The sequence below is a fragment of the Pseudomonas sp. FP1740 genome, assembly GCF_030687165.1.
GTDB lineage: Bacteria > Pseudomonadota > Gammaproteobacteria > Pseudomonadales > Pseudomonadaceae > Aquipseudomonas.
This window is the reverse complement of record NZ_CP117461.1, coordinates 1,293,014-1,407,903: the sequence shown is the minus strand read 5'-3', so window position 1 is coordinate 1,407,903 and position 114,890 is coordinate 1,293,014. Positions and strand designations below refer to the sequence as shown.

At 60.2% G+C, this 114,890-nt stretch carries 102 protein-coding genes, 2 tRNA genes and 1 pseudogene (2 of these 105 running past the window's edge); 61 read left to right on the top strand and 44 right to left on the bottom strand.

The features are described 5' to 3' along the window. Positions 1–333, bottom strand: the 5' portion of a protein-coding gene (locus PSH69_RS06085; protein ID WP_305412791.1) for a PLP-dependent cysteine synthase family protein. It extends 765 nt beyond the left edge of the window; 333 of the gene's 1,098 nt are visible here — the first part of the coding sequence; its start codon is at positions 331–333; its stop codon lies beyond the left edge, outside the window. Between the two features lie 247 nt (positions 334–580). Here PSH69_RS06085 and nhaA point away from each other — a divergent pair, with 247 nt between their 5' ends. The 3 genes from nhaA (at position 581) to PSH69_RS06070 (ending at position 3,323) form a co-directional block, all read left to right on the top strand. Continuing rightward, positions 581–1,768, top strand: coding sequence for a Na+/H+ antiporter NhaA (gene nhaA / locus PSH69_RS06080; RefSeq protein ID WP_305411384.1), 1,188 nt, complete (start codon positions 581–583; stop codon positions 1,766–1,768). 121 nt (positions 1,769–1,889) lie between these two features. Beyond that, positions 1,890–3,062, top strand: coding sequence for an S-type pyocin domain-containing protein (locus PSH69_RS06075; RefSeq protein ID WP_305411383.1), 1,173 nt, complete (start codon positions 1,890–1,892; stop codon positions 3,060–3,062). Between the two features lie 15 nt (positions 3,063–3,077). Then, positions 3,078–3,323 carry a pyocin S6 family toxin immunity protein gene (locus PSH69_RS06070; RefSeq protein WP_305411382.1) on the top strand — a complete coding sequence of 82 codons (246 nt, stop codon included), beginning with the start codon at positions 3,078–3,080 and terminating at the stop codon, positions 3,321–3,323. Positions 3,324–3,413: 90 nt separating this feature from the next. Here the strand turns inward: PSH69_RS06070 and PSH69_RS06065 are convergent, their stop codons facing one another. Beyond that, a complete protein-coding gene (locus tag PSH69_RS06065) occupies positions 3,414–3,878 on the bottom strand; it encodes a glycine zipper 2TM domain-containing protein (protein WP_018926911.1) in 465 nt (154 codons plus the stop codon). 166 nt (positions 3,879–4,044) lie between these two features. Here PSH69_RS06065 and PSH69_RS06060 point away from each other — a divergent pair, with 166 nt between their 5' ends. Beyond that, positions 4,045–4,281 carry a hypothetical protein gene (locus PSH69_RS06060; protein WP_019647883.1) on the top strand — a complete coding sequence of 79 codons (237 nt, stop codon included), beginning with the start codon at positions 4,045–4,047 and terminating at the stop codon, positions 4,279–4,281. A 5-nt stretch (positions 4,282–4,286) separates the two neighbouring features. Here PSH69_RS06060 and pdxH read toward each other — a convergent pair whose 3' ends face one another. The 5 genes from pdxH to dinG form a co-directional block, all read right to left on the bottom strand. Next, positions 4,287–4,934 (bottom strand): pyridoxamine 5'-phosphate oxidase, encoded by a 648-nt coding sequence (gene pdxH / locus PSH69_RS06055; protein WP_305411381.1) that lies wholly within the window; start codon positions 4,932–4,934, stop codon positions 4,287–4,289. A gap of 24 nt (positions 4,935–4,958) precedes the next feature. After that, positions 4,959–5,942 carry an OmpA family protein gene (locus PSH69_RS06050; protein WP_305411380.1) on the bottom strand — a complete coding sequence of 328 codons (984 nt, stop codon included), beginning with the start codon at positions 5,940–5,942 and terminating at the stop codon, positions 4,959–4,961. Between the two features lie 113 nt (positions 5,943–6,055). Then, positions 6,056–7,201, bottom strand: coding sequence for a serine hydrolase domain-containing protein (locus tag PSH69_RS06045; protein ID WP_305411379.1), 1,146 nt, complete (start codon positions 7,199–7,201; stop codon positions 6,056–6,058). A gap of 264 nt (positions 7,202–7,465) precedes the next feature. Beyond that, positions 7,466–9,970: a beta-galactosidase gene (locus PSH69_RS06040; protein WP_305411377.1), complete on the bottom strand. Its 2,505-nt coding sequence runs from the start codon at positions 9,968–9,970 to the stop codon at positions 7,466–7,468. A 96-nt stretch (positions 9,971–10,066) separates the two neighbouring features. Further along, positions 10,067–12,211 (bottom strand): ATP-dependent DNA helicase DinG, encoded by a 2,145-nt coding sequence (gene dinG / locus PSH69_RS06035; RefSeq protein ID WP_305411376.1) that lies wholly within the window; start codon positions 12,209–12,211, stop codon positions 10,067–10,069. Between the two features lie 99 nt (positions 12,212–12,310). On the opposite strand from dinG, the gene PSH69_RS06030 reads away from it, so the two are divergent. Further along, positions 12,311–12,769 (top strand): CopD family protein, encoded by a 459-nt coding sequence (locus tag PSH69_RS06030; protein WP_305411375.1) that lies wholly within the window; start codon positions 12,311–12,313, stop codon positions 12,767–12,769. 43 nt (positions 12,770–12,812) lie between these two features. Here PSH69_RS06030 and PSH69_RS06025 read toward each other — a convergent pair whose 3' ends face one another. The 4 genes from PSH69_RS06025 to PSH69_RS06010 all read right to left on the bottom strand — a co-directional run bounded on the left by PSH69_RS06025 (position 12,813) and on the right by PSH69_RS06010 (position 15,510). Continuing rightward, positions 12,813–13,571: a collagen-like protein gene (locus tag PSH69_RS06025; RefSeq protein ID WP_305411374.1), complete on the bottom strand. Its 759-nt coding sequence runs from the start codon at positions 13,569–13,571 to the stop codon at positions 12,813–12,815. Then, positions 13,564–13,842, bottom strand: coding sequence for a DUF1145 domain-containing protein (locus PSH69_RS06020; RefSeq protein WP_305411373.1), 279 nt, complete (start codon positions 13,840–13,842; stop codon positions 13,564–13,566). Before PSH69_RS06020 ends, PSH69_RS06025 begins: the two co-directional genes overlap by 8 nt. Before the next feature lie 162 nt (positions 13,843–14,004). After that, complete coding sequence (locus tag PSH69_RS06015; RefSeq protein WP_305411372.1) at positions 14,005–14,724, bottom strand: OmpA family protein; 720 nt, start codon at positions 14,722–14,724, stop codon at positions 14,005–14,007. 90 nt (positions 14,725–14,814) lie between these two features. Beyond that, positions 14,815–15,510, bottom strand: coding sequence for an OmpA family protein (locus tag PSH69_RS06010; RefSeq protein WP_305411371.1), 696 nt, complete (start codon positions 15,508–15,510; stop codon positions 14,815–14,817). A gap of 180 nt (positions 15,511–15,690) precedes the next feature. Between PSH69_RS06010 and PSH69_RS06005 the strand changes: the two genes are divergently transcribed. The 4 genes from PSH69_RS06005 to PSH69_RS05990 all read left to right on the top strand — a co-directional run bounded on the left by PSH69_RS06005 (position 15,691) and on the right by PSH69_RS05990 (position 17,437). Then, on the top strand, positions 15,691–16,188 hold the full coding sequence (locus PSH69_RS06005; protein WP_018926922.1) for a DUF6231 family protein: 498 nt from the start codon (positions 15,691–15,693) through the stop codon (positions 16,186–16,188). A 4-nt stretch (positions 16,189–16,192) separates the two neighbouring features. After that, a complete protein-coding gene (locus tag PSH69_RS06000; RefSeq protein ID WP_305411370.1) occupies positions 16,193–16,669 on the top strand; it encodes a YchJ family protein in 477 nt (158 codons plus the stop codon). 64 nt (positions 16,670–16,733) lie between these two features. Beyond that, the gene (locus PSH69_RS05995; protein WP_305411369.1) at positions 16,734–17,222 is read left to right on the top strand and encodes an LEA type 2 family protein; all 489 of its coding nucleotides are present in this window, start codon (positions 16,734–16,736) and stop codon (positions 17,220–17,222) included. A gap of 5 nt (positions 17,223–17,227) precedes the next feature. Continuing rightward, entirely contained in the window at positions 17,228–17,437 is a 210-nt protein-coding gene (locus PSH69_RS05990; protein WP_007906737.1) for an SEC-C metal-binding domain-containing protein, read from the top strand. 148 nt (positions 17,438–17,585) lie between these two features. Here PSH69_RS05990 and PSH69_RS05985 read toward each other — a convergent pair whose 3' ends face one another. After that, on the bottom strand, positions 17,586–18,137 hold the full coding sequence (locus PSH69_RS05985; RefSeq protein ID WP_305411368.1) for a cysteine hydrolase family protein: 552 nt from the start codon (positions 18,135–18,137) through the stop codon (positions 17,586–17,588). A gap of 201 nt (positions 18,138–18,338) precedes the next feature. On the opposite strand from PSH69_RS05985, the gene PSH69_RS05980 reads away from it, so the two are divergent. From PSH69_RS05980 to PSH69_RS05945, 8 genes are all read left to right on the top strand, one after another. Continuing rightward, a complete protein-coding gene (locus PSH69_RS05980) occupies positions 18,339–20,789 on the top strand; it encodes a penicillin acylase family protein (protein ID WP_305411367.1) in 2,451 nt (816 codons plus the stop codon). A gap of 165 nt (positions 20,790–20,954) precedes the next feature. Beyond that, complete coding sequence (locus PSH69_RS05975) at positions 20,955–21,986, top strand: ligase-associated DNA damage response exonuclease (RefSeq protein WP_305411366.1); 1,032 nt, start codon at positions 20,955–20,957, stop codon at positions 21,984–21,986. Continuing rightward, positions 21,983–23,671 (top strand): ATP-dependent DNA ligase, encoded by a 1,689-nt coding sequence (locus tag PSH69_RS05970; RefSeq protein ID WP_305411365.1) that lies wholly within the window; start codon positions 21,983–21,985, stop codon positions 23,669–23,671. The genes PSH69_RS05975 and PSH69_RS05970 overlap by 4 nt, the downstream gene beginning before the upstream one ends. A gap of 396 nt (positions 23,672–24,067) precedes the next feature. Next, a complete protein-coding gene (locus PSH69_RS05965; protein ID WP_305411364.1) occupies positions 24,068–24,850 on the top strand; it encodes a transporter substrate-binding domain-containing protein in 783 nt (260 codons plus the stop codon). A gap of 56 nt (positions 24,851–24,906) precedes the next feature. Then, positions 24,907–25,635 carry an ABC transporter permease gene (locus PSH69_RS05960; protein ID WP_018926931.1) on the top strand — a complete coding sequence of 243 codons (729 nt, stop codon included), beginning with the start codon at positions 24,907–24,909 and terminating at the stop codon, positions 25,633–25,635. Beyond that, a complete protein-coding gene (locus PSH69_RS05955) occupies positions 25,632–26,342 on the top strand; it encodes an ABC transporter permease (protein ID WP_204125325.1) in 711 nt (236 codons plus the stop codon). The genes PSH69_RS05960 and PSH69_RS05955 overlap by 4 nt, the downstream gene beginning before the upstream one ends. A gap of 12 nt (positions 26,343–26,354) precedes the next feature. After that, positions 26,355–27,473 carry a succinylglutamate desuccinylase/aspartoacylase family protein gene (locus tag PSH69_RS05950; RefSeq protein WP_305411361.1) on the top strand — a complete coding sequence of 373 codons (1,119 nt, stop codon included), beginning with the start codon at positions 26,355–26,357 and terminating at the stop codon, positions 27,471–27,473. Between the two features lie 13 nt (positions 27,474–27,486). Further along, a complete protein-coding gene (locus PSH69_RS05945) occupies positions 27,487–28,251 on the top strand; it encodes an ABC transporter ATP-binding protein (protein ID WP_007940591.1) in 765 nt (254 codons plus the stop codon). A gap of 52 nt (positions 28,252–28,303) precedes the next feature. On the opposite strand, the gene PSH69_RS05940 is transcribed toward PSH69_RS05945, so the two are convergent. Together PSH69_RS05940 and dcd are read right to left on the bottom strand one after the other, a co-directional pair. Continuing rightward, positions 28,304–28,513: a hypothetical protein gene (locus tag PSH69_RS05940; RefSeq protein WP_019580966.1), complete on the bottom strand. Its 210-nt coding sequence runs from the start codon at positions 28,511–28,513 to the stop codon at positions 28,304–28,306. 107 nt (positions 28,514–28,620) lie between these two features. Beyond that, a complete protein-coding gene (gene dcd, locus PSH69_RS05935; protein ID WP_007940589.1) occupies positions 28,621–29,187 on the bottom strand; it encodes a dCTP deaminase in 567 nt (188 codons plus the stop codon). 354 nt (positions 29,188–29,541) lie between these two features. On the opposite strand from dcd, the gene PSH69_RS05930 reads away from it, so the two are divergent. Then, positions 29,542–29,751, top strand: coding sequence for a cold-shock protein (locus PSH69_RS05930; protein ID WP_002554837.1), 210 nt, complete (start codon positions 29,542–29,544; stop codon positions 29,749–29,751). A 150-nt stretch (positions 29,752–29,901) separates the two neighbouring features. On the opposite strand, the gene PSH69_RS05925 is transcribed toward PSH69_RS05930, so the two are convergent. After that, positions 29,902–30,909, bottom strand: a complete 1,008-nt coding sequence (locus PSH69_RS05925; RefSeq protein ID WP_305411360.1) for a DUF481 domain-containing protein — start codon at positions 30,907–30,909, stop codon at positions 29,902–29,904. Between the two features lie 139 nt (positions 30,910–31,048). Here PSH69_RS05925 and PSH69_RS05920 point away from each other — a divergent pair, with 139 nt between their 5' ends. The 4 genes from PSH69_RS05920 (at position 31,049) to PSH69_RS05905 (ending at position 35,859) form a co-directional block, all read left to right on the top strand. After that, positions 31,049–31,429, top strand: coding sequence for an MGMT family protein (locus PSH69_RS05920; protein WP_305411358.1), 381 nt, complete (start codon positions 31,049–31,051; stop codon positions 31,427–31,429). A gap of 44 nt (positions 31,430–31,473) precedes the next feature. Beyond that, the gene (locus PSH69_RS05915; RefSeq protein WP_096479615.1) at positions 31,474–33,042 is read left to right on the top strand and encodes an AmpG family muropeptide MFS transporter; all 1,569 of its coding nucleotides are present in this window, start codon (positions 31,474–31,476) and stop codon (positions 33,040–33,042) included. Between the two features lie 130 nt (positions 33,043–33,172). Further along, on the top strand, positions 33,173–34,888 hold the full coding sequence (locus tag PSH69_RS05910; protein WP_305411357.1) for a proline--tRNA ligase: 1,716 nt from the start codon (positions 33,173–33,175) through the stop codon (positions 34,886–34,888). Positions 34,889–34,905: 17 nt separating this feature from the next. Beyond that, entirely contained in the window at positions 34,906–35,859 is a 954-nt protein-coding gene (locus PSH69_RS05905; RefSeq protein ID WP_305411356.1) for a hypothetical protein, read from the top strand. Between the two features lie 97 nt (positions 35,860–35,956). Here PSH69_RS05905 and dinB read toward each other — a convergent pair whose 3' ends face one another. Next, positions 35,957–37,018 carry a DNA polymerase IV gene (gene dinB / locus PSH69_RS05900; protein WP_305411355.1) on the bottom strand — a complete coding sequence of 354 codons (1,062 nt, stop codon included), beginning with the start codon at positions 37,016–37,018 and terminating at the stop codon, positions 35,957–35,959. Between the two features lie 301 nt (positions 37,019–37,319). On the opposite strand from dinB, the gene PSH69_RS05895 reads away from it, so the two are divergent. From PSH69_RS05895 to PSH69_RS05880, 4 genes are all read left to right on the top strand, one after another. Then, positions 37,320–37,396, top strand: a tRNA-Met gene (locus PSH69_RS05895). A 221-nt stretch (positions 37,397–37,617) separates the two neighbouring features. After that, positions 37,618–37,694 (top strand) — tRNA-Met (locus PSH69_RS05890). A 278-nt stretch (positions 37,695–37,972) separates the two neighbouring features. Further along, positions 37,973–40,615, top strand: coding sequence for a bifunctional lysylphosphatidylglycerol flippase/synthetase MprF (mprF, locus tag PSH69_RS05885; protein WP_305411354.1), 2,643 nt, complete (start codon positions 37,973–37,975; stop codon positions 40,613–40,615). Beyond that, a complete protein-coding gene (locus tag PSH69_RS05880; protein WP_305411353.1) occupies positions 40,615–41,910 on the top strand; it encodes a virulence factor family protein in 1,296 nt (431 codons plus the stop codon). The genes mprF and PSH69_RS05880 overlap by 1 nt, the downstream gene beginning before the upstream one ends. 437 nt (positions 41,911–42,347) lie before the next feature. On the opposite strand, the pseudogene PSH69_RS30215 reads toward PSH69_RS05880, so the two are convergent. From PSH69_RS30215 to PSH69_RS05865, 3 genes and pseudogenes are all read right to left on the bottom strand, one after another. Beyond that, positions 42,348–42,488, bottom strand: a pseudogene (locus PSH69_RS30215) (enoyl-CoA hydratase); the annotation flags it as partial. A gap of 132 nt (positions 42,489–42,620) precedes the next feature. Next, positions 42,621–43,556 carry an iron-sulfur-binding ferredoxin reductase gene (locus PSH69_RS05870; RefSeq protein ID WP_305411351.1) on the bottom strand — a complete coding sequence of 312 codons (936 nt, stop codon included), beginning with the start codon at positions 43,554–43,556 and terminating at the stop codon, positions 42,621–42,623. Further along, positions 43,549–44,655 carry a GGDEF domain-containing protein gene (locus PSH69_RS05865; protein ID WP_305411349.1) on the bottom strand — a complete coding sequence of 369 codons (1,107 nt, stop codon included), beginning with the start codon at positions 44,653–44,655 and terminating at the stop codon, positions 43,549–43,551. The genes PSH69_RS05870 and PSH69_RS05865 overlap by 8 nt, the downstream gene beginning before the upstream one ends. A 490-nt stretch (positions 44,656–45,145) precedes the next feature. Between PSH69_RS05865 and PSH69_RS05860 the strand changes: the two genes are divergently transcribed. The 3 genes from PSH69_RS05860 to PSH69_RS05850 all read left to right on the top strand — a co-directional run bounded on the left by PSH69_RS05860 (position 45,146) and on the right by PSH69_RS05850 (position 54,174). Further along, entirely contained in the window at positions 45,146–46,669 is a 1,524-nt protein-coding gene (locus PSH69_RS05860) for a fumarate hydratase (RefSeq protein ID WP_305411348.1), read from the top strand. Between the two features lie 234 nt (positions 46,670–46,903). After that, positions 46,904–51,412, top strand: a complete 4,509-nt coding sequence (locus PSH69_RS05855; RefSeq protein ID WP_305411347.1) for a SpvB/TcaC N-terminal domain-containing protein — start codon at positions 46,904–46,906, stop codon at positions 51,410–51,412. Then, the gene (locus tag PSH69_RS05850; RefSeq protein ID WP_370695229.1) at positions 51,409–54,174 is read left to right on the top strand and encodes an RHS repeat domain-containing protein; all 2,766 of its coding nucleotides are present in this window, start codon (positions 51,409–51,411) and stop codon (positions 54,172–54,174) included. The genes PSH69_RS05855 and PSH69_RS05850 overlap by 4 nt, the downstream gene beginning before the upstream one ends. Positions 54,175–54,317: 143 nt before the next feature. Here PSH69_RS05850 and PSH69_RS05845 read toward each other — a convergent pair whose 3' ends face one another. Continuing rightward, positions 54,318–54,521 carry a hypothetical protein gene (locus tag PSH69_RS05845; RefSeq protein ID WP_305411344.1) on the bottom strand — a complete coding sequence of 68 codons (204 nt, stop codon included), beginning with the start codon at positions 54,519–54,521 and terminating at the stop codon, positions 54,318–54,320. Between the two features lie 113 nt (positions 54,522–54,634). Between PSH69_RS05845 and PSH69_RS05840 the strand changes: the two genes are divergently transcribed. The 3 genes from PSH69_RS05840 to PSH69_RS05830 all read left to right on the top strand — a co-directional run bounded on the left by PSH69_RS05840 (position 54,635) and on the right by PSH69_RS05830 (position 59,333). Then, positions 54,635–56,395, top strand: coding sequence for an ATP-binding protein (locus PSH69_RS05840; protein WP_305411343.1), 1,761 nt, complete (start codon positions 54,635–54,637; stop codon positions 56,393–56,395). Next, positions 56,395–57,729, top strand: coding sequence for a sigma-54 dependent transcriptional regulator (locus PSH69_RS05835; RefSeq protein WP_305411342.1), 1,335 nt, complete (start codon positions 56,395–56,397; stop codon positions 57,727–57,729). The genes PSH69_RS05840 and PSH69_RS05835 overlap by 1 nt, the downstream gene beginning before the upstream one ends. 284 nt (positions 57,730–58,013) lie before the next feature. Next, a complete protein-coding gene (locus tag PSH69_RS05830) occupies positions 58,014–59,333 on the top strand; it encodes an MFS transporter (protein WP_018926549.1) in 1,320 nt (439 codons plus the stop codon). A gap of 66 nt (positions 59,334–59,399) precedes the next feature. On the opposite strand, the gene PSH69_RS05825 is transcribed toward PSH69_RS05830, so the two are convergent. Continuing rightward, complete coding sequence (locus PSH69_RS05825) at positions 59,400–60,155, bottom strand: hypothetical protein (protein ID WP_305411341.1); 756 nt, start codon at positions 60,153–60,155, stop codon at positions 59,400–59,402. A gap of 206 nt (positions 60,156–60,361) precedes the next feature. Between PSH69_RS05825 and PSH69_RS05820 the strand changes: the two genes are divergently transcribed. Next, the gene (locus PSH69_RS05820) at positions 60,362–60,553 is read left to right on the top strand and encodes a hypothetical protein (RefSeq protein ID WP_096480976.1); all 192 of its coding nucleotides are present in this window, start codon (positions 60,362–60,364) and stop codon (positions 60,551–60,553) included. A gap of 166 nt (positions 60,554–60,719) precedes the next feature. Next, positions 60,720–61,349, top strand: a complete 630-nt coding sequence (locus tag PSH69_RS05815) for a flavin reductase family protein (protein ID WP_018926552.1) — start codon at positions 60,720–60,722, stop codon at positions 61,347–61,349. Here PSH69_RS05815 and PSH69_RS05810 read toward each other — a convergent pair whose 3' ends face one another. Together PSH69_RS05810 and PSH69_RS05805 are read right to left on the bottom strand one after the other, a co-directional pair. After that, the gene (locus PSH69_RS05810; protein WP_019581518.1) at positions 61,350–61,580 is read right to left on the bottom strand and encodes a hypothetical protein; all 231 of its coding nucleotides are present in this window, start codon (positions 61,578–61,580) and stop codon (positions 61,350–61,352) included. Positions 61,581–61,621: 41 nt separating this feature from the next. Beyond that, positions 61,622–61,975 carry a putative quinol monooxygenase gene (locus PSH69_RS05805; protein ID WP_230174931.1) on the bottom strand — a complete coding sequence of 118 codons (354 nt, stop codon included), beginning with the start codon at positions 61,973–61,975 and terminating at the stop codon, positions 61,622–61,624. Positions 61,976–62,311: 336 nt separating this feature from the next. Here PSH69_RS05805 and PSH69_RS05800 point away from each other — a divergent pair, with 336 nt between their 5' ends. Continuing rightward, a complete protein-coding gene (locus PSH69_RS05800; RefSeq protein WP_305411340.1) occupies positions 62,312–63,241 on the top strand; it encodes an AraC family transcriptional regulator in 930 nt (309 codons plus the stop codon). A 63-nt stretch (positions 63,242–63,304) separates the two neighbouring features. Here PSH69_RS05800 and PSH69_RS05795 read toward each other — a convergent pair whose 3' ends face one another. The 6 genes from PSH69_RS05795 to PSH69_RS05770 all read right to left on the bottom strand — a co-directional run bounded on the left by PSH69_RS05795 (position 63,305) and on the right by PSH69_RS05770 (position 70,816). After that, on the bottom strand, positions 63,305–64,360 hold the full coding sequence (locus PSH69_RS05795; protein ID WP_305411339.1) for an ABC transporter ATP-binding protein: 1,056 nt from the start codon (positions 64,358–64,360) through the stop codon (positions 63,305–63,307). 18 nt (positions 64,361–64,378) lie between these two features. Next, entirely contained in the window at positions 64,379–65,227 is an 849-nt protein-coding gene (locus tag PSH69_RS05790; protein ID WP_019581521.1) for an ABC transporter permease, read from the bottom strand. Further along, positions 65,224–66,132, bottom strand: coding sequence for an ABC transporter permease (locus PSH69_RS05785; protein WP_019581522.1), 909 nt, complete (start codon positions 66,130–66,132; stop codon positions 65,224–65,226). The genes PSH69_RS05790 and PSH69_RS05785 overlap by 4 nt, the downstream gene beginning before the upstream one ends. Positions 66,133–66,399: 267 nt before the next feature. Then, positions 66,400–67,503, bottom strand: coding sequence for an extracellular solute-binding protein (locus PSH69_RS05780; RefSeq protein WP_018926559.1), 1,104 nt, complete (start codon positions 67,501–67,503; stop codon positions 66,400–66,402). A gap of 218 nt (positions 67,504–67,721) precedes the next feature. Next, positions 67,722–69,170 carry an aldehyde dehydrogenase family protein gene (locus tag PSH69_RS05775; RefSeq protein ID WP_305411337.1) on the bottom strand — a complete coding sequence of 483 codons (1,449 nt, stop codon included), beginning with the start codon at positions 69,168–69,170 and terminating at the stop codon, positions 67,722–67,724. Between the two features lie 8 nt (positions 69,171–69,178). Continuing rightward, on the bottom strand, positions 69,179–70,816 hold the full coding sequence (locus PSH69_RS05770; RefSeq protein ID WP_305411336.1) for a 5-guanidino-2-oxopentanoate decarboxylase: 1,638 nt from the start codon (positions 70,814–70,816) through the stop codon (positions 69,179–69,181). A gap of 159 nt (positions 70,817–70,975) precedes the next feature. Here PSH69_RS05770 and PSH69_RS05765 point away from each other — a divergent pair, with 159 nt between their 5' ends. Further along, entirely contained in the window at positions 70,976–71,857 is an 882-nt protein-coding gene (locus PSH69_RS05765; RefSeq protein WP_305411335.1) for a LysR substrate-binding domain-containing protein, read from the top strand. 56 nt (positions 71,858–71,913) lie between these two features. Here the strand turns inward: PSH69_RS05765 and PSH69_RS05760 are convergent, their stop codons facing one another. Both PSH69_RS05760 and PSH69_RS05755 read right to left on the bottom strand, forming a co-directional pair. Further along, the gene (locus PSH69_RS05760; RefSeq protein ID WP_086944480.1) at positions 71,914–72,528 is read right to left on the bottom strand and encodes an NAD(P)-dependent oxidoreductase; all 615 of its coding nucleotides are present in this window, start codon (positions 72,526–72,528) and stop codon (positions 71,914–71,916) included. Between the two features lie 161 nt (positions 72,529–72,689). After that, entirely contained in the window at positions 72,690–73,577 is an 888-nt protein-coding gene (locus tag PSH69_RS05755; RefSeq protein ID WP_305411334.1) for an MBL fold metallo-hydrolase, read from the bottom strand. 114 nt (positions 73,578–73,691) lie between these two features. Here PSH69_RS05755 and PSH69_RS05750 point away from each other — a divergent pair, with 114 nt between their 5' ends. Further along, on the top strand, positions 73,692–74,597 hold the full coding sequence (locus PSH69_RS05750) for a LysR family transcriptional regulator (RefSeq protein ID WP_305411333.1): 906 nt from the start codon (positions 73,692–73,694) through the stop codon (positions 74,595–74,597). Between the two features lie 94 nt (positions 74,598–74,691). Next, on the top strand, positions 74,692–74,868 hold the full coding sequence (locus tag PSH69_RS05745) for a hypothetical protein (protein ID WP_167331182.1): 177 nt from the start codon (positions 74,692–74,694) through the stop codon (positions 74,866–74,868). A 22-nt stretch (positions 74,869–74,890) separates the two neighbouring features. Here the strand turns inward: PSH69_RS05745 and PSH69_RS05740 are convergent, their stop codons facing one another. Further along, positions 74,891–75,802: a helix-turn-helix domain-containing protein gene (locus PSH69_RS05740; RefSeq protein WP_018926567.1), complete on the bottom strand. Its 912-nt coding sequence runs from the start codon at positions 75,800–75,802 to the stop codon at positions 74,891–74,893. A 179-nt stretch (positions 75,803–75,981) separates the two neighbouring features. On the opposite strand from PSH69_RS05740, the gene pobA reads away from it, so the two are divergent. Both pobA and PSH69_RS05730 read left to right on the top strand, forming a co-directional pair. Next, positions 75,982–77,175 (top strand): 4-hydroxybenzoate 3-monooxygenase, encoded by a 1,194-nt coding sequence (gene pobA, locus PSH69_RS05735; protein WP_305411331.1) that lies wholly within the window; start codon positions 75,982–75,984, stop codon positions 77,173–77,175. A gap of 82 nt (positions 77,176–77,257) precedes the next feature. Beyond that, entirely contained in the window at positions 77,258–78,775 is a 1,518-nt protein-coding gene (locus PSH69_RS05730) for an MDR family MFS transporter (protein WP_018926569.1), read from the top strand. A gap of 259 nt (positions 78,776–79,034) precedes the next feature. Here the strand turns inward: PSH69_RS05730 and PSH69_RS05725 are convergent, their stop codons facing one another. The 3 genes from PSH69_RS05725 to PSH69_RS05715 all read right to left on the bottom strand — a co-directional run bounded on the left by PSH69_RS05725 (position 79,035) and on the right by PSH69_RS05715 (position 81,975). Then, positions 79,035–79,904: a hypothetical protein gene (locus PSH69_RS05725; RefSeq protein WP_018926570.1), complete on the bottom strand. Its 870-nt coding sequence runs from the start codon at positions 79,902–79,904 to the stop codon at positions 79,035–79,037. Positions 79,905–80,020: 116 nt separating this feature from the next. Continuing rightward, positions 80,021–81,013 (bottom strand): NAD(P)-dependent oxidoreductase, encoded by a 993-nt coding sequence (locus tag PSH69_RS05720; RefSeq protein WP_305411329.1) that lies wholly within the window; start codon positions 81,011–81,013, stop codon positions 80,021–80,023. Positions 81,014–81,081: 68 nt separating this feature from the next. Next, positions 81,082–81,975, bottom strand: coding sequence for a LysR family transcriptional regulator ArgP (locus tag PSH69_RS05715; protein WP_018926572.1), 894 nt, complete (start codon positions 81,973–81,975; stop codon positions 81,082–81,084). 96 nt (positions 81,976–82,071) lie between these two features. Between PSH69_RS05715 and PSH69_RS05710 the strand changes: the two genes are divergently transcribed. The 10 genes from PSH69_RS05710 (at position 82,072) to PSH69_RS05665 (ending at position 95,948) form a co-directional block, all read left to right on the top strand. Next, the gene (locus PSH69_RS05710; protein WP_305411328.1) at positions 82,072–82,473 is read left to right on the top strand and encodes an ACT domain-containing protein; all 402 of its coding nucleotides are present in this window, start codon (positions 82,072–82,074) and stop codon (positions 82,471–82,473) included. Positions 82,474–82,478: 5 nt separating this feature from the next. Beyond that, a complete protein-coding gene (locus PSH69_RS05705) occupies positions 82,479–83,081 on the top strand; it encodes a LysE/ArgO family amino acid transporter (RefSeq protein ID WP_305411327.1) in 603 nt (200 codons plus the stop codon). 176 nt (positions 83,082–83,257) lie between these two features. Further along, complete coding sequence (locus PSH69_RS05700; RefSeq protein WP_007938876.1) at positions 83,258–83,854, top strand: superoxide dismutase; 597 nt, start codon at positions 83,258–83,260, stop codon at positions 83,852–83,854. A gap of 341 nt (positions 83,855–84,195) precedes the next feature. After that, positions 84,196–86,247: a bifunctional diguanylate cyclase/phosphodiesterase gene (locus PSH69_RS05695; protein ID WP_018926575.1), complete on the top strand. Its 2,052-nt coding sequence runs from the start codon at positions 84,196–84,198 to the stop codon at positions 86,245–86,247. Between the two features lie 205 nt (positions 86,248–86,452). Next, positions 86,453–87,787, top strand: coding sequence for an imelysin family protein (locus PSH69_RS05690; protein ID WP_305411326.1), 1,335 nt, complete (start codon positions 86,453–86,455; stop codon positions 87,785–87,787). Between the two features lie 251 nt (positions 87,788–88,038). Continuing rightward, entirely contained in the window at positions 88,039–89,466 is a 1,428-nt protein-coding gene (locus tag PSH69_RS05685) for a di-heme oxidoredictase family protein (RefSeq protein ID WP_305411325.1), read from the top strand. 27 nt (positions 89,467–89,493) lie between these two features. Next, the gene (locus PSH69_RS05680; protein ID WP_018926578.1) at positions 89,494–90,558 is read left to right on the top strand and encodes an imelysin family protein; all 1,065 of its coding nucleotides are present in this window, start codon (positions 89,494–89,496) and stop codon (positions 90,556–90,558) included. A 14-nt stretch (positions 90,559–90,572) separates the two neighbouring features. Next, positions 90,573–91,670, top strand: a complete 1,098-nt coding sequence (locus PSH69_RS05675; RefSeq protein ID WP_018926579.1) for a DUF1513 domain-containing protein — start codon at positions 90,573–90,575, stop codon at positions 91,668–91,670. 89 nt (positions 91,671–91,759) lie between these two features. Next, complete coding sequence (locus PSH69_RS05670; RefSeq protein ID WP_305411324.1) at positions 91,760–92,908, top strand: efflux RND transporter periplasmic adaptor subunit; 1,149 nt, start codon at positions 91,760–91,762, stop codon at positions 92,906–92,908. A 13-nt stretch (positions 92,909–92,921) separates the two neighbouring features. Next, positions 92,922–95,948 carry a multidrug efflux RND transporter permease subunit gene (locus PSH69_RS05665; RefSeq protein WP_305411323.1) on the top strand — a complete coding sequence of 1,009 codons (3,027 nt, stop codon included), beginning with the start codon at positions 92,922–92,924 and terminating at the stop codon, positions 95,946–95,948. A 57-nt stretch (positions 95,949–96,005) separates the two neighbouring features. Here the strand turns inward: PSH69_RS05665 and PSH69_RS05660 are convergent, their stop codons facing one another. The 4 genes from PSH69_RS05660 to colR all read right to left on the bottom strand — a co-directional run bounded on the left by PSH69_RS05660 (position 96,006) and on the right by colR (position 99,138). Beyond that, a complete protein-coding gene (locus tag PSH69_RS05660) occupies positions 96,006–96,233 on the bottom strand; it encodes a hypothetical protein (protein WP_026331876.1) in 228 nt (75 codons plus the stop codon). 141 nt (positions 96,234–96,374) lie between these two features. Continuing rightward, entirely contained in the window at positions 96,375–97,043 is a 669-nt protein-coding gene (locus tag PSH69_RS05650; RefSeq protein ID WP_019581540.1) for a class I SAM-dependent methyltransferase, read from the bottom strand. Positions 97,044–97,190: 147 nt separating this feature from the next. After that, positions 97,191–98,465 carry a HAMP domain-containing sensor histidine kinase gene (locus PSH69_RS05645; RefSeq protein WP_305411322.1) on the bottom strand — a complete coding sequence of 425 codons (1,275 nt, stop codon included), beginning with the start codon at positions 98,463–98,465 and terminating at the stop codon, positions 97,191–97,193. Continuing rightward, the gene (gene colR / locus PSH69_RS05640) at positions 98,455–99,138 is read right to left on the bottom strand and encodes a two-component system response regulator ColR (RefSeq protein WP_305411321.1); all 684 of its coding nucleotides are present in this window, start codon (positions 99,136–99,138) and stop codon (positions 98,455–98,457) included. The genes PSH69_RS05645 and colR overlap by 11 nt, the downstream gene beginning before the upstream one ends. Positions 99,139–99,339: 201 nt before the next feature. On the opposite strand from colR, the gene PSH69_RS05635 reads away from it, so the two are divergent. Both PSH69_RS05635 and PSH69_RS05630 read left to right on the top strand, forming a co-directional pair. Further along, positions 99,340–101,289, top strand: a complete 1,950-nt coding sequence (locus PSH69_RS05635; RefSeq protein ID WP_305411320.1) for an LTA synthase family protein — start codon at positions 99,340–99,342, stop codon at positions 101,287–101,289. Positions 101,290–101,342: 53 nt separating this feature from the next. Next, a complete protein-coding gene (locus PSH69_RS05630) occupies positions 101,343–102,086 on the top strand; it encodes a phosphatase PAP2 family protein (RefSeq protein ID WP_305411319.1) in 744 nt (247 codons plus the stop codon). 175 nt (positions 102,087–102,261) lie between these two features. Here the strand turns inward: PSH69_RS05630 and groL are convergent, their stop codons facing one another. The 4 genes from groL to PSH69_RS05610 all read right to left on the bottom strand — a co-directional run bounded on the left by groL (position 102,262) and on the right by PSH69_RS05610 (position 105,771). Then, the gene (gene groL / locus PSH69_RS05625) at positions 102,262–103,908 is read right to left on the bottom strand and encodes a chaperonin GroEL (RefSeq protein WP_305411318.1); all 1,647 of its coding nucleotides are present in this window, start codon (positions 103,906–103,908) and stop codon (positions 102,262–102,264) included. Between the two features lie 49 nt (positions 103,909–103,957). Next, positions 103,958–104,251 (bottom strand): co-chaperone GroES, encoded by a 294-nt coding sequence (locus PSH69_RS05620; protein ID WP_018926588.1) that lies wholly within the window; start codon positions 104,249–104,251, stop codon positions 103,958–103,960. Between the two features lie 245 nt (positions 104,252–104,496). After that, positions 104,497–104,973, bottom strand: a complete 477-nt coding sequence (locus PSH69_RS05615) for an FxsA family protein (protein ID WP_305411317.1) — start codon at positions 104,971–104,973, stop codon at positions 104,497–104,499. 66 nt (positions 104,974–105,039) lie between these two features. Next, complete coding sequence (locus PSH69_RS05610; protein WP_305411315.1) at positions 105,040–105,771, bottom strand: HugZ family protein; 732 nt, start codon at positions 105,769–105,771, stop codon at positions 105,040–105,042. 165 nt (positions 105,772–105,936) lie between these two features. On the opposite strand from PSH69_RS05610, the gene PSH69_RS05605 reads away from it, so the two are divergent. Beyond that, on the top strand, positions 105,937–106,695 hold the full coding sequence (locus PSH69_RS05605; protein WP_018926591.1) for an SDR family oxidoreductase: 759 nt from the start codon (positions 105,937–105,939) through the stop codon (positions 106,693–106,695). A 64-nt stretch (positions 106,696–106,759) separates the two neighbouring features. Here the strand turns inward: PSH69_RS05605 and apbC are convergent, their stop codons facing one another. Continuing rightward, on the bottom strand, positions 106,760–107,854 hold the full coding sequence (apbC, locus tag PSH69_RS05600; protein ID WP_019581546.1) for an iron-sulfur cluster carrier protein ApbC: 1,095 nt from the start codon (positions 107,852–107,854) through the stop codon (positions 106,760–106,762). A 198-nt stretch (positions 107,855–108,052) separates the two neighbouring features. On the opposite strand from apbC, the gene metG reads away from it, so the two are divergent. The 8 genes from metG to PSH69_RS05560 form a co-directional block, all read left to right on the top strand. After that, on the top strand, positions 108,053–110,107 hold the full coding sequence (gene metG, locus PSH69_RS05595; RefSeq protein WP_305411313.1) for a methionine--tRNA ligase: 2,055 nt from the start codon (positions 108,053–108,055) through the stop codon (positions 110,105–110,107). Positions 110,108–110,265: 158 nt separating this feature from the next. After that, a complete protein-coding gene (locus tag PSH69_RS05590) occupies positions 110,266–110,835 on the top strand; it encodes an Rnf-Nqr domain containing protein (protein ID WP_305411312.1) in 570 nt (189 codons plus the stop codon). Beyond that, on the top strand, positions 110,832–111,836 hold the full coding sequence (rsxB, locus tag PSH69_RS05585) for an electron transport complex subunit RsxB (RefSeq protein ID WP_305411311.1): 1,005 nt from the start codon (positions 110,832–110,834) through the stop codon (positions 111,834–111,836). Before PSH69_RS05590 ends, rsxB begins: the two co-directional genes overlap by 4 nt. Next, positions 111,823–112,815 (top strand): RnfABCDGE type electron transport complex subunit D, encoded by a 993-nt coding sequence (locus PSH69_RS05580; RefSeq protein WP_305411310.1) that lies wholly within the window; start codon positions 111,823–111,825, stop codon positions 112,813–112,815. Before rsxB ends, PSH69_RS05580 begins: the two co-directional genes overlap by 14 nt. After that, positions 112,812–113,423 (top strand): RnfABCDGE type electron transport complex subunit G, encoded by a 612-nt coding sequence (locus tag PSH69_RS05575; RefSeq protein WP_305411309.1) that lies wholly within the window; start codon positions 112,812–112,814, stop codon positions 113,421–113,423. Before PSH69_RS05580 ends, PSH69_RS05575 begins: the two co-directional genes overlap by 4 nt. Continuing rightward, entirely contained in the window at positions 113,416–114,030 is a 615-nt protein-coding gene (locus tag PSH69_RS05570; RefSeq protein WP_305411308.1) for an Rnf-Nqr domain containing protein, read from the top strand. Before PSH69_RS05575 ends, PSH69_RS05570 begins: the two co-directional genes overlap by 8 nt. Continuing rightward, the gene (nth, locus tag PSH69_RS05565; protein WP_018926600.1) at positions 114,027–114,665 is read left to right on the top strand and encodes an endonuclease III; all 639 of its coding nucleotides are present in this window, start codon (positions 114,027–114,029) and stop codon (positions 114,663–114,665) included. The genes PSH69_RS05570 and nth overlap by 4 nt, the downstream gene beginning before the upstream one ends. Positions 114,666–114,772: 107 nt before the next feature. Continuing rightward, positions 114,773–114,890: the 5' portion of a PA3496 family putative envelope integrity protein gene (locus tag PSH69_RS05560; protein WP_305411307.1), read on the top strand. The gene runs 62 nt beyond the window's last position; 118 of the gene's 180 nt are visible here — the first part of the coding sequence; the start codon lies at positions 114,773–114,775; its stop codon lies beyond the right edge, outside the window.

Genomic DNA, 114,890 nt, shown 5'->3' with positions numbered 1-114,890 from the left:
CTTGGACGTGCTCGCGGGCATCACCGCAATGAACGGCAAACCCAGCAACCGGGCGAAGTACGCCTCGGAAATCGCCGTCGAACCGCTGGACGCTTCAATCACCGGCGCACCGGGTTTGAGCCAGCCGTTACACAGTGCATAGAGGAACAATGAGCGGGCCAACCGATGTTTCAGGCTGCCGGTGGGATGGCTCGACTCATCCTTGAAGTACAACTCGATGCCCGGCAACCCCGGCAGCGGCAAGGGGATCAGGTGGGTGTCGGCGCTGCGCTGGAAGTCGGCTTCGATGATCCGGATAGCTTCGCGGGCCCACTGTCGGTTGTCGCTCATGATGGTTTTCTCGTTGAATCAGGCAAGAGTCGGCCTTGTCGCAAGGCTCAGTCCACAAGCTTAGGAAAAAACCTACATCACGCACAGATACAGCTGGGGTTCAATACGTCCGGCAACTGCTAGGCTCAGGCCTTTGCTGACCGGACACGTTGTAACGGTATATAACAAAAAAGAATATAACTTTTGTTTTAACAACCAACGGTACGGGTTAGGGTGTGCCACCTTTTGAATTCATCGATGGAGAGCGACCTTGCCTCTGCGTAGCACGTTCACGCGTTTCTTTCAGTTGGAAGCTGCCAGCGGTCTGCTATTGATCGCCGCAGCTGTCCTGGCCCTGATCATCAACAACTCATCGCTGTCGTGGCTCTATAACGGCCTGCTGGACACCCCTGTGGTGGCTCAGATCGGCGCGCTGAAAATCGCCAAGCCATTGCTGCTGTGGATCAACGACGGCCTGATGGCCCTGTTCTTCCTGTTGATCGGCCTGGAAGTGAAGCGCGAAGTCCTCGACGGCCAACTGTCGAAACCGTCGCAGATCGTCCTGCCCGGCGCGGCCGCAATTGGCGGCATGGTGGTGCCGGCGCTGATCTACTGGTTCCTCAACCGCGATAACCCGTCCGCCCTGAGCGGGTGGGCCATCCCGACGGCTACCGACATTGCCTTCGCCCTTGGCGTGCTGGCCCTGCTGGGTAAACGCGTGCCAGTGTCGCTGAAACTGTTCCTGATGACCCTGGCGATCATCGACGACCTGGGCGCGATCATCATCATCGCGATCTTCTATTCCGGCGCACTGTCGACCCTGTCCCTGGCATTGGCCGCGGCCTGCATCGCAGCCTTGATCGGGATGAACCGACTGGGTGTGGTGAAACTCGGGCCGTACATGATCATCGGGCTGATCCTCTGGGTGTGTGTACTCAAGAGCGGCGTGCACGCCACACTGGCCGGTGTGACCCTGGCCTTCTGCATTCCACTGCGCACGAAAAACGCCGAGCCTTCGCCGCTGCTGACCCTGGAACATGCCCTGCATCCGTGGGTGGCCTACGGCATCCTGCCGCTGTTCGCCTTCGCCAACGCTGGCTTGTCCCTGAGCGGCGTGACCGTCGAAAGCTTCACCCACCATGTGCCGATGGGCATTGCCGTCGGCCTGCTGCTGGGCAAGACGGTCGGTGTTTTCGGCCTGACCTGGCTGGCGGTAAAAATCGGCATCGCCGCCCTGCCCCAAGGCGCCAACTGGGGCCAGATTTTGGGGGTGGCGATCCTTTGCGGCATCGGCTTCACCATGAGCCTGTTCGTCGGTTCCCTGGCCTTCGTGCCGGGCGCCAGTGAATATGCCGGGATGGACCGCATGGGGATTCTGACCGGCTCGATCCTGGCGGCATTGATCGGTTATGCGGTGACGGCGGCGGCAAGTCGCAAGAGCGCTGCACTGCAATCCTGAGTGATAGAGAACACTCTTAGCGACATTGAGGACTCGTCCTACAGCCATGATTAGCCACGTTCGATAACGTCGCGCAGCCCCCTCTTTGAGGGTTGCCGATGGACGCGCGAAAGGACAATCAGTGGCTGGCAACAAGGACATCCCACGGGTGCAAAACCCACCGTCGGGCGACGGGCATCACGTCACCCACCGATTCATGACGGCCACCGAATTGGCCGAGCGTGATGCCAGACAAGACGCCTACGACGCCATGCTCGCGAGGCAGCAAGCCTTCGAAGACAGCCTTCAAGTCGCAGCGAAAAAGGACAACGTTGCCCGCGCGGGATGCGTATTCGCCAAGTCCTGCAAGCTGCCGGACGCCATCATCGATTACTCCAATCCCTCAGGGATGGTGCCCACCGACAGCCTGAAGGATTACGGCGAACTGATCCTGCTCGGTGCCCGCGAGGCTGATGAAACCGGTGTCGTGCCGCTGAAGAAAATCAGTGGCACCGCCATCCCTGCGGGTTTCGGCAGCTTCGCCCTGGGTGGCTCAGCGTTCGCCGCATTACCCGCCGTCGCCGTCAGCACCGCTGCGGCCACCTTGGCCGGGCTGGTGGCCCTGGTCATACCGTCAAGCCTTGGCGACAGCTCTCTCTACACCGAAGAACAACTGCGATCCCTCAAACAGGCCCGTACTCGTGTGCGTCTGCGGGTCGAGCAACAGGCTGATGGCAGTCTCAAGGGATACGGTTTCTATACCGGTAAAAACCGTGACTGGGAGATGGTCGATGTCGTGCAATTCACTTTGCGCGGCAGTCAGCAAGTGGCTGATCTCGGGGACGGCGTTGAGCTGATCTGGACGCCGGCCGAGGACGGCTCAAGCACCCTCGGCATCCCCGCTTTGGAAGCTGCGCCACAAGCGCCGCACGTCTGGGTTTACCCGCCGACTAAGGCGGCTGACAGCATCATTGTGAATCCGGTTTATCCACCTGAGTACAAGGATTTCATTCTTGTGTTTCCGGCGGACTCGGGGTTAAAGCCGTTATACGTAGTGGTGGCAAGGCCTATCAGTGGTGACCGCAGTTATCATCCTCCACCAAAGGTTCTGCCGGCATTCCCCGATGCTATTCGTGTTCAGACTAAGGGAAATCGAAAACGCTGGGAAAGCAAGAAGCGCATTTATGAGTGGGATTATCAGCATGGCGCCGTCGAAGTGTACAACTGGGCAGGGGATCACTTAGGAGAGTTTGATGCAAAAACGGGCGAACAGACTGGCAAAGCAAAACCTGAGAGACGGACATCAACAAAATAACGATGAGGACCAAGAATGATATTTATTGAAATCTCCGGTTTCTTCGACGAGCCGAACCCGGACGATTCATTGCAATATGAAAAGGATGTACCGCAGGCCTTAGAGGGAGCGGTGCTTAATGTCATGGGCTGGTCAACCTTGTGGGATATACCCATGGGCGAGCACAAATTATCCCCCACTCAAGCCAACACGATTATGGAACTGGTTGGTGACTCTTTCAGAGACGACTTGGTGTACTACATGGGACTTTGCCAAGACTAACGATATTGAATCTGGCATAACCGAAAACAGCAGACACAAAAAACCCCGACCAGTCACCTGATCGGGGTTTCTTTCATCCTACATCCCCGCTTAGTGCGAAACGCGGCTGGTCCCACCCACAGTGGAAATCCGCACACGCTCACCCACACGGAACACTTCGTTTGGCTGAACTTCCTGCACGTAAGCGCGCATGCTGCCATCATCTTCGCGTACGGTGATTTCGACGCCTTGAGTGCGGGTCAGGCCTTCCTCGGCAGCCGAGCCCACCAGACCACCCGCTACAGCGCCGATGACCGCTGCAACGATGCTGCCGCGACCGCCGCCGACGGCGCTACCGCCGACACCACCCACGACTGCGCCCGCAGCGCTGCCGATCGGGGTCTTGGTGCCTTCGATTTTCACCGGACGCAGGGATTCGATGGTGCCCATGCGAATCGTCTGCACGCGACGCGCTTCGTCACGGGAGTAGGAGTCACCGGTCAGGCTCGATTGGCAACCGGAGAGCAACATCGCCATCGTGGAAAAGGAAGCAACCAGCAAAACAGACTTACGCATAGCATCAAACTCCATAGGACAGGTATCCATTAAAACCCGCAGCTTGACGCCTGTCACGGCATCGCCCGGATAAAATTGGTTTCATTCAGGCCTGGTACAGGCACTTCTCGAACTCACCACAGTAGCGTCAAATTACAAAATCTGCGCCGCTGACCCAAGGATTATCATGGATTACTTCATCATTGTCGTCACGACCGTCGCCGGTTTGTATTTCCACTGGTGGCTGTACGTGCGAATCAGACGCTGGGTGGACCGCGATCTGGCGTTGTCACTGGCGGGTAAAGATCAAGAGAAAAGAGCCTTCATGCTCCAGCAACTGGCGAACGCTCAAGCGCAGAAGATCAAGCGCCGGGACCTGCCGCAGTGGCTTGAGGCCGCTGCGGCAGGGTATTCCGATCGATAGACCGTTTACGGGGCCAGGCGTTCGCGAACCCAATCGGCGCCCTGCAAGCGGTAGTTGAGGCGATCGTGCAGACGGCTCGGACGGCCCTGCCAGAATTCGATGCGCTCGGGTAGCAAGCGATAACCGCCCCAGTGCTCGGGGCAGTGCGGCTGGGTATCGCTGAAACGTTGCTCGGTGTCTTTGAGCAGCGTTTCCAGTTCGCCGCGATCGGCGATCACCCGGCTCTGGGGCGATGCCCAGGCACCGAGACGACTGCCCAGGGGGCGAACCTGATAGTAGGCGTCGGACTCTTCAGGCGTAACCTTCACCACCCGACCCTCGATGCGCACCTGGCGCTCCAGGGCCGGCCAGAAGAACGTCATGGCTGCAAATGGATTGGCTGCCAATTGCTGGCCTTTATCGCTTTCGTAGTTGGTGAAGAAGGTGAAGCCCTGCTCGTCCAGGCCCTTGAGCAGCAGAATGCGGCAATGTGGCCGCCCGTCCTGATCGACGGTGGCCAACGTCATGGCATTCGCCTCCACCGGCGCCTGCTCGGTTTTCACCGCATCGGCAAACCACTGATGGAACAGCGCGAACGGCTCGGCCGGGGCTTGCGCCTCGGTCAGGCCATCTCGGGTGTAGTCGCGACGCATATCTGCCAAGGGCCGGGTCATGGCGCATTCCTTTTGGTTAACGAATCACTGCTTTGTGGCATCGGTGGCGGTGGCGCTCTTCGAATCGGCAGCAGCTTTGGCCGGCGCGGTCTTTTTCGCGGGTGCCTTTTTGGCTGGAGCCTTGGTGGCCGCTTTCTTGGCCGGTGCCTTTTTCTTCGCCGGGGCAGCCGCTTTTTTCGCAGCAGGTGCCGGGGTCACAGGAGTGGCCGCTGGCTTGACGTCTTGCGCGACGACCTTGGTCAGCGGCGCCGGCGCCGGCATGTTGTACTTGCTCAACAACGCGACCATGGTGTTTGCCGGCGTCACCAGCAACTCGACACGACGGTTCAAGGCACGACCTTCAGCACTGTCGTTGGCGGCACGCGGTGCCTCACCACCCATGCCGCGCAGCATCAGGCGATCACGCTGCAGACCGCTGAGACGGAAGATCGCCGCCACTGCCTGGGCGCGCTCCTGGCTCAGTTTCACGTTGGCCGGTGCGGAACCCGACGTATCGCTGTGGCCGAGTACCAGCACGGCAGTCTTTGGGTCGGCTTCGAGGATTTTCGCGACATGGGTGAATGGGCCGAGGGTCACCGGCAGCAGCATGGCCGGGCGGTCAGGGTTGAACGAGCCGTCTACCGGCGCCGTGACGACCAGCACGTTTTCACGGCGTTCGAGTTGCAGGTTGCTGCCCTTGATCGCTTCGCGCAGGCGCGGTTCGTAGTCGTCGAGCCAGGCCTGGGTGACTTTCGGGTCAGGCATCGGCACGACTTTGGCGGTGCTCTGCTCCTTGCCGCCGAACGGCCACCACCATTTGCCACCGGCATCGGCTTCAGCTTTGGTGACGGGTGCCGTGGCAGCAGGTTTCAGGGGCGCCGGGGCCGGGGCGGGTTCTTTAGTCGCGACCTTGTCGGAAGAACCGAATGGCCACCAACTGCTGCCACCTGCGGCATCATTTTGTGGGGTTTGTGCACAACCGGTGATAGCGAAGCACAGGGCCAGGGCGAGAGTTTTATTGGACGACATTGGGTATCCACAAAATGAGGTAATGAAAAGTCAGCCGGGGTGCCCCCGGCTAAACAGACGCTTTGAAACCACAAAGGCTTTCGGGTTCCAGCCCTGGCCCCCTTAAGCGTGATTTACAGACAAGTGGCCAGTACTCGCACAAGCTTTTGGGCTCGTGGATCCATCAAGACGTACGGCCCAAGGGTATTTGTCACAAAACCGAAGGCCACATCATGTTCCGGATCAGCAAAACCGATGGAGCCGCCAGCACCCGGGTGACCGAACGCCCGTGGGCCGAGGCCGTAGGTGGCGTTGGGTACGTCCGGTTGATCGAGCATGCAACCCAGACCGAAGCGGGTCCGGGTCAATAAAGTCTTGTCTTCGCCAACGCTGTGTTCGCGGGTCAGCTCGTCGAGCATTTCGCTTTCCAGCAGGCTGCCATCGAGCAGTCCAGCGTAGAAACCGGCCAGGCTGCGGGCATTGCCGTGGCCATTGGCCGCCGGCTGCTGCATGCGCCGCCATTCCGGTTTGTTGGTGCTGGTCATGATCGACGGCGGGTTGGTGAAGGCCCGAGTGGTCATGGCCGTCGGTTCACGCATGGTCACTTGCAGCAAGCGCTGGGCCGCAGCATCGCCGAGGTTGCCCTTGCTACGGGCGATGTGCGCCACGCGATGGAACTCTGAATCGGCCAGGCCGACGTGAAAATCCAGCCCCAAGGGCTTGGCAACCCGCGCCACAATGGACTCGCCCGGCCCACGACCGTCGGCGCGACGCAGCAATTCGCCGACCAGCCAGCCATAGGTGATTGCCGCATAACCGTGACCTTGGCCCGGCGTCCACCAGGGTGCTTCGGCGGCCAAAGCATTGACCATGGTCTGCCAGTCGTAAAGTGCCTCAGGGGGCAGCAACTCGCGCAAGGCCGGCAGACCCGCCTGATGGCAGAGCAAGTGGCGCAGCGTCACGGATTCTTTACCGGCGGCGGCAAATTCGGGCCAGTAGCGGGCGATCGGGGCATCGAGTTGCAGCTTGCCTTCAGCCACCAATTGCAGCGCCGTCACGGCGGTGAAAGTTTTGGTGCAGGAGAACAGGTTGGCGATGGTGTCGCTGTGCCAGGCCTCATGGCCGTCCTTGTCGGCGGTACCGGCCCAAAGGTCGAGGACGGTTTCACCACCGATCCGGATGCACAACGCCGCGCCACGTTCCTGAGGATCGTCGAACAGCGCTGCAAACGCCTCACGCACCGCTTCGAACTTAAGCTCGTAATGACCCTGAATCTGCACCCGCAACTCTCCCGGATAAACGCTCTACAAAGTGGTCCGCATTGTTCCAGCCCTTGAGGGATTTGGGAACAGGATCGGGTCGGATGGTCGCCCGGTTATGGAAATGCCACAGACATCAACGATGCAATCCCCGTGGCGAGGGGGCTTGCCCCCGTTCGACTGCGAAGCGGTCGCAAAAACCTGTATTCGCGGTGCATCTGTAAGCATGGGGGCCGCTTCGCGGCCCAACGGGGGCAAGCCCCCTCGCCACAGGTCTATCAGGAATCAATGGCCATTGCCCGAATGCCCACCCGCATGGCCAGCGCCCTTGCCCGGGCCTTTGCCTGCCTCGCCTTTCCTGCCGCCCTCGACATCATGACTGGCTTTATCCGCTTCAGCGCGGGCCTTCTCAGCCTCTTTGCCGAGTTGATCGATAATCTGCCCGTTGCTTTTACGCACACTGTCGACAAAGCCCTGGAACGGCAAATCGGTAATGCCCACCAGACCGAAGTGCCCATTCTCGCCATCCAGCAGACGACCGGTCACCGGTTGATCGAGGTACTGGAACCAGTGCACTCCGACAATCGACGGCTCACTCATCGCCTGTTTGAGGAAGTGGGCGTAAGCCGTGCCGCGGTCTTCTTCCTTCGCCAGTTGTGTCACGCCGCCCCAGAACGGGCCGCGATCTGCCGAGCCGAAGTTGAATTCGGTGATCAGCACCGGTTTGTCCAGACTGCGCAGTTTGGCGAAGTCGTAACCGTCCTGGGGTTGCAGGGTGTACATGTTGAAGCTCAACACGTCGCAGTATTGTGCACAGGACTCGACTGCCTCCGGGGAACTGACGGCAAAGCGACCACCCAGCAACAACTGGTTCGGCGCGTGCCATTTGAGCGAATCGGAAACGGTCTTGAAGTAGGTGTCGGCGAAGACCTTCTGGAAGTATTTGAAGTCGGCTTCGATTTCCGGGTGTTCGGCGCTCGGCTCCGGTGGCACGAAGCCTGGGTCTTCCATCAATTCCCAGGCCGGCAGATCAATGCCCCAGGCTTTCGACAACCCCGCCTGGTTGCGGTACTTGTCGCGCAGTTGCTTGAGGAAGGCGCGTTTGGCCGGCACGTCGGTGGTCATTTTCAAGGTGCCGTAGGCCAGCGCATAGCGGGCCTTCGGGTCATCGCCGGGACCGGCCCAGGCCAGCTCGTTGTCGGCGAAGTAACCGATCAGCCACGGATCGTCGCGATGGTCGCGGGCGGCGATGGCCACGGCGCGTTCGGTAGCCATGGCGAAACGCGGATCGAACGGATCGGGCATGCCGCCCCACCAATCGGTGCCGGTGCTGATGCTGGCGTAATCGCCGACGATCGACAGCGGCAAGGTGTACGGCACACGGTCAGCGTTGCCCAACACCGGTGCGCTCCAATTGCCGATCGTGTTGAAACCCCAAGCCTGCAGACGGTCGAGGGTGTGACTGGCCCAGCGTTGTTCGTCGACAGTTACTTTGCAGGGTTCGGCAGCCGCCTTTTCGACCGACGCTTCAACAGCCCCGGTCTTGGCCGCTTCGGCAACACCGGCTCCGGACTCGGTAGGCGCAGGAGCGGCTGACTGTTCGGCGGCCTTGTCAGCCGTCGCCTCCACCGCATCGGCCTTGGCCGCTTCGGCGACACCAGCCTTGGTTTCGCTGCCCGGTGCGCAAGGGTCGCCATACAGACGCTGCAGGTTGGCGCCATAGAAATCGTACCAACGACCGGCGTTGTAGGCTCGGCCCTGGTCGACACCGTTGCCGCCACGGTTGTCGCCTTCGCCATAGTGGCTGGCCAGGGGTTCGTCGGGTTTGGGCAGGGACTCGAACATCCACTCGCGCCCGGCAACGTAGGTCTGATTGATGCTCGGGGTCACGGTGTTGACGCCGAGGGAATAGAACGGATGGCCTTCCGGGGTCACCAGATACCAGCGACCGTCACGCTTTTCGGTGCGGAAAAAGCCGCTGGCCTTGAACACCGGACCTTTGTTCAAGCCGCCGAACTTGTCCAAAGGCGCCTTCTCGCGCTCCGCCAGCCAGGTTTTCAGCTGTTGCTGTTCTTTGGCGGCGGCGGATTTCAGTTGCTCGTCGCTGCTGATCTTCTCCGGCCATTTGGCCCGGGTCGATTGACCGTAAGCGTCCACCAGACCGCCATAAGCAGCTTTGGTGGCAGCCTCGCCGTCCTGCACGCCGAAGCGCTCGAGCAGGATGCTTTGGGCGACTTTCGGCTGATCCATCGACAAGGTCACCGACACCACCTGGCTGCGATCCAGCTCACCGGTGCTGCTGGCCAGCAATACACGCTGCCCCTCGACGTTGATCGGCATCGGCGGGCCGGCTTTCATGCCTTGGCTCAGCGGCGAACCAGGCTGCAGTGGTACCAACAAGGTTTGCGCCGGGCCGGCCGGCAGGTCGACACGGCTGACCAGAGTCTTGCCGTCGTTGCTCTGGATTTTCACGTACAGGGTCACGGCCCAGTTCATCGCGCTCTGGATTCGCAGGCTCATGACGCCAGACTGCGACCAGTCCCAGGCACCGGTCTGCGGCGTCAGGCGCAAGGTCGGCTGGGCAGCCGGGTTGAAGGTCACGCGACGCAACACTTCGCCTTCGGCCGTTTGCTCCGCGTTGGATTGCGGCAGGCTGGCGTCCTGGGTCGCCACCTGAACCACGTCGGCGGGACGCACAAAGTTGAACAGCGTCTGCTGGCCGGCGGGGGCCGCCAGCAAAGGGGCTGCGAACATCAAGGCAAAAACGGCGGGCAACGAACGGCGAATCATAAGAACGTGGTTCTCCCTAACGACCATCAATGGGCCAGTGGAAAGGCAGTGGCAGTGAGGTAGACAACGCGGTGGGCAAATTTGCCCACCGGCGCATCAGGAAATTTCACGACGAAATGGCGGCAACGCATTGAGAATAGCTTTGCCGTAGCGCTGCGTGACCAAACGACGGTCAAGCAAGGTGATGGTGCCGCGGTCTTCTTCGGTTCGCAGCAGGCGACCGCAGGCCTGGACCAGTTTCAGCGAGGCGTCCGGCACGGAGATTTCCATGAAAGGATTGCCGCCGCGAGCCTCGATCCACTCAGCCAGCGCGGCTTCGACCGGATCGTCGGGCACCGAGAACGGGATCTTGGCGATCACCACGTGCTCGCAGTAGGCACCGGGCAAATCCACGCCTTCGGCAAAACTCGCCAGGCCGAACAGCACGCTGGAATCCCCGCCATCGACCCGCGCCTTGTGCTTGTTCAGGGTTTCCTGCTTCGACAGGTTGCCTTGGATGAACACTTGCTTGCGCCAGTCGCGATCCAGCCCGTCGAACACGTCCTGCATCTGTTTGCGCGAGGAGAACAGCACCAGAGTGCCACGGGAGCCCTCGACCAGTTCCGGCAAGTCGCGAATGATCGCCGCCGTATGAGCTGGTGCATCGCGCGGGTCGGCTTTCAGGTCCGGCACCCGCAATACGCCGGCGTCAGCATGATGGAACGGGCTCGGGACCACGGCGGTCACGGCGGTTTTCGGCAGGCCGGCGCGCATGCGGAAACGGTCGAAGGTGCCTAGAGCGGTCAGGGTCGCCGAGGTCACCAGCGCCCCGTAAGCCACGTTCCACAGGTTGCGCCGCAGCATGTCCGCCGCGAGGATCGGGCTGGCATTGACCTCGATGTCGAACAGCGAACCGCTTTCGGCCAGCGTCAGCCAACGGGCCATGGGCGGGTTGTCTTCCGGGTCTTCGACGGTGAAGGCGGTCCACAACTCCCAGTTGCCCGAAGAACGCGACAGCAGGCTACCGAACAGCGGATACCACTCTTCGGCCTGGTTGCTGGCGATGCCGATGTTGACCTCGCCGTCCATGCCTTCCTTGAGCAGTTCGGTGAGCCGGGTGAACAGGTCGGTCAGCCGGGCAAAGCCCTTTTTCAGCTCGATGCCCATTTCACGCATGTGTTCGGGAATCACCCCGCCGACGAAACGGTGACGCGGCCGCTCGCGGCCTTCGACGTCTTCGCCGGGTTTGAAGTCGGCGACCTGCTCACAGGCACTGAACATGAACTGCTGTTGGGTCTTGATCTCCCGCGCCAGCTCCGGCACCTGCTCGATCAACTTGCCCAGATCGCCCGGCAACGGGTGCTGGGCCAGCAATTTGGTGAGGTTCTTGGCGGTGGTTTCCAGCCAGTCGGCGGTGGAGCGCAGGCGTGTGTAATGGGCGAAGTGGCCGATGGCCTTGTCCGGCAGGTGATGGCCTTCGTCGAACACGTAGATCGTGTCGCGCGGGTCCGGCAGAACCGCGCCGCCGCCCAAGGCCAGGTCGGCCAGGACCATGTCGTGGTTGGTGACGATCACGTCGACCTTGCCCATGCCTTCGCGGGCCTTGTAGAAGGCGCACTGGCCGAAGTTGGGGCAATGGCGGTTGGTGCACTGGCTGTGATCGGTGGTCAGGCGCGCCCAGTCGGCGTCTTCGAGCGCGGTGGACCAACTGTCGCGATCACCGTCCCACTTATTGCCGGCAAGTTTCTCGATCATGCTGGTGAACAGCTTCTGACTGGCCTCATCGACCTCGATCTTGAAGCCTTCTTCTTCGAACAGCTGCGCGGTAGCGGTTTGCGCGTGACCTTCCTGGAGCAACATGTCGAGCTTGGACAGGCACATGTAGCGCCCCCGGCCCTTGGCCAGGGCGAAGCTGAAATTCAGCCCGCTGTTGCGCATCAGGTCGGGCAAATCCTTGTAGACGATCTGCTCTTGCAGGGCCACGGTGGCCGTGGCGATCACCAGACGCTTGCCTGCGGCCTTGGCGGCGGGGATCGCCGCCAGGCTGTAGGCCACGGTTTTGCCGGTACCGGTGCCGGCTTCCACCGCGACAATCGCGGGGTCGCCACTGCGCCGGCCTTCGTCGTCGGTGTCGATGTCACCGAGGACCTTGGCGATTTCGGCGATCATCAGGCGCTGGCCGTAACGCGGCTTGAGGCTCTTGGCTTCAAGAAAACGCGAGTAGGCGCCCTGGATCGTGGTTTTGAGTTCAGTGCTGATCATTGATTGTCGGGCGCAAAAAACGCTGGATAAATTTTCAGTGGTTCGGATCGGCCGCTATCATACCCCGCTAATTAATCCCGCGCAGAACGGAGTACCCCAATGACACCTTTTGGCATCGTTTATACCCTGCATGTCCTGGCCGCCCTGGTCTGGGTCGGCGGCATGTTTTTCGCCTGGATGGTCCTGCGTCCTGCGGCGTTGAAGGCGTTGGAAGGCCCTGCCCGATTGAAGCTGTGGGTGGAAGTGTTTCAAGGTTTTTTCCGCTGGGTCTGGGTCGCGGTGGTGCTTTTGCCGATCAGCGGCGTGGGCATGATTCATTTGCAGTTCACCGGGTTTGAAGCGGCACCGCGGTATGTGCAGGTGATGATGGGACTGTATGTGGTGATGACCGCGTTGTTTATCCGGATTCAGGCGCTGCTGCTGCCGGAACTGCGCACGGCGGTAGCGGCTCAGGATTGGCCGACGGGCGCGGCGACGCTGGGCAAGATTCGCCGGTTGGTGGGGATTAACCTGATGGTCGGGTTGGTGCTGGTGGCGATTGCTGCGGCTCGGCCGTGATCGTTCCCACGCAGAGCGTGGGAACAATCGTTCCAGAAACTGCTTACAACCGCTGAATGCTCACCGAACCTGCCGCCCCGGCAGGCCCAGGCTGGCCATCGGCACCGGGGCGACCGCTCTTGCCGCCATCGGCTTTATAGATAATGCAGCCCTTGGCCTTGCCGCCCGCTCCCGGTTTGCCACCCGGGCCGGCCGCGCCACCGACACCGCCCGCCACCTCGACCTTGATCTGCTGCGCCGGATAGTCACGCGGCACTTCCAGCCGAACCAGCGCCCCCGGCGCACCGGGTTGGCCGTCGCTGCCGTCACTGCCATCGGAGCCGCGACCGGCCTGGCCCCAGGTGCAACCCGGTGCTTGGCCGTTGGCCCCGTCAAGACCGACAAAACCCGGGGCGCCCGCGCCACCGCGAGCGTCTACCGACAATTGCGGCGCCTTCAGCGCTTTGATCTGCACATTCAGATTGCGCCCTGAGCGGGCAGCCTTGAGATACGTCCCGGGAGCGCCCCGTGCGGTGATCTGGCTGCCTTCGGCCAACTCGGCACGGTTGACCTTCAATTCCAGAGCCTGTTCGCTCGGCACAATGGCGATCCGCGCGTCGCGTCCCAGGTGCAGCTCACCGACCGTTACTTCAGTCACATTCGAGGGGATCAGCAAAGTGCCGTAATCGGCGACTTCCAGCCGTTCCAGTTGCAAGGAACTGGCCGTATTGGGCAAGCGCATCAGCGAATTGGTTTCGACACTCACCACTTGGGCGCAGGCCAATGGGCTGATGAGTGCGGCGAGCAGACAGAATTTACGCATGGGAAGCCTTCGCAGTGGCCGGGGCCGGAATGGTTTGCAGGTGGAAAACGCCGAAAAAAATAATCTTCAGGCGATCACGCCAGGGGTGGGCTCGACCTTTGAGGCTGCGATTGCAGAACACCAGCTCCAGAAGATGAGTCAGTGCCAACAGACTGCCGGCCAGGTTGACCAACAGATGCAGTGGATGAACAAACGGAATGAGCAGATTGACCAGCGCCACCAACCAGAACAGCAGGGTCAACAACTTCCCCAGCCCCCAAAACACCTTCATACGCTCCCCCGCCGAGAATTTTTATTTGCACGCACAGTAACGGCTTACACGCGGGATAAGCCAGAGGGCAGCAGAAAATTCTTCCGAAAGGCAGCGAATGGCCGCCGGATCAACCTTGACGGTCATCCGACGGCTCTATCACGGGCCTCTTGATCACGGAGCCTAGCGATTGATGTGCAACTCCACGCGACGGTTCTGCGCCCGCCCTTCTTCCGTGTCGTTGTCGGCCACCGGCTGGCTTTCACCCTTGCCTTCACTGGTGAGTTTGTTCGGCGCCAGGCCACGACTCAACAGGTAGGCCGCCACGCTGCTGGCACGCCGTTCCGACAATTTCTGGTTATAGGCGTCCGAACCCTGGCTGTCGGTATGGCCGACGACTTTGACGCTCACCACATCGGCGCTCTGCAATTTGGGCATCAGCGAATCCAGCTCACTGCGCGCGGCGGGCGTCAGCTCGGACTTGTTGTACGCGAACAACACGCTACTGCTCAGGGTGATGATTTCGGATTTCGCGGCTTCGGGTTCAGCCGGTTTCACACTGGCCGGGTACTGCGGCAGCGGGCAACCGCGATGATCGACAGGTGTATTGGCGGGCGTATCGGGGCAGCGATCCCGTCGATCGAAAACACCGTCACCGTCCTCGTCGCCATCCTGGGCGTAACAGACCAAGCCACCGGTCAAGATACCGAGCGCCGCTCCACCTGCCGCCCAACCGCCACTTTCGATCGCGCCCAAACCGCCGCCAACCAGTCCGCCAATGACACTGCAGATCGGCCAGGTTCGTTGATTCAAGGGGGCGGTGCCATCGCTGTGAGTCGCGCAGCCGGTCAGAAGACTGCCAAGCAGTAGAACCGGCAAGACGGTCCTTGTGAGAACGCTCATTGTGAATGCTCCTGTGTCACCGGCCCATACCGGTCACACAGGAGTAAAGACCCGCATCCGCGACTGCACAAGCCGCGGAATACAAGGGGGTTAGCGGTCGATTTTGATTTCCGTACGCCGGTTCAGCGCACGGCCGTCAGCGGTTTTGTTATCGGCCACCGGCTGGCTTTCACCGGCACCGGTCACAGACACGAAACTGCTGCGTGGCACGCCTTGGGAAATCAGGTATTCCACCACCGAATGGGCGCGTCTGTCCGACAGTTTCTGGTTGTATTTATCGCTGCCGACGCTGTCGGTATGCCCGGTGACGGTCAGCCTGGCGCTGGCGGGTTCCTGTTTCAGACGCGTGGCAACGGTATTGAGTACCTCTTTATCGGAAGGAGTGAGCGTGGCTGAGTCGAACTTGAAGTGAACATCACGGATAACGATGACCTCTTCCTTGACCACCGCCTTCTCTTCGACCACCGGCGCAGGCGCGGGTGGAGGGCAGCCGTCGGCATCGACTCGCACGCCTCTCGGTGTGTGCGGGCACTTGTCGCGGCTATCCGGCACGCCATCGCCGTCTTCGTCGCCATCGCCATGCACCCAGCAATAAGCCGCTGCCGTGCCGCCGACCAGCAGCGCGCCATACCCCGCCCATGAAGAGCTCTCTGTCGCACCGAGCCCTGCACCGACGACACCACCGACCGCCGCACAGGTCGGCCAGTCGGTTTTCTGCAAACCTGCGCAACCAGTCAACACACTGGTTAGCAGAACCAAAGGTAATGCTGTCCGAACTATGCTCATCTAGTTTTCTCCTGAGGGATCGGCTAATAACCGATTTCAAGGAGTAAAGACCGGACTTTTAATCTCCGCCAGCAATAGGCCATTGCTGTTTTGCCTTATGTTCACGGAAGATCGGCGCTTTTTTGCTTAAACACGCTCGACAAGACACGTTAATCTTGGCGTTCTGATTGAGGATCTTCGATGACTGCAAGTATTTCTTCGCGCACGCCCCAGCAGGCGTTGGCCGCTTTGCTTGATCGTTACGCCCCGACGCGTCTGTTGCTGATTGGCGCCAGTGAGTTCCCCGCGCTCGAGGCATTCAAACTCGCGCACCCGGACAGCATCGTGGCTTTTGCCGCACCCGGAGCATTGCCGGCCGAACTGGCGGCGCAGCGGTTTGATCTGGCGCTGGTGGTCGATTGCCTCGAACACTTGCCCAAGCGCGACGGCCTGAATCTGCTCGGCGGGATACGCAACCTCAATGCCAGTCGCATTGCGGTGCTTGCCGACTTGCCCGCCAGCGGTTGGCAGGAGACGGATTTTTTCTCCCTGGCCTTGCAAGCCAGCGAACGCTTCCAGCGCGACGATCAAGTGTTGACGTTGTTTACCTACGATCTGCTTGACTACAAACAGGTGCCCGACTGGCTCAACTCACGCTTCTGGGCCAATCCGGAAAACTTCGGGAAATACTGGTGGTAACGCAATGAGTACATCCATTTGCCCTTGCGGCAGCGGCACGCTGCTCGATGCCTGCTGCGGTCATTACCATGCCGGCCATCCGGCCCCTAGCGCCGAAGTCCTGATGCGTTCGCGCTACAGCGCCTATGTGCTGGGGCTGGTCGACTATCTGGTGGCCACCACCCTGCCCGCGCAGCAGGCCGGCCTGGATCGCCAGTCGATCAGCGACTGGAGCGCCCAAAGCACCTGGCTGGGCCTGGAAGTGGAAAGCGCCGAGGTCTTCGGCGGCCAGCCCGAGCACGCCTTCGTCACCTTCACCGCTCGCTGGCACGACGGCAGCGGCGAACACAGCCACCGCGAACGTTCGTCATTCGTGCAGAACGCCGGCCGTTGGTACTTCATCGACCCTACGGTGCCACTCAAGGCCGGGCGCAACGATGCGTGCCCGTGCGCCAGCGGGCAGAAGTTCAAGAAGTGTTGCGCGAGTTATTTCGGCGCTTGAGGGAGTCCTGTAGCAGCTGCCGAACGCAGGCTTCGCCAGCTGTTACAAAGGGAGAAACACGACCATGATCACCGGACGACACGCGCTCTATCTGTTCACTTTGCTGCTTCTGTTTTCAGGACTCGGCGGCTGCGCCTCGTGGTTCAGCAACGACCTGCCGGATCCACAAGTGCATCTGGTCAAGGTCGAGGTGGTCCGGGCCAAGTTGCTGGAGCAGAAATTCCTGCTGCATTTTCGTGTCGACAACCCCAACGACGAAGACCTGACAGTGCGTGCCCTGGAATATCGCATTCACCTGGGGGACATCCTGCTAACCGAAGGCGAGCACGAACATTGGTTCACCGTCGGCCCCAGGCACAGCGCCTACTTCAAGGTGCCGATCCGCACCAACCTGTGGCCCAGGGTTCGGGACGTGGTGAAACTGCTGAAAAAACCCGAGCAACCGATTCCCTATCGTCTGGAAGGAACGCTTGAAACCGGTTTATTCATCGCACACTACGTGCACCTGGCGCGCAATGGCGTGATAATCGCCGCCGATTTAATTCCGGAGTGACCCCGATGACCCAGCAACCCCACGTCCATGGCCCTGACTGCAACCACGATCATGACCATCACGACCACCATGATCACGACCATGGCCACGTTCACGGCCCGAACTGCGGCCACGCCCACCAGGAACCGGTGCGCAACGCTCTGAAAGACGTCGGCCGCAACGACCCTTGCCCCTGCGGCAACGGCAAGAAATTCAAGAAGTGCCACGGGGCTTGAGGCTTCGGGCGGATAATTTCTTCGCCTGTTGAATCGCCTTCACGAGCAAGCCCGCTCCCACATTTGAACTGCGTCAGCCACAAATTGTGCGTATAAAGCAGATCCAATGTGGAGCGGGCTTGCTCGCGAAGACGGACTGACAGTCACCTCATTTCAAGATCTGTACAGTGCTGACGACCGTCGCATATTCCCCATGCAGATTCCCCAGCGACATCGCATGCACTTCTTCAGCTGAATGGGCATTACCGAAAAAGTCCGCCTTGTCGAAGGTAAAGCACGCATCCTCCACAACCCACGCCTCAAACCCCAGGTTGCCAGCCGTTCGCGCCGTGGACTCCACCGAATTGTTGGTCGCCACGCCAACGATGATCAACTGATCGATCCCCGCCCCGCGCAAACTCGCTTCCAGCCCGGTCGAACAAAATGCATCCGGCACCTGCTTCTGAACCACTTGCTCGCCGCTCAAGGGTTGAAAGCGCTCCTGAAACTCCACTCCCGATTGCTGTGGCCAGAACACCGAATCCACAGAGCGGGACAGGTGCTGCACATGAATCACCGGTCGCCCGGTGCGACGCCAATGCCCCAATAACTCCAGGATGCGTTCTTCGGCCTGAGGGTTGTTTCGACGGCCCAACTTGGGATGCAGGATGCCTTTTTGTTGATCGATGATGATCAGCGCCGCGTTTGTCTTAAGCTCCATGCCGACTTTCCCCATGCGAGGTCATTGAATTTGCCGCACTTCAGCATCGCCTCTTGCTACTGGCAAGCCATCAAACGCAAACAGGACGACCTGATGCCGGCGATCACCGAAAAGAAATAACCCAGCCGCCGCTTGCGCGGCCACCTCCTGCTCACTAACGTAGCGCCTTTGTCGCGTCACTACCCCCGCAGGAGCTTTGCCATGGCCTCGCCAGCCCTTACACATTTTCTTCCCCGGTTCGGCGTTGCCGCAGCAGTGGCCGGTGTTTTGAGCCTGACCGGTTGTCAGACCTGGAACGCCCAGGACACCCTCCCGCCCACCTCCGGCGTGCAAGCGCTGAAGGGCCTGGCCCAGAACGTTTCGGTTCGCCGCAATGCCATGGGCATGCCGCTGATCGAGAGCAACAGCTTCCACGATGCGCTGTTCACCCTCGGCTACGTGCACGCCAGCGACCGCATCAGCCAAATGGTCACTCTGCGCCTGCTGGCCCAGGGCCGTCTGGCGGAGATGTCCGGCGCGGACCTGCTCGATGCCGACCGCTACATGCGTGCGGTCAACCTGAAGAAAAGCGCGGATGAGCTGTATAAGGCCTCGTCGCCACGTCTCAAGCGTTTCTTCGAAGTCTATGCCCGCGGGGTCAACGCCTACCTGTTCCGCTACCGCGACAAACTGCCTGCGGACATCGCGGCCACCGGCTACAAGCCTGAATACTGGAAACCGGAAGATTCGGCGCTGATTTTCTGCCTGCTGAACTTCAGCCAATCGGCGAACCTGCCGGAAGAGATTTCCTCGCTGCTGCTGGCCCAGACCGTCAGCACCGACAAGCTGGCGTGGCTGACACCTTCCGCCCCCGACGAAAAACTGCCAATGGCTGAAGCCGAAAAACTTCAGGGCATCAAACTCACCGGGCAAATCCCGGGGCTGAGCGAAATCAGCAAAGCCACTGGTCAACTGTCGGATCTGAATATGCTGGGCGCTACCTCCTCAAACAACTGGGCGATCGCCCCGCAACGCAGCCGCAGCGGTAAGAGCCTGCTGGCCAGCGACAGTCATGGACCGCTGGGCGTCCCGTCGTTGTTCAGTTACGTGCAGATTCGCGCACCGAAATACCAGGCCTCCGGCGTAACCATTGCCGGGTTACCGATGGTGCTCGCTGGTTTCAACGGCAAAGTGGCGTGGAGCATGACCACGGTCATGGGCGACAACCAGGACGTGTTCCTGGAAAAAATCAAACGCCAGGGCAATGGCCTTTCCTACGAAGTGGGCGGCAAATGGCAGCCGGCGATCGTGCGCAACGAAACCTATTTCGTCAAAGGCCAGCGACCGATTCGCGAAGCAGTGTACGAAACCCGCCATGGGCCACTGCTCAACAGCGCTCAGGGCACGGCACTGGCGAATGGTTTCGGCCTGGCCCTGCAGGCGCCGGACTTCACCGATGACAAAACCCTGGACGCCTTTTTCGACCTGTCCCGGGCGCAGAGTACCGAGAGAGCGTCGGACGCTAGCCGTGAAATCCGCGCCATCGCCCTGAATCTGGTGTTTGCCGATGCCAGCAATATCGGCTGGCAAGTCACCGGTCGCTACCCGAACCGTCGCGAAGGCGAAGGCTTGCTGCCGTCGCCGGGCTGGGAAGGTCGCTACGACTGGGACGGTTACGCCGACCCGATGCTCCATCCGTATGATCAGGACCCGGCGCAGGGCTGGCTCGGCACCGCCAACCAGCGGGTCATTCCCCATGGCTACGGCATGCAGCTGTCCAATTCCTGGGCGGCGCCGGAGCGCGGCGAACGCATGGCCGAACTGGCGGGCGTGGGCAAACACGACACCCGCAGCCTGATCGCCATGCAATACGACCAGACCACCACCTTCGCCGCCAAGCTGAAGAAGATGTTTGAAGCGCCGGGCATGGCCCAGCCACTCAAGCAGGCCATCGAAGCGTTGCCGGTGGCCGATCGCGGCAAGGCTCGCGAGGCGTATACCCGCTTGATGGCCTTCGACGGCAAACTCAGCCCGACCTCCGCCGACGCGGCGATTTACGAGCTGTTCCTGCAGGAAAGCACCAAACAGATTTTCCTCGATGAACTGGGCCCGGAAAGCAGCCCGGCGTGGAAAGCCTTTATCGCCAACGGCAAATTATCCTACGCGGCCCAGGCCGATCACCTGCTTGGGCGTGAGGACAGTCCGTTCTGGGATGACGTGCGCACCGCGCAGAAAGAAGACAAACCGGCGATCCTGGCCCGTAGCCTGGCGGCTGCGATCAGCGCGGGTGACAGCCAGTTGGGCGGCGATCACAAAGCCTGGCAGTGGGGCAAACTGCATCGCTACGAGTGGAAAAACGCCAACGGTCAGACCGTGCGTGGTCCGCTGGCGGCCGGCGGCGATCACACCACGCTCAACACCGCCTCGTTCGCCTGGGGTCAGGACTTCAACACCACGCAGGCCCCGGCCATGCGCTTTATTGTCGACTTCGGCCAGGCCGAACCGCTGATGGGCCAGAACGCTACCGGCCAATCCGGCAACCCGGCCAGCCCGCACTATCTCGACAGTGTCGATCCATGGCTCAAGGGTCAATACATGAGCCTGCCGATGCAGCCGCAGAACTTTGACAAGGTGTATGGCAAGACGCGATTGACGCTGACGCCTGGCAAGTAACATCAAAGGATCGCAGCCTGCGACAGCGCCTACAGGGGGTTCGCGCCCATCTGTAAACGCTGCCGCAGGCTGCGATCTTTTGTTATTAATCTCTGTGAAAATAAATAGAACTTCCCGTCTCGCGCGAACCTCCTAGCTAACAGGCCTCTCCATTCTGGTAACAATATGGACCTTGTTATCGCACGCCCTGAAGGTTTGTACTGCCCGCCCGGGGATTTCTATATCGACCCGTGGCACCCCGTCGAGCGTTCAGTCATCACCCACGCTCATAGCGACCATGCTCGCCGTGGCAACCAACACTATCTGGCGGCGGCACCCGGTGCGGGCATTCTGCGCGCGCAGCTGGGCCAGGACATCAACCTGCAAACGCTGCCCTATGGCGAGCAATTGCTGCACCATGGCGTAAAACTGAGTTTTCACCCCGCAGGCCACATGCTCGGCTCAGCCCAGGTGCGGTTGGAATGTGGCGGTGATGTCTGGGTCGCCTCCGGTGATTACAAAACAGAGCCCGACGGCACCTGTGCACCGTTCGAACCAGTGCGCTGTCACACCTTCATCACAGAATCGACGTTCGGCCTGCCGATTTACCGTTGGCAACTCCAGGCGCAGATCCTTGCCGATATCAATCAGTGGTGGCAGGCCAACGCCGCAGTCGATGAAACCAGCGTGCTGCTCTGTCATGCTTTCGGCAAGGCTCAGCGGATTCTTCATGGCCTCGATGCCAGCCTGGGCCCCATCCTGGTGCATGGCGCGGTTGAACCGATCAATCAGTTTTATCGTCAGAGCGGCATTCATTTACCGCCAACGATTTATGCCAGCGAAGTAAAAAAGCAGGACCCGATGATGCGCAAAGCTCTGGTCCTCGCGCCGCCTGCAACGGGTACCAGCAATTGGGTACGGCGCTTCGGCGACTACAGCGATGCCCTCGCCAGCGGTTGGATGCGTTTGCGCGGCACGCAGCGGCGGCATGGCGTAGATCGTGGTTTCGTGTTGTCCGATCACGCCGATTGGCCCGGCCTGCTCTGGGCCATCGAACAGTCCGGGGCCGAGCGGGTGAAGGTCACCCATGGATCGATCGGAGTGCTGGTACGGCATCTGCGCGAACAGGGCCTCGATGCCATGGGACTGCGCACCGAATACGGCGACGACGAGAACAACGCAGCCTTCGAACCCGAGAGCGCCGAGGTGCAGGCATGAAAGCCTTCGCCGAGCTGTATGCCGAACTCGATGCCACCACCTCAAGCAACGCCAAACTGGCGGCGATGCAGCATTACTTCGCCCAGGCCACGCCCGAAGATGCCGCCTGGGCGGTGTATTTGCTGGCCGGCGGGCGGCTTCGGCAATGGGTGCCGGTACGGGTGCTGCGCGACATGGCAATCGCGTGTTCCGGGCTCTCGCCCTGGTTGTTCGAGGAAAGCTACCAGGCGGTGGGTGATCTGGCGGAAACCATTTCGCTGGTTCTGCCCGAAACGCCTCACACGTCTACCGACAGACTGACGGTGTGGATTGAGGACAAACTGTTGCCACTGCGCAGCGCGCCCCCGCGGGTTCTCGCTGAACGCCTGCCCGCGCTGTGGGCGCAACTGGATCGCCGGGGCCTGATGCTGTGCATCAAACTGATCACCGGCAGTTTCCGTGTCGGTATCTCCAAATCGCTGGTCACCCGCGCCGTGGCAACTATGGCCGGGCTCGACAGCAAACGCGTGGCCCAGCGGCTGGTGGGTTACACCGACCCGTCGCACCGCCCGAACGCTGCCAGTTACCTGAAGCTGATTGCCCCCGAAGCACCCGATGAACACGCCCAACGGGGTGGCCAACCCTACCCCTTCTTCCTTGCCCATGCGTTGTCGCAACCGGTTGAGCAGTTCGAAGCCCTGCTCGGCCCGGCCAGCCAATGGCAAGTGGAGTGGAAATGGGACGGCATCCGCGCCCAAGTGGTCAAGCGCGATGGGCGCTTGTGGGTCTGGTCGCGAGGCGAAGAACTGGTGACCGAACGTTTCCCCGAACTGGGCAGCCTGGTTCACGACTTGCCCGACGGCACGGTGATCGACGGTGAAATCGTCGCCTGGATAACCGCGCCCTCGGGCTCTGGCAACGCTTGCGAGCGGCAATCGCCTGCATCGCTGGCGGTGCAGCCTTTCGCCCTGCTGCAAAAACGCAGCAGCCGTAACACGCTGGACAAGAAAATCCTCAATGAGGTGCCCGTGGTCATTCAGGCCTTTGACCTGCTCGAATGGCAGGGCCAGGATTTGCGCAACCAGACTCAGGCCATGCGCCGCACTCAGTTGGAACACCTCGTCACCACCTGCGCAAACCCGGTGTTACTTGCCTCGCCCATATTGATCGGCGAAGACTGGTTCGACCTCGCCCGCCAACGGGAAGCCTCCCGCAAACTGAAGGTCGAAGGGATGATGCTCAAGGCCCGCGATGCGCAGTATGGCGTCGGGCGGAACAAAGACACGGGCGTGTGGTGGAAATGGAAAGTCGACCCGTTCAGTGTCGATGCAGTGCTTATCCATGCGCAGCAGGGTCATGGCCGCCAGGCCAGTCTCTACACTGATTACACTTTCGCCGTGTGGGACGGCCCACCCCATGCCCGCGAGCGGACACTGGTGCCTTTCGCCAAGGCCTATTCCGGGTTGACCAACGAAGAAATCCGCCAGATCGACAGCATCATACGCAAGGCCACGGTGGAAAAATCCGGATCTGTGATCCGTGTGAAACCAAGCCTGGTGTTTGAGCTGGGATTCGAGAGCATTGCCCCGTCGAAACGGCACCCGAGCGGGATCGCAGTGCGGTTTCCGCGGATATTGCGCTGGCGGCAGGACAAGTCGGTGGAAGAAGCTGACAGCGTGGCGACGTTGCAGGATTTACTGGCTTGACCCGACTCTTGTGGCCCTGCCTTTGTAGCAGCTGGCGAAGCCTGCGTTCGTCTGCGCAGCAGTCGTGAATCCAGCTGATGCGGTCCGCCTGACGCACCGCCAGTTCTGATTTTGCGACCGCTGCCCAGCCGAACGCAGCCTCGCAGGCTCGACAGCTGCGACACAAATTACATCAAGACTTAATGGGTATGAGCTTCCCTGCGCACCATCCAGGCGCAAGAATCTGGCGATGCCCGTTTTCGTGCACAAATCGCGCTTTGCCATTTCCTGAATCATCTTTTAAAACGCTTGTTCGGGACTCTGGTTCGGAAATTGCTACTTTTAATAGGTCTTACGCTTTTCAGTAACAGTACTTCTGCGCCACAAGCGCTCATATTGGTTCTTAGGGATTGAATAATGAAAAAAGCATTGCTGACCCTTTCTGCACTGGCGTTGTGCATGGCTGCCGGCTCCGCGCTGGCAAAGGAATACAAAGAATTGCGTTTTGGTGTTGACCCTTCCTACGCGCCGTTCGAGTCCAAGGCAGCCGACGGCAGCCTGGTGGGCTTCGACATCGACCTGGGCAATGCAATCTGCGCCGAGCTGAAGGTCAAGTGCAAATGGGTCGAAAGCGATTTCGACGGCATGATTCCAGGCCTCAAGGCCAATAAATTCGATGGTGTGATCTCTTCGATGACCGTCACGCCGGCCCGCGAAAAAGTCATCGACTTCTCCAGTGAGCTGTTCTCCGGCCCTACCGCCTACGTGTTCAAGAAGGGCTCCGGCCTCACCACTGACGTCGCCACGCTGAAGGGTAAAACCGTCGGTTACGAGCAAGGCACCATTCAGGAAGCCTATGCCAAAGCCGTGCTGGACAAGGCCGGCGTGAAAACCCAGGCCTACGCCAACCAGGATCAGGTGTATTCCGACCTGACTTCCGGTCGTCTCGACGCCGCGATCCAGGACATGCTGCAAGCCGAACTAGGCTTCCTGAAGTCGCCAAAAGGTGCCGATTACGAAGTCAGCAAGCCTGTCGACAGCGAATTGCTGCCGGCCAAAACTGCGATTGGTATCTCAAAAGGTAACAAAGAACTGAAAGCGCTTCTGGATAAAGGTATCAAAGCGTTACATGACGATGGCACCTACGCCACCATTCAGAAGAAACACTTTGGCGATCTGAATCTGTACAGCGGCAAGTAATGCCCGGCGCCCATCTCGCGATGGGCGCTTTTTTCACCCGATCAGGTTGCTGATTTATGTTTGAAAACCTATTACAAAACCTGGGGCTCTCAGCCTTCAGCCTTCAGGGCTTCGGTCCGTTGCTGTTGGAAGGCACTTGGATGACCATCAAATTATCGGTGTTGTCGCTGTTGGTGGCCGTGTTGCTCGGCCTGCTGGGCGCCAGTGCCAAGCTGTCAAAAGTCAAACTGCTGCGCGTGCCGGCGCAGATCTACACCACGCTGATTCGCGGGGTACCGGACCTGGTACTGATGCTGCTGATCTTCTACAGCCTGCAAACCTGGCTGACCTCGTTAACCGATCTCATGGAATGGGAATACATCGAGATCAACCCGTTCAGCGCCGGGGTCATCACCCTGGGCTTCATTTATGGCGCGTACTTCACCGAAACGTTCCGCGGGGCGATCCTCGCCGTGCCACGGGGCCAGGTCGAAGCCGCCACCGCCTACGGCCTCAAACGTGGCCAGCGTTTCCGTTTCGTGGTGTTCCCGCAAATGATGCGCTTCGCCCTGCCGGGCATTGGCAACAACTGGATGGTGATGCTCAAGGCCACCGCGCTGGTCTCGATCATCGGCCTCGCCGACCTGGTCAAGGCTGCGCAGGACGCCGGTAAAAGCACCTATCAACTGTTCTATTTCCTGGTGCTGGCAGCATTGATCTATTTGCTGATCACCAGTGCCTCCAACGTTGTCCTGCGCTGGCTCGAACGCCGCTACGCCGCCGGTGCCCGGGAGGCCGTACGATGATCGAACTTTTGCAGGAATACTGGAAACCCTTCCTTTATACCGACGGCTACAACATCACCGGCCTGGCCATGACCATGTGGCTGCTCAGTGCGTCGATCTTCATCGGCTTTCTGGTGTCGATCCCGCTGTCCATTGCTCGGGTTTCCCCCAAGCTCTACCTGCGCTGGCCGGTGCAGTTCTACACCTATCTGTTTCGCGGTACGCCGCTCTATATTCAGCTGCTGATCTGTTACACCGGCATCTACAGCCTGGCGGCCGTGCGCGCGCAGCCTGTCCTCGATGCGTTCTTTCGGGATGCGATGAACTGCACGATCCTGGCCTTTGCCCTGAACACCTGCGCCTACACCACGGAAATCTTCGCCGGGGCGATTCGCAGCATGGCTCACGGCGAAGTCGAGGCGGCCAAGGCCTACGGTCTGTCAGGCTGGAAGCTCTATGCCTACATCATCATGCCGTCGGCGCTGCGTCGCTCGTTGCCTTACTACAGCAACGAAGTGATCCTGATGCTGCACTCGACCACCGTGGCGTTCACCGCGACCATCCCGGATGTCCTGAAAGTCGCTCGCGACGCCAACTCCGCGACCTTCCTGACCTTCCAGTCGTTCGGCATCGCCGCGCTGATCTACCTGACCGTTACCTTTGCGCTGGTCGGCCTGTTCCGCCTCGCCGAACGCCGATGGCTGGCCTTCCTCGGGCCGACTCACTAGGACAATTCGTACATGCGCCACCAGATTCATGACCTGCTGGCCCCACTGCCGGGGACCGTGCGACAGATCCACAGCTTTCACTTCGGCCCCCAGGCGGCCAAAGGCAAGATCTACATCCAGTCCTCCCTGCATGCCGATGAACTGCCCGGCATGCTGGTGGCCTGGCACCTCAAACAGCGTCTGGCGGAGCTGGAAGCCGCCGGCCGGCTGCGCAGCGAAATCGTGCTGGTACCCGTGGCCAACCCGGTTGGCCTGGAACAAGTGTTGATGGACGTTCCATTGGGCCGCTACGAGCTGGAAAGCGGGCAAAACTTCAATCGCTGGTTCGTCGACTTGAGTGAAGAAGTCGGCAACGAGATCGAAGGCCTGCTGGGCGACGATCCACAACGCAACCTCGAACTGATCCGCAGCAGCCTGCGCGACGTATTGGCGCGCCATACCGCCAGCACGCAACTGCAATCCCAACGCCTGACCCTGCAACGACTGGCTTGCGATGCGGACATGGTGCTGGACCTGCATTGCGATTTCGAAGCCGTCGCGCACCTCTACACCACGCCCGAGGCCTGGCCTCAGGTCGAGCCGCTGGCGCGTTACATCGGTGCCGAAGCCAGCCTGTTGGCCACCGACTCTGGCGGCCAGTCATTCGATGAATGCTTCACCCTGCTCTGGTGGCAGTTGAAAGAACGCTTCGGCGAGCATTTCGATATTCCGCTGGGCAGCTTTTCGGTCACCGTCGAATTGCGCGGTCAGGGCGACGTTAATCACCCGTTGGCCAGCCTCGATTGCCAAGCGCTGATCGATTATCTGATTCACTTCGGCGCGATTGCCGGTGAGCCGGCGCCCTTACCGGAACTGCCCTACCCGGCCACGCCGCTGGCCGGCGTCGAACCGGTCGCGACACCCGTGGGCGGACTGCTGGTGTTTACAGTCCTGCCCGGGGAATACCTGGAGGCCGGGCAACTGATCGCCGAAGTCATCGACCCGATCAATGATCGCGTCACCCCTGTTCATTGCACCGTCGCCGGGCTGATGTACGCCCGTTCGCTGCGGCGCATGGCCACTGCCGGCATGGTAATCGCCCACGTCGCGGGCACCGAAGCCTATCGCAGCGGCTATCTACTTTCGCCTTGAGGATGCATGCCCCATGTACAAACTGACCATCGAAGGCCTGCATAAAAGCTATGGCGATCATCAGGTGCTCAAAGGCGTTTCGCTCAAGGCCAAAACCGGCGACGTTATCAGCCTGATCGGCGCCAGCGGCTCGGGCAAAAGCACCTTTTTGCGCTGCATCAACTTTCTAGAGCAACCCAACGACGGCACCATGAGCATGGACGGCCAGAACATCCGCATGGCCAAGGACCGTCACGGCATCCATGTGGCCGACCCCGATGAGCTGCAACGGATCCGCACCCGCCTGGCCATGGTGTTCCAGCACTTCAACCTGTGGAGCCACATGACGGTGCTGGAAAACATCACCATGGCTCCGCGGCGGGTGCTCGGTTGCAGCAAGGCAGAAGCCGAGGACCGTGCCCGACGTTACCTCGACAAGGTTGGCCTGGCGCCCCGTGTGGCGGATCAGTACCCGGCGTTCCTGTCGGGCGGTCAGCAACAACGGGTAGCCATTGCCCGTGCGCTGGCCATGGAACCTGAAGTCATGCTGTTCGACGAACCAACCTCAGCACTCGACCCGGAACTGGTGGGCGAAGTGCTCAAGGTAATTCAGGGCCTGGCCGAGGAAGGCCGGACCATGATCATGGTCACCCATGAAATGAGCTTCGCCCGCAAAGTGTCCAGCCAGGTGCTGTTCCTGCATCAGGGGCTGGTGGAAGAAGAAGGCGCGCCGGAAGACGTGCTGGGCAATCCGAAGAGTGAGCGGTTGAAACAGTTCTTGAGCGGCAACCTCAAGTAAAACGCCACCTTCCCGTGGGAGCGAGCGATGCTCGCTCCCACAAAAGCGGGTATCAGACCACAGGCGCGGGAGGTGGCTCATCCGGCAGGGTGGGCTCTCCGGGTTCTGTCGGATCTTCATTGGGGGTGTCGGGATCAGGCTGATGGGGGATGCCCCCTGCCATGCTGACTGGCGGATGCGCCAACAAGGACCAGGCCAGCACACCAACCTGATTGGGCTCGAGCCTTGCCAGTTCGGCACTTATTCGCGGATCGATCTTCATGAAGCACTCCTGAGCGATGGCCCGATCCGCCTTGCGCGAATCGGAGCAGTACACCCCATAGAGTGTACGCCCGCCCAGGAATTCCAACGGTTTGTCAGACGGTTGACTCAGGTACGCGGCAGGGTCACGCCACGCTGGCCCTGATACTTGCCACCACGGTCCTTGTAGGACACTTCACATTCCTCGTCGGACTCGAGGAACAGCATCTGCGCCACGCCTTCGTTGGCGTAGATCTTCGCCGGCAGGTTGGTGGTGTTCGAGAACTCCAGGGTCACATGGCCTTCCCACTCGGGCTCGAGCGGGGTCACGTTGACGATGATGCCGCAGCGGGCGTAGGTGCTCTTGCCCAGACAGATGGTCAATACATTGCGCGGAATGCGGAAGTATTCGACGGTACTGGCCAGGGCGAAGGAGTTTGGCGGGATGATGCACACGTCGCTGTGGATGTCGACGAAGCTGCCAGCGTCGAAGTTTTTCGGATCGACGATGGCCGAATTAATGTTGGTGAACACCTTGAAATGATTGGTGCAACGCACATCGTACCCGTAGCTCGACACACCGTAGGAGATCACACGACTGTCGTCACTGCCGCGCATCTGACGTTCCACGAAGGGCTCGATCATGCCGTGCTCTTGCGCCATGCGGCGAATCCACTTGTCCGATTTGATGCTCATGGCGGGTGTCCTGAATAGCGAGGTGGAAAAATTCTGTCCGGCATCTTACCGGGCAGGCGCTCCGGGTTCAAAGTCCGGGAGACAATTCTCGCCGACCCCCCATGAATTCCGGGGCCTCACCCCCATGTTATGAACCGTCAGTCATTAAAAAAGAGAAACCTTCGCAAGAACCATTGGCACGTTCCGGAAAAAGGGTTAAGGTGGCGCCACTGTGCTGCTTGTGTCACTGAGAATCTCTACACGATATGTTGAATTTCGATCCAACCATCTACAAGAATTTTTCCTGCTCTTTGCACTCAGTCTCGGCCAGGGTTCTTCCTGAGTCGCAGTTATCTTTGTTCAAGGAGTTACACCATGTCTAATCGCCAAACCGGTACCGTTAAGTGGTTCAACGATGAAAAAGGCTTCGGCTTCATCACCCCACAATCCGGTGACGACCTGTTCGTTCACTTCAAAGCTATCCAATCCGACGGCTTCAAAAGCCTGAAAGAAGGCCAACAGGTTTCTTTCATCGCTACCCGCGGTCAGAAAGGCATGCAAGCTGAAGAAGTTCAAGTTATCTAACTTGTACTTGCTTTAGTAAAAGGCCCCGCCCTTAAAAGCGGGGCTTTTTTGTGCCTGTATGTTTTGTGTGGCAACAAAAAATCGCAGCCTTCGGCGGCACCCACAAGTGCAGAGTTGCCGAAGGCTGCGATCTTTTGATCTTCCAGCGTGTTACCAGGCCACGCCAAACCCTGCGGTGTATCGGGTCTTGCTCAGGTCAGCCTTCTCACTGCCGCTGATGATGTCTCTTTCGGCCTTCAGGTTCAGCGACGCCCAATCGGTGACCTTGTAGCGCAGGCCGACCTCGGCGTCGAGGGCGTAATCCGCCACATCCGACAAAGGCTTGCCCACTTCACCGCTGGTGAAGAACTCAACCTTCTTGCCAACCAGATAACGGTTGTAGTCCCACTTCATCGCCAAGGAATAGAAGTTTTCCTTGCTGCCATTGGAATACTCGTAATCCGTGTTGTTCAGGAGGGAGCCCAAGGAGAAGGCGCCCAGCTCATTATCCCAGAATTGATAACCGGGGCCGGTACCAACGGTGCGTTGCCGGGACAGCTCTTCGACCTTGTCGCGCTTGTAATTCAAACGACCTTGCCAGAACCAGTTATCGGTAAGGAACCGGTCGAGAGAATACTCGGCACGCCAGTTATCAGTGGTGACCACGTCATCCTGGAACTCGCGGTTGTACTCACCTTCCGCCGTATGACGCCACCGACCATGGCGCGCACTGGTTTTGAAGCCGACATCATAATCATCGGTATCTTTTTCGGCCCGCCGATAATCCAGGGCCATGTCGACATTACCCTTCCACACCAAATCCTCGACCACTGGCTTGGGCTTGAGCATCTGCTGAATACTGGCCAACTCCACAGTCTTGGGGCCATCGCCGTTGGCCAGGGTGACCTTGCCGTCCTCCGCCGCATGCAGCGACTTGGCCTTCTCGCCAGTGTAAGCATCCTGTTTGACCAACATTTGCTGATCGCTTTCCAGGGTTTTGACCTCTTTCCAGTCAATCGGAACCGCACCGGCATACGGGGTCTGGATCAACAGCTTGCCGCCATCGAAGAGCGTAATCTTGCCGCTCAGCTTGTCACCGTTCTTCAACCAGACCGTATCGGCGAGCAAAGGAGTGGAGGCACTGACGACAGCGAGGCACAGCAAGGTTCTGGGCAACATAAGCGAATCAAAAGCTCAACTTTGCGAAAAAAAAATCGGCATTATTCTTGGAAATAAGGCCCTGGCAAGGACTGACCCGGCTATTTCTATTGAGTTCATTTCTCAACTGACAATCCAGGATTTACTCTACAGACGGTCAATGCGTATTTTTTTCAGGAACCCGGACGTGACCGACTCAACCACTGAAACCGAAAGCGCAGCGCAAATCCGACGCACGGCGCTCTACCTGACCCTGGCACAAGTGCCCGAGGGCAAAGTCGTGAGTTACGGCCAGCTCGCCGAGCTGGCGGGACTGGGTCGCGCCGCCCGCTGGGTCGGGCGAACATTGAGTCAACTGCCCGGTGACACTAAATTGCCCTGGCATCGTGTGCTGGGTGCCGGTGGTCGGATCAGCCTGCCCGCAGGCAGCCCTTCGGGGGATGAACAGCGGGCCCGATTGCGCATGGAAGGCATCAGCGTTCTGAACAATCGTGTTGATATTCAGCGCCATGGCTGGCGCCCGGTAGAGCACAGCGGTTAGAGTGCGCGCTTTGTTTCCGTAATTCTTGAGGCAGACTCCAGCCCATGCCCCGTAAAACCTGGCGCGCCGCGCTCGCCGCCTATGCCAGCCCCTCGACGCTCGTGCTGTTGCTGCTTGGTTTCGCCGCCGGCCTGCCCTACATGCTGGTGTTTTCGACGCTTTCAGTCTGGCTGCGCGAGGCCGGTGTTGCCCGCGAAACCATCGGCTATGCAAGCCTGATCGGCCTGGCCTACGCCTTTAAATGGGTCTGGTCCCCGCTGCTCGACCAGTGGCGCCTCCCCCTGCTCGGCAAGCTTGGCCGACGACGCTCCTGGCTGGTGCTGGCCCAGGCACTGGTAATCCTCGGCCTGATCGGCATGGGTTTCTGCGACCCGCAAAAACACCTGTCCTGGCTGATCGCCATCGCTGTGGTAGTCGCCTTTGCTTCGGCAACGCAAGACATTGCCATCGACGCCTATCGCCTGGAAATCGTCGACGATACCCGCCAGGCTGCACTGGCGGCCAGCTACATGGCCGGTTATCGGGTCGCGGCCCTGCTGGCAACGGCGGGCGCGCTGTTTTTTGCCGAAGGCTTCGGCTCCACCGGTTTCAACTACAAGCATGCGGCGTGGACTGGCACCTATCTGCTGTTCGGCATCTTGATGATCCCGGCGCTGCTGACCTCCCTCTTCATGCGCGAACCGCCGGTGCCACTGCGCACTCAGCTTCAGGCCGGACGCTACAGCTTCGTGCACCAACTGGCGTCAGTGTTCGTGCTGATCGTACTGCTGGTGTCCGTACCGGCCATGTTCACCCAGTTCTACAACACCGACTTCGCCAGCGTGCTATTCAACGGTGTCAGCCTGCTCGACCTGTTGCTCGAAGACCGCGCATTCCTGCGGGCAATCCTCTATACCACGCTCACCGCCCTGTGCTTGTCGGCCATGGGCCGCCGTGGCCTGGCGCCGGTGCTGACGCCGGTCAACGACTTCATTCTGCGTTACCGCTGGCAAGCCCTGCTGCTGCTTGGGCTGATCGCCACCTACCGGATGTCCGATACGGTCATGGGCGTGATGGCCAACGTGTTCTACATCGACCAAGGGTTCACCAAGGATCAGATTGCCAGTGTCAGCAAGATTTTCGGCCTGATCATGACATTGGTCGGCGCCGGCATGGGCGGCTTGCTGATCGTGCGCTTCGGCATTCTGCCCATTCTGTTCATCGGCGGTGCCGCATCGGCGGCCACTAACCTGCTGTTCCTGATGCTCACGGACATGGGCGCCAATCTGCAGATGCTGATCGTCACCATTTCCCTGGACAACTTCAGCTCGGGCCTGGCGACTTCGGCGTTCGTCGCTTACCTGTCGAGCCTGACCAACCTCAAATTCTCCGCGACCCAGTACGCCCTGCTCAGCTCGATCATGCTCTTGTTGCCTCGCCTGATCGGCGGCTATTCAGGGGTCATGGTGGAAAAATTCGGCTACCACAACTTCTTCCTGATCACTGCCCTGCTGGGCGTTCCGACGCTGCTGTTGATCGCCCTGCACTGGTTCCAGGAAAACCGCCGTGCCGGTCCGACCCCGACGCCTGAACCGGCTCAGACTCCGGTCACGGAAGAATCGCAGCCTCTTTGATACAGGTCGCAGAGGGCGAGCAGATTCTCGCCCTCCAGCCACACAGCCGGCCGCACGCCTGTACGCCAGCAGATCTCGCCCGTACAATGCCCCATTACTTCTCGTTATCAGCAACCGACAACGGCCAACCATGCGCACCAGTCAATTTTTGCTCGCCACACAGAAAGAAACGCCTTCCGACGCGGTCGTCATCAGCCATCAGCTGATGCTGCGCGCCGGCATGATCCGCAAACTCGCCTCGGGCCTGTACACCTGGCTGCCGATGGGCTTGCGAGTGATGCGCAAGGTCGAAGCCATCGTGCGTGAAGAAATGAACGCCGCCGGTTCTCTCGAAGTGTTGATGCCGAGCACTCAACCGGCTGAGCTGTGGCAGGAATCGGGTCGCTGGGAAGAATACGGCCCTGAATTGCTGCGCTTCAAGGATCGCCACGGTCGCGACTTCTGCGCCGGCCCGACTCACGAAGAGGTCATCACCGACCTGATGCGCAACGAGTTGAGCAGCTACAAACAGCTGCCGATCAACCTGTATCAGATCCAGACCAAATTCCGTGACGAAATCCGCCCACGCTTCGGTTTGATGCGTGGCCGCGAATTCATCATGAAGGACGCCTACTCGTTCCATGCCGACCAGGCATCGCTGCAGGTCACCTACGACCGCATGCACCAGGCGTACTGCAACGTGTTCACCCGCCTGGGCCTGAAATTCCGTCCGGTTGAAGCCGACAACGGCTCCATCGGTGGCGCCGGTTCCCACGAGTTCCACGTACTGGCCGAGTCCGGCGAAGACGACATCGTCTTCAGCAACGGTTCCGACTACGCCGCGAACATCGAGAAAGCCGAAGCCGTACCGCGGGAAACCTCTCGTCCACTGCCTGCCGAAGAGCTGCGTCTGGTCGACACGCCGAACGCCAAGACCATTGCGCAACTGGTCGAAAGCTTCAACCTGCCGATCGAAAAAACCATCAAGACCCTGGTGGTGCACGCTGAAGAGAAAGGCAAGCTGATTGCCCTGATCATCCGTGGCGACCACGAGCTGAACGAAATCAAGGCCGCCAACCAGCCTGGCGTTGCCAGCCCGCTGGTCATGGCTTCCGAAGCCGAACTGCGCGACGCCATTGGCGCCGGCGCCGGCTCTCTTGGCCCGCTGAACCTGCCGCTGCCAATCATCATCGACCGTTCCGTCGCGCTGATGAGCGACTTCGGCATCGGTGCCAACATCGACGACAAGCACTACTTTGGCGTGAACTGGGAGCGCGATCTGCCGGTTCCGACCGTTGCCGACCTGCGCAACGTTGTCTCCGGCGACCCAAGCCCTGACGGCAAAGGCACTCTGGAAATCAAGCGCGGCATCGAAGTCGGGCATATCTTCCAGCTGGGCAACAAGTACAGCAAAGCGATGAAGTGCGAAGTGCTGGGCGAGAACGGCAAACCGGTCACCCTGGAAATGGGCTGCTACGGCATTGGTGTATCCCGCGTAGTAGCTGCCGCCATCGAACAGAACAACGACGAGAACGGGATCATCTGGAGCGACGCTCTGGCCCCGTTCCAGATTGCTCTGGTACCGCTGCGCTACGAAACCGAACAGGTTCGCGAAGCCACCGACAAGCTCTACGCAGAACTGACTGCCGCCGGCTTCGACGTGCTGCTGGACGACCGCGACAAGAAAACCAGCCCGGGCATCAAGTTCGCGGACATGGAGCTGATCGGCATTCCACACCGGATCGTGGTCAGTGACCGCGGCCTCGCCGACGGCAATCTGGAATACAAGAGCCGTACCGAAGCCGAGGCGCAAGCGCTGCCGGTTGCTGACGTGCTGTCTTTCCTCCAGGCCCGTATCCGCCGCTGACACCAGATAGAGACGTCATGTTCAAGCGAAACACCTTAGGCCTCGGTGGTGCCGCCCTGTGCGGCACCCTGCTGGTCAGCGGCTGTGCCAATCACATGTCACAACGCAGCGAGCACGAAGAGCGGGTCGAGCGTAAGTTGCTCGATCACAGCCTGCAGATCGATGTCGGCGAGCCCAAAGTGCTGGAGCTGCCGCAACGCCGGGTGAAAATCCACGAGCAGAAGACCTTCGAAGTCACCGAGTTCGAAGTCACACGCCACTATGACCGCTACACGCCTTACCAACCCTGGAGGGAGATCTATGAGATCCCGCTGGGGGCGGTGGCCGTAGTGGCCGGCGTCGGTGCGAACGTGGTCAACGTGTTCGCCCTCGGTAATCTGCCGGACAGCGTGACGAAGGATTGGCTCAGCTATGGTTTTGCCGGGCTCAACCCGTTCATGAACGTGCAGTCTCACGGTCGCGCGCAGCAGAACCTGGCGGGCATCGACGAAGTACAGCGTGACAAGCGCACGGAATACTCGAGCCTGCCCTGGAGCGAGCGTCCGGTGCAGGTCAAGGCCGGCAAGAATACATTCGAGCTGAGCACCGACCGCAACGGTGTGTTGCGCCTGAACCTGCTGGACAGCCCGTTCGCCGAACATGACCTCAATCATCTGGGCAAGCTGCAGATCAGTGTCGAGGACAACAAGGACGATGTGCACACCGACTCGTCCCTGGCGATCAGCAACAACTTGCGCGGCAAGCTGCTCGAAGCCCATGGGCTGATTTACGACGACCTCGAAGACGACGAAGTGAGCCAGTGGGTGCACCGGGTCAAACGTCTGTCGGAACTGGGTCTGGAAGAAGAAGCCAGCGAACTGGAACAGAGCCTGATCGAACTGACCCGCAACGATCCCGAGTTGCAGGCTGAGTTCCTCAAGTCACTGACCAAGGATGCCGGGCGACTGGTGGCGGATCCGGGGCCGAATTAAGGCCTATTAAAAGATCGCAGCCTTCGGCGGCTCCTACATTGGATGGAGTACACCCTGCAGGAGCTGCCGAAGGCTGCGATCTTTTGACTTTAAAATCTCACCGCTCAAACAACTCCAACTGCTCGAACCCGCCCCGCAAATCCTCCAGCCTCACCCCAATCCCCAACAACCGCACCGGTTTCCCGCCGCGATTGAAGGCCTGGGTCAGCAACAGCTGATAACTCCCCAGATCCCGCCCTGCCCCGGCCTGCTCCAACGTAGTCTGGGTAAAATCGTGGAATTTCACTTTGACGAACGGTTTGCCCGGGCGATAGCTGCTGTCGATCCGCGCCATTCGGCCATTCAGGGACTCCAGCAGCTCGGGCAATTTATCCAGACAACTCACCAGATCCGGCAGGTCCACGTCGTAGGTGTTTTCAACGCTGATCGACTGCCGACGACTGTCGTTGTGCACCAACCGCTCATCGATTCCACGGGCCAGGCTCCAGAGTCGCTCGCCGAAGCTGCCGAATTCGCGCACCAGCGCCAATTTGCTCCACTCGCGTAATTGCAGGCAATCGACGATGCCGAGCTTGCCCAGCTTGTCGGCGGTCACTTTGCCAACGCCGTGCAACTTGCTCACCGGCAAGCCGCTGACAAAGTCGTCCACCTGATCGGGCGTGATCACGAACAAGCCATTGGGCTTCTTCCAGTCGCTGGCGATCTTGGCAAGAAACTTGTTCGGCGCCACGCCGGCCGACACGGTGATGTGCAACTGATTGGACACCCGGCGACGAATGTCCTGGGCGATTCGCGTGGCGCTGCCGCCAAAATGCGCACTCTCCGACACGTCGAGGTAAGCCTCGTCCAGGGAAAGTGGCTCGATCAGGTCGGTGTAATCGCGAAAGATCGTATGAATTTCCTTCGACGCTTCTCTATAAGCCTCCATGCGCGGCTTGACGATGGTCAGGTCCGGACACAGTTTCAAGGCATGTCCGGAAGACATGGCCGAGCGCACGCCATACGCCCGCGCTTCATAGTTACAGGTAGCAATCACCCCACGCCGATCCGCCGAGCCGCCCACCGCCAAGGGCCTACCGGCCAGGCGCGGGTCGTCACGCATCTCGATGGCGGCATAGAAGCAGTCACAATCGACGTGGATGATTTTTCGCTGCGTCATATAAAAGCGGTGTTCATGGCGAAGAAATGAAGTATCGGCGTGTCGTAGCGGCAGTATCTCACTGACACCTGTATATAGCACCAGTAGTCTGAATCTTCTTTTCAAGCGGTAGGAAAAGTACCGGAGGAATTTATTTTCTCAATCGAAAGCCACCTACCGATAGAGCCAAAAGCCTTGCCCTGCCTGCGTTTCAGCCCGATCCACGCCCCCTGTTTTCACCTAAGCGATTGAACAGGAACAGATTTTACCGAGATTGAAGGTTGACAGCCCGGCGATCCTCTGTAGAATGCCGACACACAGACGCGGGATGGAGCAGTCTGGTAGCTCGTCGGGCTCATAACCCGAAGGTCGTCGGTTCAAATCCGGCTCCCGCAACCAAACATCGAAAAAGGCTACTCGAAAGAGTGGCCTTTTTTGTGCGCGCCTGTTTTATAAAAAATCAGCATTTCATGTTTTACCGAGCAGAAACTAGAAATCCTTCTGATTCCGAAACTTAGCGTTCCTCGGCGACCGTTCAGCGCTGATTCTGGTTTATTTGACCCATACTTGGATTAACGGTTGACACTCCGGCATTCGCCTGTAGAATGCCGCCACACAGACGCGGGATGGAGCAGTCTGGTAGCTCGTCGGGCTCATAACCCGAAGGTCGTCGGTTCAAATCCGGCTCCCGCAACCAAACATCAAAAAAGGCTACTCGAAAGAGTGGCCTTTTTTGTATCTGTTGAAAAAGTCCTTTCGCAACAATGATCTGTCACTGTGCAGTGAGCCGTTCAGGGTCGCCAGACTGTGAGTTCAGACCTAGGCTGAACCGCAAGGAAAACCCTCGACGACTGGTGATGCGCCATCGCCGATACCCGGTGAGACGCGTTAATATTTGTGATTATTTTTTTCTACAGGGATTGGTAACTTGGCTGGATACCCCCATCCTGTCGCGCACAATCCAAGAGGTGATTGATGCGCGCCAACTCGTCTGATCCACAAGACACCGTCACAGCGACACAACCGATCAAAGCCGAGCGTCTGCGCTTGCTGGATCGAATCAGCAAATACCGTCAACCCATCGGTCTGGCGGTCACGTTGCTGTTGTTCGCCATCGCGCTGATTGCCTGTCGTCACCTGCTGAGCGAACTCGATCTGTATGCGCTGCATGACTCGATCCTGGATGTGCCGAGACCGGCCTTGCTGGGAGCGTTAGGCGCGACCGTCGTCGGCTTCATCATTCTGCTGGGTTACGAATGGTCGGCCAGCCGTTATGCCGGCGTGACACTGGCGCCGCGAGTCGTGGCGCTAGGGGGCTTCACTGCTTTCGCCATCGGCAATGCCATCGGCCTGTCGCTGCTGTCGGGGGGCTCGGTTCGCTACCGTCTATATGCACGGCATGGCGTGGGGGCTTCGGAAGTCGCGCACATGACGCTGTTTGCCAGCCTCTCGCTCGGCTGCGCCCTCCCGCCCCTGGCCGCCCTCGCCACCCTCAGCAACCTGCCAGCCGCCTCGCTGGCCCTGGGTTTCTCCGAGACGTTGCTGGGTGCGATTGCAGTGGCCGTGCTGCTGCTCACCTCGGTACTGGCCATCGGTATCTACCGCCGTCGCTTGCCGGAACAGCCTTACCCGGACAACCTGCTGGTCAAGGTCGGCCGCCGCACCTTGCGCCTGCCGGGCCGCCGTCTGACCTTCCTGCAACTGGTCATCACCGCCCTGGACGTGGCCGCCGCCGCGACAGTGCTCTATCTGTTACTGCCCGAAGCGCCACCTTTCGGTGCGTTCCTGCTGGTCTATCTATTGGCCCTGGCTGCCGGCGTGCTCAGCCATGTACCCGGCGGTGTCGGGGTGTTCGAAGCGATTTTGCTGGCGGCCTTCGCCGATAAGCTCGGTGCCGCGCCACTGGCTGCCGCCCTGCTGCTCTACCGCCTGATCTACGTGATCTTGCCGCTGCTGGTGGCTTGCATACTGCTGCTGATCAACGAAGGCCAGCGCCTGTTTCAGACACGCCAGACACTACGCGCCGCCTCAGGCCTGGCCGCACCGATTCTGGCGGTGCTGGTGTTCCTGTCCGGCGTGGTGCTGCTGTTCTCCGGCGTGACACCGGAGATCGATACCCGTCTTGAACACATCGGTTTTCTGATCCCCCATCGACTGGTCGACGCCTCGCACTTCGGCGCCAGCCTGGTGGGCGTGCTCTGCCTGCTGCTGGCTCAGGGCTTGCGTCGCCGCCTGTCGGCCGCGTGGATGCTGACCACCATTCTGTTGTTGGTCGGCGCCGTGCTCTCTCTGCTCAAAGGCTTCGACTGGGAAGAAGCCAGCCTGATGACCCTGACGGCAAGTTTGCTGGGGGTTTTCCGGCGTTCGTTCTACCGTCCCAGCCGCCTGACCGAGCTGCCGTTTTCGCCGCTGTATCTGGTGTCGAGTCTTTGCGTACTCGGCGCATCGATCTGGTTGCTGCTGTTCGCCTATCAGGACGTTCCGTACAGCCATCAACTCTGGTGGCAGTTCACCCTCGACGCCGATGCCCCGCGAGGCTTGCGCTCGTTGCTCGGTGCCGCGGTCCTGCTGGTGGTGGTGTCCCTGACCTGGCTGCTGCGCACCGCGCGTCCGGTGATCCACCTGCCAACCTCCGATGAACTGGAGCGGGCGGCAAAGATCCTCATGGCATCGTCCCAACCGGATGGCGGCCTGGCCCTGACCGGTGACAAGGCGCTGCTGTTTCACCCCAACGACGAGGCGTTCCTGATGTACGCCCGCCGTGGCCGCAGCCTGGTAGCCTTGTATGACCCGATTGGCCCGACCCAGCAGCGGGCGGAGATGATCTGGCAGTTCCGTGACCTGTGCGATATCCATCACGCCCGCCCTGTGTTTTATCAAGTGCGTGCCGAGAACCTGCCGTACTACATGGACATCGGCCTGACCGCGATCAAGCTCGGCGAAGAAGCCCGGGTCGACCTCAAGCGTTTCGATCTCGAAGCCAAAGGCAAAGAGATGAAGGACCTGCGCTACACCTGGAACCGTGGCACCCGTGACGGGCTGTCGCTGGAGATCCATGAGCCAGGGCAAGCGCCGATGGACGAGCTCAAGGTGATTTCCGATGCCTGGCTGACCGGCAAGAATGTGCGCGAGAAAGGCTTCTCGCTCGGGCGTTTCAGCGATGACTACCTCAAGCACTTCCGTGTCGCGGTGATTCGTTTCGAAGGGCGCCCGGTGGCGTTCGCCAACCTGCTCGAGACCTACGGCCATGAACTGGCCAGCCTCGACCTGATGCGCGCGCACCCCGACGCCCCTAAGCTGACCATGGAATTCATGATGGTCGGCCTGATTCAACATTATAAAAATCATGGATACGCGCGCTTCAGCCTGGGCATGGTGCCGTTGTCGGGGTTGCAACCCCGGCGTGGCGCACCACTGACCCAGCGCCTGGGCTCGATGGTGTTCCGCCGTGGTGAGCAGCTGTACAACTTCCAAGGTTTGCGCCGCTTCAAAGACAAGTTCCAGCCTGACTGGGAACCCCGTTATATGGCCGTGCCCGCCGGACTCGATCCGCTGGTGGCCCTGGCCGACACTGCCGCCCTGATTGCGGGCGGCTTGACTGGATTGGTGAAACGCTGATGATTCAACGCTCCCTGCGGTACGTACTGGCCACACTGGTAGTGCTGGCCCTGATTGTCGGTGGCGGTTACTGGTACCTCAAACGCCCGGCGCCCGAACCGACCCTTGAACTGCTAACGCCGGCCGATGGCGCCGTGATGACCCGCGTCATCCCCGGCACCACGCCGCGCGCGCAGGTGCTGGTGGCGGTCAATGAAGAACAGAAGCTCAGCGACAAACAATTGATGACCCTGAGCCGCAGCGGCTCGGCGCAGATCGTCCAGGTGATCCTGCCCAAGGACTGCATCCTGCAAAGTCGCGCCCTGCAAGCAGGTCTCAGAGAACTCAAAGGCCCGGCAACCCTGGTCAGCGGCATCGGCCCTGGCGCCGTGCTGGCGTGGCGCTGGCTGGCCGAGCAGAAGAACGACAAGGCCCAGGCCATTTCGGTTGACCTGGCCCTGGAAAAACCCGGTTGCACGCACCTGCTGCCAAAAAGCGCCGCCCACGGTCACTGGCTGGTGGCCTGGAACGACAACCCGGACGACACCAGCGCCGGCTTCGTGCGTGACCAGCCCAACGCCGAAACCAGCATCAGCGACTACGACATCAACCTGCCGCAAGTGCTGAACAACGAACTGCGCAAAACCCTCGTCGGTGGCGATAAAGCCGCCGGAGGCCTGCAGATCCCGGTGGTCGAAGTGCCGGCCGGCCAGGCCAAGGACACCGTGACCCTGTTCCTCTCCGGCGACGGCGGCTGGCGCGACCTGGACCGCGACGTGGCCGGCGAGATGGCCAAGATCGGCTACCCGGTGGTCGGCATCGACACCCTTCGCTACTACTGGCAGCACAAGAGCCCGGAACAAAGCGCCCTGGACCTGACCGAACTGATGCAACACTACCGGCAGAAATGGGGCACCAAGCGCTTCATCCTGACCGGCTACTCATTCGGCGCCGACGTTCTGCCAGCCATCTACAACCGTCTGCCGGAAGCCGAACAGCAGCGGGTCGACGCAATCATCCTGCTGGCCTTCGCCCGCACCGGCAGCTTCGAGATCGAAGTCGAAGGCTGGCTCGGCAACGCCGGCAAAGAAGCCGCCACCGGCCCGGAAATGGCCAAGCTGCCGCCGGCGAAAGTGGTGTGCATCTACGGCGAGGAAGAAGTCGACGAGAGCGGCTGCACCGACAAGACCGCCGTGGGCGAAGCGATGAAACTGCCTGGCGGCCATCACTTCGACGAGAACTACCCGGCGTTGGCGCAGCGATTGGTGGATGCCATCGTGAAGCGTCAAGCGAAGGAGACGGCGGCTCAGGAGTGATCTGAGTCCCCGTGTCTAGTCCTGAAATAGGTTTACACCTGTTTCACCCTCAAAACGCCCGATGCACCGCATCGGGCGTTTTGCATTTCAACGATAGGTGCGGACGTTTGCTGTTGTAGATGCTTATCGACTCGTCGACCATTCGAATCGCCTCGGAAAAACAAAAGCCCCGCCATGTGAATGGCGGGGCTTTTTTCTGTCTGTGGTGATCGTTCCCACGCTCTGCGTGGGAATGCAGCCCGGGACGCTCTGCGTCCCAAAAACCGAACGCGGAGCGTCCGTTGAGGCATTCCCACGCAGAGCGTGGGAACGATCGGTTAGTGTTTGCTGATAAACGCTGACAACGCCGCCATCGCTTCCGGCGAGCGCAACCGCTGGGTGAACAACGCGCCCTCTTCTTCTATGACCTGGCGCAGCTGTTCCCGGTCCGGCGCTTCCTCGGGATCGCTGTCGGCAAGTCGTAACCCCTCCGCCAGCTGGCTGTACATGGCGCGGGTCAGGGCGTTTTTCTTTTCGGGGCGGTTGAGGCGCAGGGTCAGTAAACCGCGCTCACGTTCAAACTGGATGGCGTCGGGCATGGCGTGTCCTGATCTGAGAGGATCAACTGTGGCGAGGGAGCTTGCTCCCGCTTGAGTGCGCAGCGCTCACAAACTTTTGGGGCCGCTACGCAGCCCAGCGGGAGCAAGCTCCCTCGCCACAAAAATCAGCACTCAACCATGGGGTACAAAGACATCCGCCAGCAGTTGATTGCGCGGCAAACCCGCCAGGTACAGGCGCCGGGCAAAGGCGTCGACGCTGTCGGGTGCTCCGCAGACTAAGGCCAGGGTTTGCCGGGAAACAAGGCGCAGTTGCGCCAAAGCCACGGGCAACTCAGCCGCCGTCCACAGCTCGACATTAAGGTTTTCACGGCCCTCGGCCATGGCTTGCAGGGGTTTGGCCAGATAATGCTCACTGACATCATGGGCCAGGTGAATGACACGGATGGCGCCCTGGTGATGCTGACGCAAGGCTTCGCGCAAGATGCCGAACAACGGCCCCAGACCGGTGCCGGCCGCCAGCAACCACAGCGGGCGGGTGTGCCAGTCCGGATCGTAATGCAGCGCCCCGCCGCGCAACTCGCCGAGGCGGATCGGATCGCCGATTTTCAAGCGACGCGCCGCGTCACTGAACTCCCCCGGTTGACGGCAATCGAGGTGGAACTCCAGAAAGCGGTCTTCTTCCGGCAGGCTGGCCAGGGAATACGGCCGCGCCACCTGCCCCGCCCACAACACCAGATGCTGCCCCGCCTGATAGCGCAACGGGCGCTCGCTGCTCAGGCGCAAGCGCAACACGCTGGCGCTCAGCCAATCGCTGGCGACCACTTGCGCGGCAAGACCATCGCGCAGCGGGTCAAAGGTTTCGACTTGCAGATCGTCAACCACCTGGCACTGACAGGCCAACCGCCAGCCCTGTTGGCGCTGTTCATTGCTCAAGGCATCGGGACGGCTGTCGCTGGGCAGGCCCTCGACACATTTGACCAGGCACGCGTGGCAACTGCCGGCGCGGCAGCTATAGGGTACCGGCACGCCGTTTTGATTGAGGGCATCGAGCAGGTTACTGCCCGCCTCCACTGCCCATTGGCGTTCGCCGACCCGTAACTCAGGCATCGACATTCTCCCAGGCGGCCGCGCAACGGTTACGGCCGTCACGCTTGGCGCGGTACAGCGCCTGATCGGCGCAATGCAAGGCGTGATCCAGATCATCGCCAAGTTCCAACAAGGTCATGCCCGCCGACAGGCTGAGGTGGGCGATCTCCAGGCCGACCAATTCGACATCCATGAAGGCTATGCGCAAGCGCTCGCAACAGGCCGTCAGGCGCTCGGCATCGCAATCGGGCAACAGCACCACGAATTCTTCACCGCCATAACGGGCCAGAATATCGCCATCGCGCAGGCAGGCCGTGGCCACTCCGGCGAACGCTTGCAGCACCTGATCGCCGGCAGCGTGGCCATGAACATCGTTGATGCGTTTGAAGTGGTCGAGGTCGATCAGCGCCAGGCCATGCACCACACCGACTTCCATGGCGTTCAGCTCGCGGGAGGCCAGGCGCAGGAAATGCCGGCGGTTGAACAGCCCGGTGAGTTCGTCGGTCGCCACCAGGCCTTCGAGCTGGCGCATCATCCCGCGCAGGGTGTCTTGATGCGCCTGCAAGGCGAACCGCCGCTGCCGCATACGCTGGCGCGACACCTGGACGTAACGGGCATAGAGCACCAGCCAGCCGAGTACCACAAACAGCACGCACACCTGCAACAGGGCCTGCGTCGGGTCGTGCAGCTTGAAGTGGTAAAGCTCCCATAACGTGATGGCGCTGAAACTGAAAAACACCAGCAACGCGCAACGCACAAAAGCAATACGCGACAGATGAAACAGCCCGAACAACAGGATCAGCAGGTAAAACACCAGAAACGCACCGCGCGCCTCGTCCAGATGGGCGATCAGCCAGGATTGCCAACCCAGCCCCAGCAGTATTTGCACTTCGGTCAGGCTGGGGTCGGAACAGCGCAGGTTCGTGCCGCTGTAAAACACCGCGAACAACACGACCTGGCTGAACACCGTCAACACGCTGCCGATCACCATGCCGGCAAGGGAGTCGTCGTAATGGCCGGTGAAAAACGCCAGCCACACCAGCAGCAAGGCCAGGGCATAAGTGCCGGCCGCAAGGGCAAAGCGTTTGAGCAAAAGCCGCTGGATGGCGTTATGGGTCAATCGTTGATTCACCGTGCGAAAGGAGGCTGATCGAGTGTCCTACTCTACAGGCCGGATGCCACTTTAGTGGCGAGTCTGATAAATGACCATTCAATTTTTAGGGCGAAATTCTGGCGTCAAACCCATGACTTGGGTTCCGGACAACCTGTGGCGAGGGAGCTTGCTCCCGCTGGGCTGCGCAGCGGCCCCCTGCATTCTTTCGATAGATCGCGATTGCAGGGTTTACGACTGCTTCGCAGCCGAACGGGACGGTGCGGCGATCCGACAAGCTTCCTCGCCACAAAAGCCCTTCTATCCATGTGTGGGCGGTATGCGACCAACGTTTGACTGTCAACGGATGTACCCGCCTTTGATGCGCGGTATACTGCCGCGCCTTTTTAGCGTCGCGCCAGCATGCCCGGCGTGCCTTGAAAGGTGTCTGCGACCGACCGATGCACCCAAGCCGCAGGCACCTTATTGAATGTTCCCGTCTTTTAGAGGAGCGCGACTCATGACCGTGATCAAGCAAGACGACCTGATTCAGAGCGTTGCCGACGCCCTGCAATTCATTTCCTACTACCACCCCGTGGATTTCATCCAGGCGATGCACGAGGCCTACCTGCGTGAAGAATCGCCGGCAGCCCGCGATTCCATGGCGCAGATTCTGATCAACTCGCGCATGTGCGCCACCGGCCACCGCCCGATCTGCCAGGACACCGGTATCGTCACCGTGTTCGTGCGCGTGGGCATGGACGTTCGTTGGGATGGCGCCACCATGGGCCTGGACGACATGATCAACGAAGGCGTGCGCCGGGCTTACAACCTGCCGGAAAACGTCCTGCGTGCCTCGATCCTCGCCGACCCGGCGGGCGCTCGTAAAAACACCAAGGACAACACCCCGGCCGTTATCCACTACTCCATCGTTCCGGGTAACACCGTGGAAGTGGATGTGGCGGCCAAGGGCGGCGGTTCCGAGAACAAGTCGAAAATGGCCATGCTCAACCCGTCCGACTCGATCGTCGACTGGGTTTTGAAAACCGTTCCGGAAATGGGCGCCGGCTGGTGCCCACCAGGCATGCTCGGCATCGGCATCGGCGGCACCGCCGAGAAAGCCGCCGTGATGGCCAAGGAAGTGTTGATGGAATCCATCGACATTCACGAGCTGAAAGCACGCGGCCCGCAGAATCGTATCGAAGAGATGCGCCTGGAGCTGTTCGAGAAGGTCAACCAACTGGGCATCGGTGCCCAGGGCCTGGGCGGTTTGACCACCGTGCTCGACGTGAAGATCATGGATTACCCGACCCACGCCGCGTCCCTGCCGGTGTGCATGATCCCGAACTGCGCCGCCACCCGTCACGCGCACTTCGTGCTCGACGGTTCCGGCCCGGCCTCGCTGGAAGCGCCACCGTTGGACGCCTACCCGGAAATCGTCTGGGAAGCCGGCCCGTCGGCCCGTCGCGTCAACCTCGACACCCTGACGCCGGAAGAAGTGCAGAGCTGGAAGCCGGGCGAAACCGTCCTGCTCAACGGCAAGATGCTCACCGGCCGCGACGCCGCGCACAAGCGCATGGTCGAGATGCTGAACAAGGGTGAAACCCTGCCGGTGGACCTGAAAGGTCGCTTCATCTACTACGTCGGCCCGGTTGATCCGGTGCGCGAAGAAGTGGTTGGCCCGGCTGGCCCGACTACCGCCACGCGGATGGACAAGTTCACCCGTCAGATCCTCGAGCAAACCGGCCTGCTGGGCATGATCGGCAAATCCGAGCGCGGCCCGACCGCAATCGAAGCGATCAAGGACCACAAAGCCGTTTACCTGATGGCAGTCGGCGGCGCGGCTTACCTGGTGGCGCAAGCGATCAAGAAATCCCGCGTGGTGGCATTCGCCGAACTGGGGATGGAAGCGATCTACGAGTTCGACGTGAAAGACATGCCGGTCACCGTTGCGGTGGACAGCAAGGGTGAGTCGGTACACATCACAGGCCCTGCGATCTGGCAGCAGAAGATCAGTGAAAGCCTGGCGGTGGAAGTGCAGTAAGCGCTTCAGTTTGCCAATGCGGCCGGCTCGTCTGTATGGACGAGCCGGCTTTTTTTTGCTTGCGAATAATGCCAACGGCATTAAAAGCTGTGTAGCTACAACTATTTGATCTACCAAAACCCTTCAAACCTGTCAGATCTGACAGGTTACGTAGCGTTCCTGCTTTGTTAGCGTCTGATCCATCCAGCGACACCGTTGCCAGGGCTAGCGCCAGGCCAAAACAGGATCAGCCCCATGGAACAGCAAGCGCCCCTGAGTATCACTGAACCCTCTATCGCCAAGAGTGCTTCGATCGCCACCATCGGCAAAAGCTGGGGCAAGGTGGGTCCGACGGGAGCCGCTTCATTTGTATTGCCTCTGCCTATTTCGTCTGGCCGTGGCTGGGATCCTCAGCTCTCGCTGAGCTACAGCAGCCAGTCCGGAAACGGTATCTTCGGTCTTTGCTGGCAGGTGGACCTCCCGGCCATCACCCGCCAGACCACCAAGGGCGTGCCGCGTTATCTGGGCAATGACGTGTTCCTCAACACTGCGGGCGAAGAACTGATGCCCGAGCGTGATGACGAGGGCAACATCAAGGCCAGGGACGTAAGCGAATACCGCGGCCAAACCATCGGCAACCATAAGGTAGTGCGGTATCGGCCGCGGGTCGAACAGACGTTCGAGCTCATCGAATTCTGGTATTCCGACGTCACGCCAGAGGGTTTCTGGTTGGTGCATGGAGCCGACGGCAGCCTGCACCTTTTCGGCAAAGACCACAGCTCCCGCGTGGCCGACCCGCAAGCGCCACTCCGTGTGGCAGCGTGGCTGCTGCAGGAAAGCATGAACGCCCATGGCGAACACATCTGCTACGAGTACCTGTCAGAGGAACAGAACGAGCTTCCTGACCCGCATGACTACCGGGCCCAGCGATATTTGCATCGGGTGCTCTATGGCAATGTTGACGCAAGCGACCAGTTGTACGGCTGGAGTGTCTTGAGGCCGGCACCACCTGTATGGCTCTTTCACCTGGTATTCGATTACGGCGAACGCACGCTGGAACTGGCTGAAAAACCGGTTTATGACGGCGCGACACTCAAGCCGTGGTTGGTCCGTAACGACCCGTTTTCGTCCTATGGGCGAGGCTTTGAAGTGGGCACTCGGCGCCTCTGCCGGCAAGTGCTGATGTTCCACAATTTTCCGGAACTGGGTGATAAACCGGTGCTGGTGCGCCGCTTGCTGCTGGAGTACTCGGGCAATACCGGGCTCTGGTCCTACAGTCAAATCACAGCGGCGCATTATCAGGCGTATGACGCCAGCGGCGCCGTGGAAACCATGCCGCCGATGGAGTTCGATTATTCGGCTTTCGAACTCAATACACAGCCAATACCGTTCTTCCCGTTCGACACCCAGCCTGGTATCGAAGACGGGCAGTTCTATCAATGCGTCGACTTGTTCGGTGAAGGCCTGCCGGGATTTCTGTGCCGCTATGACCAGTGCTGGTACTACCGGGAACCGTTGCGTGACAAGGCCGGCGGTGGTGGTGATCGCATCAGCTATGGCCCGTGGACAGCGCTCGAAAAAATCCCGGTGGCCGACCAGAACAAGCAAGTGCATCAGGCCTTGATGGACCTGACCGGCGACGGTCGTCTGGACTGGGTCATCGCTCAACCCGGAATGTGCGGTTTTTGTACGCTGAACCCGGACAGGACCTGGTCAGACTTCATTCCGTTTACAGCGTTTGCGCTGGAGTTTTTCCACACCCTTTCACAATTGGGTGACTTCAACGGCGATGGGCTCAGTTCTCTGGCGATGATCGGTCCCAACGCTGTACGCCTTTACGCCAACCAGCGTGATCGATTTGCCAGCCCCGAGGAAGTCACTCATGAGCCGCTGGATGACCGTTTGCCGTCGTTCAGCGACTCCCGCAGTGAGCTGGTGTTTCTGGGCAACCTGCTGGGCAGCGACATGACCGATTTGTGCCGCATTCGCCACGACGAAATCAAATGCTGGCCGAACCATGGGCACGGAACATTCGGTACGGGTTTTGTCATCAAGGGCCCGACCTTCGATTACGCGACTTTCGACGCGGCGCGGGTGCGCATCGCCGACGTGAACGGCTCGGGCGCCCCTGCGCTGATCTATCTGAACTCGGATGACTTCTGCATTTACCTCAACCAGGGCGGCAATGGGTTTGCGACAGACCCGATCACTGTCCTTTGGCCCGAAGGCGTGCGCTACGACAACCTGTGCCAGGTCTCGCTCGCCGACCTGCAAGGGCTCGGTTGCGCCAGCCTGATCCTGACCGTGCCGCACATGAAACCCCGGCACTGGCGCTATGATTTTGTCGGCGCCAAACCGTATTTGATGATCGCCAGCAACAACAACATGGGGTGCCGCACGGAGGTGGTGTACCGCAGTTCCGCGCAGGAATGGCTGGATGAAAAACAGCGAATTCTCGACCTCAATCAACACGCCGTTTCATACCTGCCTTTCGCTTTGCAGGTCGTCAGCCAACAAACCCAGCTCGACGAAATCACCGGCAATTGCCTGAATCAGTCTTTCAGCTATTTCGAGGCCTGGTACGACAATCAGGACCGGGAATTCCGCGGCTTCGGGCGGCTGCACCAGACCGACAGCGAAACCGCTTCGGATGAAGACGAAAGCTTCACCGAACCGGCATTGGTTTGCACCTGGTTTCATACCGGCAAACAGATCGACAGGTCTTGCGACGGTTACTTCGATCGTGACGATGATGCGCACCCGTTGGGCGAAACGCTGTTTTGTCGATACCACCCGAGCGACGAATGCGAAGAACTCATCGAGCCTGCCGATGAGGCCATGGCCCACGCCATCGCGCGTGCCCTCGCCGGCTCGGTGCTGAGAGTGGAAACCTACGCGGAAAATGACCCGGCCACTCCTTACCTGGTTGAGCAGTCCCGCTACATCGTTCGCCAAGTGTGTGAGCGTGGCGAACACCATCCCGACGCGGTGTTGATGGTGTCGTTGCTGGAAACCATCACGTACAACTATGAACGCTTCATCGACGACCCATTGTGCCGCCATGTCATTAACTTGAAACGGGAAGAGTTCGGGTTGACGACCCACAGCATCACGGTCAGTTATGCCCGGCGCAGGACCGAGGAGGATGAACCGCCCTTTACCGATATCGATGAAAGGACATGGTGGATTGATGCCCACGATCGGGCCCAACAGTTCTACTACTTGAGCGAAACCCTCGCCAGTTTCATTCACTTGCTCGACCCGCAAGGCTGGCGGCTCGGCCTGCCTTATCAACAACGCGGCAATGCGCTGGTATTGCCCAAGAAATCGGAAGCTGGAGGCCTTGATCCCAAGGAGATTTGTTATGGACAGTTTCTCAAGCTGTTCGCATCAGCCGAATGGGCGGCTGTACGGGAACTGACTTCGCAATCGGTGCAACGCTACGTCACGACGACCAACGACGAGTTGCCGGATGGCGATGCCCAATTCGAGGCATTGGCAGGGCCAATGGAAATCGCTCAGTTGGACAAGAAAGCGCTGGAGGTCTACGACGACGTAACGCCTGCGATCGATATCCGGGCAGAACTTGAGAAGATTGGTTATCTGTCCATGAAGCTGTTTCTGGGCACCGACGAAGAGGCCGACAAAGAAGAGGACAAACAGAAAAATCTTTGGTCCGCGCTCTACAACTTTGCCGAGTATGCAGGCCTCGATCGCTTCTACCGGGTGATTGAATACAACGAAACCCGCAGCCATGGTGTGACCAAAGCGACATACGACGCTTACTGTCTCGCGCCCCTCAGCGTCGAGCAGCCGGATGGCTGCACCACTCGCGTCGAGTACGATTACCACTTACTGCTAGCGCTGCGCACCACTGATGCCAACGACAACGTTGAAGAGGCCCTTTACGATCCCTCTGGTCCGCACACCGTCACCTATCACGGAACAGAAAACGGTGTTCCCGCCGGCTTCCTGCCCATCGACAAATACAACCGTCCTGAAGATGCCAGCCCCGACACGGCTATCAAATACCCCAAGGAAGCGCTGCAAAACGCGGCGAGCACCTTTCGCAAGGACCTCTTCAGCTGGATGGGCCAGCTCCAAGGCTCCGTGGGGCAGACATCGGAGTGGCTGGATGACTGGATCACGCAAGGTTACGTGTTGCCCAGCCTGCACATACGTGCCAGTGCCCGCCTGCGCCTGGCCCGACTCAAGACCCGGACACCGGCAGAACAAGCGTTGTGGGACCTGCTGGTCAGCGTCCCTCGCATTCCGGTGCACAGCGTCGCTTTGAGCGCTGATCGCGACTTTTACGATGAAGAACCCTCGCAAATCCAGATCACCCTCAGCTTGGTCGATGGCTTCGGCCGCCCCTTGCAAACCCAGCAACAGGTCGAGCCTGGTGATGCCTATGTCGTGGAAAAAGGCAAACTGGCGATCGTAAACGGCAAGCCAGCAGTTGCACACGCCGAGCGTCGCTGGCGCATCAGCGAGCGCGTGGAATACAACAACAAAGGACTGCCGGTACGAACCTATCGTCCCTATTTCGCCAATGCTTACGGCTACATCAACGACGATTGCCTCAAGGAATTCGGCCATCACGATAAAAGTTTCTACGATGTGTTGGGGCGCCTTATCAAGGTCATCAACGCCAAAGGGGATATCGCGCTGGAAAAAATCCACCCCTGGTTCACAACCAAGCTGGATTTTAATGACACCTACGTCGCGCCAGACACGAAAGGATTCAAGGCGGACAAGCAATGATGAGTACTGTCGACCGCAATACACCGTCAATAACGTCCCATGATGCGCGAAGCCTGCCAGTACGCCAGATTGCCTACCTGTGCAATGTGGCAGGTGGCACTGTGAAACCTTTGATTACCCGGCTACGCCATGACGTTATCGGGCAGCCGGTGGAACAACGGGACCCGCGACTGGCCGATGCTCCCAAACCCAACCTGGCCACGGTTTACGGCCTGACCGGACAATCGGTCAAGGTCGACAGCGTCGATGCCGGCGTGCGGATAATCCTGGCGGGGCTGGCCGGTGAAACCCTCCAGCACTGGGATGAACGCGGCAACCATTGGCGCACCACTTACGACAACCAGCTGCGTGTGCTGACGCTTGAAGAGCATGGTCAGGGCCCAGTCGAAGCCAACATCTACGCCGATGTATCGGCTGATCCCGCCCACAACTTGCGTGGCCAGTTGATCAAGCAAGTCGACCCCTCAGGCGAACTTGAGATCAAGAGTTTCAGCCTGCACGGCCAACCGCTGCGTGACAGACGAACCCTCAGCGAGGCCGGGACCTTCACCAGCAGCCGAACCTACAGCCCGCTCGGCGCGGTGCTGACCCAGACGGATGCCGGCGAACATCAGCAACGGATGCGCTACGACATTAGCGGGCAACTGCGTCAGGTACACCTGCGACTCGAACCCACGGCGGCCTGGACGCCCGTTCTTGAAGACACCCGATACAACGCCGCCGGCCAGATCATTGAGCAAAAAGCCAGCAACCAGGTGGTCAGCACCCGGACATACGACGAGGCCGATGGCCGTCTCAACAGCATGAGCGCCGGTGTACCCGGGCAGGCCCCGCTGCAGTTCTTTGAATACCTTTACGACCGGGTCGGTAACGTGTTGCGCATCGACGACCTCGCGTTCAAACCGGTGTTCTTCAAAAACCAGCTCATCGATGGCCACCGCGAATTCACCTACAACTCGCTGTACCGGCTGACCAGCGCCACCGGGCATGATGCTGTCCCGAGCTCTGACTTGCCGGGTCGCCCCTCGCCGAGCGACCCGAAAAACCACATCAATTACAAACAGATTTACACGTACGACCACGGCAACAATCTGATCAAGTTGACCCATGAGCGTGCAGTGGGTGGTTACACCCACCAGATGTACATCGACCCGAACAGCAATCGTGGCGTGCGCTGGAAACCGGGTGATCCGCCACCGGAATTCGACAAGTTGTTCGACCGCCATGGCAATCTCCTGGCCTCGGCCCCGGGAAGACCCCTGCACTGGAACAGCCGCGATCAACTGGCCAGCGCAACGCTGGTTGAACGTGACGACCCCAACGATGTAGAAGTCTTTCGCTACAGCCAGGGTGTACGGGTGTTCAAACACCATGAATGGCAAGCCTCGACCCTCACCCATTTTCATCGAGTGATCTACTTGCCGGGGCTGGAAATCCGCACCCGCGACAACGGCGAGGAACTGCACGTCATTACCGTGCCGGGCGGACGAGGCAGCGTGCGTTGCCTGCATTGGGTCAGCGGCAAACCTGAAGCAATCGATAAGGATCAGTTGCGCTACAGCCTCGATGATCACTTGGGCTCCAGTGTGATGGAACTGGATCAAAACGCGCGGATAGTCAGTCACGAGGGCTATTACCCGTTCGGCGGCACCGCCTGGCTGATAGCAAGCTCTGCGCTGGAGGTCAGTTATAAAACCATCCGCTATTCAGGCAAGGAAATGGATGAATGCGGGCTGTGTTACTACGGCGCCCGTTATTACGCGCCGTGGTTGTGGCGCTGGGTGAGTGCCGATCCGGCGGGGGTGGTGGATGGGTTGAATCTGTATGCGTTTGTCGGAAGCAACCCGCTGCGCTATGTGGATCCTGAAGGGGGATCCCTTGCAGAACGTGAGATTCTCGACTATTCGGCTTTCATTTCCGCCGTGGGTGGCCACGCCGATCGTACTCTCGGGCAAATCGACAACATCATTCATCAGAAGAACATCAAAAGAAATCTGGCGGTTAATTTTGCATCAGAAGTAGTCAACGGGATTGCCGGCTATGAGGCTGGACTTTTAGGTACCGAACTGGCGAGTAATGTTCTTCCGAGCGTCGCTTATACACTCCAGTTCCTGGACCCCAACGCGTTGATCGGTGGCAACGTTGCCGGGGATGTTGCCGGCGCGATGACCGCGCCGGTAACAAACAGGTTGCCGGGGATGGGCCCGCTCATACCGCAAACCTCGACAATTTCCGTTGAAGCGATCGATCGCTCGCTGGGTATCTCTGAATCCGTTAAAAAACAAATCAATAGCTGGAGAGATCTGAAGGATCAGGTTGTCCATCCAGCGCTCAATAAAGTCCTCAATCCTGATTTCATGATGAACAGGGTGATGTCCTCGTGGATATCGATCATTCCCGGCACGATCAATAGTTTCGCCCGGGCTATGGAAGCCGAAGACATCAAGAACCGGCTCGATCCGGTCAAGGTTGGCAAGATCGAAACGATGCTCGCTGATTGGAAAGGTGCTGTCGAACAACGTTGGGAAGGTGCACAAGCGGCTTTCGATGCATTGGGCACAGACGTTATCAATCCCGGGGGCATGCTTCCCAAGCAGCCGATTCCCCGATCGGGGTTGCAAGAGGCAACCCGAAAAACTCTCGATTACATCAATCGTGCTCAAAAAGGCATGGCCCAATACAAAGAGCAGGGCACCACGGACAATCAGTTTTTATTGCGCCAATCCCGTGCGGTCTCTCGAAATACAAAAAGGGCTGCGTGAACAATGACTGACATTGTTTCTGGCAGAACCCCGGACCTGACAGCCACTGATGCAAGAGGCCTGCCCATTCGCTAGGTGGCTTACCTGCGCACGGAGACCAGCGGTGACGTTGAATCAAAATACAGGAACATGAACCTCAGTTCTCACAAGCCGCAATTGAAACTCACGAAAGAGGCCACGACCTTGGCGGCCAGCGAAATACTGAAGGCGACCCTGGCGCACATGCCTTCGGAAGCGGTGAGCGCGATGAGCAGTGGCGTAGGCATTGCGATGGGAAGGCCTTGAAGGATAAGACCAACGAGAGCGTTGGCCTGCTGGGCGATCTGCTGCAGAAGGTTCAGGCCCATGGAAAAGGTCATCGGGTCGCGGCGTAAACCATCGTGTTTACGCCATGTGGCGCTGCCCACACAGGGCGCGCATGTTATGGTGCGCGCCCGTATCACTTCCTGTTTTCCACAGTATGCTGCCGACTTCTCGTACAGTGCGTATTTCCCTTTATACCTTGCTGATCCTCGCCGGAGCCGCAGTGGCGGCCGGTTTCGCCTTGCGCCACGCCGAACGCCAGGCGCTGGAAGAAGACGCCGCCCGCGCCAATCAGCAACTGGCGCTGTACGCCAATTCCCTGCATACCCTGATCGACCGCTACCGTGCCCTGCCCGCCGTGCTGGCGCTGGACCCGGAGTTGCGCGCCGCGCTCGATGGCCCGGTAACGCCTGAGCAGCAGGAAGCACTGAACCGCAAACTGGAAAAAATCAACGGTGCGGCGCAGTCCTCGACTCTGGAACTGCTCGACCGCACCGGCCTGGCCGTGGCCGCCAGCAATTGGCGTTTGCCCAGCAGTTATGTCGGCCACAACTACGGTTTTCGCCCCTACTTCAGCCAGACCCGCACCCAGGGCGCCGGGCGCTTTTATGCGGTAGGTGTCACCAGCGGCATTCCCGGTTACTTTCTCTCCAGTGCGGTGACCCGCGACAGCGGTGAGTTCCTCGGCGCCATGGTGGTGAAACTGGAATTTCCGGAACTGGAGCGCGAATGGCGTCAGGGCAGCGACACATTGCTGGTCAGCGATGCGCGCGGGATCATCTTCATTGCCAACCAGCCGGGCTGGCGCTATCGCCTGTTGAAACCGTTGAACGACAGCGATCACGCCGAGCTCAAGGCCACCCGGCAATACGACAAACAACCGCTGACACCGCTGGATTACCAATCGCTGCAGCGCTTTGACGACAACAGTGATCTGGCGCGCGTCGTCGGTCCTGACGGCACGGCAAACTACCTGTGGGAATCGCTGCCGCTAACCACTGAAGGCTGGACCTTGCACCTGCTGCGCCGCCCGCAAGTCGCCTTCGAAGACATCCGTAACGCCGCGCTCGCCGCCGCCGGGTTGTGGCTGGCGCTGGTGTTTCTGTTGCTGTTCCTTAATCAACGCTGGCGCCTGGCCAAAATGCGCCAACGCAGCCGCGAAGAACTCGAACAACTGGTGGAAGAACGCACCCGTGACCTGCGCACCGCTCAGGACGGACTGGTGCAATCGGCCAAACTCGCGGCGCTGGGGCAGATGTCCGCAGCGCTGGCCCATGAAATCAATCAGCCCCTGACCGCCCAGCGCATGCAGCTTGCTACGCTGAGGTTGCTACTCGATCACGGCCGGGTCGACGACGCCTACAAGGCGCTCAAACCGGTGGACGACATGCTCACGCGCATGGCCGCCCTCACCGGCCACCTGAAAACCTTCGCGCGCAAAAGCCCCAGCGGTTTGCGCGAACGGCTGGATCTGGCAGCGGTGGTGGATCAGGCCCTGCAATTGCTCGACGCGCGCCTGCGCGATGAACAGGTCAGCCTGGTGCTGCACCTGACTCGTCCGGCCTGGGTGCGTGGTGATGCGATTCGTCTGGAACAGGTGCTGATCAACCTGCTGCGCAACGCCCTGGACGCCATGCAGGGCAAACCCTGCAAGCGTCTGGAGATTCGTCTCGAAACCGATGAACAGCTATGGCGTCTGAGTGTGATCGACAACGGCGGCGGCATTGCCGAAGAACATTTGAGCCAGGTGTTCGATCCATTCTTCACCACCAAACCGGTGGGTGATGGCCTAGGCCTCGGGCTGGCCGTGTCCTTTGCCATCGTCCACGAAGCGGGCGGACGCCTGAGCGCCGATAATGGCGAGAAAGGCGCGGTGTTCACCCTGACGTTGCCCATCGATCTGGAGGTAGCTGCCTGATGCTCAACTCGGTGATGGTGGTCGATGACGAAAGCAGCATCCGCAGCGCCGTCGAACAGTGGCTGAGCCTGTCGGGGTTCGAGGTACAACTGTTCAGCCGTGCCGATGAATGCCTGGCGAAACTGCCGAAACACTTCCCCGGAGTGATTCTCAGCGATGTGCGCATGCCCGGCATGAGCGGGCTGGAGCTGCTGGCCGAAGTGCAGCGCCGCGACGCCGATTTGCCGGTGATCTTGCTGACCGGTCACGGCGATGTGCCGATGGCCGTCGAAGCGATGCGCGATGGCGCCTACGATTTCCTCGAAAAACCCTTCAGCCCGGAAACCCTGCTGAGCAGCCTGCGCCGGGCGCTGGACAAGCGCCGGCTGGTGCTGGAAAACCGTGCCCTGCACGAACAGGCCGACAATCGCGCCAAACTCGATGCCACACTGCTGGGGGTGTCCCGTGGTTTGCAGACACTGCGCCGGCAAGTGCTGGATCTGGCGACGCTGCCGGTCAATGTGCTGATCCGTGGCGAAACCGGCAGCGGCAAGGAACTGGTTGCCCGCTGCCTGCACGACTTCGGCCCCCGCGCCGACAAACCCTTTGTCGCGCTGAACTGCGCGGCGATTCCCGAGCAGTTGTTCGAGGCCGAACTGTTCGGCCATGAGAGCGGCGCGTTCACCGGCGCCCAGGGCAAACGCATCGGCAAGCTCGAATACGCCGACGGCGGCACGCTGTTTCTCGATGAAATCGAAAGCATGCCGCTGGCCCAGCAGGTGAAACTGCTGCGGGTGTTGCAGGAACAGAAGCTTGAGCGATTGGGCTCCAATCAGAGTATCCGCGTGGATTTGCGGGTCATCGCCGCGACCAAACCCGACTTGCTGGATGAAGCCCGGGCCGGGCGTTTTCGCGAGGACCTGGCGTATCGCTTGAACGTCGCCGAGCTGCGCCTGCCACCGTTGCGCGAGCGGCGTGAAGACATTCCACTGCTGTTCGAGTTCTTCGCCCAGAGTGCCGCCGAACGCCTTGGCCGTACCTTTCCACCGTTGAGCGGGCCGCAATTGAGCCATCTGCTGAGCCACGACTGGCCAGGCAATGTGCGCGAGCTGGCGAACGTCGCCGAGCGCCAGGTGCTGGGCCTCGGCGAACCGGAACCGGTGGGGATCGATCCCGGCCAGTCGCTGGCAGCGCAGGCGGAAGCCTTCGAAGCCCATTGCCTGCGCGCGGCTTTGACCCGGCACAAGGGCGATGTGAAAGCGGTGCTTGAAGAACTGCAACTGCCGCGCCGTACCTTCAATGAAAAGATGCAGCGGCATGGCTTGAGCCGAGAGATGTTTCTCGGCGAGTCATGATCGTTCCCACGCTCTGCGTGGGAATGCAGCCCGGGACGCTCTGCGTCCCAAAGCCGAACGCGGAGCGTCCGTAGAGGCATTCCCACGCAGAGCGTGGGAACGATCCCCCCGTCCGTGCGCGGAAATCCGCTTGTCGCCTTGCGTGCGATAAGCGGATTTCCGCTCAACAAAATCCACCACCCCCTCTAAACCGGCCCTCCTCCCCTTGGCACAGCTCCTGCTATAGCCCCTGCAGGCTGCGTTTAAACGCGCTCCACAAAAACAATTAAACGAAGGATCCTTCAATGGATAACTCCAACGCCCTGCCCCTTGGGTCGGCTGCCGTGCCGGCTAAAGAAAGAAGCACCGCCAGCCGGATCAAATCGATCTTCAGCGGCTCTGTCGGCAACATGGTCGAGTGGTATGACTGGTACGTCTACGCCGCCTTCTCCCTGTACTTCGCCAAAGTCTTCTTCCCCAAAGGCGACACCACCGCCCAACTGCTCAACACCGCCGCAATCTTCGCCGTGGGCTTCCTGATGCGCCCGATCGGCGGTTGGCTGATGGGCCTCTACGCTGACAAGGCCGGCCGTAAAGCCGCGCTCATGGCGTCGGTCTACCTGATGTGCTTCGGCTCGCTGCTGATCGCCCTGAGCCCGGGCTATGAAACCATCGGTATCGGCGCGCCGATCCTGCTGGTGTTCGCCCGCCTGCTACAAGGTTTGTCGGTGGGGGGTGAGTACGGCACCTCGGCAACGTACCTCAGCGAGATGGCGACCAAGGAACGTCGCGGCTTCTACTCCAGCTTCCAGTACGTGACGCTGATCTCCGGCCAGCTCATCGCCCTGGGTGTGCTGATCGTGCTGCAAAACTTCCTGACCACCGAAGAGCTGTACGCCTGGGGCTGGCGCATTCCGTTCGCCATCGGTGCGCTGTGTGCCGTGGTCGCGCTGTATCTGCGTCGCGGCATGGAAGAAACCGAGTCGTTCACCAAGAAAGAGAAAGCCCGAGAAAGCGCGATGCGCACCTTGCTGCGCCATCCCAAGGAACTGATGACCGTGGTCGGCCTGACCATGGGCGGCACGCTGGCGTTCTACACCTACACCACGTACATGCAGAAATACCTGGTGAACACCGTCGGCATGAGCATTTCCGACTCCACCACGATTTCCGCGGCCACGCTGTTTCTGTTCATGTGCCTGCAACCGATCATCGGCGGGCTGTCGGATAAAGTCGGTCGGCGGCCGATCCTGATTGCCTTCGGCATTCTCGGGACGCTGTTCACCGTACCGATCCTGACCACCCTGCACACCATCCAGAGCTGGTGGGGCGCGTTCTTCCTGATCATGGCGGCGCTGATCATCGTCAGCGGCTACACCTCGATCAACGCGGTGGTCAAAGCCGAACTGTTCCCCACCGAAATCCGCGCCCTGGGCGTCGGCCTGCCATACGCACTGACCGTGTCGATCTTCGGCGGCACCGCTGAATACATCGCGCTGTGGTTCAAGAGCATCGGCATGGAAACCGGTTACTACTGGTATGTCACGGCGTGCATCGCGGTGTCGTTGCTGGTGTACGTGACCATGAAAGACACCCGCAAGCATTCGCGGATCGAGACCGACTGACAGCAATATTGATAGTGGCTGTACCGTCCTCTTCGCAGGCAAGCCCGCGAAGAGGACGACTCAGTCTCAAGTCAACTCGGCCGCCGTCTGCTTCGCGTACTTGCCCTGCACGTAAGACGCCCCCGCAATCATCACCACCAGAATCCCCGCCAACACCAGCGACGAACCGATGGTGCCGAAATCCAGGCCACCCTTTGCATGGGGTTTGGTCAGGAAGTCGCCCAAGGTCGCGCCGAATGGTCGCGTCAGCACGAACGCCACCCAGAACAGCAGCACCGACGAAATCTTCGTGAAGTATTTCAACAGCACCACCAGCGCAATGGTCGAACCAATCAGCAGCGCACCACCGGCAAAACCCAGGCCCGAGTCGTCGGCCAGGTAATCGCCAAGCGCCGTGCCCAGGGTGTTGGAAAACAGAATCGCCATCCAATAGAACATCTCGCCCCGGAAGGTCTGGACCTTGGTGACGTTCAGCGAGTCGCCGCTCAAGCGCCAGGCCGCGAAAATCCCCAGCAGAATCGCAATCAGGATCATCGAACCCGTGGCGTAGCCCAATTCAAGGGTGCGGTCCATGAAGTCGGACATGGTGGTGCCAGCGGTGCTGGTCGACAGAATCACGATCCAGTACAGCACCGGCTTGTAGGTTTTGGACATCAACTGCGTGACCAGCGTCAGCACAAAGATACTGATCAGGATCAGCGAGCTGATGGCGTAACCGACATCAAGGGTCATCGACAACAAATCCCCCGCGGTTTCACCCAGGGTCGTTGCGCAGATTTTCATGACCCAGAACGCCAGGGTGATCTGAGGAAGTTTATTCATTCAAGGCAAGCTCCAGTTCGTGACGGTCGTTTCTTCGGTTTATTGACCGGTGCGCAGACTGGCGGTGGAGCGGTGAAAAATAGGTAAGTGCAGGATGAAAATTCTGTCACGCAGACAAGAGAGCCCGATTAATCGCTGGTTAATGCCCAGTACGCATCCTGCCCCCGTCTGATCAATTCATTGCGCTGTGCAAACTGGAGTTACCCATGAAAACCAAACTGATGCTCGTTCTGGCCCTCTCTGTGCTGGCCGCCAATACCTTCGCCGCCGATGGTTACGACCGCACCGGTTCCGCCGTCTTCACTGCACAAAGCAACGTCGCTGGCGATAGCCGCACCGACGCAGCCACAGTCGCTACCGACAGCGTCGATCGCACCGATGCAGCTCGCACCAACTGATCCCTGAGCGCACCACACAGCCCGGCTTTGGCCGGGCTTAGTCATTTCTGGAGCAAGCAAAACCCAGTGATCTCCACAAAACCCACACTGATTGAGGATGGACTGGAAATCTGCCGCTGGCCCTTGCACCATGCTCACCTCCCGAACGCCCTCAGGAATTCACTCCATGCCCGACGATATCCATTTCTACGAACCCGCCAACGGCCACGGCCTGCCCCATGACCCGTTCAATGCCATCGTCGGCCCGCGTCCCATTGGCTGGATTTCCTCCCAGGACGCCAACGGTCGCCTGAATCTGGCGCCCTACAGCTTCTTCAACGCCTTCAACTACATCCCGCCGATCATCGGGTTCTCCAGTGTCGGGCGCAAAGACAGCCTGAACAACATCGAGCAGACCGGCGAGTTCGCCTGGAACCTGGCGACGCGTCCGCTGGCCGAGCAGATGAACCAGAGCTGCGCCATGGTCGGGCCGGAAGTCAACGAGTTCGAACTGTCCGGGCTGACCACCGCCGCGTCGAAAATCATTCAGGTGCCACGGGTCGCCGAAAGCCCGGTGTCCTTCGAGTGCAAGGTCACGCAGATCATTCAGTTGCAGCGCGCCAACAAGGAAGTGGTGCCGAGCTGGCTGATTCTCGGCGAAGTGGTCGCCGTGCATATCGCCAAATGGCTGTTGAAGGATGGGGTGTACGACACCGCCGCGGCAGAACCGATTCTGCGCGGCGGCGGACCAGCGGATTATTTTCAGCTGGGGCCAGAGGCACTGTTCAAGATGTTCCGCCCGGGGGCGGTCAAGTGATTACCAGAGCAGGTCGGCGTCTTGTTTGACGTCTTTGAGGTGGGTCAGCTCTTTGGCCGCGGCCTCGTCGGCTTCATGAGCGGTCTTGAACGTCTGGCCTTCCAGCACTTTGTGAAAAACCGGGGCACCGGAACCACCGAGGGCTTTGACGGCAATCGCGGCGTGGTAACCGCCCTCGCCCGGTACTACTGCTGAAACGGCTTCGAAGTGTTCAAAGGCTTTACGTGCCATGTCGCGGATCCTGGCTAATGGAGAGTTGCGCCATTAAACCCTCAACCGGCCAGTTTGTGTACCGCTGCCTGGGACTGGCCGAGGGCCTGGGTCGCCGAGACATCCTTGAAGGTATGGAAATCCAGGCTGTTGACCACCATATCCTGCACCAGCTCGGCAAAAATCTGCATCGCCGGACTGCCGAAGTAAGCGGTCATCGCCTGTTGGCTGGCCCAGAAACCGGACACCAGCCACAGTTCGGGATCACATTGCGAGTGCTGCAGGGCGAAGCTCAGGCAACCCGGCGCGTTGCGCGACGGTTCGATCAGGGCGCTCAGGCGCGCACCGAGTTCTGCCGAACGCCCGGCGCGGGCGCGAACGAAGGCCATATGACTGACGGGGATCTGCGTAGACATGTTCAACCCTCCCGGGGAGTCGAGTGGCAGCCGTGGGACGGGCTGCGACAGGATCCAAGATTAGGCGGCGCATCACAGTCAGCGTTAGTCGATTTCTGCCGGCTTATTGCACAATCCTGCGCAACTGCAAAAAGCCTCTGTAACAGCGCGCAAAGTACTGTCACACCGCTGTCACACCACTTTTAAGCAAGTTTCATCCACGTTGCCCTGCTATGGCAGCCTCGTGTATTCACCCCGCGCAGAATCAGGCAAGCTTTTGACAGGATGTGTCTACCGCTGTCCCTTGCACAAATTTAAGCTCGGCCCATGACCAACACTTCACGGAGGATTCCCTGCATGTCGTCGCTCGATCACTTTCAGGCTCCGCTTCCCGCTGACATGGAAAAACAGCGCGCGGAACTGGCCGACCTCATCCGTCGCAACACCATGGACGATGGCTCCTACGCCACCGCCGTCGGTTCGCTGTTCATGTCGCGTCACAGCCAATCCCATGATTTCGCCCCGGGGCTGGCCCAACCGGCCCTGTGCATCATGGCCCAGGGACGCAAGGAAGTTCGGTTGGCGGACGAACACTTCAATTACGACCCGCTGAATTACCTGGTGGTATCAGTCTCGATGCCCCTGAGCGGGCGGGTGGTGAATGCCTCGCCCGAAGAACCGATCCTCGCGGTGCGGCTGGACATCGACCCGGCGGAAATCACCGCGCTGATTGCCGACGCCGGCCCCATCGGCCTGCCCACACGGCCCACGGGCCGAGGCCTGTATGTCGAGCGGATCGACGCGGCCATGCTCGACGCCGTGCTGCGTCTGGCGCGTTTGCTGGACACACCGAAAGACATCGCCATGCTGGCGCCGCTGATTCGTCGGGAGATTCTGTATCGGCTGTTGCGCAGCCAGCAGGGACATCGGCTGTATGAGATTGCCATCGCCAACAGCCAGAGCCATCGCATCAGCCAGGCGATCAAATGGCTCAACGGCAATTATGAGCAACCGCTGCGCATCGACGACCTGGCGCGGGAAGTGAACCTGAGCGTGTCGACGCTGCATCACCGCTTCAAGGCGATGACAGCGATGAGTCCGCTGCAGTATCAAAAACAGCTGCGCCTGCAAGAAGCGCGACGGTTGATGCTGGCCGAAGGGCTGGAAGCGTCGGCGGCGGGGTATCGGGTGGGGTATGAGAGCCCTTCGCAGTTCAGTCGCGAGTACAGCCGATTGTTCGGGGCACCGCCGCTGCGGGACTTGGCGCGGTTGCGGTTGACGGTTTGATCCGGCATTTGTTGCGTGGCTGATGGCCTCATCGCGGGCTTGCCCGCGATGGGGCCAGTTAAATCAGGCGCTCAACACTCGGCACGCCTCAGCCGGCAAGGTCACCGACACCGGATTGCCAATGCTCAACCCAACGTCCTGACACGGCGTGCTCAACGCGGTAAACGACACCCCGGAACACTCGACGGTGGTTTCGATGGTCGCGCCGATATCCCGCACAAACGTCACCTTACCCAGCAAGCGATTCCCCGCCGTGGCCTGCGGTTGCGACAGTTGCAGGTCTTCGGGGCGAATCAGCATTTTCACCTTCTCCCCCACCACAATGCTGCTGCAGATCGGCACTTGCAGCGCATCGCCGCCCGGCAGGCTGACCTTGCCGTTGCCCAACGCCGTGGCCGGGAAAATATTCCCCGAACCGATGAAGTCCGCGACGAATTCATTGGCCGGGTGCCGATAAATCTCAATCGGCGTGCCCACCTGCTGCACCCGATGTTCACCCAGCACCACCACGATGTCGGCCATGGTCATGGCTTCGCGCTGGTCGTGGGTGACCATGATGGTGGTGATGTTCAAACGCTGTTGCAGCTGACGGATTTCCACCTGCATCGATTCGCGCAATTTGGCGTCCAGCGCCGACAGAGGTTCGTCGAGCAGGAGGATTTTCGGCCGCGAGGCAATCGCCCGGGCAATCGCCACACGCTGACGCTGACCGCCGGAGAGTTTCGCCACCGGGCGATCAATCATTTCCTGCAGTTGAATCAGCTCAAGCAACTCCACCACCCGCGCCTGCTGATCGGCCTTGCTGACCCCACGCAGTTTCAACGGATAGGCAATGTTCTCCCCCACCGTCATGTGCGGGAACAGCGCCAGGGATTGAAACACCATACCGAAATTGCGCTGATACGCAGGGGTATGGCCGATGTCTTCACCGTCCAGGCGAATCTCGCCGCCGGTCAGGGTTTCGAGCCCGGCGATCATTCGCAGCAAGGTGGTTTTACCGCAGCCCGACGGGCCGAGGAAACACACCAGTTTGCCCTCGGGCAAATGCAGGTTTACATCCTTTACCGCGCAGGCCGAGCCGTAATGTTTCTCGACGTTTTCCAGAATCAGACCAGTCATTTGAATCACCTCAAGAAATCAGAACGAAACGCCGCCTTCGCCAACCAACTTTTCCAGCGCCCAAATGAGCACGAAGTCGATCAGCACGATCAGCACGGCAAACGAGAAAACGGTAGGGTCGAGCGACGACACGGTGCGGCTGTACATCCAGATCGGCACGGTCATGACGTCGATGGTGTAGAGGAAATAGGTCACGGTGAATTCGTTGAACGAGACGATGAACGCCAACAGCATGCCCGCCAGAATCCCCGACTTCATCAACGGCACCACCACATCGACAATCGCCCGCAGCGGTGAAGCGCCGAGCATTTGCGCGGCCTCTTCGACTTCGCTGCCGATGGAGAGCATCGCTGCCGTGCAGTTCTTCACCACGAACGGCAGCGCCAGAATCACATGGGCAATCACCAGCCGCGAGGTGGTGATCTGGAATGGCAGGCTGTCGAACACCAGCAGCAAGGCCAGGCCCAACACCACCATCGGGAACACCAGTGGCAGCGACATCAATTGCAGCGCCACGGCCTTGCCGCGGAACTCGCAACGGGTCAGCGCGTAAGCCGCCGGCACCGCGATGATCGTGGCGAAGATCATGGTCAGGCAGGCCACCAGTAAACTGGTGCTCATGGCTTTGCCCAGGCTCAGCACGTCGCTGGCGTCCGGCGAGACGAACGTGTGCCAGGCGGCCTTGTACCATTGCAGGCTGTAGCTGCTGGGCGGAAAGTCGAGGTTCGACGCGCCACTGAACGACATGACAATCATGGTCAGAATCGGCAACACAGCCAGCAGCAGAATGAAGCCCGAGAGGATGCCGGCGAACTTGCCGGTATCGCCCGGCAGCAACGACTGACGCTTCTTGATCAAGGTGCTCATTGGGAAGCCTCCAGCATGCGCCGACGACGGCCGGTGATGTATTCGGACAAGGTCATGATGGCGAGCGTGGTAACGATCAGCACCACACCGGCAGCGGACGCGGCGGGCCAATTCATCAGCGGGGCGATCTGGTCATGGACCATCACCGCCAACATCGGCACGCGCCGACCGCCGAGCAGCAAAGGCACCACGAAGCTGCTGGCGTTGTAGGCAAACACCAACGTCGCGCCGGTGATGATCCCCGGAAAACTCATCGGCAACACCACTTGGCGAAACACCTGCAGGCGACTGGCGCCCAAGGTTGCAGCGGCTTCTTCGTAAGTGCGGGCGACTCCGCGCATGGCGCTGGCAATCGGCAGCACAGCCAACGGGAACGCGGTTTGCACCAGGCCCATCAACACGCCGTTCTGGTTGTACAGCAGCATGATCGGCCGCTTGATCAGGCCCAGGCCCATCAGCGCCTGATTGAGCATCCCGCCCGGGCCGAGAATCACCAGCCAGCCGTAGCTTTGCAGTAACAGGTTGACCAGCAACGGCAACAGCACCGCCGCGAGGAAAATCCGCCGCACGAATGGTGAGGTCAGCCGCGACATGGTGTAGGCCACCGGGATCGCCAGCAGCACCGCGATCACCGCGCTGATCAGCGCCAGGCGCAGGGTCAGCAGCAAGGATTTGAGGTAGTACGGTTCCAGCAATTGCGCGTAACTGGCCAGGCTGAAGCCGGACCACTCCGCGCCTTTGGTGCCCACGCTCATGCGCAGCACCAGGAGGCTGGCGGCAATCAGCACGCCGAGAAACAGCATCGACGGCGAGAGGAAAAACCACGCACGCACTGTCGGTGAGACACCCCGATTAGCGCGCGTGGGTGCGACGCTTACCGGATGGGTCAGAGGTTGGTGTTCCATAGCAAGGGTCTCGTCAATGGAAAGCAGCTGGCAAACACAGCCCTCAAAACCGCCGTGAATCCTGTGGGAGCGGGCTTTGTGGCGAGGGGGCTTGCCCCCGTTCGACTGCGAAGCAGTCGTAAACCATCTCATGCGGTACACCTGATGCACCGCGATGACAGGATTCAGGGCCGCTTCGCGCCCCAACGGGGGGCAAGCCCCCTCGCCACAAAAGCCCGCTCCCACATTTGATTTGCGGTGCTCTCAGGGCTTGTGTTCGCCACTCGATCAGGAAGAAAAGATTTCCGTGTAACGACGAATCCATTGGTCATGCACGGTGGCCAGGAAGGCGTTGTCGTGCATGATCGCCTTCTCGGCAATCTGCTCCGGCGTAAGGATGTACGGGCTCTTGCGGGCTTCGGCGGAGATGATCGCCTTGGCGTTGACCGGGCCGTTGTAGATGTCTTCGGCCATCTTGCCCTGCACCAGCGGGTCCAGAGAGTGGTTGATGAAGGCGTAGGCCAGGTCGGTATCGCCCGGACGATTCTTCGGCATCACCGAGAGCATCAGGTCGGTGTAGAAACCTTCCTTCATGCCGAAGGTGGCGCCCAGACCGTAGGCCGGGTCGCGGATCTGTTTCGGGAAAAACGCCGGTGCGTACAAGCCGCCCATGTCCAGGGACCCGGTGCGGAACAGCTCGGCGATCTGGTTCGGGTTTTCACCCAGGGTCACCACGCGGCTCTTGAGCTCGGCGAGTTTCTTGAAGCCTGGCTCGATGTTGTGTTCGTCACCACCGGCCAGTTTGGCGGCGATGATGATCAGGTCCATGGCCTCGGTCCAGTTCGGCGGCGGCAGGAAAATGTTCGGCGCCAGGTCGGCGTCCCACATCGCGGCGTAGCTGTCCGGGGCTTCTTTCTGGGTGCGGGTGCTGTAGACCAGGCTGTTGCACCACAACAGATAACCGATACCGTGGCCATTGGCGCCGGTGCGGTATTTCTCCGGCACGTCCACCAGATTGGGGATGCGGTTGAGGTCGGGTTTTTCCAGCAGGTTGGCGGCGGCCAGGCCTTCGGCGCCGACGCCGGCCAGGGTGATGATGTCGTACTGCGGGCGATCACCGCCGGCCTTGAGCTTGGCGACCATTTCCGAGGTACTGCCGGTGCGGTCAGCGATGACCTTGCAGCCGTACTTGTCTTCAAAGGTGGCCGCGATGTTGCGCAGTGCTGCAAGGCCCGTGTCATCAGACCAGGTCAGCAAGCGCAGGGTCTTGCCCGTAAAGCGCGTGTCGCTGGCATTGGCCCGGATGAACGGCATGCTCATGGCTGCCGCGGCTACCGACGCCACACCCACGGTTTTGATGAATTGACGTCTGTTCAGATCATGCTTGCCCATGAAGGACTCCCTTTGTTTTTTTAAGTATGAGGTTGGTCGCAACCGTTGCATCCGCGCGGCCAGATCGGCTTGAAGCCCCCGGTTTCAAAGGACTTGAGCTTGACCAGCGGGTTCATCCTGAGGTCGTGCAAAACACCTGACTATCGATAAAAACTCATTGAAGCCATGACGTAAGTGCATGCCTCCTTTCGAGGCATGCGCTCACTGTTTTCGTGCTGTCAGACGGCCCGAATCACGTGTTTGATTTCCTGGAAAGCCTGCAAGCCCCACGGCCCCAATTCGCGGCCGATGCTGCTCTGTTTGTAGCCACCCCAGGCGGTCTGCGGGAAGATCACTTGCGGCGCGTTGATCCACACAAGCCCCGCCTGCAAAGCGTTGGCGACCCGATCGGCGGCCTCGCTGTCGCGCGTGACCACACTGGCGACCAGACCGAACGGGCTGTCGTTGGCCAGAGCAATGGCCTCGGCTTCAGAGCTGAAACTGCGCACGCAGATCACCGGGCCGAAAATCTCTTCACACCACAACGCACTGTCGAGGGGCGCGTCGATGAAAACGGTCGGCTGCAAAAAATATCCACGTGAAAGGTCCGCCGGGCGATTGCCGCCGCAGATCAGCTTCGCACCAGCACTCAAGCCGCGATCGATGTGGCCCAGCACCCTCTGGTATTGCGCTTGGTTGACCAGTGCGCCCATCTCCACGTTCGGGTCGAACGGGTCGGCCACGCGGATGGCTTCGGCACGAGCCTTCAATCGCGCGACAAATTCATCCGCCAGTTCATCGGCGACCAGCACGCGACTGGTCGCGGAACACATCTGCCCGGCGTTGAAGAAGCCGCCGCCACAGGCCACTTCCACAGCCAGTTCGATGTCGGCATCGGCGAGCACCAGCAGCGAGGATTTACCGCCCAGTTCCAGGCTCACGCCTTTCACGGTTTCCGCCGCCCGCTGCATCACCTGCACGCCCACCGCGTTGCTGCCGGTGAAAGAAATCTTGGCGATGCGCGGGTCAGCCGACAGCGGTGCGCCGACCGCAAGGCCGGTGCCGCAGACCAGGTTGAACACACCGTTTGGCACGCCGGCCTCGGCAATGATCGTCGCCAGTTCCAGCTCCGGCAGCGGCGTCACTTCAGACGGTTTGAGCACCACGCAGCAACCGGCGGCCAGGGCCGGGGCGAGTTTCCAGGCGGTGGTGACCATCGGGAAATTCCACGGCACGATCAGCCCCACCACACCGCACGGTTCGCGGCGCAAACGGGCGCTGAAATCGTCGCTCGGCAATGCCACGACACTGTCTTGTTTCGCGTCCAGGCCTTCAGCCAGACCGGCGTAATACTCAAAGGTGGCGATCACGTCGTCGACGTCGATGGCCGCTTCGAACAGCGGTTTGCCGTTGTTGCTCGACTGCAACTTCATCAACTGTTCGCGCCCGGCCTGCACGCCTGCGGCGATTCTGCGCAGGATCGCCCCGCGCTCGGCTCCGGTGGTTTTCGACCATTGCTTAAAAGCGTTGGCCGCCGCGGTGACGGCCTGATCGACAGCGTGTGCATCGCCGCCGTTAACGGTGGTCAGCAGGGCTTCGGTCGCCGGGTTGATCACGCGCAGATGTTCGTTGCCAGCGGACCATTGGCCATCGATGAACAGGCCGTCGAGGGTCGTCGGAAAGGTCATGGGAACACTCATTGCGACACCGCCTTCATCCACTGGGTCTGGTCGATTTCAATCAGGGTCGGGCCCTGACGATCGGTGGCCAGGCGCAACGCATCACGCAACCCGTCAACACTGTTGACCGTTTCGGCCGCACAGCCCAGCGCTTTGGCCACACCGATAAAGTCCGGGGTATAGATGTCCACGCCCACCGGCTCGATGGCGCGGTTGACCATGTATTTCTTGATCTCTTCGTAGCCCTGGTTATTCCACAGCAACACGATCACCGGCGTACGCGCTTCCACCGCACTGGCCAGTTCCGGCAGGGTGAATTGCAGGCCGCCGTCGCCGATCAGGCACACCACCGGAGGGCGCGTGCCGCCTTCGACGCGGCCACCGAGCCAGGCGCCAATCGCCGCCGGCAAGGCGTAACCGAGGGTGCCGTAACCGGTGGACGAGTTGAACCAGCGACGCGGACGCTCCGGGTTGAAGGTCAGATTGCCGGTGTACACCGGTTGGGTCGAATCGCCGACGAACACCGCGTTCGGCAATTCGTGCAGCACGGTTTCCAGGAAACGGGTCTGGGCCAGGGTCGGGGCATCCCAGGTGGCGGCGAGTTCTTCTCGCAAGCGAGCGGCGCGCACCTGACCCCAGTCGTTGCGGCGCTCGGCCAGCGACTTGTGGGACAGCGCGCTCAGCAGAGCCTGGGCGGCATTGCGCGAGTCGGCCACCAACGCCACCTTCGGCGGGTAATTACGCACGGTCTGGTCTGGGTCGATGTCCACGCGCAGCAGCACGCCCGGGATTTCGAAGCCGCCGGCGAAGGTGATGTCGTAATCGGTTTCGGCCAGTTCGGTGCCGATGGCCAGCACCACGTCGGCCTCGGCCACCAGCGCACGGGTGGCCACCAGGCTTTGGGTCGAACCGATCAGCAGCGGATGGCTGGATTCGAGCATGCCTTTGGCATTGATGGTCAAGGCCACTGGCGCATCCAGCAGCTCGGCCAGTTCAGTCAGCTCGGCCGCCGCATCGATGGCGCCGCCACCCGCGAGAATCAATGGGCGTTTGGCACCGGCCAGCAGGTCGGTCATGCGGCTGATCGCGCTGGGCGAAGCACCGGCACGATCGATGTTCACTGGCACGCTGGCGAGCAGGTCATCGGCCTCTTCGACCAGTACGTCCAACGGGATTTCGATGTGCACCGGACGCGGACGCCCGGCCTGGAACAGCGCGAAGGCCCGCGCCAATACGCCCGGCAATTCCGCCGCCGACATCAAGGTATGGGAGAACGCCGCCACGCCGCCGACCAGTGCGCTCTGGTTCGGCAGCTCATGCAGCTTGCCGCGCCCGCCGCCCAATTGGCTGCGCGATTGCACGCTGGAGATCACCAGCATCGGGATCGAGTCGGCGTAAGCCTGGCCCATGGCGGTGGTGATGTTGGTCATGCCGGGGCCGGTGATGATGAAGCACACGCCCGGTTTGCCGCTGGTGCGGGCATAACCGTCGGCCATGAAACCGGCGCCCTGTTCGTGACGTGGAGTGACGTGGTTGATGCTCGAACGGGCCAGCCCGCGATACAGCTCCACGGTATGCACCCCAGGGATGCCGAACACCTGCTCGACCCCGTAATCTTCGAGTAACTTGACCAATACTTCGCCGCACGTCGCCATGTGTTTGCCCTTTTTGTTCGTTTGAGACGCCGGGCCTGCCCAGTGTTTATGATGGATTGGCAGGTCCAGGGATGGCCTCATTGGAACGGGCGACACGTAGCCGCAACAATGGATAAAAAGTCATACTAGCCATGTCCTCACGTCATACCTTGGATCCCCATGAAACGACTGCCTCCCCTGCCGGCGCTGCACACTTTTCTGATCACCGCGCAGTGCTGCAACTTCACCCGGGCCGCGGAACAACTGCACATCACTCAAGGCGCGGTGAGCCGGCAGATCGCCGGGCTGGAAGATCATCTGGGTTATGAGCTGTTCATCCGCCAGGCGCGGGGCTTGAGCCTGACCGCCGAAGGACGTGAGTGGTTGCCACGGGTACAGCAGATTTTCGGCCTGATCGACGAGGCCGTGGAGCAGATCGGCGAGAAGCGCGAAACCTTGCAACTCAAGGCGCCGACTTGCGTGATGCGCTGGCTGTTGCCGCGCCTGTTGCAGTGGCAAAAGGAACGCCCGGATGTGCCGGTGGAATTGACCACCACGGTGAAACACGGCGTGGACTTTCATCGTGAACAGTTCGACGCGGCGGTGATGTATGGCCCGCCGCCGGAGAGCTCACTGGCCTCCCATCATTTGTTCGATGAGCAACTGACGCCCGTGTGTTCCCGGCCGATGATTGAAGGGCCACTGGCCTTGCAGACACCGGCAGACCTGCAACAGCACTTGTTGCTGCATCCGACCCGGGACGAACGGGACTGGAAAGCCTGGTTGAAAGCGGCGGATATTCATCTGAGCAATGTCGGCAAGGGCCAGCATTTCGAAACCCTGGACCTGGCGATGTCGATGGCGTCCCAAGGGACAGGCGTGGCGATTGGCGATTGGTCGTTGATTGGCGATGACCTGAGCGCCGGGCGGCTGGTCATGCCCTTTGATTTGAAGGTGAAAACCGGATTGGCGTATTACCTGGTGTTCCCCGAAAAACCTGCGCCTTCGCCGAAGTTGCGCGAATTGATGGGGTGGTTGGTGGAGCAGGCGCAGGCACGGTAACCGCCCCCCCGATGATCGTTCCCACGCGGAGCGTGGGAACGATCAATGTTGCGAAGTTAATACCCGACCGTAAACCGCTGGCGGGAATGCTTCGGTGTTTCCACTTCATCCAGCAACGCGATCGCGTAATCGGCAAAGGTAATCCAGCTGCGGCCCTGCGCACTCACCAGCAAGTCATCCTTGCCGACTCGAAACGTGCCGGTACGCTCACCTTCGACAAACTCCGCCGACGGCGACAGGAAGGTCCAGTCCAGGTCCTGTTCCTGACGCAAGGTGTTGAGGAAATCGGCACCGGCGCTGGCCTCAGCCTTGTATTCCTTCGGGAAGCCTTCGCTGTCGATCACCCGTGTGCCGCCCGGCAGCAACAGCGAACCGGCACCGCCCACCACCAGCAGACGCTTGACCCCGGCCTGCTTCACCGGCTCGATGACGGCGCTGGCGGGGATGGTGGAGAAATGTGCAGCACTGATTACTGCATCATGGCCAGCAACGGCGGCTTGCAAAGCGGCAGCATCGAGCACGTCGACGTTTTTGCTGACGACACCGGCACGCTGGCCGATTTTCGAGGTATCGCGGGCGATGGCGGTGACGCTGTGACCGCGACGCAGGGCTTCTTCCAACAGCTGGCTACCGGCACGACCGGTGGCACCGATGATTGCGATTTTGCTCATGACGTTCTCCAGTTGATGTAACGGTGATGTATAGCGTGTGTGTAATTTGATCGTTCCTGCGCTCTGCGTGGGAATGCCTCAACGGACGCTCCGCGTTCGGCTTTTGATGGGACGCGGAGCGTCCCGGGCTGCGTTCCTTTGCTGCGCGTGGGAACAATCACTCATTCACCCCACTTCATCTCGCCCTTGGCGACTTTGGCGCTCAGCTCCAGCGAGCTTTCTTCGCCCAGGGTCGGGTAGCGTTTTTTCATCGCGCCGATCAGTTCGGCTGAATCTTTCGCCTTGGCGGTTTCTTCGTCGAAAGCCTTGATGTAATCAGCGGTGAACTGCACAGCCGCCAGGGAGCGAGCGCTCTCGCCCAGGTAGTGACCCGGCACGATGGTCTTCGGCTTCAAGGCTTCGATCGTGTGCAACGTCGTCAGCCAATCGGCATGGGACTGCGCAGTTTGGGTGTCCGCCATCCACACATGAATGTTTTCGGCGACAACCACGCCACCGACCACTGCCTTGATCGACGGAATCCACACAAAGCTGCGATCCGGTTGCTTGCCATCCAGGCCGAGCACCTGCAGTTTCTGCCCTTCCAGCATCAGGCTGTCGCCCTTGAGCACGTGCGGCACGATGGTTTTGTTCGGCACGTCGGCGCCCATTTTCGGCCCCCAGAACGCCAGTTTGCCGTCGACGGTTTTGTTGATGTGATCAACCGTCGGTTGCGAGGCCAGTACCTTGGCTTTCGGGAACGCTTTGGTCACGGTGTCGAGGCCGAAGTAGTAATCCGGGTCACCGTGGCTGATGTAGATGGTGGTCAGTTGCTTGCCGCTGGCGCGGATTTTTTCCACCACTTGTTCGGCCTGGGATTTGCCGAATTGTGCGTCCACCAGAATCGCTTCCTTCTCGCCGCTGACCAGTACCGAGGTCACCGGGAAGATTGCGTTGGTGCCCGGATTGTAGACGTCCAGGGTCAGGGTCGACGCCGCAGCGGCGTGGGCCGCGAAGCCCAGTGCCGCGGTTGCCAGAAGAATGCGTTTGATTGAAGTGAAGCCGATCATCTGTTGCTCCGTTGTCCGAATGCCGTGCTTGGCGATGGGACAGAGCTTAGTTGCCTGGTTCGATACAAAAAATGCGATGCTTGAACATAGTTTGTTTCTGAAAGCGGGCAAATCATGGATCGTCTACAAGCAATGCGTGTGTTCGTCACGGTGGTGGACCTGGGCAGCCAATCGGCCGCCGCCGATCACCTGGACCTGTCGCGGCCGGTGGTTTCACGCTATCTGGCGGAGCTGGAAGATTGGGTCGGCGCACGCCTGATGCACCGCACCACGCGCAAATTGAGCCTGACCGCCGCCGGCAGCGAAATCCTGCCCCGGTGCCGGCAGATGCTCGATTTATCCAGCGACATGCAAGCCGCCGTCAGCGAGCCGGACGACGCACCGCGCGGCCTGCTGCGGATCAGCGTCAGCACCTCGTTCGGCCAGGCGCAACTGGCCGATGCCATGGCCGCCTATGTCAAACGTTACCCCGGTGTAAGCATCGATCTGCAAATGCTCGACCGCACGGTGAATCTGGTGGATGAGCGCATCGACCTGGCCATCCGCACCAGCAACGACCTGGACCCGAACCTGATCGCCCGGCGGCTGACGGTCTGCCGCTCGGTGATCTGCGCCTCCCCCGCTTACCTGCGCGAGCACCCGGCGCCGCAGCGGGTCGAAGACCTGAGCCTGCACAATTGCCTGACCCACTCCTACTTCGGCAAAAGCCTCTGGCATTTCGAGCAGGATGGCGAACCGGTCTCGGTGCCGGTGCAGGGCAACATCAGCGCCAACGAGGCCAGCACGTTGTTGCGCGCCACGATGGCCGGGGCCGGTGTGGCGATGCTGCCCAGTTACCTGGCCGGCATGCATATCCACAGCGGCGAACTGATCCGCCTGCTGCCCCAGGCCGAGCCCCGTCAGATGAACATCTATGCGGTGTATGCCTCACGCAAGCACATGCCGGTGGCGTTGCGCAGCATGCTGGATTTTCTGGTGCTCAGATTTCCCGAAGAACCGGCATGGGATGTGGGCCTTTAACCGGAGCGAATGTGGGGTGGTTTTGATGGCAACTCACCGGCGCTGACCTATGCTCAAAGCAGTACCCAAGGGTATTCGTTCAGAGGTCAACGCCATGAACATCAAAACAAGAAGATACCTCGCCATTTTCATCACCTGCGCGGCGACGCTGGCGCTGTATGGCACAGCCGCCTGGCGTGTCGAACAGTTGCGCAAAGTGCCCCATGACTTCGCGAGCTGCAACTTCGAGCGCTGCATCCCCCACAGCGCAAGCCTCAACGCCCTCCGCTGACGAACACCTAGTGCCGAGGGGGTCAGGTCTCGCTCTTCTGATCGGCAGCGTCCTGATCGGCCTTCAAGCGGTCGCGAAAAGCCTTGGGCGAGATCCCCACCCGACGTCGGAACAAGCGTGTGAAGTTGGTCGGATCGGAAAACCCCAGCACATCGGACATTTCATAAATGGTCATGCTGGTGTAGGTCAGCAAGCGCTTGGCCTCCAGCAACTGACGCTCGTGCATGATCTGCAACGCCGGCTGCCCCGCCAGTTCACGGCACGTGCCGTTGAGGTGGGACACGGAAATCCCCAGCCGATGGGCCAGGTCCTCGACCTTGACGTGCTGGCGATAGGTCTCCTCCACCAGTTGGATAAAACCGTTGAGGTATTCCCGGGCACGCTGCGGACGCTGATTGGCAGCGCGGCGCTGAATCACCTGGCGGCTGACCCACACCATGATCACGCTGACCAGCGAATGCATGAGCATTTCCCGCGCCGGTTGATGGCCGGTGTATTCGCTTTGCAGCGCTGAAAACAGGCTGTTGAGGTACTCGCTGTCCTTGCCCGCCGGGTAGCTTTCGGCTTGGGCCAGGGCATTTACCGAATTGCCCAACTGCGCCTGAAGATGGGCGACCAGCGGCGCGGCCAGGGTGACGACGAACCCTTCGACGTCCTCGGAAAACCGATAACCATGCACCGATAACGGCGGCAGAATGATGATTGCCGGCTCAGCCAATTGTGAGCGTTTGCCTTCGATTTCAAGCTCTGCCTGACCTTTGAAGACGAAGAGCAACTGACACAAATCAGCGTGGCGATGGGGTTTTATTTCCCATTGATGTTCGCGGCTGCGTTTTGAAATGGTTTCACAGTGGAGCAAATCGGGGGTCGGCCAATCCAGGCTTTCACCGTAGAGTTTGAACACCGGAATCGATGGCAGGGCGGGCTTGTTCATCACTTCAATCCAGGCCTCGAAGGTAACGGGGCGATAATCGCACCGATTGGCAGAATGTACAGGTATCGGCTCAGTTTTCACCTTCAATTGACAGACCCGCAAGTGAAAAATGCAAGCACTCGATCCATAAAAATCATCCACCGGCGTTGGTCGCGTGGAGCTTGCGAGTCATAAAAACAATGAAAACACTAAAAACCCAAATCGCCATCATCGGCGCCGGCCCCTCTGGTTTGCTACTCGGCCAATTGCTGCATAACGCCGGCATCGACACCCTGATTCTCGAACGCCAGACCCCGGACTACGTGCTGGGACGCATCCGTGCCGGTGTCCTCGAACAAGGCATGGTAGAGCTGTTGCGTCAGGCCGGAGTGGGCCAGCGCATGGACGCCGAAGGGCTGGTCCACACCGGCTTCGAACTGGCCCTGGACGGGCGCCGGGTACACATCGATCTGCAAACATTGACCGGTGGCAAAACCGTGATGGTGTATGGCCAGACCGAGGTCACCCGCGACCTGATGGCCGCTCGTCGGGACGCTGGCGCGCAGACAATTTATTCGGCCGGCAACGTCGTCCCCCACGGCATGAAAAGCGCTGAACCCTATGTGACCTTCGACAAGGACGGCGAAACGTATCGACTCGATTGTGACTACATTGCCGGTTGCGACGGTTTCCATGGCGTGGCGCGGCAGTCGATCCCTGCCGACTGCCTGAAGGTGTTCGAACGGGTGTATCCGTTCGGCTGGCTGGGGATTCTCGCTGACACTCCGCCAGTTCACGAGGAGTTGGTCTACGCGCGGCATGAACGGGGCTTTGCGTTGTGCAGCATGCGTTCGCCGACACGCACCCGTTATTACCTTCAGGTACCGGCCCAGGATCAGGTCGATGACTGGTCCGACCAACGCTTCTGGGACGAACTCAAATCCCGTCTGCCGGCCGCCCTCGCCGATGTGCTGGTGACCGGCCCGTCGATCGAGAAAAGCATCGCGCCGCTGCGCAGTTTCGTGGTCGAGCCGATGCAGTACGGGCGGATGTTCCTGGTCGGCGACGCCGCGCACATCGTCCCGCCCACCGGTGCCAAAGGCCTGAACCTGGCGGCCAGCGACGTCAGTACGTTGTTCAATATTCTGCTGAAGGTTTACCGCGAAGGCCGTGTTGATTTGCTGGAGAAGTATTCCGAAATCTGCCTGCGGCGGGTGTGGAAAGCCGAACGGTTTTCCTGGTGGATGACCTCGATGTTGCATCGCTTCGACGAGCACGATGCATTCAGCCAGCGCATCAGCGAATCGGAACTGGCCTATTTCGTTGACTCCGAGGCGGGCCGAAAAACCATCGCGGAAAACTACGTCGGCCTTCCGTACGAGGCTATCGAATAGCTTCCTACCGACTTACACTGGCGAGCATCCCCGCTCGCCTTGCCCCTTGCGGGTCCATCACTGCCCGCAGGTTTTTTTTACCGTGACCAATCTCAACCGGCCTGAAACGCCCAAACCAGCCATTCGCAGCGTGCTGATCGCCCTGATGCTGGCGATCTTTCTGGGCGCGCTGGACCAAACCATCGTCGCTGTGTCGATGCCGGCGATTTCCGCGCAGTTCAAGGACGTCAGCCTGCTGGCCTGGGTGATTTCCGGCTACATGGTGGCGATGACCGTGGCGGTGCCGATCTACGGCAAGCTCGGCGATCTGTATGGCCGCCGCCGGTTGATGCTGTTCGGCATGGGCTTGTTCACCCTGGCTTCATTGTTCTGCGGCATGGCGCAAAGCATGGAGCAACTGGTGCTGGCGCGGATCTTTCAAGGCATCGGCGCCGGCGGAATGATTTCGGTGAGCCAGGCGATCATCGGCGACATCGTTCCACCGCGCGAACGCGGTCGCTATCAGGGCTACTTCAGCAGCATGTACGCGGTGGCCAGCGTGGCCGGCCCGGTACTCGGTGGCTACATGACCGAATACCTGTCCTGGCGCTGGGTATTCCTGATCAACCTGCCGTTGGGCCTGGGCGCCTGGTGGGTGGCTTATCGCACGCTAGTGGGGCTGCCGGTGCCGCAGCGCAAGCCGATCATCGACTACCTTGGTACGTTGCTGATGATCATTGGCCTGACGGCGTTGTTGCTGGGCATCACTCAGGTTGGCCAGGGGCATTCGTGGCGCAGTCCCGAAGTGGCGGGTTTGCTCGGTTGTGCGGTGGCGGTGCTGGCCGTGTTCGTCTGGCATGAACGGCGGGCGCGGGAACCGTTGCTGCCGATGCATTTGTTCGCCAACCGCAATGCGATCCTTTGCTGGTGCACGATTTTCTTCACCAGTTTCCAGGCGATTTCCCTGATCGTGCTGATGCCGCTGCGCTTTCAGAGTGTCACCGGCGCCGGGGCTGACAGCGCGGCACTGCACCTGTTGCCGCTGGCCATGGGCTTGCCGATAGGCGCCTATTTCGCCGGGCGCCGGACCTCGGTGACCGGTCGTTACAAACCGATGATCCTGACCGGCGCGTTGCTCATGCCGTTGGCGATTCTCGGCATGGCGTTCAGTGCGCCGCAGGCGTTTGTGCTGAGCAGCCTGTTCATGTTGCTCTGCGGAATCGCTGGCGGCATGCAATTCCCGACGTCGTTGGTGGGCACGCAAAACTCGGTGGATCAACGGGACATTGGCGTGGCCACCAGCACCACCAATCTGTTCCGCGCTCTGGGCGGTGCAGTGGGCGTGGCGTTGATGTCGGCACTGTTGCTGGCGTTGTTGCAGGATTCCAGTTTCGCGCACCTGGCCGGCTCGTCGCTGATTGCCGAGGGTCGTTCGGGGAATGTCTTGCTCGATGGTTTGAACGCCGCGCCGGGGGATGCGCAAAACGCCTTGCGCGCCGAGCTGCTGCTGACCTTCAGGCATTTGCTGATGGTCAGCGCGGCGGTGTCGCTGCTGGGGCTGGCGGCGGCGATTGCCATGCCGAACAGGGTGTTGCGCGGGCGGGAAGACAAGGTTCGATAGAAAGACCGAGTCGCCTGCATTCGCGATCAAGCCCTGTGGCCAGTGTAGTGAGAGGGATTATCTGTGGTGGGCGGATTATCTGTGGCGAGGGGGCTTGCCCCCGTTCGGCTGCGCAGCAGTCGCAAATCAGGCACCACGGGACTATCTGAAAAGCCGTGGTGAATGGAGATGGCGGCTACGCCACCCAACGGGGGCAAGCCCCCCTCGCCACAAAAGTCCCACTCCACAGGCCCACTCCACACAACATCACCGCATCGGGCTATTGAGGCCGGGCGTGCAGCTGTTGTTGCAGGTTCTGGATCTGCGCCTGCAGGGTGTTGATGTTGCGGGTGACCTGGCCACGGAAGGCGTCGAACTCGGCGGTATTGTTACCACCTTGCGCGGCGGCCGGGCGGTTGTCCTGTTGGCTTTTGAGCACGATCATGTCTTGCTCCAGACGCTCGACGGCAGCGCTCGGGTTGCCTTGCCGCTTCAGCGCGGCGATATCGGCGCCAAGGCTTTTGAGTTGGGCGTCGACTTTGCTGGTATCGGCCGGCGCACTCTTCAACGCAGCCAGTTCGCCGCTCAAGGCTTTGACCTGGGCCTGCAACTGAGCATTGGCGGCTTGTTGTTCGCTGGCCTGCGTGGTCATTTGCGCCAGGCGCTTGTCCAGATCGGAGGTCTGGCCGAGCACGCCTTGCTGCTGTTTGCTCTGATCCTGAAGTTTGCTTTCCAGCTGTTTGCTCTGGTCCTGGAGCTTGCCTTCCAGTTGTTTGATCTGCAGCTTCAACGCTTCACTGCCGGTGTTGACCGTGGACTGGCTGGCCACGACCTTGCCGGAAATGTCCTGCAAGCGTCCCGCCGCTTCCTCACTGATACGGGCGAAACTTTCCTGGGTCGCCACCAGTTGTTGTTCCATCAGCGATATCTGCTGGAAACTCCACCAGGCAAGGCCAGCGAAGGCAAAGAACAACGCACCGACCAACGCCCATAACGGGCCGGTGCTCGGGCCTTTGACCTTGACTACCGGTGTGGTGCGCGAGTGCACGGAAGTGCGCGCGGTGGTCGGAAAATCATCGTCGTCGAGGCTGTCGGCACGCAGGCTCGGGACATCGTCGAAGTCGTCGTTGGCATCGTTACGCATGGACATTGAGTCAACCTTTGTAAAACGCGGTGATGGCTTGATGCGGCGAAGTATAACTCCCGCTGGCGCACCGGTTGACCCTGAACCCCGAACTCGGTTCAGTAGGGGGCGGCCCTTGTGTGTCAGCGAATGTCCTGAGCCTTCCACCAGGCGCAAAATTCATCGAGGGCGGTCCAGAGGCTGACTTTCGGATCGTAATCCAGATAATGCCGGGCGCGACTGATGTCCAGGGTGAAATTTTTGTTCATTACCTGCATGCCCAGCCGCGACAGGGTCGGCTCGGGACGACCCGGCCACAGCTTGCAAACACCCTCGTTGAGCGCGGCAAGGCTGTAGGCCAAGCCGTAGGAACGGTAACGGGTCACCTGTGGCACATCCATTTTTCGCATCACGTAATTGACCACATCCCACAACGGCACCGGCGCTCCGTTGCTGATGTTGTAGGCCTTGCCCAAGGCCGAGCCGCTGGCCAGCAAGCTGCTGAACAACGCCTCATTGAGGTTTTGCACACTGGTGAAGTCAACCTTGTTCAGGCCATTGCCGATAATCGCCAACCGCCCTTTGCGCTGCATCTTCAGCAACCTGGGGAAAATGCTCATGTCGCCTGCGCCCGTCACGAAACGCGGGCGCAGGGCCAGGGTTTCGAGGCCGAACTCCTGCGCACCGAAAACTTTCTGCTCGGCCAGGTATTTGGTTGCGGCGTAAGGATGCTTGAAGCGCTTGGGCACCTGGTCTTCGGTCAACCCCAGATGATCGCGGCCATCGAAGTAAATCGATGGCGACGACAAATGCACCAGGCGCCGCACCCGTTGTTTCAGGCAGGCCTCGACCACGTTCTCGGTGACCTCGACGTTGCCTTGATGGAAGTCCTGATAGCGCCCCCACAAACCGACAGAGCCTGCGCAATGGACCACGGCTTCGACGTCGGAACACAGGTCGCGCGCCAGTTGCGGGTCGCTCAAGTCGCCCTGGATGAATTCGGCACCACGGCGAACCAAATGCTCGACGCTCTCGGCCCGGCGACCGTTGACCCGCACATCCAGGCCCTGCTCCAGGGCGAAACGCGCAAAGCGCCCGCCAATGAAGCCGCTTGCGCCGGTGACCAGAATCTTCATGTATTGCTCCGAATATTTCGTTTTGCGTTTTACGTTTTGCATAGGGCGTGAGGTCTTGACGCCAGCCGTCAGTCCAACGGCACCAGCCATTGCTTCGACGAGCGCACCAATTGATCGGTGAGTAACCCCAACAGCTGACCGCCATTGCGCCAATGATGCCAGTACAGCGGCACATCGATCGGCTTATCTGGCAAAAGCTCCACCAATTGGCCGCGCGCCAGTTGCTCGCGCACCTGCAATTCAGGCACCAGGCCCCAGCCAAGCCCTGCTTCCGTGAGACGAAGAAACCCTTCGGAAGACGGGCATAAATGGTGTTCGAAACCGCCATTCACGCCGACTGACGCGAGGTAACGATGCTGCAGGAAATCGTCCGGGCCAAATACCAGCGCCGGGGTTCTGGCCAACTGATCGGCGCGCACACCTTGGGGAAAATGCCGGGCAATGAATGCAGGGCTGGCCAACGCACGGTAGCGCATCGCCCCCAACAGCACGCTGCGCGCACCGGCCACCGGCCGCTCACTGGCGCACAGACACCCCGCCACTTCGCCTGCGCGCATGCGTTTGAGGCCGACGGTCTGGTCTTCCACCACCAGGTCGAGCAACAGATGCTCCTGCGCGCAAAAATCCCCCACCGCCGCAGCCCACCAGGTGGCCAGGCTGTCAGCGTTCAGCGCGATGCGCAGGCGTTCCGGCAGGCCTTCTTCGTCCAGCGCCGGCACCAGGCTTTGCAGATCGCGCTCCAGCAATCGCACCTGCTGCACATGGTTGAGCAATCGCCGGCCAATCTCCGTCGGAGCCGGAGGCGTGACCCGCACCAGCACCGGTTGGCCGACCCGCGCCTCAAGCAGTTTGATGCGCTGGGAGATGGCCGATTGGGACAAGCCCAAGACCTGCGCGGCGCGTTCGAATCCGGCCTGCTCGATCACGGCGGCGAGCGCGGACAGTAATTTGTAGTCGAACATCAGTTTTCCTAATGAGCGATCAGCACTATTGGTTTTTCTTATACAACTTCCCACCGGAGAATGGCCAGCAAGAACTCTTGAACAAGGATCACCAACATGGCTGGCGAAACCTCATTGGCAACCCTGCTGCGCAGCATGAGCCCGCAACTCAACGACGGCGAATACGTGTTCTGCACCTTGCCCGACGGCAAGCTGCCCACTGGCCTTGAGATTGTCGGCAGCTTCCGCGAACAGGAAGGGCTGACGGTGATTCTGCAACGTTCCCACGCCGAGAAGGCCGGTTTCAGCTTCGACTACATCGCTGCCTGGATCACCTTGAACGTGCACTCAGCCCTTGAAGCCGTCGGCCTGACCGCCGCGTTCGCCACGGCACTGGGCCAGGCCGGCATCAGTTGCAACGTGATTGCCGGCTACTACCACGACCATTTGTTCGTCGGCCAGGCCGATGCCGAACGCGCCCTACAGGTGCTGCGGGATCTGGCGACCAACGCGGAGTAAACGTTATGTGGCAAAGCTATGTGAACGGCCTGTTGGTGGCCGCCGGGCTGATCATGGCGATCGGCACTCAGAATGCGTTTGTGTTGGCTCAGAGCCTTCGACGTGAACATCACCTGCCGGTGGCGGCGCTCTGCGTCACCTGCGATGCGTTGCTGGTAGCCGCCGGGGTGTTCGGCCTGGCGACGTTGCTGGCGCAGAACCCGACCCTGCTGGCCATCGCTCGTTGGGGTGGCGCGGCGTTTCTGCTGTGGTATGGCACCCTGGCCCTGCGTCGGGCGTGCTCGAAACAAAGCCTGCAACAAGGCGAGAACCAGACCGTGCGCTCACTACGGGCGGTGCTGCTCAGCGCTTTGGCGGTGACCTTGCTCAACCCGCACGTTTATCTGGACACCGTGTTGCTGATCGGCTCCCTTGGCGCACAACAGACCGAGCCCGGTGCTTATGTCGTGGGCGCGGCCAGTGCTTCGTTGCTGTGGTTTTTTACCCTGGCCCTTGGCGCAGCGTGGCTGGCGCCGTGGTTGGCACGCCCCAGTACCTGGCGAATTCTCGACCTGTTGGTGGCCGTGATGATGTTCGCTGTAGCGTTCCAGTTGATCATCGCTTCATGATTTATTCCAAAAGGCTCTGGAACCTCTATTCCACACAGTTGTTGCGTGGTTATGCCGCACCCCCGGTGCTATGATCCGATCCCTGCGCCGCAAAGAGTACAAACTCCCCGGCGCATGTCTGGCCGCCCGTGATCGGCCTTGCGCTCACCGCAACTGACCTGATTAGGAGAATCATCATGGCTTTCGAATTGCCGCCGCTGCCTTACGCGCACAATGCCCTGCAGCCGCACATTTCAGAGGAAACTCTGCAATACCACCACGACAAGCACCACAACACCTATGTCGTGAACCTGAACAACCTGGTGCCAGGCACCGAGTTCGAAGGCAAGACCCTGGAAGAAATCGTCAAGACTTCCTCGGGCGGTATCTTCAACAACGCCGCTCAGGTCTGGAACCACACTTTCTACTGGAACTGCCTGGCGCCAAACGCCGGCGGTCAACCAACCGGCGCTCTGGCTGATGCCATCAACGCTGCTTTCGGTTCGTTCGACAAGTTCAAGGAAGAGTTCAGCAAAACGTCCATCGGCACCTTCGGTTCCGGTTGGGGCTGGCTGGTGAAAAAGGCTGACGGTTCCCTGGCCCTGGCCAGCACCATCGGCGCCGGCAACCCGCTGACCAGCGGCGACACCCCGCTGCTGACCTGCGATGTCTGGGAACACGCTTACTACATCGACTACCGCAACCTTCGTCCGAAGTACGTCGAAGCGTTCTGGAACCTGGTCAACTGGAAATTCGTGGCTGAGCAGTTCGAAGGCAAAACCTTCACCGCTTAAGCTTCGCGCCAGTCAAGAAACCCGGCTTTTATGCCGGGTTTTTTACGCCATCGAAAATCCGTACGTGGGGCGTGCTTTCCCACAACGCGAGCCGCATTCGCCCTCTTGCCCCCGCAGCACAGCGGTCTAACATCAACACAAGGAAAAATTGCCTCAACCTCCTCAAGTTGAAGGCCCCGGCAACCGACACAGTGTTAATAGGGCAAATACTCCAAACTGCAGCCTATCGGCCAAGCTACCGGCAATATCCCCCGGGTTGGATTGTCCCTTTGACTGCCATCACGGGATTGCCAATACTCATGGCAACTTGACGCTACCCGCACGGAACAAGGAATAACCCTTTGAAGCTGGAACTCAAGAACAGCTTGTCGGTGAAGTTACTCCGGGTCGTGCTCCTGTCGGCATTGATCGTCGGCGTAGTCTTGAGCTGCGCACAAATTGTTTTCGATGCCTATAAAACACGTCAGGCGGTTGCCAACGATGCCCAGCGCATCCTCGACATGTTCCGCGATCCCTCCACTCAGGCGGTCTACAGCCTGGATCGGGAAATGGGCATGCAGGTGATCGAAGGCCTGTTCCAGGATGACGCCGTGCGCATGGCCTCCATCGGCCACCCTCACGAAGCCATGCTCGCGCAAAAATCCCGCGAGCTGCAGCAGTCCCACAGCCGCTGGCTGACAGACCTGATCCTCGGCCAGGAACGCACGTTCACCACCCAACTGGTGGGTCGCGGTCCCTACAGCGAGTACTACGGCGACCTGAGCATTACCCTCGACACCGCCACCTACGGCCAGAGCTTCATCGTCAGCTCGGTGATCATCTTCATCTCTGGCGTCTTGCGCGCCCTGGCCATGAGCCTGGTGTTGTATCTGGTTTACCACTGGCTGCTGACCAAACCATTGTCGCGGATCATCGAACATCTGACTGAAATCAACCCGGACCGGCCCAGCGCCCACAAGATCCCACAGCTCAAGGGTCATGAAAGAAACGAGCTGGGGGTCTGGATCAACACTGCCAACCAGTTGCTCGAATCCATCGAGCGCAACACTCACCTGCGCCACGAAGCAGAAAACAGCCTGTTACGCATGGCCCAGTACGACTTTCTCACCGGTCTGCCGAACCGCCAGCAATTGCAGCAACAGCTGGACAAGATCCTTGTCGACGCCGGCAAATTGCAGCGTCGGGTCGCGGTGTTGTGTGTCGGGCTCGATGACTTCAAAGGCGTCAACGAACAGTTCAGCTACCAGACCGGCGACCAGTTGCTACTGGCCCTGGCCGATCGCCTGCGGGCTCACAGCGGCCGCCTCGGCGCCCTCGCCCGCTTGGGTGGCGACCAGTTCGCGCTGGTCCAGGCCGACATCGAACAACCCTACGAAGCCGCCGAACTGGCCCAAAGCATTCTCGATGATCTGGAAGCGGCGTTCGCCCTCGATCATCAGGAAATCCGCCTGCGCGCCACCATCGGCATCACCCTGTTCCCCGAGGACGGTGACAGCACCGAGAAGCTGCTGCAAAAAGCCGAGCAGACCATGACCCTGGCCAAGACGCGCTCGCGCAACCGCTATCAGTTCTATATCGCCAGCGTCGACACGGAAATGCGGCGGCGTCGCGAGCTGGAAAAAGACCTGCGCGACGCCTTGATCCGCGACCAGTTCTACCTCGTCTACCAGCCGCAGATCAGCTACCGCGATCATCGCGTGGTAGGTGTCGAGGCGTTGATTCGCTGGCAGCATCCCGAGCATGGGCTGGTGCCGCCGGACCTGTTCATCCCGCTGGCCGAGCAGAACGGCACCATCATCGCCATTGGCGAATGGGTGCTGGACCAGGCCTGCAAACAACTGCGCGAGTGGCACGATCAGGGCTTCGTCGACCTGCGCATGGCGGTGAACCTGTCCACCGTGCAATTGCACCACGCCGAGTTGCCGCGGGTGGTCAATAACCTGCTGCAGATCTACCGCCTGCCACCGCGCAGCCTGGAACTGGAAGTCACCGAAACCGGCCTGATGGAAGACATCAGCACCGCCGCCCAGCACTTGCTGAGCCTGCGTCGCTCCGGCGCGCTGATCGCCATCGACGACTTCGGCACCGGTTATTCGTCATTGAGTTACCTGAAAAGCCTGCCGCTGGACAAGATCAAGATCGACAAGAGCTTCGTCCAGGACCTGCTCGATGACGACGACGATGCGACCATCGTCCGGGCCATCATCCAGCTGGGCAAAAGCCTGGGCATGCAGGTGATTGCCGAAGGCGTGGAAACCGCCGAGCAAGAGGCCTACATCATCTCCGAAGGCTGCCACGAAGGTCAGGGCTATCACTACAGCAAACCGCTGCCGGCGCGGGAATTGAGCGTCTACCTCAAGCAGGCCCAGCGCAGTAACGCGGCCATTTTGTAAGGGCACAAAGATCGCAGCCTCGTTTCACTCTAGGAGCTGTCGAGTGAAACGAGGCTGCGATCTTTTAATGTGCCCCCATCTTTGCGTGAATAAGAAATATTTACAGGCGCAACCCTTTACAGATAATGCGAAAGATTTGCATTATGTGGCACTTTTGCGCGCCGCCCGTGCGCGCCCACTCCATCACCGAAGCAGGATGTTCGCCATGATTCGTATGCCTCTGGCCACCGCCAGTCTGCTGGCCATCGCTATTTCCCTCGCCGGTTGCGGCGAAGGCAAAGACAAGGCTGCCGCTCAACAAGCGCCGACCCCGGCCGCCAGCACAGCTGCGCCTGCTACCACCGCTAAAGTCGATGAAGCCGCCGCCAAGGCTGTGGTCGCGCATTACGCCGACATGGTCTTTGCCGTTTACAGCGATGCCGAATCCACCGCGAAAACCCTGCAAACCGCCGTCGACGCGTTCCTCGCCAAGCCGGACGCCGACACTCTCAAAGCCGCCCGGGCTGCCTGGGTCGCGGCCCGCGTGCCTTACCTGCAGAGCGAAGTGTTCCGCTTCGGCAACACCATCATCGACGACTGGGAAGGCCAGGTGAACTCCTGGCCACTGGACGAAGGCCTGATCGACTACGTCGACAAATCCTACGAACACGCACTGGGTAACCCGGGCGCCACCGCCAACATCATCGCTAACACCCAGATTCAGATCGGCGAAGACAAGGTCGACGTGAAAGACATCACCCCGGAAAAACTCGCCAGCCTGAACGAGCTGGGCGGTTCCGAGGCCAACGTCGCCACCGGCTACCACGCCATCGAATTCCTGCTCTGGGGCCAGGACTTGAACGGCACCGGCCCTGGCGCCGGCAACCGCCCAGCCTCCGACTACCTGGAAGGCAAAGGCGCTACCGGCGGTCACAACGATCGTCGTCGCGCTTACCTGAAATCCGTGACTCAGCTGCTGGTCAACGACCTGGAAGAAATGGTCGGTAACTGGAAGCCGAACGTGGCCGACAATTACCGCGCCACCCTGGAAGCGGAACCTGCTGAATCCGGCTTGCGCAAAATGCTGTTCGGCATGGGCAGCCTGTCCTTGGGCGAACTGGCGGGCGAGCGCATGAAAGTTTCCCTGGAAGCCAACTCCCCGGAAGACGAACAGGATTGCTTCAGCGACAACACCCACAACTCGCACTTCTACGATGCCAAAGGCATTCGTAACGTGTACCTGGGCGAATACACCCGTGTCGACGGCACCAAAATGACCGGCGCCAGCCTGTCGTCCCTGGTGGCCAAGGCCGATCCGGCGGCCGACACCACGCTGAAAGCCGACCTGGCTGCGACCGAAGCCAAGATCCAGATCATGGTCGATCACGCCAACAAGGGTGAGCACTACGACCAACTGATCGCTGCCGGTAACACCGCTGGCAATCAGATCGTGCGCGACGCCATCGCCTCGCTGGTCAAGCAGACCGGTTCGATCGAAGCCGCTGCTGGCAAACTGGGCATCAGCGACCTGAATCCGGACAACGCTGATCACGAGTTCTGATCAACGCTGGCTGAGTGAATAGAAAGGCGACCTTCGGGTCGCCGATCGTTCCCACGCTCTGCGTGGGAATGCCTCAACGGACGCTCCGCGTTCGGCTATTGATGCGACGCAGAGCGTCACGGGCTGCATTCCCACGCAGAGCGTGGGAACGATCAGTGCCTCACATCAACCAAACGATAATTCCTCTTATTCAAACTCCCCTGCCCTGTTAGACTTTGCGCCCTTGTTTTGCTCGTCTTGCAGGATGTCCGATGCCCACGCTGCCTCTTCGCTTGTCTGCACTGTTGCTGGCCCTGGGCCTGAGTGCCTGCGATGACGCCCCGCGTTTTACCCAGGCCGAACCCGGTGAAGCCCGGTCCGGTGGCAGCGCGACAGTGCGCAAGACCGATAAGAATGCATTCTCCTTGCCCTCCGCCAATCTGCCGCCGTCACGGCGCGTCGACTTCAGCGTCGGCAATAGCTTCTTTCGCAGCCCCTGGGTGATCGCGCCGTCGACCACCACCGCCCGCGATGGCCTCGGCCCGTTGTTCAATACCAACGCCTGCCAGAACTGCCACATCAAGGACGGACGCGGTCATCCGCCAACGCCCGATGCGCCGAATGCGGTGTCGATGCTGGTACGCCTGTCGATCCCCAATGCCCCCGCCTACGCCAAGGTCATCGAACAACTGGGCGTGGTGCCGGAGCCGGTCTACGGCGGCCAGTTCCAGGACATGTCGGTGCCCGGCGTCGCCCCGGAAGGCAAGGTGCGCGTCGATTACACACCGGTCCCGGTGCGCTTCAAGGACGGCAGCGAAATCGAATTGCGCAGGCCGACCTTGCAGATGACCCAACTCGGCTACGGCCCGATGCACCCGGACACGCGTTTCTCGGCGCGCATCGCACCGCCGATGATTGGCCTGGGCTTGCTTGAAGCGATTCCCGACGAGGCCATCCTGGCCAACGCCGAAGCCCAGGCCCGGGAAAAAAACGGCATCGCCGGGCGGCCGAACCGGGTCTGGGACGACGCGCAGCAAAAGACTGTTCTCGGACGATTTGGCTGGAAAGCCGGGCAACCGAACCTCAATCAGCAGAATGTTCATGCGTTCTCTGGTGATATGGGCCTCACGACCAGCCTGAAACCCATTGATGACTGCACCGACGCCCAAACTGCTTGCAAGCAGGCTCCCAACGGCAATGGCCCGGATGGCGAGCCGGAAGTCAGCGACAACATTTTGCGTCTGGTGCTGTTCTACAGCCGTAACCTCGCCGTGCCGGCCCGTCGCGATGTTGGCGCACCTGAGGTGCTGGCCGGCAAGAATCTGTTTTTCCAGGCCGGATGCCAGTCCTGTCACACCCCTCAATTCACCACCGCCGCCAACGCCGCGGAACCTGAATTGGCCAATCAAGTGATTCGCCCTTACAGCGATCTGCTGCTGCACGACATGGGCGACGGTCTGGCCGACAACCGCACCGAGTTCAAGGCCAGTGGCCGCGACTGGCGTACGCCGCCGTTGTGGGGCATCGGCCTGACGCAGACGGTTAGCGGCCACACCCAGTTTTTGCATGACGGCCGCGCCCGTAACTTGCTCGAAGCCGTGCTCTGGCATGGCGGCGAGGCAAAAGCGGCGCAACAACAGGTTTTGTCTTTCAACGCCGAGCAGCGCGCGGCGTTGCTGGCGTTTTTGAATTCCCTTTAATACGTATTCCTTCAGCGGGAGCCCGACATGTTCCGTCCCAAATTGTTGTTCACCAGCCTTGCCGCCCTCGCCCTGGGCGCCTGTTCGCCCCAGGATCCGCAAGCGGTCACCTCGGCGGCCATCGCCAAGCAAGTGATCCTGCCGAGCTACAGTCGTTGGGTGGAAGCCGACCGGCAATTGGCGGTCAGCGCCCTGGCGTTCTGCCAAGGCAAGGAAACCCTGGACACCGCTCGCGCCGACTTCCTGCACGCGCAAAAAGCCTGGGCCGAGTTGCAACCGCTGTTGATCGGGCCGCTGGCCGAGGGCAACCGTTCGTGGCAGGTGCAGTTCTGGCCGGACAAGAAAAACCTCGTCGGCCGTCAAGTCGAGCAACTGGTCACTGCGCAGCCGCAGATCGATGCTGCCGCCCTGGCCAAGTCCAGCGTCGTGGTGCAAGGCCTCTCGGCTTATGAATACATCCTGTTCGACAGCAAGATCGACATGGCCGACAGCGCTCAGAAAGCCAAATACTGCCCGCTGCTGACCGCCATTGGCGAGCGTCAGAAGCAACTGGCCGAAGAGATCCTGTCGCGCTGGAACACCAACGACGGCATGCTCGCGCAGATGAGCAAATTCCCCAACCAGCGCTACGCCGACTCACACGAAGCGATCGCCGATCTGCTGCGTGTGCAAGTGACTGCGCTGGACACCCTGAAGAAAAAACTCGGCACGCCGATGGGCCGTCAGAGCAAGGGTACGCCACAGCCATTCCAGGCCGATGCCTGGCGCAGCCAATCGTCGCTCAAAGGCATGGAAGCAAGCCTGAGCGCTGCGCAAACCGTCTGGGTGGGTGTCGACAACAAAGGCCTGCGCGGTCTGTTGCCGAGCGAGCAAAAACCGTTGGCCGACAAGATCGACGCGGCCTACGCAGCGTCCCTGAAACTGCTTGCCGGCAACCAGCGCTCGCTGACCGACATGCTCACCGACGATGCCGGTCGCCAGCAGCTGAACGACATTTATGACAGCCTCAACGTTGTCCACCGCTTGCACGAAGGCGAACTGGCCAAGGCGCTGGGCATCCAATTGGGCTTCAACGCCAACGACGGCGACTGATGAGGGCAAGTGCCATGCTGCGACGCCAGGCTCTGACGTTAGGGAGTTTGCTGCTGGGTGCGGTGACACTGGGCGGCTGGACGCTGTTCAAGCAAAAGGACAAAAGCCCGCTGCTGCTCTCGGCGCGGGACGACGGTGACGGCAAGCACTATGCCGTCGGTTATCGACTGGACGGCACCCGGGTGTTTGCGACCCAGGTCGGTCAGCGCTGCCATGACATCATCAACCACCCGACATTGCCGATTGCGCTATTCGTCGCTCGGCGCCCGGGCACCGAGAGCTACCTGATCGACCTGCGCGACGGCACGCTGCTGCAAACCGTAGTGTCGCAGCCGAACCGGCACTTCTACGGTCACGCGGTGATTCACCAGAGCGGTGACTGGTTGTACGCCACCGAGAACGACACCTCCGATCCGGGCCGTGGCCTGCTTGGTGTGTATAAGTTCGAAGGTGAGCGACTGGTGCACAGCGGCGAAATTTCCACCCACGGCGTCGGCCCGCATCAGGTGTCGTGGATGCCCGATGGCGAGACGCTGGTGGTGGCCAACGGCGGCATTCGCACCGAGGCCGAAAGCCGGGTCGAGATGAACCTCAATGCCATGGAGCCGAGCCTGGTGCTGATGCAACGCGACGGCACGCTGCTGAGCAAGGAAACGCTGGCCCAGCAGATGAACAGCGTGCGGCACTTGGGTATCGCCAGTGACGGCACCATCGTCGCCGGTCAGCAGTTCATGGGCGATGCTCACGAATCATCGGAGCTACTGGCGATCAAGCGTCCCGGTCAACCGTTCGTGGCATTCCCGGTGCCTGAGCATCAGTTGCAGGCCATGGGGCATTACACCGCCAGCGTTGCCGTACACAGCGAACTGCGCCTGGTCGCCCTGACCGCGCCGCGGGGCAACCGCTTTTTTATCTGGGACCTGGACAGCGGTGAAGTACGCCTGGATGCACCACTTCCCGATTGCGCCGGGGTCGGGGCCGTGGCCGATGGTTTTGTCGTGACCTCCGGGCAAGGCCGTTGCCGGTTCTACGATTGCCGCCAGACAAACCTTGTTGCAAAACCTCTGGAATTGCCTGCGGGGCTCTGGGACAACCACCTTCACCTGATCTGAACACGCAACCTGTAGCAGCTGGAATCCCCCTCATACTCAGAGTAATGTTTCCGCCTGTCTCACCTGATTTTCTCCAAGGAAATGGAAATATGCTGCGTCGCCGCATGCTGATCATGTTGGGTGTTGTCCTGCTAATCGTGCTGGTCCTGGCCGGTTACAAAGCCTTCTCCATCTATACGATGATGAAGGGCTTCTCTGTGCCGAAACCACCGATCAGTGTCGCCGTGGCTACCGCCACCGAACGTCCGTGGCAAAGCCGTTTGCCCACGGTCGGCACCCTTACGGCGCTGCAAGGGGTCGATCTGAGCCTGGAGGTCGACGGCACCGTCAAGGAAGTTCAGTTCGAGTCAGGACAGAAGGTCAAGGTCGGTCAGCCGCTGCTGCAACTCGACAGCGCCGTGGAAACCGCCCTGCTGGCAACCGCCCAGGCCGACCTGGGACTGGCGCAACTGGATTACGGTCGCGGCAGCCAACTGGTAGGCAGCCAGGCTATTTCCAAAGGTGAGTTCGACCGACTCTCGGCGGTATTGCAAAAGAGCCGGGCCACGGTCAATCAGCTCAAGGCGGCGCTGGAAAGAAAACGTATCCTCGCACCGTTCAGCGGGACCATCGGTATTCGTCGGGTAGACGTCGGCGACTACGTAGCCAGCGGCACGATGATCGCCACCCTGCAAGACCTCAGCAGCCTCTACGTCGACTTCTTTGTACCCGAGCAGGACGTGCCGAAGATCACCCTCGGCCAATCGGTACAGGTCATTGTCTCGGCCTACCCGACGGAGACTTTCCCCGGCACCGTCAGCGCGATCAACCCGAAGGTAGAAAGCAGCACCCGTAACGTGCTGGTGCGCGCTACCCTGGCCAACCCCGACGGCAAACTCCTGCCGGGGATGTTCGCCAGCCTGCAGGTGTTGTTGCCCGATCCGCAGCCGCACATCGTGGTGCCGGAAAGCGCGATCAGCTACACCCTTTATGGCAACTCGCTGTATGTCGTCGCGCAGAAAAAGGCCGAAGACGGCAGCCTCGAGAAAGACGACAAGGGCGAACCGGTTCTGATCGCCGAACGACGTTTCGTCGAAACCGGCGAGCGCCGCGACGGGATGGTCATGATCACCAAAGGCGTGCAGAACGGCGAAAAAGTGGTCACGGCTGGTCAGCTCAAACTGGACCACGGCGCGCACGTTGCCATCAGCGACGACAAGACCCTGGCTGAGAAGAACAGTCAGCCGCGCGCTGACTGATCAAGGAATCCCCATGGCTTTTACCGATCCGTTCATCCGCCGCCCGGTGCTCGCCACCGTGGTCAGCCTGTTGATAGTGCTGCTGGGCTTCCAGGCCTGGAGCAAGTTGCCGCTGCGCCAATACCCGCAAATGGAAAACGCCCTGATCACGGTGACCACCGCTTATCCCGGAGCCAACGCCGAGACCATCCAGGGCTATATCACCCAACCGATGCAGCATAGCCTGGCCAGCGCCGAGGGCATCGACTACATGACCTCGGTCAGTCGCCAGAACTTCTCGGTGATCTCGATCTACGCGCGCATCGGTTCCAACACCGACCGCCTGTTCACCGAACTGCTGGCCAAGGCCAACGAGGTCAAGAACCAGCTGCCCCAGGACGCCGAAGACCCGGTGCTGAGCAAGGAAGCCACCGGCGCCTCGGCGCTGATGTACATCAGTTTCTTCAGCAACGAGCTGAGTAACCCGCAGATCACCGACTACCTGTCCCGGGTTATCCAGCCGAAACTGGCGACCCTGCCGGGCATGGCCGAAGCCGAGATTCTCGGCAACCAGGTGTTCGCCATGCGCCTGTGGCTGGACCCGGTGAAACTCGCTGGTTTCGGCCTGAGCGCCAGCGATGTGACCAACGCCGTGCGCCAGTACAACTTCCTCTCCGCCGCCGGCGAAGTGAAAGGCGAGTACGTGGTCACCAGCATCAACGCCAACACCGAACTCAAATCCGCCGAGGCCTTTGGCGCAATTCCGCTCAAGGTCGACGGTGACAGTCGTGTGCTGTTGCGAGACGTGGCGCGGGTCGAGATGGGCGCGGAGAACTACAACACCATCAGCTCCTTCGGCGGCACACCCTCGGTGTACATCGGCATCAAGGCCACACCCGGCGCCAACCCGCTGGACGTGATCAAGGAAGTGCGCAAGATCATGCCGGACCTGAAGGCCCAACTGCCGCCAAACCTCAAGGGCGAAATCGCCTACGACGCCACACTGTTCATCCAGGCCTCCATCGACGAAGTGTTGAAAACCCTGTTCGAAGCGGTGCTGATCGTGATCGTGGTGGTGTTCCTGTTCCTCGGTGCCCTGCGTTCGGTGGTGATCCCGGTGGTGACCATTCCGCTGTCGATGATCGGCGTGATGTTCTTCATGCAGATGATGGGCTACTCGATCAACCTGCTGACCTTGCTGGCGATGGTCTTGGCCATCGGGCTGGTGGTGGATGACGCCATCGTGGTGGTGGAAAACATCCACCGGCACATCGAAGAAGGCAAGACACCGTTGGATGCGGCCATCGAGGGCGCCCGGGAAATCGCCATGCCGGTGGTGTCGATGACCATCACCCTGGCGGCGGTCTATGCGCCGATCGGCTTCCTGACCGGCCTGACGGGGGCGTTGTTCAAGGAGTTCGCCCTGACCCTGGCCGGGGCGGTGGTGATTTCCGGTGTCGTCGCCCTGACGCTGTCGCCGATGATGTGCGCCATGCTGCTGCGCCACGATGAAAACCCCAGCGGCCTGGCCCATCGCCTGGACGTGATCTTCGAAGGCCTCAAGCGCCGCTACCAGCGTGTGCTTCACGGCACTCTCAACACCCGGCCGGTAGTGCTGGTGTTCGCGGTGATCGTGCTGTGCCTGATTCCAGTACTGCTCAAGTTCACCAAGTCGGAACTGGCGCCGGACGAAGACCAGGGCGTGATCTTCATGATGGCCAATGCCCCGCAACCAGCCAACCTCGACTACATGAACGCCTACACCGACGAGTTCGTCGCCATTTTCAAGGAGTTTCCCGAGTACTACTCCTCGTTCCAGATCAACGGCTTCAACGGCGTGCAATCGGGGATCGGCGGCTTCCTGCTCAAACCCTGGAATGAACGCCACCGGACCCAGATGCAGATCCTGCCGCTGGTCCAGAGCAAACTGGAAAGCATTCCCGGGCTGCAAATATTCGGCTTCAACCTGCCGTCCCTGCCAGGCACCGGCGAGGGCTTGCCGTTTCAATTCGTGATCAACTCGGCTAACAGCTACGAGGCGCTGTTGCAGGTGATGGACCGAGTGAAAAAAAGAGCGATGGAATCCGGCAAGTTTGCTTTTGTCGACGTCGACCTGGCCTTCGACAAGCCCGAAGTGGTGGTGGATATCGATCGCGCCAAGGCTGCGCAGATGGGTGTGTCCATGCAGGACCTGGGCGGTACTCTTGCGACGATGCTGGGCGAGGCGGAGATCAACCGGTTCACCATCGAAGGTCGCAGCTACAAGGTCATCGCTCAGGTGGAACGGCCCTACCGCGATAACCCTGACTGGCTGAACCATTATTACGTCAGGAACACCAAGGGCGAACTGCTGCCCCTGTCGACCCTGATCACCGTGACTGACCGCGCGCGGCCGCGTCAGTTGAACCAGTTCCAGCAACTCAACTCGGCGATTCTTTCCGGGGTCCCGCTGGTCAGCATGGGTGAAGCCATCGACACCGTGCGCCAGATCGCCCGGGAAGAGGCGCCGACGGGTTACGCCATCGACTATGCCGGTGTCTCACGGCAATACGTTCAGGAAGGCAGCGCGCTGTGGGTCACCTTCGCCCTGGCCTTGGCGATCATCTTCCTGGTGCTGGCGGCCCAGTTCGAAAGCTTCCGCGATCCGCTGGTGATTCTGGTGACTGTGCCGCTGTCGATCTGTGGCGCATTGATCCCGCTCTTCCTCGGCTGGTCGAGCATGAACATCTATACCCAGGTGGGGCTGGTGACGTTGATCGGACTGATCAGCAAGCACGGGATCCTGATCGTCGAGTTCGCCAACCAGTTACGCAAGGAGAAAGGCCTGACACCTCGCGAAGCGGTGGAGGAAGCGGCGGCCATTCGCCTGCGTCCGGTATTGATGACCACGGCGGCGATGGTGTTCGGCATGGTGCCGTTGATCATCGCCACGGGCGCGGGAGCCGTCAGCCGGTTCGACATCGGCACGGTGATCGCAACGGGGATGTCGATCGGGACGCTGTTCACCTTGTTCGTGCTGCCATGCATTTACACGTTGCTGGCCAAGCCTGATAAGCCTTAGCGGCAAAAAGCAAAAGGCCTCGCAACTGCGAGGCCTTTTATTTGGGCTTCAATCTGTTCAACTCTGTGGCCTCAGTCCCTGAGAAAGTCCGAACATGAACAGTAACAAGTCATGATCGGGTTGAGTGGCCACGGGTGCTTTGGCTACCCGGGGCAACGGACAATGTGCGTCGCCGTGCACGGAACTGAGGACCTGCGTGCGGGGCTGCTCCCAGGCAGCCACCGCCAAAGAAGCAACTGCCAAGGCTCCGGCTAAAAACAAACCTCGTGCAATTTCGAGTTTCATTGCGATAAGCCTTTGATAGCGCTGCCAAACGCCTTGTTATAAAAGTAGACGAGTTTTTCCCAGTCTGTATCGCTGAACGACGAGTGGCGACGCCCTTGCTTCAGGTCATGGGGCGCGGCTGCAAAGTGCACTGTCATTCTGTTACCTCTTGCGTAATACATAGACCCGCCACATGGCATAGAGCGGTAAAAAATCCATTTGCCCCTGAATATGGAAACCCGCCTGCTCGAACTCCTTTTCAATCGTAGCAGCCGGTAACACAAATCGAGTCTGATAACCTTCCTGCCCACGCTGCCTCTCGGCGCGCTTGCGTTTCCAGGCCTTGAAATTGCCGTCGACCCATAACGAAACGATCACGCTGTCGCGGGTGACACGCTCGAATTCGCGCAGGATGGTCAGTCGTTGCTCGGCTTCACCGATGTGATGGAGCAGACGCATGCAGAAAATGCTGTCGACCGCGTTATCGGGCAAGGCAATGTCGAATGCAGAAGTGTGCAAGGGTTGTACCCTTTTGACCACGTCGGCGGGTTGCGTGCGCATGGCAGTCTTGAGCATGGACACCGAGTTGTCGGCCCCGATGATGACACGGTTGTGCTTTTCCGCGAGCAACGGCCAGAAACGCCCGGCACCGCAGGGCAAATCGAGGACCAGGCCAGGTTCACCGGCCAACGCCAGGGCCTTTCGCGCCAGGTGTTCATCACGCCATTGGGACAGCCGGCGACCGAGCCCCACCTGGTGCTTGCGCACATTTTGCTGTGCGGGTTGATCGTCGTATTTTTCGGAGAAGCCGAGCTTTATCGGGCCAGCCATGACTGCAATCTCCTGAGCTTCTGATGACAACCACCTTAAATTACGGGGTGTCAGCGTCAGGTCATGCCTTGGTGAAAATTTCGTCAGGCAAACCCGGAATCATTTCAGGGTTTTGCGGAGCCGATTTGATTTTCAACCCATTCACCGCTATTTCTGACTCAACTCCACCTGAAAGCGACAACCGTTGGGCTCCATGTTCGTCAGGCTGACACTCCAGCCCTGGTTCTCGCAGATCCGCTGCACCAGCGACAGTCCCAGCCCCAAGCCCTCGCCACGCTTTTCGCTGCCGCGCACGAAAGGCTCGAACATCGCCTCGCGTTTTTCTTCGGGAATGCCCACACCGCTGTCCTCGACCACGAACCCCGTATCCGTCAGGGCCAAGCGGATAAACCCATGCTCGGTGTAATGCAGCGCATTACGTAACAGGTTGCCCATCACCGCGTGCAGAAGCGTCGCGTTATAGCGAGTGTCCGGCGGGTTGCCCAACTCGACGTTCAACGTCAGGCCCTTGGCTTCGATCGGTTCGCGCCATTGGCAAAGCAACCCGTCGGCCACCTGACTGAGGCTCTGCTGGGGGCCCATGCTGGCGTCTTCATGCTGAGCGCGGGCCAGCATGAGGAAGGTCTGCACCAACTCGCGCATCTCTGCGCAAGCCCGGGCGATCCGCTCGACCTGGGCGCGCCCGCGCTGATCGATGCCGGGGTTTTCCAGCAACAATTCACAGGAACTGGCCAACACCATCAATGGCGTGCGCAGTTCGTGGCTGACGTCACTGGTGAACAATCGCTCACGGGTCAACGCCTGACGCAAGCGCCCGAGGGTGGCGTCGAAGGCCACGGCCAGCTCGCCCACTTCATCGGCGGCATAATCCGGCGCCAGTGGCGGTGCCAGGCCCAACAGCTGATCGCGATGGCGCACCTGGCGGGCCAGTCGTACCACTGGCGCCATCACCTTGCGCGCCAGCACCCAGCCCAGAAATACCGCCAGCGCCAGGCTCAGTACGAAACCCACCAGCACTACGGCAAACAGCACCCGTTCACGCTCTTCGAAATCGCTCTGGTCCTGCAACAGTACGTAGCGCCGTCCGTCGACGATTTCGACCATGGCGTGATACGACAGATGGTCGCGAAAGACTTCATGAAAACCAGAGTCCAGGTGCCGCAAATCCTTGGGTAACTCAAAGTCGCCCGGCCCGCCGCTGAAATAGAACAACTGGTCCGGCTCGGGGCGGTGGCTCCAGTCCGTTACGCTGTCCATCAGCAACAGGCGTTGCAAATCGCCACCCAGACCTGACGAAATCAGTTTCTCCTCCACCAGGTGCACGGTCGCTATGATGCCTATCGCGAAGGCTCCCGCGACCAATGCGCTCATCAACGCAAAAGCGATGATGATCCGTTGGGCAAGGCTCTGCTTAAACTCCATCACGACCCTCGGCCAAGCGATAACCGACGCCGTGCACCGTGTGCAGCAAGGGCTTGTCGAACGGCTTGTCGATCACCTGGCGCAGTTGATGGACGTGGCTGCGCAGACTGTCGCTGTCCGGGCAGTCGTCGCCCCACAGGGCCTCTTCGAGAATTTCCCGACGCAACACGTGCGGGCTTTTCTGCATCAACACCGCCAGCAGCTTCAGGCCCACCGGGTTGAGTTTCAGCAGACGGCCTTCGCGCGTCACCTCCAGGGTATCGAGGTCGTAGCTCAGATCGCCGACCTGCAAGGCACGGCGACCGCCACCCTGGGCACGGCGCATGACCGCCTCGATGCGCGCCGCCAGTTCGGACAGGGCAAAGGGTTTGATCAAGTAATCGTCGGCGCCGGATTTGAAGCCTTGCAGACGGTCGTCCAGCTGATCGCGCGCAGTGAGCATGATCACCGGCGTATCACGGCGGGCATCTTCGCGCAGGCGTTTGCACAGGGTGTAGCCGTCGATGCCGGGCAACATGATGTCGAGTACGATCAAGTCGTAATGCTCGGTGGCCGCCAGGTGCAAGCCAGATAAACCGTCCTGCGCGCAATCCACGGTGTAACCTTTGAGCCCCAGATAATCGGCCAGGTTGGCCAGGATATCGCGGTTGTCTTCAACCAATAGAATTCGCATCGGCACCTCCTCCGTATACAGTAACGGCCGTCTTGGCCCGCGCAGCTTAAGGCCAAGTGTGACTCAGGGCTAGGGCGGCCGGTCGTAGAATCGATGCGCTCAACCAAATAATGGTGCTAACAAGTTTTTCACTGTCGGTTCACAACCTGACTACAGCGTTCAAGAGAAACTTTCGCGCGATTGAAATAGGGAATGTAGATAATGGATTGTTTAAAGACGGCGCCAATGCGCTTTCTGCTGCTGGTAACCGGTTCCTGGCTGGTCATTTTTCTCCTGACCCGAAGCGTTCTCCTCCTCACTCACCTGGATGAGGCCGGCAGCGGGCTCCTGTCCGTGTTTGGCATCGGCCTGCTTTATGACCTGGGTTTCATTGCCTACGCGGCGCTGCCCATGGGCCTCTATCTGCTGCTATGCCCGTCGGCCTTGTGGCGCCGCCGTGGCCATCGCTGGTTCCTTCAGGGCCTGCTGACCGTCAGCCTGTTCGCCATGCTGTTCACGTCGGTGGCCGAATGGCTGTTCTGGGATGAGTTCGGTGTGCGTTTCAACTTTATCGCCGTCGATTACCTGGTCTACTCCGACGAAGTGCTGAATAACCTGCTGGAGTCGTACCCGATCGGCAAGCTGCTGAGCCTGCTCGCGGTGCTGGCCGTGGTCCTGAGCCTTGCGCTGCGCAAATCCTTCAACGCTGCGCTGGACGCACCATTGCCTGCCATGCGCGGGCGTCTGCTGAATGCGCTCGGCCTGCTGATCGTCGCGGGCCTGAGCGCACAACTGCTCAGCCAGGATGCGCCGCGCGCTCAGGGCGGCAATGCCTATCAGAACGAACTGGCGAGCAATGGCCCGTACCAGTTCTTCGCCGCCTTTCGCAATAACGAACTGGATTACCCGCAATTCTACAGCACCCTGCCGACCTCCATTGTCGCGCAACAGATTCGCGCTGAACTGACCGAGCCCAACGCTCGCTTCATCGGCGAGGATCCGCAGGACATCCGCCGGATGATCGATAATCCCGGCACCGAACGAAAACCCAATATCGTGCTGGTCACCATCGAAAGCTTCAGTGCCAAGTACATGGGCAGCAATGGCGACGATCGCAACCTGACACCAAACCTCGATGCCTTGCGCAAACAAAGCCTGTACTTCAATAATTTCTACGCCACCGGCACCCGCACTGATCGTGGCCTGGAGGCAATCACCCTGGCCATTCCACCGACGCCGGGGCGCTCGATCGTCAAGCGCGTGGGTCGTGAAAGCGGTTTCGCCAGCCTCGGCCAGCAACTCAGCGCCGTGGGTTACGACAGCGTATTTGTGTATGGCGGGCGCGGCTACTTCGACAACATGAACGCGTTCTTCAGCGGCAACGGCTATCGCGTCGTCGACCAGAGCAGCGTCGATGAATCAGAGATTCACTTCAAGAATGCTTGGGGAATGGCTGACGAAGACCTCTATAACCAGACCCTGAAACTGGCCGATGCCGACTACGCCAGGCAACAGCCGTTTCTACTGCAACTGATGACCACCTCCAACCATCGCCCCTACACCTACCCGGATAACCGGATCGATATCAAATCCGGTAACGGACGCGACGGTGCGGTGAAGTACACCGACTTTGCCATTGGTCAGTTCCTCGATCAGGCGCGCAAAAAACCCTGGTTCGATAATACAATCTTCGTCTTCGTTGCCGACCACACGGCTGGCAGCGCCGGCAAAGAAGACTTGCCAATCAGCAATTATCAGATTCCGCTGTTCATCTATGCACCGAAGCTGATCGACGCTCGGGAAACCGCACAGCTGGCCAGTCAGATCGACCTTGCGCCAACGTTGCTCGGGCTGCTGAACCTGGATTATCAGTCGACGTTCTTCGGTCGCAACTTGCTGCAGGACAATCCACTGCCGCCGCGAGTGGTGGTGGGCAACTATCAACATCTGGGCTTGTTCGATGGTAAGGATTTAGCGATCCTGAGCCCACGTGAGGGGCTGCGTCGCCACGACGATGCACTGACCGACAGTCGCGAATCCCAGGCAACCACAGGTGATCCGTTGATCACCCGCGCAATCACTTATTACCAAACTGCCAGTCATGGCTTCAAGCAACAGCTGCTCGGCTGGAAAGCGCCCACGGAGGGCACCCGCCAAGTCAGCGAACGTTAATCGAATGGCCCCGGGCTGATGCCCCGGGGTTTTTCCATTCATCAGGATCCACCATGTCATCAACCGCTGTCCGTCCCGTCTCCCGCCCGCTCAACTTCTGGCTGTGCCTGGGAGTGCCCGCCATTGCGGCGATCACCCTGCTGCTGCTCGAGTTGACGTCCCTGGACATGGACCTTGCCAAGCTGTTCTATGATCCGGTCGCCGGTGCATTCATCGGGCGCCACAGTTATTTCCTGGAAAACATCCTGCACGACCGGGCCAAGCAAGTGGTCATTGCCTTTTCGGTGTTCTCAATCCTGGGCTTTATCGGCTCCTTTTTCATTGAAAGGCTCAAACCGATCAAACGTGAATTGGGTTGCCTGGTGTTGTCTCTGGCGCTGTCAACCTCCTTTGTCACTCCGCTCAAAGCGGCAACGGCGGTGCAATGCCCATGGAGCCTGGAACAATTCGGCGGGCACGAAACCTACAGCGAACTGCTGAGCCCTCGCCCGCATACCGACAAGCCAGGCCGCTGCTGGCCCGGTGGTCATGCGGCGACCGGTTTCACCCTGTTTGCGTTGTTCTTTGTGTTGCGTGACCGACGCCCACGGCTGGCACGCTATGCGTTTATCTTCGCTTTCACGTTGGGCTCGGTGTTTTCCATCGGCCGGATGATGCAGGGCGCGCACTTCTTCTCGCACAACGTGTGGACGGCGATTTTCTGTTGGCTGTTTTGCCTGGGGGCGTACTACTACATCCTGTACCGGCCGGCCTCCAAGACTGAACAGGCGAACGAGGCAAAACCGGTCAGCGCCTGAACCGACGCCATCGCGGGCAAGCCACGCTCCCACTGGTTTACGCAATCCACTATGGGATCGTGGCTTGCCCGCGATGGATGGCCGCGACGCGATCTGCGGACCTACCAAAATGAAGGCAATAAAAAGCCCCGCCTGCTCAACGCAGGCGGGGCTTTTTTATAGGGGTAAGGCTGGCTTACATCATGCCGCCCATGCCACCCATGCCGCCCATGTCTGGCATACCGCCGCCAGCTGCGCCTTCTTTCTTCGGTGCTTCGGCAACAGCGGCCTCGGTGGTCAGGATCAGACCGCCAATCGAGGATGCAGCTTGCAGAGCCGAACGGGTCACCTTGGTTGGGTCCAGGATGCCCATTTCGATCATGTCGCCGTATTCGCTGGTGGCAGCGTTGTAACCGAAGTTACCCGCACCTTGCTTGACCTTGTCGACAACCACGCTTGGCTCGTCGCCAGAGTTGGCAACGATCTGACGCAGTGGTGCTTCGACCGCACGACGCAGAACAGCGATACCAACGTCCTGATCGGCGTTGTCGCCTTTCAGTTCGCTGATGGCTTGCAGGGCACGGATCAGTGCCACGCCGCCGCCAGGTACCACGCCTTCTTCAACGGCTGCACGGGTAGCGTGCAGGGCGTCTTCAACGCGGGCTTTCTTCTCTTTCATTTCAACTTCGGAACCAGCACCAACCTTGATCACTGCAACGCCGCCGGACAGTTTGGCCAGGCGCTCTTGCAGTTTTTCACGGTCGTAGTCGGACGAAGTGTCAGCCACTTGCTGACGGATCTGGGTCACGCGAGCCTGGATGTCAGCCTCAACGCCGGCGCCGTCGATCACGGTGGTGTTTTCTTTGGACAGGATCACGCGCTTGGCATTACCCAGGTGTTCCAGGGTAGTGCTTTCCAGGCTCAGACCGATCTCTTCGGAGATCACGGTACCGCCGGTCAGAACAGCGATGTCCTGCAGCATGGCCTTGCGACGGTCGCCGAAGCCTGGAGCCTTGACGGCTGCGACTTTAACGATGCCACGCATGTTGTTCACAACCAGAGTCGCCAAGGCTTCGCCTTCAACGTCTTCGGCCACGATCAGCAGTGGACGGCCGGCTTTGGCAACGGCTTCCAGTACTGGCAGCATTTCGCGGATGTTCGAGATCTTTTTGTCGACCAGCAGGATCAGCGGACCGTCCAGCTCGGCAGTCATGGTCTCTGGCTTGTTGACGAAGTACGGGGACAGGTAGCCACGGTCGAACTGCATGCCTTCAACAACCGACAGTTCGTTTTCCAGGCCCGAGCCTTCTTCAACGGTGATCACGCCTTCTTTACCGACTTTTTCCATGGCTTCGGCAATGATGTCGCCGATGGAGTTGTCGGAGTTGGCCGAGATGGTACCTACCTGAGCGATTGCCTTGGTGTCAGCGCAAGGCTTGGACAGGGCTTTCAGTTCCTTGACGATCGCGATGGTCGCTTTGTCGATACCGCGCTTCAGGTCCATCGGGTTCATGCCGGCAGCGACGGCTTTCAGGCCTTCGTTGACGATCGACTGAGCCAGAACGGTAGCGGTGGTGGTACCGTCGCCTGCGTCATCGTTGGCACGGGAGGCAACGTCTTTGACCAGCTGCGCGCCCATGTTTTCGAAGCGGTCTTCGAGTTCGATTTCTTTGGCTACGGAAACGCCGTCCTTGGTGATGGTCGGAGCGCCGAAGCTCTTCTCGATGATCACGTTACGGCCTTTCGGGCCCAGGGTCGCTTTTACTGCGTCAGCCAGAACGTTAACACCGGTGAGCATTTTCTTGCGGGCGGAGTCGCCGAATTTAACTTCTTTAGCAGCCATGATCGATATTCCTTAAATACTTTGTAGTAGCGGGAAAATGAGCGGGGAATCAGCCTTCGACAACAGCGAGAATCTCGTTCTCAGCCATGATCACCAGGTCTTCGCCATCGACTTTCACAGTGTTGCTGCCGGAGTACGGGCCGAACACCACCTTGTCACCCACTTTCACGGACAGTGCACGCACTTCGCCGTTGTCCAGCACTTTGCCTGGGCCTACAGCTAGGACTTCACCCTGGTTTGGCTTCTCAGCAGCCGAACCTGGCAGGACGATACCGCCAGCGGTTTTCTTTTCTTCTTCGCTGCGACGGATAACGACGCGGTCATGCAGAGGACGAAGCTTCATTGTCGATCTCTCCTAATTGTGGTTTTCATCGGCCGGTGTAGTCCCGGCGGGTTTAACAAATCCGGCGGCGCCGGGTGCGGTTCGTCGAGCGAACCGCGGAAGTCTGTCTGGCGCAATTGCCAGAAACCTTGCGGTGACCGTTACATAAGGGCGCGCGAGCCTATTTCAAGGGCCGAGAGCGAAATTTTTACGTCGATACCCTGAAAATGAACACGGCACCCAAAGGTGCCGTGTCGATGGACATGTTACTTGGAGTCGCGGTGTTCGAACTCGCCTTCGATCACGTTAGGCTCACGGCCCAACGGCTGACGTGGAGCAGGACCGCCCCGCGGCTGAAGGTCATCGGCGAACGCACGCTGACGCATCGCTTGTTCCTCGGCACGCAGGCGCATTTTGTTGGCCAGCAGTCGACGAGAGATCGGCAGCAACATAATCAGGCCCAGCACGTCGGTGACGAAGCCCGGCAGAATCAACAGACCACCCGCCAGGGCCAGCATCAGGCCTTCGAGCATGGTCTGGGCCGGCAACTCGCCGCGGCTCAGGCTTTCACGAGCGCGCAGCGCAGTAGCCAGACCGGCGATACGCAGCACGAACACGCCGAGCATCGAGCCGAGAATGATCAGCAGCAGGGCCGGGAAAAACCCGATCGCTGCGCTGACCTTGACGAATACGAACAGCTCCAACACCGGGAACAGTACAAAGAGCAACAAAAAAGGGCGCATCAAATGGTTCCTCAACGCAAGTAAGCCTTGCCAGTGTTCCTTAGATGACGTCGCCGTTTCGTGAATTCAAGCGTCGGCCACTTGATTTTTCGGCCAATGTTCGGCGTGAGCCAGGAAAACCAAGGCTTCCCGGACTTGTGTCGGCGTATTACAAGGCGCTTGAAACGGCAGCCAGTAAAGCCCCTGGCCGATGCGCAAGTGCATGCCTTCGGAGTCGATACCGACCATTTGCGCCGGCGCGGTTTTCGGCAGGCCCGCCAGCTCGACATAGTGGGCGATGGCTTTGGCGTGATCGGCATTCATGTGCTCGACCATGCTCACTTCGGTCTTGCCGGCGAACGGGTTGGCGAGGGTCAGTTGATCAACCCAGTGAATCGCGCCGAAGCCGCCGATGTAACGGTGGCGTACCGGTTTGAGCACCCAGAAATCGAAATCGTGGGCCTTGTGATAGTTCTGCGAATCAGGGAAATAGCGGTAGTAACGCTCGGCTGCCGCTTCGATGGCTGCGGTGTCCTCGAGTTTTTCCCCTTCGGCCAGGTAGGTCAGCCGACCAACGGCTTGCACGTCTTCGGCCTCGCGCTCGCCCACCAGCAGCGAGCATTTCGGATCCTTCAGCAGGTTGTGAGTGTGCTGAGCGATGCGGCTGATAAGGATCAGCGGCCGGCCCTGTTCGTCCAGACAGTACGGAACCACGGAGCCAAACGGGAAACCGGGCATCGCTTTGGAGTGCGTCGAGAGCACTCCACGGTATTCCTTGAGAAGCAATTCTCGGGCATGCTTAGCCACTACAACGCTCAATTTATGACTCCTTATATAGATTCCGTCGAAAAAACGGACAGGCGTCTGGGTGAAAGTTCCAGTACGCCACAGGGGCAGTTCTCATGTGCAGCCAGGCCACATCAGGCTCAGATCGAGAGGCCCTCTAGAAGGAGAAACACTCCGATCGGCTATGGGGCTATGCGAATGCAACTCACTGACAAAGTAATCATTATCACCGGCGGTTGCCAGGGTTTAGGCCGTTCCATGGCCGAGTATCTTGCAGGTCGTGGCGCCAAGCTGGCCCTGGTGGACCTGAACCAGGAAAAACTCGACGCCGCCGTCGCCGCTTGCAAGGCCAAGGGTGTCGAGGCCCGTGCCTACTTGTGCAACGTCGCCGATGAAGAGCAAGTGACCCACATGGTCAGCCAGGTGGCCGACGATTTCGGCGCGATCCATGGCCTGATCAACAACGCCGGCATTTTGCGTGACGGCCTGTTGCTGAAGGTCAAGGATGGCGAAATGACCAAGATGAGCCTGGCCCAATGGCAAGCGGTGATCGACGTCAATCTGACCGGCGTGTTCCTGTGCACCCGTGAAGTCGCGGCAAAAATGGTCGAGCTGAACAACAGCGGCGCGATCATCAATATCTCGTCGATCTCACGCGCCGGCAATATCGGCCAGACCAACTACTCCGCCGCCAAGGCCGGTGTCGCTGCGGCGACCGTGACCTGGGCCAAGGAACTGGCGCGCTACGGGATTCGCGTGGCGGGCATTGCGCCGGGCTTCATCGAAACTGAAATGACCCTGAGTATGAAACCTGAAGCGCTGGAAAAGATGACTTCCGGGATTCCGCTCAAGCGCATGGGCAAACCCGAAGAGATCGCCCAGTCGGCGGCCTACATTTTCGAGAATGACTACTACACAGGTCGGATTCTGGAGCTGGATGGCGGGTTGCGTATCTAAAGCAATATCAAAATATCGCAGCCTCGTGTCGAGCGAAGCGAGGCTGCGATCTCTTTTCAGCGATTTAATCGTCGCTGACGGTGATGTTCGGCATCGCCGGCGTCGCAGCTTCCTGCAACACGATCCGCGCACCGACATGGCGGGCCAGTTCCTGGTAAACCATTGCAATCTGGCTGTCAGGCTCGGCGATCACCGTTGGCTTGCCGCCATCGGCCTGTTCGCGGATCAGCATCGACAGCGGCAACGAAGCCAACAGTTCGACGCCGTACTGGTTGGCCAGCTTCACACCCCCGCCCTCACCGAACAAATGCTCGGCATGCCCGCAGTTGGAGCAGATGTGCACGGCCATGTTTTCGACCACGCCCAGCACCGGGATGTTGACCTTGCGGAACATCTCCACGCCCTTGCGTGCATCCAGCAATGCCAGATCCTGCGGGGTGGTCACGATCACCGCACCGGCCACCGGGACTTTTTGCGCCAGGGTCAACTGGATGTCGCCGGTGCCTGGCGGCATGTCGATGACCAGGTAATCCAGGTCGCCCCAGGCCGTTTGCGTGACCAGTTGCAACAAGGCGCCGGACACCATCGGCCCACGCCAGACCATCGGCGTGTTGTCGTCGGTCAGGAAGGCCATGGACATCACTTCGACGCCATGGGACTCGATCGGAATGAACCATTTCTGATCCTTGACCTGAGGACGGGTGCCTTCAGGGATGCCGAACATGATGCCCTGGCTCGGACCGTAGATGTCCGCGTCGAGAATCCCCACTTTGGCACCTTCACGAGCCAACGCGAGCGCCAGGTTGGCGGCCGTGGTGGATTTGCCCACGCCCCCCTTGCCAGACGCCACGGCTACCACGTTCTTGACGTTGGCCAAGCCCGGAATCTGCGCCTGGGCCTTGTGCGCGGCAATCACGCTGGTGATCTCGACACGGGCAGTGACCACGCCGTCCAGGCCCTCGATGGCCAGTTGCAACAACTGCGCCCAGCCACTCTTGAACAGACCGGCGGCGTAACCCAGCTCCAGCTGGACGCTGACGCGATCGCCCTGAATATCGATGCTGCGCACGCACCCGGCGCTGACCGGGTCCTGGTTCAGATAAGGGTCGGTGTATTGGCGAAGGACGGCTTCCACCGCTGCGCGATTGACGGCGCTCATGGGCAACTCCGATAGCAAGACTGAAAAATCAGGCGGGTATCCTAACCGTTCTGTCGCCTGGACGGGATGCTTTCAGAATATGACAAATATCTTATGGCCGGCGGGTACAAAGGTCCGTGGAGGCCGGCCGTGGGGGTGAAAAATATGCGCTGGCGCTTTATAGTGGCCGACCTCCGTTTCATCAAGTAGCCGAGCCCCATGTCCGAGCCACGCAAGATCCTCGTCACCAGCGCCCTGCCCTATGCCAATGGTTCGATCCACCTCGGCCATATGCTGGAATACATCCAGACCGATATGTGGGTGCGCTTCCAGAAGCATCGCGGTAACCAATGCATTTATGTCTGCGCCGACGACGCCCACGGTTCGGCCATCATGCTGCGCGCGGAAAAGGAAGGCATCACCCCGGAACAACTGATCGCCAACGTCCAGGCTGAACACAGCGCCGACTTTGCCGAGTTCCTGGTGGACTTCGACAACTTCCACTCCACTCACGCCGAAGAAAACCGTGAGCTGTCGAGCCAGATCTACCTGAAGCTGCGCGACGCCGGGCACATCGCCACGCGCTCGATCACGCAGTACTTCGACCCGGAAAAGAAAATGTTCCTGGCCGACCGCTTCATCAAGGGCACCTGCCCGAAATGCGGCACCGAAGACCAGTACGGCGACAACTGCGAAAAATGCGGTGCAACCTACGCGCCGACCGACCTCAAAGATCCGAAGTCGGCAATCTCCGGCGCCACGCCGGTGCTCAAGGACTCCCAGCACTTCTTCTTCAAGCTGCCGGACTTCCAGGAAATGCTGCAAGCCTGGACCCGCAGCGGCACGTTGCAAGAGGCCGTGGCCAACAAGATCGCCGAATGGCTGGACGCCGGCCTGCAGCAGTGGGACATCTCCCGCGATGCGCCGTACTTCGGCTTCGAAATTCCCGATGAGCCAGGCAAGTACTTCTACGTGTGGCTGGACGCGCCGATCGGCTACATGGCCAGCTTCAAGAACCTGTGCGACCGCACGCCGGAGCTGGACTTCGACGCGTTCTGGGGCAAGGACTCCACCGCCGAGCTGTACCACTTCATCGGCAAGGACATCGTCAACTTCCACGCCCTGTTCTGGCCAGCGATGCTCGAAGGCGCCGGTTTCCGTAAACCGACCGGCATCAACGTGCACGGCTACCTGACCGTCAACGGTCAGAAGATGTCCAAGTCCCGCGGCACCTTCATCAAGGCCCGGACCTATCTGGATCATCTGTCGCCGGAATACCTGCGCTACTACTACGCGGCCAAGTTGAGCCGTGGCGTCGATGACCTGGACCTGAACCTCGAAGACTTCGTGCAGAAGGTCAACTCGGACCTGGTCGGCAAAGTCGTCAACATCGCCAGCCGTTGCGCCGGTTTCATCCACAAAGGCAACGCTGGCGTGCTGGTGGCCGGCAACGCCGCACCGGAGCTGACCGAAGCGTTCCTGGCCGCAGCACCGAGCATCGCCGAAGCCTACGAGGCGCGTGATTTCGCCCGGGCCATGCGTGAAATCATGGGCCTGGCCGACCGTGCCAATGCCTGGATCGCCGACAAGGCACCGTGGTCGCTGAACAAACAGGAAGGCAAGCAGGATGAAGTCCAGGCCATTTGCGCCCTGGGTATCAACCTGTTCCGCCAACTGGTGATTTTCCTCAAGCCGGTGCTGCCGCTGCTGGCCGCCGATGCCGAGGCGTTCCTGAACGTCGCACCGCTGACCTGGAACGACCACGCCACCTTGCTCAGCAATCATCAGCTGAACGAGTTCAAACCGTTGATGACCCGCATCGACCCGGTAAAAGTGCAAGCCATGACCGACGCCTCGAAAGAAGACCTGACCGCCAGCCAGACCGACACCGGCGAAGCTGCCGCGCCTCAAGGCAACGGCGAACTGGCCAAGGATCCGCTGTCGCCGGAGATCGAGTTCGATACCTTTGCCGCGGTCGACCTGCGCGTCGCCCTGATCCTCAAGGCCGAAGCCATCGAAGGGGCCGACAAACTGCTGCGCCTGACCCTGGACATCGGTGACGAGCAACGCAACGTGCTCTCCGGCATCAAGAGCGCCTACCCGGACCCGGCCAAGCTTGAAGGTCGCCTGACCATGATGATTGCCAACCTCAAGCCCCGCAAAATGAAATTCGGGATCTCCGAAGGTATGGTGATGGCGGCCGGCCCTGGTGGCGAAGAAATCTACCTGCTGAGCCCCGACAGTGGCGCCAAGCCAGGTCAGCGCATCAAGTAAGATCCTGCGCTAAACCGATCCCACAGTCGTGCCCGGCGCGACTGTGGGATTTTCATATCTGGCTCACCCTCCTTCCTTGCCGGATAATGCCTAATCTCTTTTTAGAGAGCCCTTTCTAGAGAGCCCCTTAAGAAAGCCCTGTTCTTACCGGCACGATCATGACCGAACTGCTTCTTACGCTTATCAGCGCTGCCCTGATCAACAACCTCGTGTTGCACTGGCCACTGGGCGCCGATCCGGTGCTGGGCAGCGAGCGGCGACAGGTGCATGCATTGGGCATCGCGACGACGTGCCTGATGCTGATCGTCGGCACGCTCGGCCATGCGCTCAACCACTGGCTGCTGGTGCCGCTGGAGCTGACGTCGCTGCGACTGTTCGTATTCCTGCCGCTGAGCGTCCTGCTGATCGGCCCGCTGCTGAAGCTGCTTCCACGGTTATTCACCAAGCTTTCATTCGAGGGGCTCTGGCCACTGCTGCTGGGCAATGCCGGCGTGCTTGGGCTGACCCTGCTCAACGCTCAGGACGACAAGGGAATTTTCCACGCCATAGCCTTGAGCCTCGGTGCCGGGCTGGGTTTCTGGCTGGTGCTGAGCCTGTTCAGCGACTTGCGCCAACGCACACTCGATAACGATGTCCCCCTGCCCTTTCGCGGCCTGCCGATCGAATTGATCGGCGCCGGATTGATCGCAGTGGTTTTTCTCGGATTCAGCGGGCTGATCAAAACATGAGTCTGATTCAACGCATCGATGCCCTCTTGCCGCAGACTCAATGCGGCAAGTGTGGCCACCCCGGATGCAAACCGTACGCCGAAGGCATCGCCAGCGGCGAGCCGATCAACAAGTGCCCTCCGGGCGGCAGCGAAACCATCGCGGCCCTGGCCGAGCTGCTGAAAGTGCCGGTGCTGGAACTGGACGTCAGTCGCGGCTCGGCACCGGCGCAAATCGCGTACATCCGCGAGGCCGAATGCATCGGCTGCACCAAATGCATTCAGGCCTGCCCGGTCGACGCGATTGTCGGCGCGGCGAAATTCATGCACACGGTCATCGTCGACGAATGCACCGGTTGCGACCTCTGCGTGGCGCCCTGCCCGGTGGATTGCATCGAGATGCATCCGCTACCGCTGGCCACGCTGCCGATTGTCGGTGGGCTGGCGTTCAGCCTGGAGGAGCAACAGGCCCGGGCCGCCAAGCGCAACCGCGCGCGACGTCGCTTCGAACAGCGCAATGCCCGCTTACACCGCGAAGAGGAACAGAAACTCGCCGAACGTCAGGCCCGCGCCCAACGCGCCGTGCAGCACAGTGAAGTGACGCTCGACCCGGTTCAGGCCGCGCTCGAGCGCGTGCGTGCGCAGAAAGCCGCCAATGCCGATGCGGCACTGAAAAAGGCCAAGGTCGATCTGGCGATGAGTCGGGCGCAGCTGAATAAATCGCTCAAGGCCTTCGGGCATCCACCGACCTTCGAACAGCAATCGCAACTGATCGTGCTGCAACAGCAGTTCGAAGCTGCCGAGCAGGCGCTGTTGCTGCTGGAAAGCAGTGCACCGGTGGTAGCTGCTCCACCTGTTCCGACAAACGATGCCGAGCTGAAACGGGCGAAGATCCAGTTGGCCATGCGCCGCGCCGAACTCAAGAAGGCTCAAACAAACGAAGCGTCGGCCGAACAGATCGCAGCATTGCAACATGCGCTCAGCGAAGCCGAGCGCCAGGTGGATGCCTATGCCGTCCCTTGAATCGGTGGACGAACGCCTTCAGCAGGCCATGAAGCTGGTATTGACGGCCACCGTACCGGGAATGCTGATGTTGTTCTGGCTGTACGGTTGGGGGGTATTGATCAACCTGATTCTGGCGGCGACTACCGCACTGGCCGTTGAAGCGACGGTGCTGCAGCTGCGCAAGCAACCTGTAAAACCGACGTTGAGCGATGGCAGTGCACTGGTCAGCGCGACCCTGTTGGCCCTGGCCTTGCCTCCTTATTGCCCGTGGTGGCTGACGGTGAGCGCGGCGGCATTCGGACTTTTTTTCGGCAAGCAACTGTACGGCGGCGTCGGCAAGAATCCGTTCAATCCGGCGATGCTCGGTTTTGCCCTGGTTCTAGTGACATTTCCCCAGCAAATGACCCATTGGCCGGCGTCCCATGGCATGGACTTGCTCGGTGGCCTGCAACAGGTGTTCGGCTTCAGTCTCGGCCAGACGCCCGATGCGTGGGCCCAGGCCACAGCACTGGACAGCCTGCGAATCAACAAAAGCCTGACCATGGACGAACTGTTTGCCGGCAACCCGGCATTCGGCCATTTCGGCGGCCGCGGCGTGGAATGGGTCAACCTGGCCTTTCTGGCCGGCGGTGCGTTTCTGCTGCAACGGCGGGTGTTCAGCTGGCATGCGCCGGTCGGCATGCTCGCCAGCCTGTTCATCATTAGCCTGTTGTGCTGGAACGGTACGGGCTCTGATTCCCATGGTTCACCACTGTTTCATCTGCTCACCGGTGCGAGCATGCTGGGGGCTTTCTTCATTGTGACGGAACCGGTATCCGGCGCGAAAAACCCCACGGCCCGGTTGCTGTTCGGCGCCGGAGTGGGGCTGCTGACTTACCTGATTCGCACGTGGGGCGGCTATCCCGACGGGGTGGCCTTTGCCGTCCTGCTGATGAACCTCTGTGTACCGGCGCTGGAGCGGTTTACTGCCTCCAGACAAGCGCAGGTCAGTCCATGAACCGAGCGACAAGCGTTGTGACCCTGGTAATACTGGCAGGCCTGGGGACAGGCGCGACTTACCTCGCGCAGCACACCAGCGCCGCACGCATTGCCGCCGAACAACGCCTGATCGACAGCCGCAACTTGCTGGACCTGCTAGCACCCGACAGCTACGACAATCAGCCACTGGAACACCCCCTCAGCGTCGAAAACACTCGCCTGCCCAATAGCACGCTGCTGAATGGCTACCTGGCGTCCAAGGCCGGCCAACCGAGCGCCGTGTTGCTGCGCAGCCAGACACTGGGCTACGCCGGCGCCATCGATTTGCTGATCGCCATCGACCCCCATGGCACGTTGCTGGGGGTCAAAACCCTCAAGCAATCGGAAACCCCGGGGCTGGGCGGCAAACTCGCCGACTGGCCCAATGCCTGGCTGCAAGTGTTTACCGGCAAGTCTCTAGGCGAACCAAGCGACACTGGCTGGGCCTTGAAAAAGGACCAAGGGCAATTCGATCAGATCGCAGGCGCGACCATCACCTCAAGAGCGGTGATCAATGCCACCCACGATGCATTGCGTTACTTCGATCAACACCGGCAACCGCTGATCGGGAGCAGTGCCCATGAATAAGTCATCGACCCTGCAGAACTCGCTGATGCTTACGCCTCTGATCGGCGCCACTGATTCGTTGGTAACGGCCCTGGGCCTGTGGCTGATGTCCGTTCTGGTGCTCAGTGCATATGGCCTTGGCATGGGCGCCTTGCGCTCGCGACTGATTCCGGCAACACATTTGCTGGCCGGCCTCGTGCTGGCTGCCACGCTGACCAGTTGCGCGGAACTTGCCACGCAAGCCTGGTCGCTCCAATGGCACCAGCATCTGGGTTTCTATGCCGGATTGATCGCCTTGCAATGCGTGGTGCTGGAACATAACGGTTTTTTCCAGGGCACAAGGCGTGACCGCCTGCGCCTGTGCGGCCTGTTCGGTGCCTTGATGATTGGCCTGGGCCTGCTGCGCGAGCTCATCGGCAACGGGACACTGGGTAGCCATCTGCCCTGGCTGACCGGTGCTATGCAATCGGACTGGCAAGGTTGGGTGCTCACCGCCGACGGTGGCCTGCGCTTGGCCACGCTGGCCCCCGGCGGGTTTATTCTGCTGGGGCTGCTGATCGCCGCACGTCAGGCCTGGACCCGCCCCACCCCTACATTGACCTCCTTCGAGGAAACGCATCGCCCATGAATGCCGCAAAACGTCTGGAAATTTTCCGCAGGTTTCACGAAGACAATCCTGAACCGAAGACCGAGCTGGCCTATTCCTCGCCGTTCGAACTGCTGATCGCCGTGATTCTCTCGGCGCAATCGACCGATGTCGGCGTCAACAAGGCCACCGCCAAACTGTTTCCGGTGGCCAATACGCCGGCGGCGATTTATGCCTTGGGCGTCGAAGGATTATCGGAGTACATCAAGACCATCGGCCTGTATAACAGCAAAGCAAAAAACGTGATCGAAACCTGTCGCTTGTTGGTAGAGCGCCATGGCGGTGAGGTGCCGCAGACCCGCGAAGCGCTGGAAGCGTTGCCCGGCGTCGGTCGCAAGACCGCCAATGTGGTGCTCAATACCGCCTTTCGTCAGCTGACCATGGCCGTGGACACCCACATTTTCCGGGTCAGCAACCGTACCGGCATTGCTCCGGGCAAGAATGTGGTCGAGGTGGAGCAGAAACTGATGAAATTCGTACCGAAGGAGTATCTGCTCGACGCCCATCACTGGCTGATTCTCCACGGACGCTACGTTTGCCTGGCCCGCAAGCCGCGTTGTGGCAGCTGCCGGATCGAGGACTTATGCGAATACAAGCAAAAAACCTCGGACGATTGAGGCACTATTAGTTTTTTTGATTAACCGATTGAAAAAATCTTTTTTACCCGCCGGGAAATTGTCGATATAAGGAGCGCCAAAGGCAGTCTTAGCCTGGAGTTAACCTTATGAGCACTGGCAAAGAGCAATTGGACGTAGAAGACGACTTCATCCTTGTTGAGGCCGATGACGCAGAACCGGTGGTGGAAGTGGCGAAGACCAACCTGAGCAAACGCCGCACCATCG

Excerpts from the sequence above, each read along its gene's own strand:
- rsxB (WP_305411311.1), top strand. The coding sequence starts at position 110,832 with ATGAGTCTGATTCAACGCATCGATGCCCTCTTGCCGCAGACTCAATGC.
- PSH69_RS05690 (WP_305411326.1), top strand. The coding sequence starts at position 86,453 with ATGATTCGTATGCCTCTGGCCACCGCCAGTCTGCTGGCCATCGCTATT.
- dcd (WP_007940589.1), bottom strand. The coding sequence starts at position 29,187 with ATGAGCATCAAATCGGACAAGTGGATTCGCCGCATGGCGCAAGAGCAC.
- PSH69_RS05985 (WP_305411368.1), bottom strand. The coding sequence starts at position 18,137 with ATGGAGCTTAAGACAAACGCGGCGCTGATCATCATCGATCAACAAAAA.
- pdxH (WP_305411381.1), bottom strand. The coding sequence starts at position 4,934 with ATGACCCGGCCCTTGGCAGATATGCGTCGCGACTACACCCGAGATGGC.
- PSH69_RS05910 (WP_305411357.1), top strand. The coding sequence starts at position 33,173 with ATGCGCACCAGTCAATTTTTGCTCGCCACACAGAAAGAAACGCCTTCC.
- PSH69_RS05775 (WP_305411337.1), bottom strand. The coding sequence starts at position 69,170 with ATGACCTTTCCGACGACCCTCGACGGCCTGTTCATCGATGGCCAATGG.
- PSH69_RS05725 (WP_018926570.1), bottom strand. The coding sequence starts at position 79,904 with ATGTCCATGCGTAACGATGCCAACGACGACTTCGACGATGTCCCGAGC.
- PSH69_RS05705 (WP_305411327.1), top strand. The coding sequence starts at position 82,479 with ATGTGGCAAAGCTATGTGAACGGCCTGTTGGTGGCCGCCGGGCTGATC.
- PSH69_RS06070 (WP_305411382.1), top strand. The coding sequence starts at position 3,078 with ATGATATTTATTGAAATCTCCGGTTTCTTCGACGAGCCGAACCCGGAC.
- PSH69_RS05700 (WP_007938876.1), top strand. The coding sequence starts at position 83,258 with ATGGCTTTCGAATTGCCGCCGCTGCCTTACGCGCACAATGCCCTGCAG.
- PSH69_RS06060 (WP_019647883.1), top strand. The coding sequence starts at position 4,045 with ATGGATTACTTCATCATTGTCGTCACGACCGTCGCCGGTTTGTATTTC.
- PSH69_RS05955 (WP_204125325.1), top strand. The coding sequence starts at position 25,632 with ATGATCGAACTTTTGCAGGAATACTGGAAACCCTTCCTTTATACCGAC.
- PSH69_RS05660 (WP_026331876.1), bottom strand. The coding sequence starts at position 96,233 with ATGAAACTCGAAATTGCACGAGGTTTGTTTTTAGCCGGAGCCTTGGCA.
- PSH69_RS05805 (WP_230174931.1), bottom strand. The coding sequence starts at position 61,975 with ATGTCTACGCAGATCCCCGTCAGTCATATGGCCTTCGTTCGCGCCCGC.
- PSH69_RS06030 (WP_305411375.1), top strand. The coding sequence starts at position 12,311 with ATGACACCTTTTGGCATCGTTTATACCCTGCATGTCCTGGCCGCCCTG.
- PSH69_RS05870 (WP_305411351.1), bottom strand. The coding sequence starts at position 43,556 with ATGCCTGAGTTACGGGTCGGCGAACGCCAATGGGCAGTGGAGGCGGGC.
- pobA (WP_305411331.1), top strand. The coding sequence starts at position 75,982 with ATGAAAACACTAAAAACCCAAATCGCCATCATCGGCGCCGGCCCCTCT.
- PSH69_RS05950 (WP_305411361.1), top strand. The coding sequence starts at position 26,355 with ATGCGCCACCAGATTCATGACCTGCTGGCCCCACTGCCGGGGACCGTG.
- PSH69_RS05820 (WP_096480976.1), top strand. The coding sequence starts at position 60,362 with ATGAAAACCAAACTGATGCTCGTTCTGGCCCTCTCTGTGCTGGCCGCC.
- PSH69_RS06065 (WP_018926911.1), bottom strand. The coding sequence starts at position 3,878 with ATGCGTAAGTCTGTTTTGCTGGTTGCTTCCTTTTCCACGATGGCGATG.
- PSH69_RS05905 (WP_305411356.1), top strand. The coding sequence starts at position 34,906 with ATGTTCAAGCGAAACACCTTAGGCCTCGGTGGTGCCGCCCTGTGCGGC.
- PSH69_RS05975 (WP_305411366.1), top strand. The coding sequence starts at position 20,955 with ATGGACCTTGTTATCGCACGCCCTGAAGGTTTGTACTGCCCGCCCGGG.
- PSH69_RS05855 (WP_305411347.1), top strand. The coding sequence starts at position 46,904 with ATGGAACAGCAAGCGCCCCTGAGTATCACTGAACCCTCTATCGCCAAG.
- PSH69_RS05880 (WP_305411353.1), top strand. The coding sequence starts at position 40,615 with ATGATTCAACGCTCCCTGCGGTACGTACTGGCCACACTGGTAGTGCTG.
- PSH69_RS05850 (WP_370695229.1), top strand. The coding sequence starts at position 51,409 with ATGATGAGTACTGTCGACCGCAATACACCGTCAATAACGTCCCATGAT.
- nth (WP_018926600.1), top strand. The coding sequence starts at position 114,027 with ATGAATGCCGCAAAACGTCTGGAAATTTTCCGCAGGTTTCACGAAGAC.
- PSH69_RS05675 (WP_018926579.1), top strand. The coding sequence starts at position 90,573 with ATGCTGCGACGCCAGGCTCTGACGTTAGGGAGTTTGCTGCTGGGTGCG.
- apbC (WP_019581546.1), bottom strand. The coding sequence starts at position 107,854 with ATGAGCGCCGTCAATCGCGCAGCGGTGGAAGCCGTCCTTCGCCAATAC.
- PSH69_RS05795 (WP_305411339.1), bottom strand. The coding sequence starts at position 64,360 with ATGACTGGTCTGATTCTGGAAAACGTCGAGAAACATTACGGCTCGGCC.
- PSH69_RS05620 (WP_018926588.1), bottom strand. The coding sequence starts at position 104,251 with ATGAAGCTTCGTCCTCTGCATGACCGCGTCGTTATCCGTCGCAGCGAA.
- PSH69_RS06020 (WP_305411373.1), bottom strand. The coding sequence starts at position 13,842 with ATGAAGGTGTTTTGGGGGCTGGGGAAGTTGTTGACCCTGCTGTTCTGG.
- PSH69_RS05860 (WP_305411348.1), top strand. The coding sequence starts at position 45,146 with ATGACCGTGATCAAGCAAGACGACCTGATTCAGAGCGTTGCCGACGCC.
- PSH69_RS05765 (WP_305411335.1), top strand. The coding sequence starts at position 70,976 with ATGAAACGACTGCCTCCCCTGCCGGCGCTGCACACTTTTCTGATCACC.
- dinB (WP_305411355.1), bottom strand. The coding sequence starts at position 37,018 with ATGACGCAGCGAAAAATCATCCACGTCGATTGTGACTGCTTCTATGCC.
- PSH69_RS05845 (WP_305411344.1), bottom strand. The coding sequence starts at position 54,521 with ATGGGCCTGAACCTTCTGCAGCAGATCGCCCAGCAGGCCAACGCTCTC.
- PSH69_RS05720 (WP_305411329.1), bottom strand. The coding sequence starts at position 81,013 with ATGAAGATTCTGGTCACCGGCGCAAGCGGCTTCATTGGCGGGCGCTTT.
- PSH69_RS05575 (WP_305411309.1), top strand. The coding sequence starts at position 112,812 with ATGAACCGAGCGACAAGCGTTGTGACCCTGGTAATACTGGCAGGCCTG.
- PSH69_RS05635 (WP_305411320.1), top strand. The coding sequence starts at position 99,340 with ATGGATTGTTTAAAGACGGCGCCAATGCGCTTTCTGCTGCTGGTAACC.
- PSH69_RS05965 (WP_305411364.1), top strand. The coding sequence starts at position 24,068 with ATGAAAAAAGCATTGCTGACCCTTTCTGCACTGGCGTTGTGCATGGCT.
- PSH69_RS05670 (WP_305411324.1), top strand. The coding sequence starts at position 91,760 with ATGCTGCGTCGCCGCATGCTGATCATGTTGGGTGTTGTCCTGCTAATC.
- PSH69_RS05990 (WP_007906737.1), top strand. The coding sequence starts at position 17,228 with ATGACCCAGCAACCCCACGTCCATGGCCCTGACTGCAACCACGATCAT.
- PSH69_RS06025 (WP_305411374.1), bottom strand. The coding sequence starts at position 13,571 with ATGCGTAAATTCTGTCTGCTCGCCGCACTCATCAGCCCATTGGCCTGC.
- PSH69_RS05840 (WP_305411343.1), top strand. The coding sequence starts at position 54,635 with ATGCTGCCGACTTCTCGTACAGTGCGTATTTCCCTTTATACCTTGCTG.
- PSH69_RS05800 (WP_305411340.1), top strand. The coding sequence starts at position 62,312 with ATGTCGTCGCTCGATCACTTTCAGGCTCCGCTTCCCGCTGACATGGAA.
- groL (WP_305411318.1), bottom strand. The coding sequence starts at position 103,908 with ATGGCTGCTAAAGAAGTTAAATTCGGCGACTCCGCCCGCAAGAAAATG.
- PSH69_RS05835 (WP_305411342.1), top strand. The coding sequence starts at position 56,395 with ATGCTCAACTCGGTGATGGTGGTCGATGACGAAAGCAGCATCCGCAGC.
- PSH69_RS05915 (WP_096479615.1), top strand. The coding sequence starts at position 31,474 with ATGCCCCGTAAAACCTGGCGCGCCGCGCTCGCCGCCTATGCCAGCCCC.
- PSH69_RS05760 (WP_086944480.1), bottom strand. The coding sequence starts at position 72,528 with ATGAGCAAAATCGCAATCATCGGTGCCACCGGTCGTGCCGGTAGCCAG.
- PSH69_RS05715 (WP_018926572.1), bottom strand. The coding sequence starts at position 81,975 with ATGTTCGACTACAAATTACTGTCCGCGCTCGCCGCCGTGATCGAGCAG.
- PSH69_RS05945 (WP_007940591.1), top strand. The coding sequence starts at position 27,487 with ATGTACAAACTGACCATCGAAGGCCTGCATAAAAGCTATGGCGATCAT.
- PSH69_RS05680 (WP_018926578.1), top strand. The coding sequence starts at position 89,494 with ATGTTCCGTCCCAAATTGTTGTTCACCAGCCTTGCCGCCCTCGCCCTG.
- PSH69_RS05745 (WP_167331182.1), top strand. The coding sequence starts at position 74,692 with ATGAACATCAAAACAAGAAGATACCTCGCCATTTTCATCACCTGCGCG.
- PSH69_RS05580 (WP_305411310.1), top strand. The coding sequence starts at position 111,823 with ATGCCGTCCCTTGAATCGGTGGACGAACGCCTTCAGCAGGCCATGAAG.
- PSH69_RS05770 (WP_305411336.1), bottom strand. The coding sequence starts at position 70,816 with ATGGCGACGTGCGGCGAAGTATTGGTCAAGTTACTCGAAGATTACGGG.
- metG (WP_305411313.1), top strand. The coding sequence starts at position 108,053 with ATGTCCGAGCCACGCAAGATCCTCGTCACCAGCGCCCTGCCCTATGCC.
- PSH69_RS05970 (WP_305411365.1), top strand. The coding sequence starts at position 21,983 with ATGAAAGCCTTCGCCGAGCTGTATGCCGAACTCGATGCCACCACCTCA.
- PSH69_RS05995 (WP_305411369.1), top strand. The coding sequence starts at position 16,734 with ATGATCACCGGACGACACGCGCTCTATCTGTTCACTTTGCTGCTTCTG.
- PSH69_RS06040 (WP_305411377.1), bottom strand. The coding sequence starts at position 9,970 with ATGATTCGCCGTTCGTTGCCCGCCGTTTTTGCCTTGATGTTCGCAGCC.
- PSH69_RS05755 (WP_305411334.1), bottom strand. The coding sequence starts at position 73,577 with ATGATCGGCTTCACTTCAATCAAACGCATTCTTCTGGCAACCGCGGCA.
- PSH69_RS05570 (WP_305411308.1), top strand. The coding sequence starts at position 113,416 with ATGAATAAGTCATCGACCCTGCAGAACTCGCTGATGCTTACGCCTCTG.
- PSH69_RS05605 (WP_018926591.1), top strand. The coding sequence starts at position 105,937 with ATGCAACTCACTGACAAAGTAATCATTATCACCGGCGGTTGCCAGGGT.
- PSH69_RS05780 (WP_018926559.1), bottom strand. The coding sequence starts at position 67,503 with ATGGGCAAGCATGATCTGAACAGACGTCAATTCATCAAAACCGTGGGT.
- PSH69_RS05790 (WP_019581521.1), bottom strand. The coding sequence starts at position 65,227 with ATGAGCACCTTGATCAAGAAGCGTCAGTCGTTGCTGCCGGGCGATACC.
- PSH69_RS05615 (WP_305411317.1), bottom strand. The coding sequence starts at position 104,973 with ATGCGCCCTTTTTTGTTGCTCTTTGTACTGTTCCCGGTGTTGGAGCTG.
- PSH69_RS05825 (WP_305411341.1), bottom strand. The coding sequence starts at position 60,155 with ATGAATAAACTTCCTCAGATCACCCTGGCGTTCTGGGTCATGAAAATC.
- PSH69_RS05980 (WP_305411367.1), top strand. The coding sequence starts at position 18,339 with ATGGCCTCGCCAGCCCTTACACATTTTCTTCCCCGGTTCGGCGTTGCC.
- dinG (WP_305411376.1), bottom strand. The coding sequence starts at position 12,211 with ATGATCAGCACTGAACTCAAAACCACGATCCAGGGCGCCTACTCGCGT.
- PSH69_RS05710 (WP_305411328.1), top strand. The coding sequence starts at position 82,072 with ATGGCTGGCGAAACCTCATTGGCAACCCTGCTGCGCAGCATGAGCCCG.
- colR (WP_305411321.1), bottom strand. The coding sequence starts at position 99,138 with ATGCGAATTCTATTGGTTGAAGACAACCGCGATATCCTGGCCAACCTG.
- PSH69_RS05665 (WP_305411323.1), top strand. The coding sequence starts at position 92,922 with ATGGCTTTTACCGATCCGTTCATCCGCCGCCCGGTGCTCGCCACCGTG.
- PSH69_RS05810 (WP_019581518.1), bottom strand. The coding sequence starts at position 61,580 with ATGGCACGTAAAGCCTTTGAACACTTCGAAGCCGTTTCAGCAGTAGTA.
- PSH69_RS05740 (WP_018926567.1), bottom strand. The coding sequence starts at position 75,802 with ATGAACAAGCCCGCCCTGCCATCGATTCCGGTGTTCAAACTCTACGGT.
- PSH69_RS06050 (WP_305411380.1), bottom strand. The coding sequence starts at position 5,942 with ATGTCGTCCAATAAAACTCTCGCCCTGGCCCTGTGCTTCGCTATCACC.
- PSH69_RS05830 (WP_018926549.1), top strand. The coding sequence starts at position 58,014 with ATGGATAACTCCAACGCCCTGCCCCTTGGGTCGGCTGCCGTGCCGGCT.
- PSH69_RS05785 (WP_019581522.1), bottom strand. The coding sequence starts at position 66,132 with ATGGAACACCAACCTCTGACCCATCCGGTAAGCGTCGCACCCACGCGC.
- mprF (WP_305411354.1), top strand. The coding sequence starts at position 37,973 with ATGCGCGCCAACTCGTCTGATCCACAAGACACCGTCACAGCGACACAA.
- PSH69_RS05650 (WP_019581540.1), bottom strand. The coding sequence starts at position 97,043 with ATGGCTGGCCCGATAAAGCTCGGCTTCTCCGAAAAATACGACGATCAA.
- PSH69_RS05645 (WP_305411322.1), bottom strand. The coding sequence starts at position 98,465 with ATGGAGTTTAAGCAGAGCCTTGCCCAACGGATCATCATCGCTTTTGCG.
- PSH69_RS05815 (WP_018926552.1), top strand. The coding sequence starts at position 60,720 with ATGCCCGACGATATCCATTTCTACGAACCCGCCAACGGCCACGGCCTG.
- PSH69_RS06015 (WP_305411372.1), bottom strand. The coding sequence starts at position 14,724 with ATGAGCGTTCTCACAAGGACCGTCTTGCCGGTTCTACTGCTTGGCAGT.
- PSH69_RS05750 (WP_305411333.1), top strand. The coding sequence starts at position 73,692 with ATGGATCGTCTACAAGCAATGCGTGTGTTCGTCACGGTGGTGGACCTG.
- PSH69_RS05960 (WP_018926931.1), top strand. The coding sequence starts at position 24,907 with ATGTTTGAAAACCTATTACAAAACCTGGGGCTCTCAGCCTTCAGCCTT.
- PSH69_RS05925 (WP_305411360.1), bottom strand. The coding sequence starts at position 30,909 with ATGTTGCCCAGAACCTTGCTGTGCCTCGCTGTCGTCAGTGCCTCCACT.
- PSH69_RS05590 (WP_305411312.1), top strand. The coding sequence starts at position 110,266 with ATGACCGAACTGCTTCTTACGCTTATCAGCGCTGCCCTGATCAACAAC.
- PSH69_RS05940 (WP_019580966.1), bottom strand. The coding sequence starts at position 28,513 with ATGAAGATCGATCCGCGAATAAGTGCCGAACTGGCAAGGCTCGAGCCC.
- PSH69_RS05920 (WP_305411358.1), top strand. The coding sequence starts at position 31,049 with ATGCGTATTTTTTTCAGGAACCCGGACGTGACCGACTCAACCACTGAA.
- PSH69_RS06005 (WP_018926922.1), top strand. The coding sequence starts at position 15,691 with ATGACTGCAAGTATTTCTTCGCGCACGCCCCAGCAGGCGTTGGCCGCT.
- PSH69_RS05685 (WP_305411325.1), top strand. The coding sequence starts at position 88,039 with ATGCCCACGCTGCCTCTTCGCTTGTCTGCACTGTTGCTGGCCCTGGGC.
- PSH69_RS06000 (WP_305411370.1), top strand. The coding sequence starts at position 16,193 with ATGAGTACATCCATTTGCCCTTGCGGCAGCGGCACGCTGCTCGATGCC.
- PSH69_RS05930 (WP_002554837.1), top strand. The coding sequence starts at position 29,542 with ATGTCTAATCGCCAAACCGGTACCGTTAAGTGGTTCAACGATGAAAAA.
- PSH69_RS05630 (WP_305411319.1), top strand. The coding sequence starts at position 101,343 with ATGTCATCAACCGCTGTCCGTCCCGTCTCCCGCCCGCTCAACTTCTGG.
- PSH69_RS06010 (WP_305411371.1), bottom strand. The coding sequence starts at position 15,510 with ATGAGCATAGTTCGGACAGCATTACCTTTGGTTCTGCTAACCAGTGTG.